The following is a 108825-nucleotide window of genomic DNA, read 5'->3' on the forward strand; positions in this document are numbered from 1 at the left end:
TGGGGCGCGCTCAAGGGATCGCTGCTGACCATGGCGATCACCTTCCTGATCGCCTTCCCGGTAGGGGTGCTCTCGGCGATCTATCTTGAGGAATACGCATCCAAGAACCGCTGGACCGACTTGATCGAAGTCTCGATCAACAATCTCGCGGCGGTACCCTCGATCATCTTCGGCCTGCTCGGGCTCGCGGTCTTCCTGGGCACATGGAATATATTCGGGCACAGTTTCGGCCCGATCATGCCGCGCTCCGCCGCGCTGGTCGGCGGGCTAACGCTGGCGCTGATGATCATGCCGGTGATCGTGATCGCCAGCCGCAACGCGATCAAGGCAGTGCCGCCCTCGATCCGCGACGCCGCATTGGGCGTCGGCGCGAGCCCGATCCAGGTGGTGTTCCATCATGTCCTGCCGCTGGCCATGCCCGGCATCCTCACCGGCACGATCATCGGCATGGCGCGCGCCCTTGGCGAAACCGCGCCGCTGCTGCTGATCGGCATGCGTGCCTTCATCGTCCAGCCGCCGGGCGGGTTCACCGATCCCTCGACCGTGCTGCCGGTCCAGATCTTCTTATGGTCCGACGAAGTCAGCCGCGGCTTTGTCGAGAAGACCAGCGCCGCGATCATCGTGCTGCTCGCCTTCCTGCTCGCGATGAACAGCATCGCCATCTATCTTCGCAACCGATTCGAGACCCGCTGGTGATGACCGAAACACAACATAAGATGTCGGCCCGCGACGTGAGCGTCTTTTATGGCGACAAACAGGCCGTGAAGAACGTCTCTATCGATATCGACATGGACAAGGTGACTGCGTTCATCGGCCCCTCGGGCTGCGGCAAATCGACCTTCCTGCGCACGCTCAACCGGATGAACGACACCGTCGCGAACGCGCGTGTCGAAGGACTGGTGACGCTGGACGGCGAGGATATCTATTCGCCGTCGATGGACGTGGTGCAGCTGCGCGCCCGCGTCGGCATGGTGTTCCAGAAGCCCAACCCCTTCCCCAAGTCGATCTTCGAGAATGTCGCCTATGGGCCGCGCATCCACGGGCTTGCCGCATCGAAGCCCGATCTGGAGGGCATCGTCGAACGCTCGCTCAAGCGCGCCGGACTGTGGGAAGAAGTGAAGGACCGGCTGACCGACAGCGGGACCGCGCTCTCCGGTGGGCAGCAGCAGCGGCTTTGCATCGCGCGCGCCATCGCAGTCGACCCCGAAGTCATCCTGATGGACGAGCCCGCATCGGCGCTGGATCCGATCGCCACGGCCAAGATCGAGGAACTCATCGACGAGCTTCGCGGCCGCTATGCGATCGTGATCGTCACGCACAACATGCAGCAGGCCGCGCGCGTTTCGCAGCGCACTGCATTCTTCCACCTCGGCACGCTGGTCGAATATGGCGAGACCGACCATATCTTCACTGCGCCGCGGATGGAGCGAACCAAGGACTATATCACCGGAAGGTACGGCTGATGGCCACGGGACAAGAGCATACCGTCAAGGCGTTCGACCAGGATATCGGGCATCTGCGCGCATTGATCTCGCAGATGGGCGGGCTGGCCGAACAGGCGATCCACGATGCGATGAAAGCTTTGTCGCGCGGCGACGTCGCGCTCGCCAAGGAAGTCCGCAAGAAGGACAAGGCGATCGACGCGATCGAAGCCGAAGTCGAACGGCTTGCGGTGCGCGTGATCGCGCTGCGGGCGCCGATGGCTGACGATCTTCGCGAAGTGGTGGCGGCGCTCAAGATCGGCGCAGTGGTCGAGCGGATCGGCGATTATGCCAAGAACATCGCCAAGCGCGTGCCGCTGATCCATTCGGAAGGTGAGGAGCGGATCGAGGCGATCTCGATCCTGCCTGCCATGGCCCAGATGGCGAGCGACATGGTCCATGACGTGCTCGACGCCTTTTCGGCTCGCGATGCCGAGGCGGCGGCGGAGATCTGCGTGCGCGACAATGCTCTCGACGATTTCTACGACTCGATCTTCCGCACCCTCGTTACCTTCATGGTCGAGAACCCGCGGACGATCAGCCAGGTCTCGCACCTGTTGTTCGTCGCCAAGAATATCGAGCGGATCGGCGATCACGCGACCAACGTGGCGGAGATGGTCTATTTCGCCGCGACCGGTCGCTATCTCGCCGATGGCGACGGCCCCGAGCCGGCTGCCGGCTGATGGCACGCGTGAAGATGCTGCTCGTCGAGGACGATGCGGCGCTTGCCGAACTGTTGACCTATCACTTCAAGCGCGAGGATTTCGAAGTCCGCCAGACGCCGGACGGCGAGGAAGCGCTGATGCTCGCCAAGGAGGCGGCGCCGGACATCGTGTTGCTTGATTGGATGGTCGAGGGGATTTCAGGGATCGAAGTGTGCCGCCGCCTGCGCCGCATGCCCGAGACTGCCAACGTGCCGATCATCATGCTGACTGCGCGCGGCGAAGAGGAAGACCGCGTGCGGGGGCTCGAGACCGGCGCGGACGATTATGTCACCAAGCCCTTCTCGCCGCGCGAACTGGTCGCGCGCGTCGGCGCGGTGCTGCGCCGCGTGCGCCCCGCGCTGGCAGGCGAGGCGCTGAGCTATTCGGATATCGAAATGGACACGGTGGGCCACAAGGTGCGCCGCGGCGGCGAGTTCGTGCCGCTGGGCCCCACCGAATTCCGGCTGCTCAAGCATTTCCTCGAGCATCCCGGCCATGTCTTTTCGCGCGAGCGATTGCTCGACAGCGTCTGGGGCCATGACAGCGACATCGAAAGCCGCACGGTCGACGTTCATATCCGCCGGTTGCGCAAGGCGATCAACATCGGCGACCGGCCCGACATCATCCGCACTGTCCGCTCGGCGGGGTACGCGCTCGATTCGGGAAACTAAGCACCGCGTTCCAGCGTTGCCCGATGCGAGCGTAACGAAAGCGCTCGTTCCAGGAGAGATCCGATGAAGCTCATTGCTTTGGCAGCCGCCCTTGCCTTTGGCGGGACCGCGATCGCGCAGGACGCGCCCCAGACCTCGGCACAAAAGGCAGAAGCGCCGACAAACGATGGCGCTACCAGGCTGGGGGGCTATGCGCCCACGGCGCCATTGTTCAACGGCACGCCGGCGCCGGGATCGACCGTAGTGTTCGTGCCCAACTCCCAGACTGCGACCGAGGCCTTTCCGCCCCCGCCGCCCAAGGCCAGCTATCCGATCTGCAAGCGCGGCCAGTTCGACGGATGCCGCCAGCGCGGCGGTTGATCCGACGAAACGCCCGCGTAACGAGACGGAGCGCAGCGGGTGACGCATCGCCGGCGCGCTCCGTGCGTTGGCTGAGACGAGTTCACCATAAGGACCGTCTCGCATGAAATTCATCATCATGGCCGCCGCGATTGCGATCGGAGGCACTGCGATTGCGCAGGACGTGCCGACCCAGACAACGCCGGCAACCCCCTCCACTCCGGCAACCCCCGCCACTCCGGCGACGCCCGCAACGCCGGCCGCTCCAGCGACGCCCGAAACACCCGCTGCTCCCGATACCGCCCCGGCACCGGAAGCGCCCGACGCGCCCGAGACCCCCGCAGCAGCGCCTGCCGCACCCGCGGCGCCTGCGGCTCCCGCCGATCCGGCCGCTGCACCGACGACGACCTATGTCGCACCGCCGGCTGCTCCCGCCGCCGCACCTATCCCGTCGGATCCCAAGAGCTATCCGCCCTGCTCGCGCACAGTCACCGATCATTGCCGCCAGCGCGGGGGGAATTGATCCTTTCGCCATGATGGCTAGGGATGCGCTGCACTAACTCGGTGGAGCGCATCCCATGACCATTACCTTCCAAGACCGCGTCGCGATCGTAACCGGCGCCGGTGGCGGCTTGGGTCGCGCTTATGCGCTTGAACTCGCCCGGCGCGGCGCAAAGGTCGTCGTCAACGATCTCGGCGGATCACGCGACGGCACCGGCCATTCGGACGCCGCCCTCAAGGTAGTGCAGGAAATCGAGGCGTTCGGCGGAGAAGCCTTCTCGAATGGCGGCAGCGTCACCGAATATGCCCAGATGGTCGCGATGGTCGAACAGGCCAAGGATCGCTGGGGGCGCATCGACATCCTGATCAACAATGCCGGCGTGCTGCGCGACAAGAGCTTCGTGAAGATGGAGCCCGAGGATTTCCGCTTTGTCGTGGACGTCCATCTCAACGGTTCGGCCAATTGCACCAAGGCGGTCTGGGAGACGATGCGCGAAGCCAATTATGGCCGCATCCTGATGACCGCATCCTCCACCGGGCTATACGGCAATTTTGGCCAGGCCAATTACGGCGCGGCCAAGCTCGGGCTCGCGGGCTTGACCAAGACGCTGCATCTCGAAGGCGCCAAATACGGCATCAAGGTCAACACCATCGCGCCGGTCGCGGGCACGCGCATGACCGAGGACATCTTTCCCGAGGAAGCCTTCAAGCTCTTCGCCCCCGAAAATGTCGCGCCCGCTGCATTGTATCTGGTCAGCGAGGACGCCCCGACCAACATGATCATCGGCGCGGGTGCCGGCGTGGTCCACGCCGCCTATGTGACGATGACTCCGGGCGCGCGGTTGACCGAAGCAACCCCCGAAGCGGTCGCGGCGCAATGGGCCGAGATCACCGACCGGACCGGCGAGACAGTGCCCAATTCGGGTGCCGAGCAATCGATGGTGATCATGAAAAAGCTGCAAAGCTAGAGCGTATTGCCTAGATAACACACCTGTGGTAATCCTCTCCGCACAGGAGGAGGATTGCCATGTACAGCGAAATCGATCTGGCGAATGCCGTGGAGGCCGGGGTGATCAGCCCCGAGACCGCCAATGCATTCCGCAATCATGTCGCGGAGGGCCGTTCCGCCCCCGCAGTCGACGAGGAGCATTTCCGGCTTCTCACCGGGTTCAACGACATCTTCGTCTCGATCGCCGCCGCGCTGATCCTGGTCGCGGTGGCGTGGATCGGTTTCTATATCGGCTCCAAGTCGATCGGGCTCGACGCCTTCGAGGGCCCGCGCCAGGTCGGCATTTCGGTCGCAATCGCGGGGGGCGCGGTTGCTGTCACGAGCTGGATCCTGGCCGAATATTTCACCCGCCAGCGCCGCATGGCCCTGCCCAGCATCCTGCTGCTGCTCGGCTTCACCGGCGGAATCTTTGCGCTGGTCGGCGCGATCTTCGGCGCGAACACCCCTTGGCTTGTCGAGCAATTCAACCTGACAACCGACATGCAGCAGCGTCAGCTTGCCGGTACGATCTCGATCATCACCGGCGTAGTGACCGCGGCTGCGGCCTGGCTGCACTGGCGCCGGTTCATGGTCCCGATCACCGTGGCGGTCGGCGCGATGGCGCTGGTCGCTGTCGCCGTCGGCGCGATCATGGCGTTCATCCCCGGAGCCAAGGATGCGATCAATCCGATCCTTCTCGTCGCGGGGCTACTGGTGTTCGCGCTGGCGATGCGCTGGGACATGAGCGACCTGCAGCGCCGCACGCGCCGCTCTGACGTGGCGTTCTGGCTGCACCTCGCCGCCGCACCGCTGATCGCGCACCCGATCTTCCACATGCTCGGCGTGTTCGATGGCGACATCGGGACGGCGATGGCAGCCGTGGTGCTGGTGCTCTACGTCGCCTTTGCCTGCGTGGCGCTGGCAGTCGACCGCCGCGCTTTGCTGGTCTCGAGCCTCGTCTATGTGCTGTGGGCGATGTATGCGCTGTTCGAGCAATCGGGCGCAGTCGAGCTGGCCGCGGCGCTTACGGCATTGGTAATCGGCTCGGCGCTGCTGACGCTCTCGGCCTTCTGGCAGCCGATGCGCCGCAGCGTGGTCGGGATGCTCGGCGGGCTGGAGAGCCGGCTGCCGCCGACGCAGATCATCGCGACGGCCTGAGCCCAAGCGATCGCAGCAGAAAAGGCCCGGGAGGCGACTCCTGGGCCTTTTCTTATCCCTCTCCCACGGGAAAGGGAGGGAGTAGCGAAGCTGCGGAAGGTGAGGGTGATACGGGTGCGAAGTCACCCTCACCCTTCCCCGCGATTCGCGGCGGGCCCCTTCCCTCTCCCGATGGGAAAGGGAGAGTAAGATTACTCCCCCACCAGCTTCATCAGCCGTCGCTCGACCGGCGCCAGCACCGGGCCAAGCTCGTGCCCGCGCTTGAGCACCATTCCGCTCTCGTTGAGCAGCGTCCACATCCCCTGGCGGTTGCGCAGCGCCGGACGTTTCTCGATCCGGTATTCGGGACGCTCGGCTGCGCGGCGGAAAGCAGCAAAGACTGCGGCGTCCTGATCGAACTGGATCGCGTAATCCTTCCAATGCCCCGCGGCGACCATCCGGCCGTAAAGATCGAGGATGCGAGTCAGTTCGATCCGCTCGAAGCCGACTTGGCCGGGCCGGATCAGGGGGAGCGGCGTTACCGTGCCCATCAGCGATTACGCACGATCGCGATGCTCCTCGCGCTCGGCAAGCAGCGCATCGAGCCGCTTGCGCATCGTCTCGAGTTCGCAGCGCATGATCTCGAGCTTCTGGGTCGCGGGGTCGAACATCTCGCTGCACGGCGTGCCATAGGGCATGAAGGCGCGCTGGTGCCCCTCCGCCTCGATCAGCGTCGCCTTGGCGGGGATGCCGACCATCGTCGCACCCGCGAGAACGTCCTTGGTAACCACTGCGTTGGCGCCGATCCGCGAGCGCGCGCCAACCGTGATCGGGCCGAGCACCTGCGCGCCCGATCCGATGATCACGCCATCGAGGATCGTCGGGTGACGCTTGCCCATCACGCCATTGTCCGGGTTGGTCCCTCCCAGCGTCACGCACTGATAGATGGTCACGTCGTCGCCGATCTCGGCGGTCTCGCCGATGACGACGAAGCCATGGTCGATGAAGAAGTTTCGCCCGATCGTCGCGCCCGGATGGATGTCGATCGCCGTCATCCAGCGCGACCAGTGATTGATCAGCCGGGCGAGGAAGAACCAGCGGCGCTTATACAGCCGGTGCGCCAGGCGATGATAGGCAACCGCCCAAACGCCTGGATAGAGCAGGATTTCGGCGCGGCTGTGCGGCGCAGGATCGCGCGCGCGGATCGAATCGAGATAGGCCTTCAGGCGGCGGAACATGGCCGGGTCCCCTTTGTGGCGTTCATTTAGGTGCTTGTTGGCCGGATTTCCAGAACACCCCGCCCCGTGCTTGTCCCGACTAAACACTATGTATCTTGTGGGGGCTGACCCTGCGCGCCATTCAGATTGCCCACTGGGCAGGAAAATGGGCGCGGATGATCCTCGGAATTGAACTCGTCGATCTGCTGCCGTTCATCCTGGTCGGGTTCGCCGCGCAGATGGTCGATGGAGCGCTGGGCATGGCGTTCGGAGTGATTTCCAATACCCTGCTGCTCAGCCTGGGCGTGCCGCCCGCGGCGGCGTCGGCGGGCGTACATACGGTCGAGACCTTCACCACCGCGGTCTCGGGGATCAGCCACGCGATCCACCGCAACGTGAACTGGAGGCTGTTCCTCCGGCTGATGATCCCGGGTGTGATCGGCGGCGCGCTGGGCGCCTATGTGCTGTCCAACATCCATGCCGATACGGCCAAGCCTTTCATACTCGCCTATCTGACTGCGATCGGGCTCTATCTGCTGTGGCGCAGCCGGCATTATCCGCCCAAGGAAAAGGCGCCCAAGATCGTCGAGCCGCTCGGCCTGGTCGGCGGCTTTCTCGACGCGGCGGGCGGCGGCGGCTGGGGGCCGGTGGTGACCAGCAATCTGCTGGTGCAGGGATCGAGTCCGCGCGAGACGATCGGCACGGTCAACACCGCCGAATTCTTCCTGACGACGACGATCTCGGCGACCTTCATCACCCAGCTCGGTTGGGAAGCCTTCACGATGGCGACCGTCGGCCTGTTGATCGGCGGCGTGATCGCGGCACCCTTTGGCGCCTTGCTGGCGAAGCGGGTGGAGGCCAAGACACTGATGCTGCTGGTCGGCATCGTGCTGACCGCGACCAGCATCTACGGGCTGTACCGGGCGCTGGCCTAGACCTCGCGCTTGACCGGCTGGTGGCGCGAGCGAAGCGCGATTGCGACTCCGGAGGCTGCGACGATAGCCATTCCGATCAGGCTGATGCGGTCCGGAAGGTGCCCGAAGACCAGCCAGCCGAGCGAGGCCGCCCAGAGCAGTTGCAGATAGTTGGTCGGCGCCAACAGCGATGCGGGAGTGTGGCGATAGGCTGCGGTCATCAGGAAATGGCCGAGCCCGCCATAGACGCCCAGGCTGGCGAACAGCGCCATCTCGAACGCCGGGGGCGCCTCGCCGGTCCAATACCAGGGCAGCGCGAGTCCGAAGGCGATCGAGCCGGCCAGGGCAGTGTAGAACAGCAGGGCAATCGTGCTCTCGGTCGCGACGAGCGTGCGCGAGAGCAATTGGTAGCCGGCATTGGCCGCAACCGCGATCAGTGCACAAGCTATGCCCAGTGGTTCCAACCCGCTGCCGGGCCGAACGACCAGAAGCATGCCGATAAAGCCGAATATTGCCGCGCCCCAGCCCGTGCGGCCGATATCCTCGCCGAGCAACGGTCCGGCCGCGACGACAACGAGCATCGGCGCGAGGAAGTTGATCGCAGTGGTCTCGGCGACCGGCATGCGCTGGAGCGCCAGCCCGACGAACAGCGACGCGGCCGCCAGGCACAGCGCCCGTACCACCACCAGGCCTGTCCGCTTGGTCCGCACCATCGCCTTGCCATGGCGCGGCGCAAGCAAAGCAGTCATCAGCAACAGATTGCCGAGATAGCGCGCGGCCACGATGAGCGGCACATCGTGGTGCGCAGTCAGATATTTGGTGGTCGTGTCCATGCACGCGAACAGCAGCAAGCCGATCCCGAACAGGAATACGCCGCGTAGCGGATTGGGTGCCGTCATTACCTGCCCATCCGCGCACGCGGCGCTTCGCCGGGGTTCAGTCGCCGCTGGAAACAGGAATGTCGCCGTTGAGCGAGGCGTGGACCGTGGCCGCGGCCTTGATCACCGCTGCGAAGCGCACCGAATCCTGGATCACCTGCGCCGGGACGCTGTGCTGCTTGAGCACCTTCTCATGCGCATCGATGCACATGCCGCAGCCGTTCATCGCGCTGACCGCGAGGCTGAACAGCTCGAAGTCGGCCTTGTCGATGCCGGGCGCGCCGATCACGTTCATGCGCAGCCGCGCCGGCATGTTGAGATATTCCTTGTTCCCGGCAAGGTGCGTGAAGCGATAATAGACGTTGTTCATCGCCATCACTGCAGCCGCGGCGCGGGCGGCGGTGGCAGCCTCATCGCTGAGCTTGCCGGCAACTTCGGCTTCCGCCGCATCGACGATCGGCTTGTAGCCGGTGCCGTGCGCACAGGCCAGGATCAGGCCGTATTTGCGCTGGTCGCCGAGCGTCTGGTCATTGACCAGGCTCGAGACGTTGAGGCGGATGTCCTTGGCGAAATCGGGGAGGCCTTCGGCGAAGGTCTTGAGCGACATGAGGATAGTCCTTTCAGACAAACGGCATCACGCTGGGGGTCCAGCGTGATGCCGTCCGAGGGTGGCGCGGAGCACAAAGGGGGGAGGAGGCCCCGCGCCGGGAGGAACTGGCTTATGCGGCCGGACGGAGGACGTCGTCGCCCTTGTTCCAGTTGCACGGGCACAGCTCGTCGCTCTGGAGGGCGTCCAACACGCGCAATGTTTCCTGCGGATTGCGACCGACGTTGAGACCGTTGACCTGCACCGCCTGGATCACATTGTCCGGGTCGATCGTGAACGTGGCGCGGAACGCAACGCCTTCGTCCTCGGAGACGATGCCGAGCGCGTTGGCGAGCTTCTTGCCGTTATCGGCAAGCCACGGGAAATCGGCCGCTTCGAGATCCGGGTCCGACTTGCGCCATGCAAGGTGGACGTGCGCGGTGTCGGTCGAGGCACCGATCAGAACGGTGTCGCGGTCGGCGAAATCGCCCTTGAGGCCGGCATAGCCGACGATTTCGGTCGGGCAGACGAAGGTGAAATCCTTCGGCCAATAGAAGACGATCTTCCACTTGCCGGGGAAAGCGGTGGTGACGTCGAGCGTCTCACCGGCGGGGAGCGCAGCGACGCCCTGCTGGACGGGAACGGTGATCGAGGGGAACTTGTCGCCAACGGTCAGCATGTGCGGGTATCTCCGGAAAATGATTTGCAGCACCAGTTCGTGCTGCACTGCGATATAGGCGTGCAGCCTAAGTGTTCAAGTCACTTATTCTCTAGATATTGATCGATTTAACCGATAAATCCGATCGGGATGACGACCTATCTGCCCACGCTCAAGCAGCTCCAATATCTGGTGGCGCTTCACGATGTCGGGCATTTCGGCCGCGCCGCCGAAAGTTGTTTCGTCACCCAATCGACGCTCTCGGCCGGCATTCGCGAGCTGGAGACGCTGATCGGCGTCGTGCTGGTTGAACGCACCCGCCGCGTCGTCCGCTTCACGCCGCTCGGGGAGCGCATCGTGGAAAAGGCACGTCGCGTCCTGCGCGAGGCCGATGAGCTCGGCGATCTGGCGCGCGCGGCAGGGCGGCCGCTCTCGGGCGAGATGCGGATGAGCGTGATCCCGACGATCGCGCCCTTCCTGCTTCCCCGTATTTTACCGCGCCTGCGAAGGGATTATCCCGACCTCAAGCTCTATCTGCGCGAAGAGACCAGCGGCCAGGCGTGTGAGGGGCTGCATCACGGCCGCACCGATTGCGTGCTGCTGGCTCTGCCCTATGCCTGTGGCGATGTCGAAACCGCGCCGCTGTTCGACGACCGCCTGTTCGTGGCATTTCGCGAGGGCGACATGGAGCCGACCGCAACGATCCGCCCCGCGCTGATCGACGAGACGCGGCTGCTGATGCTCGAGGACGGGCACTGCCTCAAGGACCACGCCCTCGCCGCCTGCAACCGCCCCGAACTGCGCGCAGAGGCGATGATGCTCGGTACATCGCTGCACACCATGGTGCAGATGGTCGATAACGGGCTCGGTGTGACGATGCTGCCCGAAATGGCGGTGGATGCCGGCATATTGGATCACACCCATGTCACTGCGCGCCCGCTCGATGCGGAGAATGCAGTGCGGCGGATTGCTCTGGTCTGGCGGCGGGCGAGTCCGCGGGAGAAGGATTTCCGGCTGCTGGCGGAAGTATTGGGCGAATCCAAATAGCTTCGTCACCACGCTTTCGCGGAATGATGGATTAGGAGGTCCACCGCTCCGCCGCATTTGTATCCGAATCCCGCGCCTCGACCCAGGCGGCATCCTCCCCGCGCCTCTCGCGCTTCCAGAAGGGAGCGTCGGTCTTGAGCCGGTCGATCAGATAGGCGCACGCATCGAGCGCCTCGCGCCGGTGATGGGCAGCCGTGCCGACAAAGACAATTCGCTCGCCCGGCGCCATCGGCCCGACGCGGTGGACGATGGTGACGCCGAGCAGGCCCCAGCGCTCGGTCGCGGCTTCGGCCAAATCGCATAAGACCGCTTCGGTCATGCCGGGATAATGCTCGAGTTCGAGCGCCGTTACGCGTCCCTCGCCGCGGACGATACCGGTGAAGGTGGCCACGCCCCCTGCCCCGCGCTCCTCCAGCGCCGCGACTTCGACCGACAATTCAATCGGCGCGGGATCGACGGAGACGCGGATCACCCGCCGGTCACCGGCGGGAAGATGGCGACTTCCCTGGCATCGCCGAGCAAGGCGTCCAGCGGCACGAACTTTTGGTCGATCGCGGCGCGAAGCTTGGCCGGCTCGCCCAGCGCTTCGGCATGTCCCGGGCTGCGTGTCGCCAGCCAGCAGATGAGATCGGCGACATTGCGAACTGCCTCAGGCGGATCGACCTGCTCATGCCCCGCGCCGATGCGCTCGCGCACCCAGGCGAAGTAGAGCAGGTCCATCAGCTGTCCATGTGCCGCAGGCCCACGCGCAGATAGTCCCATCCGGTGACGACGGTCAGCACTGCCGCACCCCACAGGAAAACAATGCCGACCTGGAGCACCCAGGCCCATTCGGGCGTGGCTCGCGAGAAGATCAGAAAGCCGAGTGCGCCGAGCTGAAGCGTCGTTTTCCATTTGGCAAGCTGCGAGACCGGCATCGAAACCTGAAGGCCGCCGAGGAATTCGCGCAGGCCGGACACCGCAATCTCACGCGCGAGAATCACCAGCGCGGCGATCAGATGCCAATCGAAGATCACTTGCTTGCCGACCAGGATCAGGATCACCGTGGCGATCATGATCTTGTCCGCGATGGGATCGAGGAACACGCCGAGCTTCGAGACCGTACCTTGCGCGCGAGCCAGATAGCCGTCGAAATAATCGGTTACGCCCATCAGCGCGTAGATCACCCAGGCAATGAGATATCCCTGCGGCCAATCGGGCCACCATAGGAATATCGCGAGCAGGGGCAGCGCGAGGATGCGCGACAGCGTGAGGATGTTGGGTAACGTCCACATGTCCAAGCCTTAGCACTGCGCCGCGCGGGGCGGGAAGGGAATTTCCGTTGCCCGTGAACGATTGCCTCGGCTATGTCGCTTTCGCAAAGTAAGGCGGTTTTCCGTCACTTCAGGGGATGGGAAACGCATGATCGGTTCGATTGGGCTTTTGAAGGCCCGCCGCTTCCTGCCGCTGTTCGTCACGCAGTTCCTCGGCGCGTTCAACGATAATCTGTTCAAGAACGCGATGATCTTCTTCGCGACTTATCAGATCTTCAATTCGGTCGAATCCGAGACCCAGTTCAGCGCAGTGGCGCAGGGGCTGTTCATCCTGCCCTTCTTCCTCTTCTCCGCGCTCGCAGGCCAATTGGCCGACAGTTACGACAAGGCCCGCATCATGCGGATCATAAAAATGGCCGAAGTGCTGATCATGTTGGTCGGTGCGGCGGGCATCCTGATCAAGAGCCTGCCGCTGATGCTGGTCGCGCTGGTCGGCATGGGCATCCACTCGACCTTTTTTGGCCCGATCAAATACGCGATTATCCCGCAACACGTCGCTGAAGACGAAGTGCTGAGCGGCACGGGGTTGGTCGAGGCCGGCACCTATATCGCCATCCTGTGCGGCACGATCGCCGGCGGACTGATCTCGCCGACCGCGGCGGCTGTCAGCGTGATCGTCGTCGCGCTCATCGGCTATGTCTCGGCACGCAACATTCCCCCAGCGCCGCCTTCGACCCAGCTCAAGCTCGATTGGAATATCTTCCGCTCGTCCTATCGGCTGATCGCCGCCACCACCCATATCCGCCGCGTCTGGCTGGCGATCGTCGCGATCAGCACTTTCTGGACGATCGCCGCCGTGCTCGGCGTGCTGTTTCCGCCGCTCGTGAAGAACACCTTCCATGCCCAAAAGGACGTCGCGAGTATCTTTCTCGGCATCTTCTCGGTGGGCATCGCCATCGGATCGGTGGTGATCAACCGTCTGCTCAAGGGCGAGGTTTCGGCGCGCTATTCGATGGTCTCTGTGCTGGCGATGGCGTTTTTCGTGGTCGAATTTTACCTAGCTGCCGAATTCTGGCCGGTCAGCGACGGGCCACTGATCAAGATACACGAATTCCTGCAGATGCCCGCCGGCTGGCATTTGCTGTTCGCGTTGATCATGATCGCAATCACCGGCGGCATGTTCGTGGTGCCACTTTATGCGTTCCTGACTACCACTGTGGACAAGTCGCAGACCTCGCGCACGGTGGCGGCGAACAACATCGTCAACTCGGCCTTCATGGTCGGCGGCTCGGTCGGCATATTGGCGCTGACGACAGTGCCGGGCGTCAGCGTCGAGAATTCGATCCTGGTGATCGTCGGGCTATGCCTGCTCTCGGCGATCTGTGCGCGCCGGCTGCACAAGGCCGAGGCCGAGGCGCACGGCGTGGAAGTGCTGCCTTAAAAGATAAAGGTCGTGAAGCAGACGAAAAAGGCACTGAAGCTCATCGCGAAGAGCTTCCAGTCGCTGTCGTCGCGCGCCCTGCGATTGGTGATCACGACTCGGCGCGCATGGTTGCGAAATGGGTGGCGGCGGGCTGGGCCCTCGATAACTAGCTGACGATCCATGGGCGCAAGTTAACGTCTTGTTTACGATTTGCGCCAGCGCCATCGATGGTTAATTGCTGTCCGCGCTTGGGACGCGATTTGATTGACGTTCATGGTTAATCGGAGTGGCGCTTGCCTCATGCCTCCGGCGCGGTACACCGGTGTCATGAAAGTTTCGCGCCGTACCGCACTCGGGTCCGCCTTCGCCGCCGGCCTGCCCCTGCCCGCCCTCGCTGCGGACCCCGCGCCCGATTGGCGCCGCGGCCTCGACAATCAGCGCAAGGCGGATCTGGGCGACGGACGCTTCCTCAATCCGCTGATGGCGGGCGACCATCCCGATCCGAGCATCCTCAAGGACGGGAAGGATTATTACATGACCTTTTCGACCTTCGATTCCTATCCCGGCCTGATCATCTGGCACTCGCGCGACCTGGTGAACTGGCAGCCCATCGGCCCGGCCCTGATCAAGAACATCGGCTCGGTCTGGGCGCCGGAGCTCTGCAAGCATAAGGGCCGCTTCTATCTGTACGTGCCCGTCAAAGCCTCGCCCAACACGACCTATGTGATCTGGGCGGACAGGATCGAGGGGCCGTGGAGCGAGCCGATCGACCTGACGCTGCCCAATCATATCGATCCGGGTCACGCAGTCGACGAAAAGGGCACGCGCTGGCTGTTCCTGTCAGGCGGCGACCGCGTTCCGCTGAGCGCCGACGGACTGTCGCGCACCGGCGAGCCCGAGCATGTCTATAATCCCTGGCGCTACCCCGACGATTGGGACGTGGAGGGATTTTCGCCCGAAGGCCCCAAGGTGCTGCGGCACGGCGGCTATTATTACATGATCACCGCGGTGGGCGGCACCGCCGGCCCGCCGACCGGGCACATGGTCATCGCCGCGCGATCCAAGTCGCTGGCGGGCCCTTGGGAAGACCATCCCGGCAACCCGATCGTGCGCACCACATCGCTGAACGAGAAATGGTGGTCGCGCGGGCACGCCACTTTGGTCGAGGGGCCGGATGGAAGCTGGTGGTCGGTCTATCACGGCTTCGAGAACGGCTATTGGACGCTCGGACGGCAGGCGCTGCTCGATCCGATCGAATGGACTGCGGATGGCTGGTTCAGGATGACCGGCGGAGATCTCTCGCAGCCGATCGCCAAGCCCAAAGGGGGCGAAGCGCTGTCCCACGGCATCGCACTGTCCGACGATTTCTCGACGCTCGAACTCGGCACCCGCTGGAATTTCTTCAAGCCCGCACCCGACGAGCGGTCCCGCGTGCGGGTAGCGGACAAGACACTGCTGCTCGATGCGAAGGGGTTCGCCCCAAGCTCCGGCGCGCCGCTGCTGCTGGTGGCGGGCGACCAGGCCTATCAATTCGAATGCGATATCGAGATCGAAGAGGGCGGCGTCGCCGGGCTACTGCTCTTCTATGATGAGAAGCTCTATTGCGGGCTCGGCTTCGACGAGAAGCGCTTCGTCACGCATCAATATGGCATCGAGCGTGGTCGCCCGGCCAACCCACACCGGCGCAAGCTGCGAATGCGGGTCACCAACAACCGCCACATCGTCTCGTACCATACCAGCGGCGATGGCGGCGCGACCTGGAAGCGCTTCGACCGCGGCATGGAAGTGTCCGGCTACCATCACAATGTCCGCGGCGGCTTCCTGATGCTGCGGCCGGGGCTTTATTCGGCCGGCAAGGGCACTGCGAGGTTCAGGGACTTCCGCTTCCGCGCGCTCTAGGCTTTCGGCACCGGCCCGGTCGATTTCCGCACGATAAGCTGGTGCTCCAGCGACACCTGCGTCTCCCCGCTCCCGCCAAGGAGCAATTCGACCGCCGCATCCGCAAGCTCGCGCACGGGCTGGCGGATCGTGGTGAGCGGCGGCCAGACCGCCTGGGCCAGGTCCGAATCGTCAAAGCCAGCGATCGAAAGCTCGCCGGGCAAGTCGATATCGAGCTCATGCGCCACAGCAAGCGCGCCCGCGGCCATATCGTCATTGCCCGCGAAGATCGCAGTCGGCCGCGGCGTGCGCCCCAGCAAAGCCCGCGTCGCCTCGCCGCCCGATCGGAAGCTGTAATCGCCGGCCACGACCAGGCCGGGATCGAACGCGATACCATGCGCCGCGAGTTCCTGGCGGTAACCTTCAAGACGGTCGCTCGAGGAGACGTGAGTCTCCGGCCCGCGAATGAAGGCGATCGCGCGGTGCCCCAGTTCGATCAGGTGCCGCGTCAGCGCGCGCGCCGCGGCGACGTCGTCCATCGTCGAGGCCATGCCGCTATCCTTGCGCACGCCTGGCGCGATGCGGACATAAGGCAGCCCCCGCGCATCGAGTGCATCGAGCAAAGCCGGCGCTTCGGTAACCGGCGGCGAGAGGATCAGCCCGTCGAGATGCGCCTCGTCCACCAGCGCCATGACGTTCGCGACCAGGTCGCTGGCGAGCACATCGACCGGCTGGAGCAACAGCCGATAGCCCAGCACCGAGCAGCGCTGCTGCGCGCCGGTTTGGACGTGATAGACATAATAAGGGCTGGGATTGTCGTAGAGCAAAGCCACCTGGAACGAGCGGCGTCCGGCAAGCGTGCGCGCGGCATGGCTCGGGCGGAAATTGAGCCGTGCGACGACTTCCTCGACGCGGCGGCGCGTTTCCTCGCTGACATGCTTCTCGTTGTTGAGAACGCGGCTCACGGTCTTGAACGAGACCCCGGCGATCTTCGAGACTTCCTTGATCGTCGGACGGCTGGACATGGCGTTTCCCGGCGGGACACGAAAGCGCGCCCCTCGCCCCCGCATATTTGACAGCGCTGGACCCATGCAAGCACAGATATGCAGGAGCCATGGCCGATCCCGTCCCCAGCATCGCAGATCTGATCGCCGAGCGGCTACCAAGGCGCGGCACGCGGAAGCCGTTCGTGCTAGGGATTGCGGGGGCGCAGGGCTGCGGCAAATCCACGGTGGCGCAGGCGCTGGCAGCGCGGTTCGCCTGCCCGATGCTGTCGCTCGACGACCTTTATCTGGACGGCGCAGCGCGCGCGAAGCTGGCAGCCGAAATTCACCCGCTGCTGCGCACCCGTGGCGTGCCGGGGACGCACGATCCGGCGCGCGGGCTGGCGGTGATCGAGGCGCTGTCACGGCCGGGCACGACCCTGTTGCCGCGCTTTGACAAGGCGCGTGACGAACCCGGCGATCCAGAGCCGTGGCACGGGCCCGCCGACATGCTCATCCTCGAAGGCTGGTGCCTCGGCGCGCAGCCGCAGAGCGAGGCCGAACTCGTCGCGCCCATCAACCCGCTCGAGCGGGAACGCGATCCCGACGGCGTCTGGCGGCGCTGGGTCAATTCCCGGCTGGCCGATTATCGGCCGCTCTTCGGCAGGATCGACATGCTGGTCTTCCTCGCGGCGCCAGGGTTCGAGGTCGTCCAGCGGTGGCGGACCGAGCAGGAGCACGCGCTCAGGCGGCGCGAGGGTGCCCATGCCGGCATGTCCGACGAGGAGCTGGCGGTCTTCATCCAGCACTATCAGCGCCTGACTCAGCACATGCTTGGCGACGCCCGTGAGTGGGCGGATCGAACCATCCCGCTGGACGAAAATCGCGCTCCGAACAAATGGTGCTAATCTATATTAACTCAATAGTTTAGAACGGAACTTTCGCTGCGACCGCACCGTTGCGCATGCATTCTCCAGCAAGGTGTATTCGATGCAGCAAATCTCCGCCGCGGCTTCTTTCCGTTCGACCAATGCTCATGCCGCGACGATCCTCTGCTTCAGCCACTTGCGATGGAATTTCGTATTTCAGCGGCCGCAGCATCTGATGAGCCGCTTCGCCCGCGAATCGCGCGTGATCTATTGGGAAGAGCCGGTCTTCGATGGGGGGCTGGAGACCCCATTCCTCGAAATCTCCATCTGCCCGAACACCGGCGTCGAGATCGCAGTGCCGCATCTGCGTGCCGAGGACGATCGCGCTGGCGACGATCAAATCCTCAAGCGCCTGCTCGACGAGACGGTGCCGGGCACCGCCAGCCTCATGCGCTGGTATTATACCCCGATGATGCTGCCTTTTTCCGAGCATCTGGCGGCGGACTGCACGGTCTATGACTGCATGGACGAGCTCGCCAATTTCAAGAACGCCCCGCCCGAACTGATCCCGCTCGAGCAGCGGCTGCTCGCCTCTGCCGATCTCGTCTTCACCGGCGGCTACAGCCTTTACGAGGCGAAGCGCGACAGCCATTCGGATATCCACCCCTTCCCCTCCAGCGTCGAAGTCGCACATTTCGCCGCGGCCCGGGCGCCCGGCGCCGAGCCGGCGGACCAATCCGCGCTGCCTCGCCCGCGGCTTGGCTTTTACGGCGTCGTCGATGAGCGGATGGACCTGGAATTGCTGTCGGCGCTCGCGGACGCGCGGCCGGACTGGTCGATCGTTATCGTCGGCCCCGTCGTCAAAATCGCGGAAGACGATCTGCCGCGCCGAGCCAATCTGCACTTCCTCGGCGGCAAGCAATATGCCGAGCTTCCCGACTATCTACGCGGCTGGGATGTCGCGCTGATGCCGTTCGCGATCAACGAAGCCACCCGCTTCATCAGCCCGACCAAGACACCCGAATATCTCGCCGCCGGCCGCCCGGTCGTCTCGACTCCGATCCGCGACGTGATCCGTCATTATGGCGATGTCAGCGCAGTGCGTATCGCCGGCGATGCCGCGTCGTTTGTCGCGGCCTGCGAAGAAGCGCTGGAAATGAGCCATAGCCGCGACTGGTGGCCCGAAGTCGATGCACTGCTCGCCGATGGCAGCTGGGACCAGACCCAGGCGCGCATGGCGGACCTGATCGGCAAGGCGATCGCCGGCGCAAACTGCGTCCAGCCGATCCTTCCGGCGGCAAAGCGCGCGCCGGTCGCCCCGAAGCATTATGACGTGATGGTCGTGGGTGCCGGCTTTGCCGGCGCGGTGATGGCCGAGCGCCTTGCCTCGCAGTCTGGCAAGAAGGTGCTCGTCGTCGATCGTCGCCCTCACATCGCCGGCAATGCCTTCGATACGCTCGACGAGGCCGGTATCCTTATTCATCAGTACGGCCCGCACATCTTCCACACCAATTCGGCGCAGATCTTCGATTATCTCTCGCAGTTTACCGAGTGGCGGCCCTATGAGCACCGCGTGCTGGCGCAGGTCGGTGACAAGCAGGTGCCGATGCCGATCAATCGCACCACGCTGAACATGCTCTATGATCTCGATCTCAAGACCGACGACGAGGCCGCCGCTTTCCTCGCGAGCCGCGCCGAGCCGGTGGAGACGGTCAAGACCTCAGCCGATGTCGTGATCTCGGCGGTGGGGCGCGAGCTCTACGAGACCTTCTTCCAGGGCTATACCCGCAAGCAATGGGGCACCGATCCGAGCAATCTCGACAAATCGGTGACCGCGCGCGTGCCGACGCGAACCAATACCGACGATCGCTATTTCACCGATACGCACCAGTTCATGCCGGCAGACGGTTATACCGCCATGTTCGAGCGGTTGCTCGATCACCCCAATATCGATCTGCTGCTCGGCGTCGATTACGAGGAAGTGCGCGCGGCCTATCCGCACGATCATCTGGTTTTCACCGGCCCGATCGACGAATATTTCGGCCACCGCTACGGCAAGCTGCCCTATCGCTCGCTGCGCTTCGAGCACCGCACGCTTGATCAGGACTGGCTGCAGGAAGTCGCCGTGGTCAATTATCCCAACGAGTCCGTCCCCTACACCCGCGTCACCGAATACAAGCATCTGACCGGGCAGGAAGCGCCGCGCACCAGCGTCACCTATGAATATCCCAGCGACGAGGGCGATCCCTATTATCCCGTGCCGCGCGAGGAAAATCAGGCACTGTTCAAGCGCTATGAAGCATTGGCGCTGGCCGAGCCCGGCGTGACCTTTGTCGGGCGCCTCGCGACCTATCGTTATTACAATATGGACCAGGTCGTGGGTCAGGCGCTGGCGACCTACCGCCGCCTTGTGGAGCGGCTCGAAGCTTCGGCCGAGGCCTCGGAACCGGTCGCGGAGGCGGCGGCCGCCTAGACCAGCGCGTGATCGGCCGAGCTACTTCTCGGTAAAGCGCTTCACCTTGACCGGCAGGTCCTTTCCCTTGGTGCGCCGGGAAGGGATCTGCACGGGATTTTTCTTCTTCCATTGTGCCCAGGTCATCGGTCCTTCGGGGGTCTCGATGATGCGGTCGTCGATGGAATCGCTCATATTTTGTCTTCCTGTTCCGAACGCTGGCGTCCCCGCTTGCTGCGCCCGGCGGTCATCGGGTCGGGCTTGGCCGGACGCTGCCAGCCCAGTGGCGGCACCATGCGCTGCTGGCTCGTCCCCAGCCCCATCGCCCCCGGCTGCTGCCGGGTCAGTCCCGCGACATCGGCTTGTTCAGCCTCGCCCACAGTTGCGCCGCCTCGCACCAGGTTGATCCTGTCGCGAAGCCGCTTTGCTTCCTCGAAGTCGAGCGCTTGCGCGGCTGCGTCCATTTGTTCGTACAGGGATTCGATCGTATCGGCCATCGCGCCCCAACGCGCGGCCAACGAGTTCGTGGCATCTGGAGGCCCCATCACATCGGCCCCTCGCGAACTGTTTCCATTGCAATGAAGGTCGAGGTGCTGGCGACATGCGGCAGCGTCGAGATCTTCTCGCCTAGCACGGTGCGGTAACGCCGGATGTCGTGAGTGCGGACCTTGAGCAGATAATCGAAGCTGCTCGCGATCATATGGCACTCTTCCACTTCGGGAATGCGGCGCACGGCTGCGTTGAATTCCTGAAGCGCCGTCTCGCGCGTGTCCGAAAGCTTCACTTCGGCAAAGGCGACGTGGTCTAGGCCGACCTTTGCGGGATCGACGATGGCGCGAAACCCGACGATCACGCCGCGCTCGATCAAGCGGCGGACGCGCTGCTGACAGGGCGTCTTCGACAGGCCCACCTTTTCGGCCAGTTCGGTGAACGTCGCTCGGCCATTTTGCCGCAGTGCCTGGAGTATCTTGCGGTCGAATTCGTCCAGATCGACCGTTTGGCTGCCGCTATCCATGTGAACGGGCTAAATTAGGCGCAAAAAAAGGTCAATTGGTATGCTGTAGCGCCCTAGAAAAGGCGAACTTCCTGTGCGGCATGCATTATCTTAGCCCGATGACCCAGCTGGACATCTTCGCCAATTTCGCCCCCCGGTTCGGGAGCAGACCCCGCTACGCGCCGCAATCACCTCCGCCTATCGCCGTCCCGAGCCGGAATGCGTCGCGGCTTTGATCGAAGAGGCGGCGCTGCCGCTCCCGGTCCGCGAGAAGGCGCGCGACACCGCCACCCGGCTGGTCACTGCGCTCCGCGCAAAGCGCAAGGGCAGCGGCGTCGAGGGGCTGGTCCAGGAATATGCGCTATCCAGCCAGGAGGGCGTGGCGCTGATGTGCCTGGCGGAGGCGCTGCTGCGCATTCCGGATGCCGACACCCGCGATGCGCTCATCCGCGACAAGATCGCGGACGGTGACTGGAAATCGCATCTCGGCGAGGGGCGCTCGCTATTCGTAAATGCCGCGACCTGGGGGCTGGTCGTCACTGGCAAGCTGACCGGCAGCGTCAACGATCGCGGCCTTGCGGCGGCGCTGACTCGCCTGATCGCCCGCGCCGGCGAGCCGGTGATCCGCCGCGGCGTCGACATGGCGATGCGGATGATGGGCGAGCAGTTCGTCACCGGCCAGACGATCGAAGAGGCGCTGAAGCGGTCGCGCCCGCTCGAGGCGCGCGGCTTCCAGTACAGCTACGATATGCTCGGTGAAGCCGCGACTACCGCTGCGGATGCCGAGCGCTATTATCGCGATTACGAAGCCGCGATCCATGCGATCGGCAAGGCATCGGCCGGGCGCGGCGTCTATGACGGGCCCGGCATTTCGATCAAGCTCTCCGCGCTGCATCCGCGTTACTCCCGCGCCCAGGCGGGCCGGGTGATGGCCGAGTTGCTGCCGCGCGTGCAGGCGCTGGCGTCGCTGGCGCGCGGATACGATATCGGCCTCAACATCGATGCCGAGGAAGCCGACCGGCTCGAACTGTCGCTCGACCTGCTCGAAAGCCTCGCACTCGACTGTGATCTGGCCGGGTGGAACGGGCTGGGCTTTGTCGTCCAGGCCTATGGCAAGCGCTGCCCCTTCGTGATCGACTGGATCGTCGATCTGGCGCGCCGCGCCGGGCGGCGGATCATGGTGCGGCTGGTCAAGGGCGCTTATTGGGATGCCGAGATCAAGCGCGCGCAGGTCGATGGGCTGAGCGATTTCCCAGTCTACACGCGCAAGATCCACACCGATGTCGCCTATATCGCCTGCGCGAAGAAGCTGCTCGCGGCCGGCGATGCGGTGTTCCCGCAATTCGCGACGCACAACGCACTCTCGCTCGCGACGATCTATGAAATGGCAGGGTCCGATTTCGAGATCGGCAAATACGAGTTCCAATGCCTGCACGGCATGGGTGAGCCGCTATATGACGAGGTCGTCGGCGCCGAGAATCTCGACCGGCCCTGCCGCATCTACGCGCCCGTTGGCACGCACGAGACGCTGCTTGCCTATCTTGTCCGCCGCCTCCTCGAGAACGGTGCAAATTCCTCCTTCGTAAATCGCATCGCCGATCCTGAAGTCTCCATTACCGAACTGGTCAGCGATCCGGTCGAGCAGCTCCGCGCGATGGATATGCCGGGCCGGACACATCCCTCGATTGCCCTGCCCCGCGACCTTTACGGCACACGCCGCAACTCGGCCGGGCTGGACCTGACCGACGAGACTTTCCTCGCGAATCTCGCTGACGAAATGCGCAAGGGCGCGCATTCCGAATGGCGCGCGGGCGGCAGCGGCAAGCCGCGCGACGTCCTCAATCCCTCGGATCACCGCGACAAGGTCGGCATGGTTTACGAAGTCTCGCCTGAACAGGCGCACGAAGCGGCCCGCATTGCGGCTGCCGCTGCCACTGATTGGGCGGCGATCGATCCCGCCGAACGCGCCGACTGTCTCGAGCGTGCCGCCGACCTGTTGCAGGCGCGCATGCCCGCATTGCTCGGGCTGATCGTCCGCGAAGCCGGCAAGTCGCTGCCCAACGCAATTGCCGAGGTTCGCGAGGCGATCGACTTCCTCCGCTATTATGCCGAGCAGGCGCGCCGCAGCCTTGGGCCGGTGCACCGGCCTTTGGGCGTGGCGACTTGCATCAGCCCGTGGAATTTCCCGCTGGCGATCTTCGTCGGCCAGGTCGCGGCGGCTCTCGTCGCGGGCAACGCCGTGCTCGCCAAGCCTGCCGAAGAGACGCCACTGATCGCCGCCCAGGGTGTCGCGATTCTGCATGAGGCGGGGGTGCCGGCCAATGTCCTCCAGCTTATCGCCGGCGACGGCGAGATCGGCGCGGCCTTGGTCGCGGCACCGGAGACCGCGGCAGTGATGTTCACCGGGTCGACTCAGGTCGCGCGGCTGATCCAGGCCCAGCTCGCCACGCGCCTCTCCCCCGACGGCCGCCCGATCCCGTTTATCGCCGAGACGGGCGGCCAGAACGCCATGATCGTCGACAGTTCCGCGCTCGCCGAGCAGGTCGTGGCGGATGTCATCGCCTCAGCGTTCGACAGCGCCGGCCAGCGCTGCTCGGCGCTCCGCATCCTGTGTCTCCAGGAAGAAATCGCGGATCGCACGCTGACGATGATCAAGGGCGCGCTCCACGAGCTGTCGACCGGGCGCACCGATCGGCTCGCCACCGATATCGGCCCGGTTATCACCGCCGAAGCGCAGAAGAATATCGAGCAGCACCTCGCGCATATGCGCTCGATCGGATGCCGGGTGGAGCAGATCGAGCTGGCCGGCCAGACGCAGCATGGCACCTTCGTGCCGCCCTCGATCGTCGAGATCGACGACATCGCCCAGGTCGAGCGAGAAGTGTTCGGCCCGGTGCTCCACGTCGTCCGCTATCGCCGCGCAAAACTCGACCAGCTCATCGACCAGATCAACGCCACCGGTTTCGGCCTGACCTTTGGGCTCCACACCCGACTCGACGAAGCCGTCGCGCACGTGACCGGGCGGGTGCGGGCCGGCAATCTCTACATCAATCGCAACGTCATCGGCGCAGTCGTCGGCTTGCAGCCGTTCGGCGGGCGCGGCCTTTCGGGTACTGGTCCTAAGGCTGGCGGTCCGCTCTATTTGGGGCGGCTGGTGCTCGATGCGCCCGTCCCTCCGGGCACAGCTTCGAACCATGCCGACCCCGCGATCCGTGACTTCGCCCTCTGGCTCGAAGCCGAGGGGGATGCCAGCGCGGCAGCGGCGGCGCGCGAGGCGGCCGGCGCATCGCTGCTCGGAAGCCAGACCGATCTCCCGGGCCCCGTGGGCGAGCGCAACGTCTACACCATTCACCCGCGTGGGGAGGTTGTGCTGTTCCCGCAAACCCGCGAGGGGCTGGTCGCCCAGATCGCGGCTGGGCTCGCGGGCGGGAATAGCCTTGTCGTCCACACCGATGCAGGCCTTAGCGAAACGCTTGCGAGCTTCCCGGCGAGTGTCGCGAGCCGCATCCGCTGGTCGGACAACTGGACGGCCGAGGGCCCCTATTCGGGCGCGCTGATCGAAGCCGATGACGAAGGCACGCTGGCGATCCTGGGCCAACTCGCCGAGCTTCCCGGCCCGATCGTCCTGCCCCAGCAAGCCAAATGCGGCTACCGCCTCGACTGGCTCGTCGAAGAAGTCTCGACTTCGATCAACACCACCGCGGCGGGCGGCAATGCGAGCCTGATGGCGATGGCCTAAGGCGTCTGGTTGCACACTGCCAGGTCAGGCAAGCATCCGCATAATCCAGATCATTGGGTCCAGACGCGGAAGGTGCTTCCGTCGTTGCCGATCAGCGATCCGCCGTCATTGCCGATGAGCGGATAATATTGGCCGTTGCGCAATGCCATCCGCACGCCGTCTTTGGTCACGATCTGGGTACCTTGGCGCGGAATGGAGACGGCCTTCTTGCGATAATAGGGATATTGCGGGCCGTTATTATTGTCCCAAGGCGCGCAGCCCCAGACGAAGATGTTGACGACGCCGTTGCAGCCCGTGCCCGCAACGGCCGGCGTCGCGACGAACGTCGCCAGGGCAGCGGCGGCAATCCCGGCAATGCGAATTTTGATAGCGCTCATGGTTAAACCCCTTTTTCGAAGATGGGATCTGCGTCCCGATCGATGCGATTTTAGGAATGACCGCCGGCAGCGATTGGATATTTCTGCCAGAAGAGCAGGCCTAGCTGCAGGGAGCATCGTCTATGCGAAGGCTCGTGAGATTTGCGGGATCGTAGCAGATCCGCAACGTCCGACCGGCCGGATAGTCTTCCAGATGAACACCCGAGACCCGCGCCCTTCCCTCTGCCATGGTCGCGCCGGCACGATATGACAGGATCACGATAGTATTGTCCTTGCCGCGCGAGCTTGACTTCGATTCCTTCTCGGCAGCGACGACAGTGGCAATGGCGGAAGCCGTCTGCTTCGCACGGCGCTGGGAAGCCCAATAGCCGAGCACCGCTACGAACAATGCCAAGACGGCGAGTAGCACGATGACGATCTTCGTGTTTTTGCTCATGGCATTCCCCTTTTCTAAAACTTGAAGTCCCTGCTCGCCCGACGCGCCGCTACCATTTCTGGCAGCTGACCATGCCGATCCGGTAGCCATTGTCCTTGATGTCCTGCCCGACCTGACCGTCAAGATGGCCGCCCGTGAAGCGGATCGCGTTGCCGGTGATGACGTAGGTACCGGGGCTGCCCCCCTCGAGATCGGTATAGCGGCCGCCGGCCAGAAGCTTCGAGCCGAAGCCGGCGAGTTGCGTCGTCCCCGTGCCGATGCAGGCATATTCGCCAAGCGGGAGCTTGCCGGAGTTGTTGGGGGTCGTGGTGCCCGCAAGGGGCGCTCCAATCGCGCGCAGCATGAAGACGGCTAAGGTGCCATCGATCTGAGCGTAGCCGCCATCAGTCTTGATCGTGCAGCCTGCCCCTTGCGCTGCGGTTACCCCAAGAACCGCGTCTAACATCTGGTTTTTACGCATAATGCGGTCCCGATTTTGTGCTGACCTCTTCCTGCCCTCCTGTGAAAGTGCGAAGATTGGAAAATTCCGCCATTTTCGGGACGAGTCGGACATGTCAGGTCAGGCCGCTAACATCGAAACCGCGCCGCTTGCGCCGGTTCAAATCCGCATCGTCCAGCCGGCAGCGGCGCTCGCGGGGCTCGTCGAATCCTATTATATCGTCGAGACGTATCAGAGCGTTTCGGATCATTATCTGGCGAGCCCGGGCAATATCCGCTTCGCGCCGAAAGGCGAATGGGTCCTGACCGTGGACGGGGTGTGGTCACCGACACCGAAACGCTCGGCGCTATTCGGCCCTACCGATCGCGCCGCGGTTTTCGGCTCGGATGGTCCGGGAGTCATGCTCGGTGCAGGGCTGACGCCGCTGGGCTGGGTTCAGATGTTCGACGTACCCGCGCGCGCGATGAGCAACCGCGTGCAGGAGCTCGCCGATTTTGTCGGGCAGGAGGATGCGGACCGGATCGCCGCCAATATAGAATCCGCGCCCGATGATGCCGCTATCGCCGGGTCGCTGGACCAATGGCTGATCGAGCGCGCCGCATCGCGACCGGCTGCGGACCGGCGCATCGCCGCGATACACCGGGCGCTTCTCGCGGTGCCTACGGACATTTCGGAATTTGCGGCCGTTGCGGGCGTCTCCGAGCGGACCCTCAACCGGCTGTGCGATCGCGCCTTCGGCTTCGCGCCCAAGGCATTATTGCGGCAGAAGCGGTTTCTACGCACACTGGAGCGGGTCCGCGGCGTTCTCGACCGACCGCTGGCCGGGCTGATTGACGACGACTATTTCGACCAGGCCCATTTTAACCGCGACTTTCGCGATTTCATGGGCATGTCGCCCACCGAATATTTCAACTCTCCGCGCGAAATCATGCGCCGCGCCGCCGAGGTTCGCCGCTCGCTCAACAGCCCCGGTATGCAGGGCCTGCACGCCACGCAATAGCCGGCGCAGCTGCCAGGCTCGCGCTGATGGTGCAGCCCGCCTAACGCGTCGTCAATCCGCTGTGATCCGGCGGGTGAAGCGACGCTCGCCGGGCGTTCGCCCACAAACATTTCAATGATTTGGGAATGGTGGAGCCGAGGGGGATCGAACCCCTGACCTCTGCAATGCCATTGCAGCGCTCTCCCAGCTGAGCTACGGCCCCACACCCTGAGAAGGCAGGCCGATTAGAAGGCCGCCAAGGGTTTGGCAAGGATGCTTTCGCACCCTTGCCCGATTCTTTTAATTCTCGTCGTCGTCGCCGCCGGTTTCGACGCCGAGATCGTCGTCGCCACCCAGATCGACATCGTCATCGGGCGAGGGTTCCTCGTCGTCGACGGTCTCCAGCTCTTCATCGCCCAGATCGGAATCCTCCTTCACGGGCTTGGCCTCGGCCTTGATCTGCTCGAACGGAAGCGGCTGCTTCGATTTGAGGATCGGCTCCGGATTCCACGAATACGAGCAGGCGATGCAAACCACCGGCTCGTCCTTGGTCAGATCGTAGAAGCGCACTCCGCACTTCGGGCAAGCGCGCTTCGTGCCCCATTCCGGCTTCACCATAAAATGGCCTCTTCACCTTTCGAATATCATGATTTCGGGTATCGACCCGGAAAGTGGGGGGCGCCTTGCCATGGCGCAAGGCGGCTGTCAAAGCCGCGCGCAATGTCGAACGCCCCGCCCCGCCCTTACAGCATTTCCGCCCGCGGCCCGCTGCGCGGAACCGTGCGCGTGCCGGGCGACAAATCGATCAGCCATCGCGCGCTGATGTTCTCGGCGCTGGCGGTCGGCGAAAGCCGGATCGAGGGGCTGCTCGAAGGCGAGGATGTGCTGGCAACCGCCGCGGCGATGCGGGCGATGGGCGCGTCCATCGAACGGGGCGACGATGGCCTGTGGCGCGTGCACGGCGTTGGCGTCGGCGGGCTGCTGCAGCCGGCACAGGCGCTCGATATGGGCAATTCGGGGACTTCGACGCGGCTGCTGATGGGCTTGGTGGCCAGCCACGGGATCACTGCGACATTCACCGGCGACGCGTCGCTTTCCGGCCGGCCGATGGGGCGCGTAATCGAGCCGCTATCGCAGATGGGCGCGGAAATCACCGCCAGTCCGGGCGGCAAGCTGCCGTTGATGGTTCGCGGCATGAACCCCGCTGTGCCGATTCAATATACGCTTCCCGTCGCCTCGGCGCAGGTCAAGTCCGCGGTACTGCTCGCGGGGCTCAATACGCCGGGTATCACCCGCGTGATCGAGCCGGTGCCGACGCGCGACCATAGCGAACGAATGCTGCGCGGTTTCGGCGCGGAACTGACGGTCGAGGATTCGCCTCAGGGCAAGATCATCTCGATCACCGGCGAGGCGGAACTCCGGCCGCAGCATATCGTGGTACCCGGCGATCCCTCATCCGCGGGGTTCTGGATGGTCGCGGCTTCGATCGTACCGGGGTCCGAAATCACCATCGAGAATGTCTGCATGAACCCCACGCGGATCGGCCTGTTGACCGCGCTGCGCATGATGGGCGCGGACATTGCCGAGCTGAACAATCGCGAAGTGGGCGGCGAGCCGGTCGCGGATCTGCGCGTGCGCCATGCCCCCTTGAAGGCGATCCACGTCCCCCCCGAACTCGCGCCCAGCATGATCGACGAATATCCGATCCTGTTCGTCGCCGCCGCGCTTGCCGAGGGGCGCACCGTCGCCCGCGGCGCGCATGAGCTGCGCGTCAAGGAATCGGATCGCATCGACGCGATGAAGACCGCGCTCGAAGCCGCTGGCGTCACGCTCGAAGAATATGACGACGGCCTGGCGATCACAGGTTCGGGCGGTGCGCCGCTGGCGGGCAATGCTCCGGTCGCCTCGAAACTTGACCACCGTATCGCGATGTCGATGGTGGTAGCTGGACTTGCCTCTGCCGCGCCGGTCACCGTGGATGACGTTGCCCCGGTGGCCACCAGCTACCCCGACTTCTTCCCCACCCTTGACGCGCTTGCCGAGTAGCCTTCACGTGACAACCATGATCATCGCCGTGGACGGACCAGCCGCTTCGGGCAAAGGCACCATCGCTCGCGCGCTCGCGCGGCATTATCGCCTGCCCCATCTCGATACCGGCCTGCTCTATCGCGCCGTCGCCGCGACCGTGATGCGCGAGGAGCTCGATCCCGCCAAGGAGGCCGATGCCGTCTCGGCCTGCAGCTTCGAGGATTATCTGCTCGACGATCCCTGGCTGCGCACCGACGATGTCGGCAAGACCGCCTCGATCGTCTCCGCGCACCCGCTCGTGCGCCTCGCTCTGCTCCATCGTCAGAAGAAGTTCGCGCACCAGCCTGGCGGCGCAGTTCTCGACGGGCGCGACATCGGCACCGTCATCGCGCCGGATGCCAACGTGAAGCTGTTCGTCAAGGCAACCCCGATGATCCGAGCCCAACGCCGGCACCTCGAGCTGCGCAAGAACGGCATACTCACCAGCCTCGACAAGGTGCTGAGCGACATTCGCGCGCGCGACGACCGCGATTCGCGCCGCAGCGAAGCGCCGATGACCCAGGCGCCCGATGCGGTGCTGCTCGATACCAGCTTCCTTTCGATCGACGCCGCCGTCCAGCGCGCCGTCGCGCTGGTCGAGGCGGCGAAGGCGAAGGCCGCTTCCTAGACCTTGAGGACCACCTGACCGGGGCTTGGATTGGTGAAGCCGCGGATGATCTGGATCATGCCTTCGGTTCCGAACAGCTGGAAGAGCGTGAACAGCCCTTGGGCGAGATCGCCGCCGAACTGGAACGAGAAATTGTTCATCGAGGACCCGACCATCTCGACCGGGCCGCCCGCATACTGAATCACCACATTGTTGAAGGTGCAGTTGCGGAAGTTCTTGTTGTCGATCGAGATCGATCCGCCCTCGAAGGTTTCGCCGTCGTGATCAAAATGCATCGTGGTGCCTTAGTGCTGGTTGGTAGCCTGTGCGCTTTGCACTGTCCGCCGCGGATCGCAATGGCCGGGTGCGCTTGCCTCTGAGGGGCGGTTCGGCTAAGGGCGCGCGGTCCGGCGAGCAATGCTCGCGGGAGGCATGGCGCTCTGATGCGCCCTTTCGCATCCTTATGACGCGTTTTGGTCCTCCCGCGCTTTTGTTCGCACGGATGCCGCGACCGGCATTCGGCCGCCGCGGTACATCGGCCAAAAGACCGCCGGATTCAACCGGTTGGCCGGAAATGAAGACACAGGAACTCTAACCACATGGCCACTACGGCAAACCCCAGCCGCGACGATTTCGCGGCTCTCCTCGAACAAACTCTCGGCGGCGCAGAAAGCTTTGAAGGCCGCGTCGTCATCGGCACCGTCACCGGCATCGAGAACGATCTCGCCGTCATCGACGTGGGCCTCAAGTCCGAAGGCCGCGTGCCGCTTCGCGAATTCGCAGCGCCGGGCCAGAAGGCAGATCTCAAGGTCGGCGACGAAGTTCAGGTCTATGTCGACCGCGTCGAGAATGCGAACGGCGAAGCAATGCTCAGCCGCGACCGCGCCCGCCGCGAAGCCGCATGGGACACGCTGGAGACCGAATTCGCCAAGACCGCACGCGTCACCGGCGTCATCTTCGGCCGCGTCAAGGGCGGCTTCACTGTCGACCTGTCGGGCGCCGTGGCGTTCCTTCCCGGCTCGCAGGTCGATATCCGCCCGGTTCGCGACGTGACTCCGCTTATGGACATCGAGCAGCCGTTCCAGATCCTCAAGATGGACCGCAAGCGCGGCAACATCGTGGTCTCGCGTCGTGCCGTTCTCGAAGAGACGCGTGCAGAGCAGCGTTCGGGCCTGATCCAGTCGCTGGCCGAGGGCCAGGTGATCGACGGCGTCGTCAAGAACATCACCGATTATGGTGCGTTCGTTGATCTCGGCGGCATCGACGGCCTGCTCCATGTCACCGATCTGAGCTACAAGCGCGTCAATCACCCGTCGGAGATGCTCAACATCGGCGACACGGTGAAGGTACAGATCATCCGCATCAACCGCGACACGCAGCGCATCAGCCTCGGCATGAAGCAGCTCGAGAGCGATCCGTGGGATGGTGCAGCCGAGAAGTATCCGGTCGGCGCCAAGCTTTCGGGCCGTGTCACGAACATCACCGAATATGGTGCGTTCGTCGAGCTGGAAGCCGGCATCGAGGGCCTTGTCCACGTCTCCGAAATGAGCTGGACCAAGAAGAACGTTCATCCGGGCAAGATCGTCTCGACCTCGCAGGAAGTCGAAGTCATCGTGCTCGAGGTCGATCCCGAGAAGCGCCGCATCTCGCTTGGCCTCAAGCAGGCTCAGAACAATCCGTGGGATGCCTTCGCGGCGGCCCATCCGGTTGGCTCGGAAGTCGAAGGCGAAGTCAAGAACGCCACTGAGTTCGGCCTGTTCATCGGTCTGGACGGCGACGTCGACGGCATGGTCCATATGTCCGACATCGCATGGGGCATTTCGGGCGAAGACGCGCTCAACCTGCACCGCAAGGGCGAGACCGTGAAGGCCGTGGTCCTCGCGATCGAGCCCGACAAGGAGCGCATCAGCCTCGGCATGAAGCAGCTTGAGCGTGGCGGACCGTCGTCGGCGGCATCGCCGGTCTCGGGCGACAAGCTCAACAAGAATGCGACCGTCACGGTCACCGTTCTCGAAGTCCGCGACGCGGGCCTCGAGGTTCAGGCGGGCGACGATGGCGCGACGGGCTTCATCAAGCGGACCGATCTCGGCCGCGACCGCGACGAGCAGCGCCCCGAGCGCTTCCAGGTCGGCCAGAAGTTCGACGCGATGGTCACCGGCTTCGATCGTTCGAAGAAGCCGACCTTCTCGATCAAGGCGATGCAGATCGCCGAAGAGAAGCAGGCCGTGCAGCAATATGGCTCGTCCGATTCGGGCGCGTCGCTGGGCGATATCCTCGGCGAGGCCCTCAAGGCTCGCGAAGAAAAGAAGTAAGACCGGTTTTGGGGGAGCGGCGCAGGCCGCTCCCTCATTTTTTGTAAAAAACCATCGAAAACTTGGCCGTGCCCGACATCTTCGCCTTGCTGCAAGTTGTGGAAAACGGCTAGGGTTTGAGACCGGGGGATGCGTTGCCGGCAAAGCGGCTGCGCAAAGGGAGGTTTTGGGATGATTCGTTCGGAACTCGTTCAGTTGCTGGTTCAGGACAATCCCGGGCTCTCCGTCCGCGAAGTCGAGAAGATCGTTGCCGTATTCTTCGACGAAATCGTCGATCGGCTCGCCGCCGATGGCCGTGTCGAGCTGCGCGGGTTCGGCGCCTTCTCCACCCGTGCCCGCGACGGCCGCACCGGCCGCAACCCGCGCACGGGCGAGACCGTAGAGGTCGATGCCAAGCGCGTACCCTATTTCAAGCCAGGCAAGGAAATGCGTGCACGTCTGAACGTGTGACGCTGTTGATCTAAGGGATTGAACGAGGCCGGGTTTTCCCGGCCTTTTTCTATTCAGCTGGTCGCGTGCGACCGAGGACCGTGCCGACTCACTCTTTCCATCGGCACCGAAATGGCGAAGGACCAGATATGCTTCGCACTCTTTATCCGCCCGTCGAGCCTTATGCGACCGGCACGCTCGATGTCGGCGACGGCCATACCCTCTATTATGAGCGCTGCGGGACCCCCGGCGCCAAACCCGCGGTTTTCCTGCACGGCGGACCCGGCGGCGGGATTTCGCCCACGCATCGACGGCTGTTCGATCCGGCGCTCTACGATGTCGTGCTGTTCGATCAGCGCGGCTGTGGAAAGTCCACGCCGCATGCGGGGCTGGAAGCCAACACGACCTGGCATCTGGTTGCGGACATCGAGCGCCTTCGCGAGCTCGCCGGGGTCGAGCAATGGCTGGTCTTCGGCGGATCCTGGGGCTCGACCCTGGCGCTGGCCTATGCCGAAACGCACCCCCAGCGCGTCACCGAACTCGTGCTGCGCGGCATCTATATGTCCTCCAAGCCCGAACTCGACTGGTTCTATCAATTCGGCGTCTCGGAGCTGTTCCCCGACAAATATGCGCGCTTCGTAGCGCCGATCCCGGAGGAAGAGCGGGGCGACCTGCTCGGTGCCTATCATCGCCGCGTGACCAATGGCACGCGCGAGGAACAGATCGCGGCGGCGCGCAGCTGGAGCCTGTTCGAAGGCGAGACGATCACGCTGCTGCCCGATCCGGCGATGACCGCGCAGCATGACGATGGCGAGTTCGCACTCGCCTTCGCCCGCATCGAGGCCCATTATTTCGTCCATGGCTGCTGGCTCGAGCCCGGCCAGCTGCTGCGCGACGCCCACCGGCTGCGCGATATCCCGGGAACGATCGTCCATGGCCGATACGACATGCCATGCCCCGCGCGCTATGCCTGGGAACTGCATAAGGCGTGGCCCGAAGCGGACTTCCACCTGATTGAAGGCGCCGGCCATGCCTTCTCCGAACCCGGCATCCTTGACCAGCTGATCCGCGCCACCGATCGCTATGCGGAGAAGATCCTGGCCTGATCAGGCGTTTCACCACACGAATCATTTGACCTGCCCGCCCCCATGCGCTTCCTCGCCAGGCATGCGGACGTGGCGGAACCGGTAGACGCCGGAGACTTAAAATCTTCTGCCCCTCGGGGCGTGCGGGTTCGAGTCCCGCCGTCCGCACCAGCACACACAAGAACGGCCCCGCAGCTTGCGCCGCGGAGCCGCTATCGTCGGCAAGATCCCCCGATCAGGCGACCTTGAATCCTTCTTTGTTCATCATCAGCGTGAGCGCCTTGTTGGTCTCTTCGCTCAGCGACGCGCGCAGTGCCGGGAAGAGGACGTCCTCCTCCTCGCGCATGTGCGTCTCGATATCGGCGCGGAACTGCTTGAGCTTGGCCATCCAGTCGGGCGAGGCGTTGGGGATGTTCTCCAGCTCATAGAGATACTGCTTCACATAGCCATGTTCCTGGTTGAGCGCGTCCGCCGCCTCGCGCTGGCCGGATTCGCGGAGCGCAGGGTAGATGACATTCTCTTCCTCGATCGAATGCTTCATCAGCGCGTGCTTGAGGTGCGAGAGCAGCATCGAGCGCTTGGTGGTGTTGGTCTCGTCGGTCGCCTCCAGCGCGTCGAAGACCTTGCGGGTGGCTTCGTGCTCGAGCGCCAGCGCCTGGTCCCAATTGCCCGCGAGCGCCGTAGGCGCCTGCACTGCCGCCTTGCGGCCAAGCATCGCGAGCAGGCCCAGTGCCGCGCCGCCGGCGGCGGCACCGGCGATCACGCCGAAACTGCTGCCGGGGCCGCTGCGCTTGGTGTCGGTAAAGCGGCCGTCCTTGCCGCGCTTCGCAGTCGTCGTGGTCATGTTCCGCCTCCGTTGATTTGATTCGGAAGCAAAACCGTCCGGAAGCACGAGCGTTCCGCTATTTGCGCGCTTCGGCGGCCATCTCTGCATCGCGGCGTGCCGAAGCGGCAAGAGTCTCGCGAAGCAGCGTCTTGAGCGCGTCGTCGCGGTCGAGGACGTTCAGTCCCTGCCGAGTCGATCCGCCGGGACTGGCAACGCGGTCGGCAAGCGTTGCCGGCGGCTGATCGGCCTGTGCCGCGAGCAGCCCCGATCCCTCGACCGTGGCTAGCGCCAGCCGCTGCGCCTGTTCGGGGGGCATCCCCAGGCTCGTCCCCGCTTCGGCAAGTGCATCGATGAAGCGATAGACAAAGGCCGGGCCGCAACCGTGCAGGGTCGTGAACGCGCCGTACAGCGCCTCGTCGTCGATCCACTCCACCAGCCCGAGAGGCGCCATCAGGGCTTCTACAGATTGGCGCGCATCCGCTCCGGCGCCGGCAGAATATAGCGTGGTCACGCCCTTGCCGATCGCGACCGGGAGGTTCGGCATGGCCCGCACCACCGCCTCGGCCGAAAAGCGCTTGGCGAGCTCCACTTCCTCGGCGCCGGCGAGGATCGAAATCAGGATCGGCACGCCCGCGATCCGGCTGCCATGCGCATCCGCGGCCGCGTCGATCTGCTGAGGCTTGACGCCAAGCATCACGGCATCGGGTAGCGGTCCTTCTGGAAAGCTGCGCCCCTGGCGCACGCCCTCCGGCAATTCGCGATCGTGACGATTAGCAACGAAGACGGTGGCGGGATCGAGCACGCCGCTGGCGATCCACTGGCGCAGCATCGCGCCCGCCATGTTGCCGCACCCGATCAGCCAGATGCTGGCGGGCACGGTGCCCGTCATGCTTCGCCCTGGGTCTCGATCAGCGCCGAGGCCATTGCGTCGGCAGGCGTCTTGCCGCCCCACAGGACGAACTGGAACACCGGGTAGAAGCGCTCGCACTCATCGACTGCGCTCTCGACCAGCAATTCGGCCTGGCCGAGGCTCAGGCTGGGCTGGTCGCCGTCGATCATCGCAGCGTGGCGAAACAGGAGTATGCCGCTGGCCGACCACAATTCGAAATGGCCGATCCACAGCTGCTCGTTGACCAGGCCGATCGTTTCGTAAAGCGCAGCGCGGCGCTCGTCGGGCACGCGGATATCCGGAAAGGCCAGGAACTGGAGAACGCCATCATCCTCGCGCCAGATCGCGCGCAGCTCATATTCGGTCCAGCTGCCCTTGACCTTCGCGACGATCTCTTCGTCCTCGCGCTCGAAGGTCCAGCCATGCGCAGCGAAATAGCTCTCGAGCATATCGATGGGAGCGGCATCGTCGCGTTCGTATTCGGCTTCGTCCAACATCAACACCTTCCCCCAGACGAACTGCCTGGGCGGGATTTAGCCAACGGCACGAGAACGGCACAAGAACGCCGTTTGCAACCCTGTCGAAAAGCTGTGGAAAAGGGGTTCGGTTCCCTCAGAGCTCGATAGGAGGCTTCTTGGGTGCCTTGGGCTTGGCCGCCAATTGCGCCTCGAGGGCGGCGATGCGGCTCTTAAGCTCCTCCGCCTCGTCGCGCGCGGCTGCGGCCATTGCCTTCACCGCATCGAATTCCTCACGGCCGACGAAATCGAGCCCGCCCAGCCATTCCTTGGCGCGTTCGCGGGTGGCGTCCGCGCCTTCGCGCGCCATGCCAGCCATGGTGCCCGCGGCACCGTTCACGAACTTGACGAAATCGTCGAACAGACGGTTGTCGCTCTGCATTTCCGGCCTTCCTAGCTGAACTCAGTGAATCTGGATTTGGTCAGCCGAGCGCGAAGGTACAAGGCTTGCCGCGTTCGGATTGAGTTCGTTGATCTGGAACAACAGATATCCGGCAAAGCCGATCCAGGCGAGATAGGGAATGAGCAATATCGCCGCGCCCATGCGAATCCGCGCGAAGAGGATCGCCGTGATCAGCGCCAGCACGAACAGCACGCCGATAATGATCAGTGCCGGCACGACCTGGTGCATCCCGAAGAATACAGGTGACCAGGTGAGGTTTACCGCCATCTGCAGCGCAAAGACGACGAGCGCCGGGCCACGAAGCGTCGATCCACGCGCGTTGATGATCATCGCCAGCGCCAAGCCGAGCAGGATGTAGAGCACCGTCCAAGCCACTGGAAACGCCCAGCCCGGCGGCATGATCTCGGGCTTCACCAGCCGCACGAACCATGGATTTTCGTCGCCGGACGGAGCCAGCCGTCCCGAAGTGAAGCCGAGCAGCAGGATGAAGGGAACGGTGACCACCGCCCAACGCAGGAAAGCGAGCCTGAGCTGTCCCTTGGATGCGATTTCCCTCAACTTCGCAAAACTCCCTACTCGGCTGGCTGCGGCGCCGTTTCTTTCTGCAGTGCCGCATCCAGCGCCCGGCCCACCGCCTCCGGCGAACCCGTTCTTTTTGCCAGCCTAGAGTAGAGAATGGGAATTAGGAACAGGGTGATCAGCGTGGCGATCGAGACTCCGAAGACGATGACCACGCCGATCGAGGCGCGCGCCGCCCCGCCCGCCCCGCCGGCGATCGCGAGCGGCACTGCACCTGCAACGGTAGCGATCGACGTCATCAGGATGGCGCGAAGGCGGCGTTGGGCGGCTTGGCGGATGGCGTCGGCGATTTCGGCGCCTTCGTCCCGTAGCTGGTTGGCAAACTCGACAATCAGGATGCCGTTCTTTGCGGCGAGCCCGACCAGCATCACAATTCCGATCTGGCTATATAGATTGAGCGACCACCCGGTCATCATCAGTCCTATCAGTCCGCCACCGACGGCGAGAGGCACGGTCATGATGATCACGCCTGGGTGCACGAAGCTCTCGAACTGCGCGGCGAGAACGAGATAAACGATGAGGATGGTGATGCCGAACACGGCGATGATCGATCCGCCTGTCTCGACAAATGCCTGGCTTTCGCCGCGATAGCCGACGGCCAGCACTTCGGGCGAGGCTGCGGCCTGCTCCTGCAGGAAGGTCAGCGCTTCGCCCATCGAATAGCCGGGCGCGATGCCTCCCTGGAGCGTGATCGCGCGGAGCTTGTTGAACCGGCCGAGATCGCGCGGGCCCGCCGCCTGGCGCGTCGTGACGAGGTTCGACAAGGGAATCAGCCCGCCATCGCGCGCGCGGACGTAGATCGAAGCGAGGTTGGACAAATTCTCGCGATCGCTTTCCTCGGCCTGGACGATTACGCGATATTCCTCGCCGCGATCGACATAGGTCGAGACCCGGCGCGAGCCGAGCAATGTCTGTAGCGCCTGGCTGACATCGGCGACCGACACGCCGAGATCGCCCGCACGCTGAGTGTCGACATCGACGCGCAGCTGCGGCTTGGTTTCCTTGTAGTCCGAATCGAGATTAACGATTCCGGGGTTCTGCGCGGCAGCGGCGAGGATGCGGTCGCGCGCCTTGACCAGATCCTCATAACTGGTGCCCGCGATCACGAAGCCGATCGGCTGCCCGCGCCCGCGCCCCAATGCCGAGCGAACTTGGGCGTTGCCGCGCACTGCCGGCAGCCCGGCGAGGATCTTGTTGAGCTCGGTCGCGACTTGCTGCGTCGTCGTCTCGCGATCTTCCCAGGGCTTGAGAAACACCGTGAATGCACCGCTGTTGAAATCGTCGCTGGCCCCGAACCCGCCCGGCGTGCGGGTAATGATCGTGCGAACCGCGCCCTTATCGATCAGCGGCAGCACCTTGGACTGCGCCTCGGTCATGTAGCGGTCCATCTGGTCGAAGCCGGTGCCCTCGGGGGCACTGACCTGGACCTGGGCGATGCCCTGATCCTCGGCGGGCACGAGTTCCGAACGCAGCGTCGCATAGCCGAGCCCCGCGACGGCGAGGAAGACGACGATACCCAGCAACGGGATCAGCGGCTTGCGCAGCGAACGATCGAGCCCGCGGCCGTAGAGGTTCTCGACCTTGCCGAATTGCCGATCCACCCAGCCGGTGAACTTGCCGCGCTCCTGATGGCGCAGCAGCTTCGAACACAGCATCGGCGTAAGGCTGAGCGCCAGGAAACCCGAAAAGGCCAGGGCACCGATCATCGCCACGGCCAGCTCGCGGAACAGCAACCCGGTCTGCCCGGCCAGGAAGCACACCGGCACGAACACCGCGATCACCACCAGCGTCGTTGAAATTACGGCAAAGCCGACCTGGCGCGTGCCCTTATAGGCAGCGACCAGTGGCGGCTCCCCTTGCTCGATCCGATGATAGACATTCTCGAGCACTACGATCGCATCGTCGACCACCAGCCCGATCGCGAGCACCAGTGCGAGCAAGGTCAGCAGGTTGATCGAAAAGCCGAACAGCCACAGCACCGCACAGGCGCCGAGCAGACAGATGGGCACGGTGATCGCCGGGATGAGCGTTGCGCGCCAGCTTCCCAGGAACAGGAAGATCACCAGCACGACGAGCACCGCAGCTTCGGCCAGCGTGTGCCATACGCTTTCGATGGCACGGCCGATGAACTGCGAATCGTCCGAGCCGACGTCGAGCGTCATTCCCTGGGGCAGGCCCGGACGAAGATCTTCCATCATCTTCTTGGCGGCATCCGCGACTGCCAGCGTGTTGGCACCCGATTGGCGCACGATGCCGAGGCCTACCGAGGGCGCACCGTTGACGCGGAAGCGCGAATAGGGGTTTTCTGCTTCCTGCTCGACGCGGGCGACGTCGCCCAGCTTGACCTGGTAGCCGTCCGCGCCGCGCCCGACGACGAGGCTCGCAAAGCTTTCCGGGCTCTGGAACGGGCGATTGACGCGCAAGGTGGTGTTCTGCTGACCCGATTCCAGCCGCCCGGCCGGAAGCTCGACATTCTGGTTGCGGAGCGCTGTCTCGACATCGCCCGGCGTCAGACGGAAGGCCGCCAATTTGCCCGGATTGAGCCAGACGCGCATCGACGGGCGCGCCTCGCCGCCGACGAACACGCGGGCCACGCCATCGATATTGGCGAAGCGATCGGTGAGGTTGCGATCGACCCAATCGGACAATTGCAGCTGGGTCCAGCCCGGGCGGCTGACCGTGATGAACATGATCGGCGACGCATCGGCATCGACCTTGCGCACCTGCGGCGCGAGCGCATCTTCCGGCAAATCATTGGCGGCGGCCGAAACGCGATCGCGCACATCGTTGGCCGCCACGTCGATATTGCGGCCCGGGCGGAATTCGACCGAAATGTCCGAATTGCCGTCGCGCGAGCGCGAGGTGATCGTCTGGAGGCCCTCGACGCCGGACAATTGCTCTTCGAGCACCTGCGTGATCCGCGCCTCGATGACGCTGGCGGCAGCGCCGGTATAGGTCGTCTGGACCGAGACGATCGGCGGATCGGTATCGGGATATTCACGGACCGACAGCGACAAGAACCCCACCACGCCGACAATGACGAGCAGGATCGACATGACCGCGGCGAATACCGGGCGGCGGACGGAGAGGTCCGAAATCAGCACTTGCTGCTACTTCGCCTGGGGCTTGGCGCCGGGGGCACCGGCAAGGCGGACCTTCTGGCCATCGGCGATCTTGACCACGCCCTCGGTCACCACGCGCTGGCCGGGCTGGAGCCCTTCGAGAATCTCCACCTTGCCCTGCTGGCGCAACCCGGTCTTGACCGGCACGCGCTTGGCCTTGTCGCCGTCGATGACGAACACGAAGCTCTGCTCGCCTTCGCCGACCACTGCGAGTTCGGGCACCGCCAGCGAATCGCGCGCGGCGCTCTCGATCGTCACCGACAGCAGCATCCCAGGCTTCAGCTTGCGATCGCCATTGGCGAGAATCGCGCGCACCGTGGCGGCGCGGGTTTCGGCGTTGAGCACTGCGTCGATCGTCGCGACCGTGCCGCGGAAAGGCTGGTCGGGATAGGCCGCGGCCCGCGCCTCGATCACCAGCCCCGGCTTGACCTGAGCGAGCAGCGTCTCGGGCACGGCGAAGTCGAGCTTGATCTTCGAGATGTCGCTGATCTGCGCGATCTCGGTGCCGGCGCTAGCAACTGCGCCCGCCGAGATGTTGCGAAGCGAGGCCCAGCCCGAGAAGGGCGCGCGGATCACGCGGTCGCCGATCGATGCGCGTGCCTGGGCCGCCTGCGCGCCAGCCTGGCCCGCCAGCGCGACCTGGGTGTCGACGGCGCTGTTGGTGGCGAAACCGCGCGACTTGAGTTGCTGGAGGCGATCGAGCTGCTGGCGCGCCTCACGCGCCCGCGCGCCGGCTTCGGCGAGCTGGGCGTTCTCCTGCCCCGCCGCGAGCACGGCGATGATCTGGCCGCGCTGGACGAAATCGCCATCATCGAAATTAAGCCGCGTGATCCGCTCGGTGACCGGGGCGGAGAGCGTTACCTGCTCGTTGGCGCGCGCCGTGCCGACGGCATCGATCCGCTCGACGAAGCGCATCGTTTCCGCCGCCGCCGCAGTCACGAGCGGCGCCTCGCGGCCCTTCGTCTGGGAGCTGCCGCCTCCCGAGCATCCGGCTGTCATCGCGGCAAGCGCGATCAATCCCAATAAATTTCGCATGATTTCCGTATGGGCTATTCGTGGCCCTCGTTAAACGCAAGCGATTGCACGGATGTTTCCCGCACCGCAGCAATCAAAAACTCCACATTTCCCTCGGGCCCGGTGATCGGGCTCTCGACCACGCCCGCCACCTGCCAGCCGCGGCTGACTACCCAATCGGCAACTTCGCGGCATACGCGCGAATGGATCTCGGGATCGCGGACCACCCCGCCCTTCCCCACTTCGTCGCGCCCGGCCTCGAATTGCGGTTTGATAAGCGCCAGCAGCCTGGCGCCGGGAGCAGCGAAGCCCAAAGGCACGTCGAGCACCTTAGCCAGGCCGATGAAGCTGGCATCGCAGACGATCAGGTCGACAGGCTCGGGGATGTGGGCGCCAGTCAACACCCGCGCGCTGGTCTGCTCATGGACGAGCACGCGCGGATTCTGGCGCAGCTTCCAGGCGAGCTGATTGGTGCCGCTATCGACTGCATAAACTCGCGCCGCGCCATTGGTCAGCAGCACGTCGGTGAAGCCGCCGGTCGAGGAGCCGACATCGATGGCGACAGCGCCGCTGACGTCCCAGCCGAAATGGGCGAGCGCATGGGCCAGCTTGATGCCGCCGCGCGAGACCCAGGGATGATCGCGCCCGCGCACGTCGAGCACAATGTCTTCGGGGAAGGTCTGGCCAGATTTGTCGACCTTGCGGTCACCGGCGAAGACCAGCCCCGCCATGATCAGCGCCTGAGCGCGTGTCCGGCTCTCCGCCAGCCCGCGATCGACGAGCATCTGATCGGCGCGCTGCTTGGCCATGCGCCCCTATGAAGCCGCCCGTGCGCAGGTGCAACCGATGCGGACGCACAAGTCGTAACGGAGCCGGTTTCAATGTGATATTTCCGTTGCTTGGTCCGGGAATCAGGGGAGAAAGCCGGTGACGCCAAGTCCAGATTGCGTGTCGTTGATCCAGGAATTCGAAGGCTGCGCGAAGCGCCAGGCCGATGGCAGCTTCGTCGCCTATCCGGATCCGGGAACCGGCGGCGATCCCTGGACGATCGGCTGGGGCTCCACGGGCAACGACATCAAGAAGGGCGTGATCTGGAGCCAGCAGCAATGCGACGACCGCTTTTCCGCGCATCTGACGACTTTCGCCGCTGGCGTGTCTAACGCCCTGGCCGGCGCCAAGACATCGCAGAACCAGTTCGATGCGCTGACCAGCTTTGCCTATAATGTCGGCGTGGGGAATTTGCAGAGCAGCACGCTGCTGCGCAAGCACAAGGCCGGGGACTATGCCGGCGCTGCCGCCGAATTCGGCAAGTGGAACAAGGCCGCGGGCAAGGTGATGGCCGGCCTCACTCGCCGCCGCGCAGCCGAAGCGGCGCTTTACGCGCGCTGAAAGCGCTCCCTGCGAAGACGGAAAATCCGATCGCCGCATGCGCGCTTCGCTCCACCGCAGCGGCTATTGCCTATTAAATTAATGGGAATAGAAAAGAGGTCCGGCCATCCCTCGCGTAAGAGAGCGGATTATGACGATCTTCAGCCCCCATGACGACCATTCGCCGATCATTCTCACCGTCCCCGGCCTGGGCGGGTCGGGGCCTTCGCACTGGCAGACGCTGTGGGAGCAATCGCGGCCCGATACGAGCCGCGTCGAGCTCGGCATGTGGGATACGCCGCATCGCAATGCCTGGGTGACCAAGCTCGACCAGGCGATCCGCCAGGCACAGGCGCCGGTGGTGCTCGCCGCGCACAGCCTCGGTTGCCTGGCCGTCGCCTGGTGGGCCGAGCTTTCGGGGCAGCCGTTTGGCTGGCCGGTCGTCGGCGCGCTGCTGGTGGCGCCCGCCGACGTTGCCCGGCCGGGCGCGCGGCCGGAATTGAGCGGCTTCAGCCCGATACCTTCCGGCCCCCTGCCCTTTCCATCGATCGTCGTTTCGAGCAGCGACGATCCCTGGGTCGCGCCGGATCGGGCGCAGGCGATGGCGCGGAGCTGGGGGAGCTACTTCGTCGACGCCGGACCGCAGGGACATCTCAATGCCGCCAGCGGGATCGGCTGGTGGCACGAGGGCCAGGAATTGCTCGATCGCGTGCTCGATACCGCCTCGGATCGCAGCGGCCGCATCCGCTCGGCGGCCGAAGCGCGTTCGCTGCTGGCGATCAACGCGACCGATGCCGCGCAATCGCATTATCTCGGCGCCAAGGCGTGATGCGCGCTCGTGATTGGCCGCACCTCATGGCCGAGTGGCCGCATCGGACTGGCAACCCGCCCGCGAAACCCTAGATAGGGCTAGCGGGCTTGGCCGGGTGGCGTGCCCTAGAGCGCCACCCGGCCTATTCTGCGCCTGTGCTGCCCATTTCTCCGAGATATTCGTTGCGCGCGTCGATTATAGCGGCACGGCAGGTGTAGAAATGCACCGCCTGCCCTTCGCGGCCGAACGCTCCCGTCGTCCAGTATCGGCAGCTCTTGTCGCGAAAGGCGAGCCATAGCCGCTGTTCTTCGAGCAGAGCCGCCTTGGTGGGCGCGTCGAGATCGGCGACCGCGGACTTCCACGCCGTGTTGAGCGCAGCGTCGCGCCGCTCGAGCAGCGCCGTGCCGCACGCGACGAAGTCGGGATTGGTGACCGCTTTGTCCATGCAAGTGTCGTAGCCGTCGTCCAGAGCGAGCGACGCGGCGAGCGCGAGGGTAATCAACATGCGGTTCCTCCAACTGCCCGCCTCATAGCGATTGCGCGGGCGGGGCGCGAGCGGCACAGATGGGCACATGGATCGCCGCGACCTTCTCGCCGCCGGGCTCGCCGGCATGGCTCTCGCTCCTGCCGCGCAGGCGCGCGCGGTGAAGGGACCGGTCAAGCCGGATGCGAGCTTCAATCTGTGGCCCGGCGAAGCGCCCGGGCTGACGAACCCGGCACTCGACGATCATGTCTGGGCACGGTCGAAGGACCTGGGCTTTCCCGATCGCGCGATGGATCGCATCCGCACGCCCCGGCTCGACGTATTTCGCGCCAAGAAGCCGAACGGCGCGGCGGTGCTGATCATCCCTGGCGGCGGATATCAGCGTGTCGTGCTCGACAAGGAAGGCTATGAGCTCGGGCCGTGGCTGGCCGCGCGGGGGATCAGCGCGTTCGTGCTGTTTTACCGGCTGCCGGGCGAGGGCTGGCACGACCGGATGAACGCGCCGCTGGCTGATGCCCAGCGCGCGATGCGGCTGATCCGCTCGCGCGCCGCGGAGTTTCGCGTCGATTCGAAGCGCGTCGCGGCGATGGGCTTTTCCGCGGGCGGGCATCTGTGCGCCAGCCTCGCCACCAGCTTCGCGCGCAAGACCTATGTGCCCGTGGATGCCGCCGACACACTTGATCCGCGCCCGATGCTCGCCGCGCCGATCTATCCGGTGGTGTCGATGGATCCGGCGATCGCCCATGGCGGCTCGCGCAGCCAGCTTCTCGGCCCCGGTGCCAGAGCGGAAACTGCGCGCGAACATTCGCCCGAACGCCTCGTGACCAGTGCCACGCCGCCCTGCTTCCTGGTCCATGCCGAGGATGACGAGACCGTCCCTGTCGACAACAGCATCCGCCTGCGCGCCGCGCTCAAGGCCGCGGGCGTGCCGGTCGAGACGCATATCTTCGAGAAAGGTGGCCACGGCTTTGGCTGGGGCCGGCGGACCGAAGGGTTGCCCGCGCATTCCTGGCCGGAGCTCTATCTCGCCTGGGCCAAGACGCACGGACTATTGGGCTAAGCCCACCCCCTCGCGGGGGTGACTAAAATCAAATTGGCTTGATGGAACGCCTCACGGCCCCACACATTTCCTCGCGATGATATGTTGTACCTTTACCTATCCCGGTCTATATGAGCTCCCATGCCCGTGAGTCTCCCGCTGGCCCGTTTCTGGGGCTCGATAGACACGCGCTTCGATCGCATCGCGATCGGAGTGAGCGGGCTGTGCCTGGTGCATTGCCTGACCACCACGATTCTGCTCACGCTGATCTCGTCGGCGGGCGGCTTGCTGAGCCCGGTGATCCATGAGGTTGGCCTGACGCTGGCGATCGGCTTTGGCATTCTCGCGCTCGGCCGGGGCATCTTCATGCACGGCTATATGATGCCCGCAGTCGTGGGATCGTTCGGCCTCGGCATCATGGCCGGCGCGCTCAGCCTGCCGCATGGCGAGTTCGAGATCTTCTGGACGCTGGTCGGGGTCAGCCTGGTCGCGCTCGGCCACGATCTGAACCGCCGCGCGACCTATTGAGTCGCTAACTTGCGGCAAGCCGCAGGCGCGCCTAAATCCAAATCATGCACGCCCACGATCATCACGAGCACGAGGGCCAGAACCTCACCCGCGCCGCCCAGACCACGCTGGAAAAGTCCGGCGAGCAATGGACTGCGATGCGCGAGCGCGTGTTCGAAGCACTTGCCGGGTTCGACAAGCCGGCCTCGGCGTATGACATCGCCGAGGCGGTCTCCAAGGCTGAGGGGCGCCGTGTCGCCGCGAACAGCGTCTATCGCATCCTCGACTTGTTCGTCGGCTCGAACCTCGCCCGCCGCGTCGAGAGCGCCAATGCCTATATGGCCAACACCCACCCGGATTGCCTGCACGACTGCATCTTCCTGGTTTGCGATTCGTGCGGCCAGACCACCCATATCGACGATGATGTGATCACCAAGTCGGTGCGTTCGGCAGCCAAGGGCACCGGTTTCTCCCCCGAGCGTCCCGTGATCGAAGTCCGCGGCAAATGCGCCGACTGCGACTGAGCATTTCACCGAAATCTCAGCCGTCCCTCATGATATCTGCATTGCACTGCTTCATTTCGGGGCCGGTCGACGCATCGTGCGTTAGCCAATCGACAGTGTGAATGTGCAGGAGTAAGTGCGGTCAAATGGCTGATCTTCCGAAAACGCCGCTGCTCGACACTGTCGATACGCCCGCCGACCTCCGCAAGCTCGATCCCAAACAACTCCGCCAACTCGCCGACGAGTTGCGCGTCGAGACGATCAGCGCGGTAGGCACCACTGGGGGCCATCTCGGCTCGGGGCTAGGCGTGGTCGAGCTGACCACTGCCATCCATTATGTGTTCAACACCCCCGAGGACCGGCTGATCTGGGACGTCGGCCATCAGTGCTACCCCCACAAGATTCTCACCGGCCGCCGCGACCGCATCCGTACGCTGCGCCAGGGCGGCGGGCTCTCGGGCTTCACCAAGCGCAGCGAGAGCGAATACGACCCGTTCGGCGCGGCGCATTCGTCCACGTCGATCAGCGCGGCCCTCGGCTTCGCGATCGCCAACAAGCTCAACGACAAGCCCGGCAAGGCGATCGCAGTGATCGGCGACGGCTCGATGTCTGCAGGCATGGCCTATGAGGCGATGAACAACGCCGAGGCTGCGGGCAATCGCCTCGTCGTCATCCTCAACGACAACGACATGTCGATCGCCCCTCCCGTCGGCGGCCTCTCCGCCTATCTTGCGCGCACCGTCTCGTCGTCCAACTATCTCGGCCTGCGCAGCTTCGCTAAGCGCGCGATCCGCCGCATCTCCAAGCGCGTCCACAACGCCGCCGAAAAGGCCGAGGAATTCGCCCGCGGCATGGTCACCGGCGGCACGCTCTTCGAAGAGCTCGGCTTCTATTATGTCGGCCCGATCGACGGCCATAATCTCGACCACCTCATCCCGGTGCTCGAAAATGCCCGTGACAGCGAGCACGGCCCGATCCTCGTCCATGTCGTCACCAAGAAGGGCAAGGGCTATGCCCCGGCCGAAGCCTCGGCCGACAAATATCACGGCGTCCAGAAGTTCGATGTCATCACGGGCACGCAGGACAAGGCGCCTCCAGGACCGCCGCAATATCAGAACGTGTTCGGCGAAACCCTCGCCAAGCTCGCCGAGACCGATCCGCGCATCGTCGCGATCACCGCGGCCATGCCCTCGGGCACCGGAGTCGACCGATTCGCCAAGGCGCATCCGGACCGCGCCTTCGACGTCGGCATCGCCGAGCAGCACGCGGTGACCTTCGCCGCCGGCCTGGCCGCACAGGGGATGCGCCCGTTCTGCGCGATCTACTCGACCTTCCTCCAGCGGGCATATGACCAGGTCGTCCATGACGTCGCGATCCAGAACCTCCCCGTCCGCTTCGCGATCGACCGCGCCGGGCTGGTCGGTGCCGATGGCGCCACCCACGCCGGGAGCTTCGACGTCACCTATCTGGCGACGCTCCCCAATTTCGTCGTGATGGCGCCCGCGGACGAAGCCGAACTCGTCCACATGACCTATACCGCCGTCGAATATGACAGCGGCCCGATCGCACTGCGCTACCCCCGCGGCAACGGCACCGGCGTCGCGCTCCCCGAGACGCCGCAGCTGCTTGAGATCGGCAAGGGGCGGCTGGTTCGCGAAGGCAAGACCGTCGCGATCCTCTCACTCGGCACGCGGCTGGGCGAAGCGCTCAAGGCCGCCGACACGCTGGAGGCGAAGGGCCTGAGCACGACGGTCGCCGACCTCCGCTTCGCCAAGCCGCTCGACGAAGCCCTGATCCGCCGCCTGCTCACCAGCCATGAAGTCGCGGTTACGATCGAGGAAAATTCAGTCGGTGGCCTCGGCGCGCACGTTCTGACCATGGCCAGCGATCAGGGCCTGATCGATGGTGGCCTCAAGCTGCGCACGCTGCGCCTGCCGGATGTGTTCCAGGATCAGGACAAGCCCGAGAAGCAATATGCCGAGGCGGGGCTGGATGCGGATGCGATCATCGAAACCGTGCTCAAGGCGCTGCGCTACAACGAAGCCGCAGCCGAGGGCGGCGCGCGGGCTTAAACGGCGCCGAGCTGGCTGAAACCGGCATAGTGCAATTGCACTAACCGGGACGGATCGACTTCCAAGGCTCCCCCGAGCGAACATGCCGGCTCTCTGGGCTACCGTGTGGGTGGCCCGCATTCGGGGAGCTGACCAATGCTGCACAAGTTCGCTTCGGCGCTGATAGCCGTGTCCTCTTTCGCTCTGATCTCGGCAAGCGCGCCCGCGCCCGGCGTCGCGCAGGCAGCGGGAGCGCGAACCGTTCGCGCAGTCTGCTGCAAATGCCTGGACGGCAGCAAGCCCACGGCCTCGATCTCCACCGGCACGGCCCCCTGGCGCGCGGCCAATTCCGCGGGCGGCACCACGCTTACGCCGGTCATTGCCGCCGGCAACCCGGCATGGACGGCACTTCCGGGCAGCAAATGGGTGGGTCCAACCGGCGCGCCAACGGGCGTCGGCAACTACACCTACGAACTTATCATCGAAGTGCCGCGCTGCGTCATCGGGCCGCAGGTGTCGATCGAGGGGCGCTTCGCTGCCGATAACAGGGCGACGGTCACCTTCGATAACAATCCGGTCGCAGTATCCGCGGGGTCGGCCAATCTCGGCTTCCAGCCCGGCGGCGTCACGCCCTTCACGATCACCGGGGTCACGCCCGGCACGCATGTGCTCCGCATAGTCGTCTACAATCTCAGCACGGTGACCGGCCTCAATGTATCCGGCCAGGTGACCACGGCATGCCCGGGCAAGACCGAGCTTGGCGCCCGCTCGGATCCCGCCAAGAAGCTGGCCAGCGCCTGCAATTGCTCGCCCAAGGCGTAAAGCTTCGGCTCTCGCTCTTTCATTACGCTTGCGCTATAATTGCAGAGTTACGCAGGTGATGGGGAACGCCGAGCGTGCTGAGTCTGGACGAGCATGATGCATGCGTCGCCGCTTTATATAGTGCGGCGGCAGGGCAGCAGGAGTGGCGATCGGCCGTAGGGCCGGTCGCCGACCACCTTGGGCATCAGGCCGGGGTTCTCGTCGTCGTCGATGAGGGCGCTGCGCATATCCGGGCCGAGGCCTATGGCGCCGACGACGATTTCGCCAACCGTTATTATGCCAGCGAGACGTTTCGCAATGATCCCCGCACGCCCTATTTCCTGTCCGTCGCACCGGGCCAGCTATATTTCGATCGCTGCCTGTACGACGTCGAGAAAATGCAGCGGGATGAGCGGGTGCGATACACCGCCGACGCGATCGGGCTCTCCTATCAACTGGGCCTTTCGCTCCGGCTTCCCCGCCAACAGGCCGGCATGTTCACCCTGCTCAGCACCGAGCGGGACGGTCAGGCTTCGGAAGAGGCGATCGCGGCAATGCGGCGGCTCGCTCCGCACATCGAGCAGGCTGTCGCATTGGGCGAACTGCTGGCACGCTCTGCGGTGACTCAGGATGCGCTCCTGTCGGCGATGGCCTCGAAGGCGGATGGCGTGATCTTGCTCGATTATAGCGGAAGGGTGACCTTCGCGAACCCCGCCGCCGAGGCGATCCTGGCATTGGGATTGGGGCTGCGGTGGCACGACAAGAGCATCGCCGCGAGCCGCGGCCCGGAAAATCGCCGGCTTCAGCAATTGATCGTCTCGGCAACGGCCTCGGCGAGCGAGGCGGCGTCGGCGCGGCCTGGAGGCCAGACCCTGATCAGCCGTGGCGCGAACGCGCGGCCGCTGGTCGTGCGCATCATCCCGACGCCACCCAGCGCGGGATGCCTCGGAACGATGAGCAGCGCATGCGCCATCCAGATCCATGAACTTGCCCCCGCGCCAGCGCCGCAAGCGAGGCTGCTTCAGGACCTGTTCGGCCTCAGCGTGCGCGAAACCGATCTGGCGCTGGCGCTGATTTCATCGACGACGCTGGTGGATGCCGCCGCCACTGCGAGCATGTCGTACAATACTGCGCGCAACCATCTGCAGCGCATCTTTCTCAAATGCGGCACGCGCAGCCAGGCCGAGACGCTGGCGCTGATCGCCGCCCTGCCGAGAGGCTGACCGCCCCGTCCGGGACTGGCCAATTCCGCGCATCGCTCTTAAGGCATGACGGGTGTTCCAGTCTTCGCAAACTCGCCCCCGCGCCCTCGCCAACTGGCTGTTCTTCGTCGCGGGCCTGATCGTCCTGATCGTTTTGGTGGGCGGGATCACCCGCCTCACCGAATCGGGCCTTTCGATCACCCAGTGGAAGCCGATCTCGGGCATCGTCCCGCCGCTCAGCGAGGCACAGTGGCAGGCCGAATTCGCCAATTACCAGCGGATCCCCGAATATCAGCAGCTCAACCAGGGCATGACGCTTGCGGGCTTCAAGGCGATCTTCTTCTGGGAATATCTGCATCGCCTGCTCGGGCGGCTGATCGGGCTCGCCTTCGCGCTCCCCCTGTTCTGGTTCTGGATCAAGAAGCAGATCCCGCGCGGCTATGGCTGGCGGCTGGTCGCTTTGCTCCTGCTCGGCGGGCTTCAGGGTGCGGTCGGCTGGTGGATGGTGCAATCGGGGCTGAGCGAGCGAACCGATGTCAGCCATGTCCGCCTCGCGACGCATCTGCTCGTCGCCTTGTTCACGCTTGCCGGGATCGTCTGGACCGCGCTCGATCTGCGCGCACTCGCCCGCCGATCCGATGCCCGGCCCGCGCATCTTACCGGGCTGGCGGCGGTGGCAGGCCTGGTCCTGTTCGTCCAATTGCTGTTCGGGGCGCTGGTCGCGGGGCTCAATGCTGGGCTGGTCACCGATCAATGGCCGCTGATGAACGGGCGCCTGTTCCCCGGCGCGACCATTGCCGGCCAGAGCTTTTTCGGCGCGTTGTTCAACGATCCGGCGATCGTCCATTTCGTCCATCGCTGGTGGGCGTGGGTGGTGGTGCTGGTCCTGGTCGTGCTGGCGCGCGTCGTCCGCCGGACCGATCGCCGCGCCTCGATCGCGATCCACAGCGCGTTCGGCACGCAGATCCTGCTCGGCATCGCTACCGTGATGACAGGGATGAACTTCACGCTCGCCGTCCTCCACCAATTGGTCGGAGCATTGCTGGTCATCGCCGCCGTCTGGGGCATGCACGCGCTCGGCCGGGCGCGGTGAGCGACACCGCGCTCGTCTATGCCACGTTTCCCAGCAAGGCCGAGGCCGAGCGCGTTGCCGAGACGGTGACCAGCGAGCGCCTCGCCGCCTGCGTCAATATCCTCGCTCCCTGCACTTCAATCTACCGCTGGGAAGGCCGCACCGAGCGCGCCGAGGAAGTGCCGGCCCTGTTCAAGACCCGGGCGATGATGGCCGGCCGGCTACGCGCACGGATCGCCGAATTGCACAGCTACGAGTTGCCCGTGATCGAGAGCTGGAGCGTCACTCCCAGCGATGCCGCGGCAGCCTGGATCGAGGCGGAGACGATTTGATGCGAGCTATCGCCTTCCTGCTGGCTCTAGCGCCTGCGATGTCGGCCATGCCCGCCTTTGCGCAGACGGCGGTCAGCGCGCCGGCTGCAGAAATCGACATCCCCTTCGCCCCTCCCCTCGATACCACGCTGCGTTTCCGCATCACCAAGTCGAAGAGTGTTGCCGGCCGTCCCATGCTGACGGCTTCGTGGATCGAGGAGATGCGCTTTGCCCGCAGCGGCCAAGGCTTCATCCTGCACTGGCGAATGGACCCCGGCTCGCTTCCGCCCGAGATGCGACACCCGGCGGCTGCGCCGATGGTTACGCCGTTCACCGGCGCGCCCATCGCCTTCGACCTTGACGAGGATGGTGGCCTGTTGCGCGTCCGCGAATGGGATGCACTGCTCCCCAAAATCCTCGGCATGGTCGACAGCGGCGTCGCATTGGCCGCGCAGGGAGAGAGCACGGCCCAGTCCGCGCAGATCTCGGCCCAGGTGCGCGCAATGTTCGAGCGCCTCGATGCCGAAGCCGCCACGGGCGTGCTGCTCAAGAATATCGCGCCAGTGCTCAATTGGGGCGGCATCTCGATGCAGATCGGCAAGTCCGTCACCGAATCCGCCGAGCAGCCGGTGCCGTTGCTCGGGGGGACGATCCTCCAACAAATTATCGTGACCATGACTGCGCTGGATCCGGGAAAGACCGCCACGATCGAAGTCCGCACCGAGAATGACCCGGAGTTGCTTCGAAAGCTCATGGCGAAGCTGCCTGAGCAGTTTCCGCCCGACACTTTGGCGGCGAAGGAACGTCTGGCGCGGGAAATGGCAAAGGTCGACCAAATGGCGATCGTCGATCTATCCACCGCCGTGATCGACCTGCCGACCGGCTTGCCGCGCACGATCGTGAACAGCCGCAAAGCCAGTGCCGCGGGCGAAAACCGGTCCGAAGCGCTGCGGATCGAGTGGCTCCGCTAGCGCCTGGTATCATAATACCCGTCAGCAAAGCCGCGCATTTGCTTGACTTCTGAAGGGCCAATCGTCAAAGAGCCGCCAACCGCGCTGGCCCTTGGGCTGGCGCGATTGCATTTCATATTCGAAAGGTCCGGCCCGATGAAGGCGCTGATGAAGACCACCAAGTCGGCCAAGCCGCACGAAGTGGAAAAGAAGTGGCATATCGTTGATGCCGACGGCCTCGTGGTCGGTCGCGCTGCAACGATCATCGCCAATGTCCTGCGCGGCAAGCACAAGACCAGCTTCACCCCGCACGTCGATTGCGGCGACAATGTCGTCGTGATCAACGCGGACAAGATCCGGTTCACCGGCAAGAAGCTCGCCGACAAGGTCTATTACAAGCACACCGGCTATGCCGGCGGCATCAAGGAAATCACTGCAGCCAAGGTGCTGGCAGGCCGTTTCCCAGAGCGCGTGCTTGAAAAGGCAGTCGAGCGCATGATCCCGCGCGGCCCGCTCGGCCGTCAGCAGATGCGCAACCTTCGCATCTTCGCCGGCAGCGAGCATCCGCACGCGGCCCAGAACCCCGAAGTTCTCGACATCGCGTCGATGAACCGCAAGAACAAGGTGGGCAACTGATGTCCGACAATCGCCAGTCCCTTTCCGATCTGGGCGCGCTTTCCGGTGGTGAAGCGCAGGCCGCTCCGGCAGCCGCACCGCAGACCGCAGACGAGTATATGAACGCACCGGCAGCTCCTGCCGCGCCGACGATGCCGCTGCGCGAGAAGATCATCGATAGCCTCGGCCGCGCTTATGCCACCGGGCGCCGCAAGGATGCCGTCGCCCGCGTCTGGATCAAGCCGGGCACCGGCAAGATCACGATCAACGGCCGCGATCAGGAAACCTATTTCGCGCGTCCGACGCTGCGTCTCGTCATCAATCAGCCGTTCGGCGTCGCCGAGCGTACCGGTCAGTATGACGTGATCTGCACCGTCAAGGGCGGCGGCCTCTCGGGCCAGGCCGGCGCAGTCAAGCACGGCATCAGCCAGGCACTGACTCGCTTCGAGCCGATCCTGCGCGCGCCGGTCAAGGCCGCCGGGTTCCTGACCCGCGACAGCCGCGCAGTCGAGCGCAAGAAGTACGGCAAGGCGAAGGCCCGTCGTAGCTTCCAGTTCTCGAAGCGCTAAGTTTCGGTTCTACGACAAACGAAAGGGCGGTCCGGCAACGGGCCGCCCTTTTGCTATCGGGGCGATGCGTTACACTCGCGGCATGGCTGATCCCGATCTTCCCCGCATCCTCGCCTTCCTCGAACGGATCGGCATTCCGGTGATCGCCGAGCCGCTGACCGACACGCTGCTTCCCGGCGCGACCGTCCGCCGCGGTGCGCTGGTCTTCGATCCCGGCAATCTGCCCTGGCCGGGCGACCTGCTCCACGAAGCCGGGCATATCGCCGTCACCGACTCACAACTGCGCGCCAGCGGCGAAGAAGTTGCCGACGATCCCGCCGAAGAGATGGCGGCGATGGCCTGGTCCTATGCCGCAGCACGCGAAATCGGGCTCGACCCGGCGATCGTCTTCCATGATCATGGCTATCAGGGCGGTGGGGAGCCCTATCTCGCCAGCTATGCCGCTGGGGATGGCATCGGGGTGCCGATGCTGCGCTGGTACGGTATGACCACCGACTTCCCGGCAATGACTCGCTGGCTGCGATAAGGTCGCCCTGGCGGCGCATTCACTGCCGCTCCAGCCACCCCGTGTAGCGCACCACCTCGCCAATCACCGGCATCGACACGTCGACCTGGAAGCGGAAGCGCCCCTCCTCCACCCATTCGCGCGCATCGATACGCGGACCAAAGAAGCGCGGCATCGGCAGGCCGAACAGCGTCCAACCCCGCAGCTCCATCCGCAGACCCTCCGCATCCGATGGCAAGTCGAATACGAAACGCAGCGGGCCGAAGCGCTCGGATACGCCCTGCCCGGCCTGGGCGAGTTCGCTAGAGAAGCAGTGCCCACCGAAATCGCGGGTCCAGCGCTCTCTTCCACCATGCTCGACAAAGGCGACATGGACCGGATATTCGCCCGCGGGCGGAAACCCCATGATCCGTCCGATCAGATGCGCAAGGCCCCGCCCCCGCTTCACGCTGCCTTCGCCCGACGCGCCGCCATCCCCGGACACGACATGCATCGCCCGCACCTGCTCGGGCAGGGCGGCAAAGCGCGCGCCCATTGCCCGCGCATAAAGCGGCAGCACCGGCCATTCGGTCAGCTCGTGACGGATTGCGAGCTTGGCGAAAAGCGGCTCGAAGCGGTCGAGCGTCAGCAGTCCGCTCGCGTCTATCGCCCTTGGCGGCAGGCGCCCGGCGAGCAAATCCTCCGCGAGAAGCTCGGCGGCGAGCGTGGGGATCTCGGGCCCATCGCCCTCGCTCGCGATCAGTATCCAGCGGCGCGCCACGCGCTCGGCCTTGAGGGTCACCGACATGGCCGAGCGATCGCTGCCCGCGCGTGCGGTGAGCCGCTGGAGCCTGTACAGCCAGGGCGCGGCAGCCTGGAGCGAGCCGATCCAGCTCCAGCGCACCGGCCAGCTCAGCAACCATAGCGCCAGCATCTGGAAGCTGAGCTCGGTTCCCGCACGAAACGTGACTGCCGGCCGCCCCGGCACTGCCGCCGGCATCAAATCGAGATCGGGCACTTCGGCGAGCGCAACCCAGCGATCGAGCGGCGCCTCGCCCGAAATCGCAAATCGCGTGCGGTGCAGTTCCTGCCACCCGGTGGCATCCACCCAGCGCCGCCCGCGCCACAGCCGCACCGGCTTGCCGACATAAGAGAGGATCGCCGCCGCCACCGAAGGCCCCGCGACCGCCCGGTTCGAAGCGCCGATCGCCACGTCGATCTGGCGAATCTCCATTCCCGGGGGCGCGAGCGCGCGTGCGACTGCTCCCGAGAGCGCCGGCACGCTCGATGCCCCGCTCACGATCGCGACGCCGGCCGCCGCCGCATCCTTGTCCAGCCGCGCAAATCCACTGACAAACTCTCGCGAATCCGCCAGATCGAGATACGGAATGTGCATCGCGATGCACGCCTCGGGCACGGTATAGCCACTGCCCTGAAACGGCCCCGCCGCGTCGATGACAAGATCGGGCCGCTCACGCGCCATTACCATGCCGATGCCATTGGTCCGGTCCGCGACCACTGGCTCGGCGCCCGCCAGCCCTGCGCAGAATGCCGCGGCCTTATCGCCGTTCCGACCCGCCACCAGCACTTGATGCCCATTGGCCAGCAACCGCCGCACCAGCCGCGCGCCGAACCCGCCATAGCCGCCAATGACCAGGATGCGGCTCATGCCGGATCCATGAAGACTGCGTTCTGATGAATCAGCTCGCCCAGCAGTGGATGGACCAGATCGAGGCCGAACACGAAGCGTCCGTCACCCAAGTCGCGATGGCCGACTGTCAGCCGCCCCGGCTCGGCCCAGAGCGGCAGCCGCACGCGCAGGCCGAGCAGCTGAACAAAATAATGATCGCCTTCAAACAGCAACACGCCGCCTTCGACGCGAAGCCGCAGCGCAATGCCGATGCCGCGCCCCAGATACTCCTCAAGTCCCGTCGGCCCGGCGAAGCGCTTGGCGCTGTGGATGACCTGGGGGAAGCCCCGGCGCCGCCCATATTGCCGCGTCCAATATTGATTGATCCGCCCATCATCGCTGGTGACGCTCACGCTCGCGGCAACGCCCACGTCAGTCCCCAGCGGCAGCGGCGCTCCAACCAGGCGCGCAATCTGCGCCAGCACGCGTCCGGCAACAGACATGCGGCATTCCACCACCCGCCCGACATAGCTCACGCAATCGCCGGTTTCGATCCGCCGCAGGAAGCGCTCGCGCACTGCGCCCGGCAATGCCAACCACGCCGCGCGCCCGAGCAGCCGCTCGAACCCGCCAGCCACGGTCCCCTGCCTTGCCACTGCTTCGCGCCAGACCGTCGCCACTGCCGGCTCCTTTCACTCGCCCTTCGCCTTGGGCAGGAAGCGCAGCACGCGCTTCCCCATGCGGATCAGCAACATCAGCCGGCCAGGCGGCACGGCGATCATCTGCTGATACCAATCGTCGATCTCGCGAACGAAATCGTGCATCGCCGCGATCCGATCGCGCGCGACCTTGGAGATGCGCGGATCTGCTTCGGCCTCTGCGCTGCAGGTCCTGAGCGCCGACACCGCTGGATCGATCTCGCGCTCCTTGCGTCCCTGCGCGATCCGCGTCAGCATCTGCATCAGATCGACTTCGGCTTCGTAATGATCGCGCCGATCGCCCATCACCGGGCTGCGCCGGATCAGCTTCCAGCCGAGCAATTCCTTGACGCTGTTGGAAGTGTTGCTCCGCGCGATCCGCAGCGTGTCGCTGATCTCCTCGGCGTGGAGCGGTCGGTCGCTCAGATAGAGCAAGGCATGAATCTGGGCGACCGAGCGATTGACTCCCCATTGCCCGCCCATCTCGCCCCAATGCAGCACGAATTGCTGAACCGCGACGGGCAACCTCGGGCTCGTATCTGCAATTTCTGTCATTACTGAAATATAGGATATCGCCATTTTGGTGTCAATACGAACCGCGAGCGCAGACCTGTGGTTGTTTTGTGCTTAACTGACACGTGCAACCGCTCGCTCATCTGGCATGGGCTAAAGGGCGGGCACCGGGGAGCAAAATCCATGGCCAATCTCTTTCGCATCACGCCATTCATGCATGTGCCGGACATCGAAGAGGCGATCGCCTTTTTCGATATGCTGGGCTTCACGCTGCGCTTTCGCGTGGCCGATTATGCTTATGTCCAGCGCGAGACCGCGGCCTTCCGCCTGCTCCAGAATCGCGGCGACGATGGTGCGCCTCCGGGCAATCGCCGCGTCTGCTATTATGTCGATGTCGAGGATCTGGATGCCCTCCATGAAGAGCTCAAGCCCAAGCTCGTCGGGCTCAACGACGGAGACGTTCACGGGCCCGTCGAGCAGATCTATGGCCAGCGCGAATTGATGATCGTGGCGCCCGATGGAAACCTGTTGGTTTTCGGTCAGGACATCGCGATAAGGCGCGACTGAGCCGCGGGGGCGGCGCCAGAAGGGGTGCTTCATGACTTCACGCGAGGTGACTTCGTTCCTACCGGTTGCCGGTCATGGTTCGGGCAAATCGCTGGCCGATAGCTTCATGGTCATCCTCTACGGCGCAATCGGCTGGCCGTGGCTGCTCAAGAGCCTGTCGGGCGGGACAAAGGCCGCCAAGCGCGCCTTGCTCGAACGGCTAGGCCTCCCTGCCGACGCGCTGCCCAATCTCGGCAGCTGGAAGGCCGATACCGGCTTCCTGCACCTCATTGCCGATCATATCGAAGCGCATCGTCCGCAGAATGTCGTCGAACTTGGCGCCGGCGCATCGAGCTTGGTGATGGGCCGCTCGCTCCAGCAGCATGGCGGCGGGCATCTGCTCAGCCTCGATCAGCACGAGGATTTCATCCAGGCGACGAGCGAGTGGCTACGCGAGCACGGCGTGCAGGCCGAACTCCGCCATGCCCCGCTCGGGCCGCGCCCCGGCGGCTGGCCCGGGATCTGGTACGAGACCGGAGCATTGCCCGAGCGGATCGATTTGCTCGTGATCGACGGCCCGCCCTGGACGATCCACCCCTTCGTGCGCGGCGCCGCGGAAATGCTGTTCGACCGGATCCCGGTAGGCGGCACGATCCTGCTCGACGATGCCGCGCGTCCCGGCGAGCGCGTGGTGGCGCGGCGCTGGCGGCGGAACTGGCCGGGCTTTTCGTTTCGCCTCGTCCATGCCGGCACCAAGGGCACGCTGATCGGCACACGCCTCAGCTGAGCGGCACGCTGCTTTCGCCGAGGAAGCGCGCCACCGTCTCGAACCCGCCATCCTTCACGGTAATCACATTGAACGAAGGCGGCTTGGCGCGCACGCGCTGCGAGAGCGTGCCCGCGCCGATCAGCCGCACCGTGCGGCCGTTCACTTCGTGCGGGATGTCGAACGGATCGTGGACATGGCCCGTAAGCACGGCATGGACGCCCGCAGTTGAAAGCGCCTCAAGCGCACCCACGCCGCGCCGGGTCTGGCCGCTCATCTGCGTGCCGCCCTCCATCAGCGGATGGTGGCACGCAATGAAGATCGTATCGCCGGGCGGCACTGCCTCGACCAAAGCCAGCGACTGCTGAAGCGAGCGCGTGCTGACATAGCCTTTCGACCAATTGAGCCGGAACTGGAAGCGCGCGGTGGTCTTGAGCGGCACCACCGCCACGCCTTTCACGTCGAGCGGCTTCTCGATCATCCGCTCGAGCGCCTGATAGCGCTTGTACGGCGTCACGAAGCGCGCCCAGGGATTGAAATAGGGCAGATCGTGGTTGCCGACTTCGACTGTCGTCGGCCGATTGAGGTCGGTCAGCCATTTCGCCGCGGCCTCGAATTCGCTGCGATGCGCCGCCATCGTCAGATCGCCGGTCATGATCACGGCGTCGGGTTGTTCTTCCTTCACCCGCGCGCTGAACCACTCGACTGCCTCGCGATCTTCGCGCCCGAAATGCACGTCGCTCACATGGAACAGTCGCGTCATCCCGCCGCCTCTTCGCGCGTGGTGATGAAGCGCTCCATGCTCTTGCCGGCAACGATCTTCTCGTGCGGATCGAGCGTCACTGGTTCGCCGTCGAACAACGCCAGCACTGGCTTTTCGCCCAGCACGCGCAGCTTGTCGGTGCGCGCCTCGGTCACGGCATGCGCTGCCACCCAATCGCCCGTCACCCAGTCCCAGCCGAGCTGGACGATCGACTTCCATTCGCGCGCATCGACGGCTGCCACGTCGAGTCCGTCGAGATGCGGAAAGACGAGCACTGCCTGGTAATGGTCGCCCAGCGCCTTGGCACCCTCGACACGGATGCCGCGCCGGTCGAACGTTCGCCGCCAGGCCGATCGGACCGCGCCGAACATCCGCCCGATTTTGCCCTTGCGCGCCGCCTCGCGCGCCCGCGCCCAGGCGGCAGCGGGCCCGAGGATCAAGCCGACAAAGGCGCGGTGCGGCCCTGCCTCGACATAAGGCAGCGCCATCCGCCGCTTCGACTCGTGCGCGGCGTGGATGATCTTCTGCGGGTCCATTTCGGAGTGGAGCGCCTTGGCGAGCAGGTTCATCGTGCCGCCGGGCAGGATCAGAAAGTCACCTTCCCATTCGGACAGCGCGCAGAGCGCTGCATTGATCGTTCCGTCGCCTGCGAACAATACGACAGTGTCCACCCCTTCCGCAGTCAGCGCGGCGCCCTTGGGCATTTTCTGGTCGGGAAATTCGGTGCGCCCGACAAGCATCAGGCCGCGCTCCTCGAATACGGCTTCGAGCGCTTCGCACTTGGCTCGCGTCGCGGTGCCGGAATTGGGATTGGTGATGAACCAGAGTTTCTGCATGGCCCGCCAACGCGCGAGGGACGATTTGGTCGCTCAACCGTAACGATAGAGCCGGACGCGCTGCACGCCCTGATTGCCCGGCGGCAGCCGCACGTGCCGCCCCTGATGCGTTTCGTCGCCATTGAGCCGCCGCCCGGGCACCCAGCGTCCGCCCTCGAACCGGCCTTCCTCGACCAGTTCGAGCCCTGCGCGGCCCTTGCCGTCGGCAGGCTCGACGGTGAGGGTGATCCCGCCGCCCGCGACCAGATATTCGTCGCCGCCCATCCACAGGATGATGCCGCCATGCTCCGCGGGCGTCTGCTTGTCCCTGGCCGTCCACGGATCGACGAAATTCACTGTGAGGCGATAGTCTCCGAGCACCTGTACCTGTGGCCTTTCGTCGACGACGCCGTCGAATGTAACCGGCGGTGCGAACCCGGCCCTGCCCTTGGCCGCGAATAGCGAAGGCGCGAGCCCATCGAGCATTGCGTAGAGCGCGCCCAGCCGGTCGCCCTCGGGGAGGTTCTCGATTGAGAAAGGACTGAACCCGAACGCCCCCAGCGCGCCGATCGCATGAAGCGCATTCGCCGCGGCGCGCTTGTCGCCGGCATTGTTGGCCTCGGGAATGAAGAAGGGATTTCCGGCCTGCATATAGCCGCGCGCGATCTCGCCGAAATTGGGGAAATAGATATCGGGCGCAATGAAATCGATCGAGGGCGCCGCCTCGCGCCATACCTGCATCAGATGCGCCAGCGGCCCGCCGCTCGGATATTCCCCCGGTTTCTTGCCCGGTCGCCCCTGCGCGCCGTTGACGTACATCGGCAGCTTATATTCGCGCTTCCCCGCCGCCGCGAGCGCCTCGACGAAGCGCGCATAATATTGCGCAGTGAATTCCTCCTCGCTGCCCTTCCACTTGGCAAAGGCCGCATCCGCCGCGGGCTCATGCTCGCGCGCGGTGGGCAGGAAGCCGATCTCATTCTCGACCTGCACCATGATCACGGTATGCCGTTCGCCATCGACTTGCTTCAAATGCCGCATCAGCGCCGCGAACGCCCGCGCATCCGCATCGCGGGTCTGCACGCCGAATGCCGACAATATCTCCTGCGCCCTGCCATCCGCCCCAATCGTCCGCGGAAAGCGGCTCTCGTCGCGCTTCGCCCAGCCGGGCACATAGGTCGACATCGAATTCTTCCACGCACCGAACCACAGGAGCACCAGCCGCATATCGTTCGCCCGGGCGTCCTCGATCAGCCAATCAACGCTGGAGAAGTCGAACCTGCCCTCGGCCGGCTCGATCAGCTCCCAGCTCACCGGTGCTAGCAAGGTGTTGAGGTTCGCTGCCTTCAGCTTCTGCCATTTGGGCTGCAGCCATTCGCGGTTCGATGCCGAGCTATTGCCCAGCTCGCCGCCCAAAATAAGGAAAGGCTTGCCGTCGACGATCAGCCGCCCATGCTTGAAGTGCGGAGCCTGCGCCGCGGCCGGAGCGGCGGCGAACAGGAAGAGCGCGATAAGCCAGCGGAGCATGGCAATTCATCCCCGCTGGTAGCGCTACCGTCAAGCCGAGCGTTTCCCTTTTGCCGCGATCCGCGCTACCGGCACCCCCATGCCTCACCTTCTTCTCGTCATGCTCGGCGGTGCCCTCGGATCCGGCGCGCGCTACCTGACTGGCCGCGCAGCTTTGGCCTGGATGGGGCCGAACTTCCCATGGGGCACGCTCGCCGTGAACCTTCTCGGTGGCCTGGCGATGGGCATGCTGGCAGGAGCGCTGATCCGCAGCGGCCAAACCAGCGGCACCGCATGGTATCTGCTGGGCGCCGGCGTCCTTGGCGGTTTCACCACTTTCTCCGCCTTCTCGCTGGATACCGTCCAGTTGATCGAGCGCGGCGACTGGCTTCCGGCGCTCGGCTATATCATGGCATCGGTAATCGGCTCCATCGCGGCGCTGGTGCTCGGGCTTGCAACCGTTAAGGCAGTCGCATGAGCGAAATGAGCAAGGACGTCCGCCAGTTCATCGTCCAGGCCGACGATGACGGCATCAGGCTGGACCGCTGGTTCAAGCGCCATTTGCCCGACGCTAATTTCAACCTGGTTTCGCGCTGGGCGCGCACCGGCCAGCTCCGCGTCGATGGTGCGCGCGCCACGCCGGGTGACCGCGTGACGCAGGGTCAGACGATCCGCGTCCCTCCCGCCGAAGCCCCCAAGCCCGGCGCCGCCAAGCCCAAAATCGTCCGCCGCATCCTCAGCGACGACGAAGTCGAGTTCGCCGAGAGCATGGTGATCTACAAGGACGAACAGGCATTTGTGCTCAACAAGCCCCCGGGGCTGGCGACGCAGGGCGGGACGAAGACCATCGAGCATGTCGACGGCCTGCTCGATGCGCTGCAGTACGAAAATGAGGGCCGCCCCAAGCTGGTCCACCGGCTGGACAAGGACACCAGCGGCGCTCTGCTGATCGCACGCACCAGCCGCGCCGCTGCCTATTTCTCGAAGTCATTCTCGGGCCGCAGCGCGCGCAAGCTCTATTGGGCGCTCGTCGTCGGCGTGCCCGAGATCGAGGACGGCATGATCGATTTGCCGATCGGCAAGCAGCCGGGCACCGGCGGCGAGAAGATGCATGTCGATCCCAAGGAAGGCCAGGCCGCGCGGACCCGTTATCGGGTGATCGAGCAGGCCGGCGGCCGCACCGCCTGGGTCGAGCTGCAACCGCTCACCGGCCGCACCCACCAGCTTCGCGTGCACCTCGCGGCGATTGGACACCCGATCGTCGGCGACGGCAAATACGGGCTGCAGGAAGCGTTCCTCACCGGCGGGATCAGCCGCAAGATGCACCTGCACGCCCGCCGCATTCGCATCGACCATCCCGATGGCGGTGGAGAAAAGATCGACGTCACCGCAGAGTTGCCTGAGCATTTCGCCGAATCAATGAAGATGCTCGGCTTCGACGAAGCCCTTGGCGACACCGACGCGCTGGACGACCGCCCGCCGATGAGCCGCGAGCAGAAAAAGGCCGCAGGCCGCGCGCATGCGAAATCGGTGCGCAAGGAGCGGCGCGGCGAGCGAAGGGGCCGTGGCGAAGCGCCCAAAAAGGGCGAAGCGAAGAAAGAAACGAAGAAGAAGTGAGGCACGACCTTCTGATCCTCCCCGGTGCGGGGAGGCGGACCATGCGAGGCATGGTGGCGGGGGCGCGCCGCAAGCGCTGCGCTTCGCGGATAGCTCCCTACGTCAGCGATTTGCGCTGCCACCTCCTTGTGCCGGGGAAGATCTAGATGGCAAACCGTCTCGCCATCTTCGACTGCGACGGCACCCTCGTGGACAGCCAGGCCAATATCTGCCGCGCAATGGAAGCCACCTTCGCGACCGCGCGCCTCACCCCGCCCACGCGAGAAGACATCCGCCGCATCGTCGGCCTCAGCCTCGTCCCCGCGATCGCTCGCCTGCACCCCGAAGGCGAACCGGGCCAGCACGAGGAAATGGCCGCGCGCTACAAAAGCGCCTTCTTCGCGATGCGCTCGAACAATGCGCTCGATCCCGAGCCGCTATTCGAGGGCATCCGCGAGGCGATCGACGCACTCCAGGCGGCAGGCTGGCTGCTCGGCGTCGCCACCGGCAAGTCCGATCGCGGGCTCCGGCTGCTGCTCGAGCATCACGGGCTCTACGATCGTTTCGTCACGCTCCAGACCGCCGACCGCCACCCGTCCAAGCCCCATCCCTCGATGCTCGAAATGGCGATGGCAGAGGTCGGCGCGTCGCCGGAGATCAGCGCCATGATCGGCGACACCAGCTTCGATATGGAAATGGCGCGCGCCGCTGGCGTCCACGCCGTAGGTGTTGTATGGGGATACCACACGCCCGAAGAGCTGATCGCTGCGGGCGCTGACCATGTCGCCGATCACGCGAGTGCGCTTGCCCCGCACCTGGAGACCCTATGACCGACGCCGATCGTCTCGCCGCCAAGCGCTATTACATGATCCAGGCAGTCAACATCGCCGCGGTCGCCGGCGCCGTGCTCGGGCTGGTGATCGCGGGTCGGTCGATCACCCAATTCCACACCATTCTGGGGGGCGCATTGCTACTCTCCTCGCTTTACATGATGGCGGTGGTCCCGCGGGCGATGGCAAAGCGCTGGAAGACCCCGCAGCCGTGAAGCGTTTCTGGAAGCACGTGACGATCGAAGGCAATGGTATCGCGCTCGACGGCAAGCCGGTGCGCACCCCCGGCCGCGCGCCACTCGCGCTCCCCACCCCTGCCCTTGCCAAGGCGGTCGCCGAAGAATGGAGCGCAGTAACCGGAGATATCGATCCGCGAGCGATGCCGCTTACCGGTCTGGCCAACGCCGCGATCGATCGCATCGCGCCCGATCCCGCCGCCTTTGCCGCGGGGCTTGCCCGCTATGGCGAAAGCGATTTGCTCTATTACCGCGCCGAGCTCCCCGAGCCATTGGTCGAGCGCCAAGCCGCGGCGTGGGACCCGCTGCTCGAATGGGCGCGTAGCCGCTACGACGTGCATTTCGAGACCGCTACCGGCGTGATGCATCGCGCCCAGCCCCCCGCCACCATCGCCCGCCTGGCCGACGCAGTGGCCGCGCTCGACGCGTACCGCCTCGCCGGCCTCTCGCCGGTGGTGACCGTCAGCGGCTCGCTGGTCGCCGCGCTCGCCCTGCTCGAAGGCGCGGCCTCGGACGAGACGATATGGCAGGCCGCTCAGATCGACGAAGCCTGGCAAACCGAGCAATGGGGCGAAGACGACCTCGCCACCCAGGCCCGCGACGCCCACCGCGCCGATTTCATGGCCGGCGCGCGGTTTCTCTCGCTCCTCTAGTTCTCCTGCGAAAGCAGGAGCCCAGAGTCACGAACGAACTGCCGGTGGTCCTGGCCTCCTGCTTTCGCAGGAGAACAGTCAGGCAGCAGTTTGACCTGTCCTCGGCAAAGCCCAGGCCAGCACCGCCCCCGCAGCGATCCACGACGCGACGTCGCTCAGCCACAGATAGACGAAATAGCCCGTCGGCATGTGATTGAAGATCGGCTGTCCCAAGTCCGAATAGGCCGTAACCGCCACTGCAACGAGCGCCACCAGCTTGAGCCGGTCCGCGAAGGCGAGCCCGCCCGCGACCAGCCGCAGCGCGAATCCCGCCAGCGTCACGCAGATGATCGCCAGCACTAGCCCCGAGATCAGCGAAGTGGTGTCGGGATTGGCAAAGCCATGGCTGTTGAAGAACACCATGCTCACCGGGCCCTGCCCGAACATCTGGGTCCCCGTCGGCGTGCCGATCCACGGCACAGGATAGGCGCCGGTGCCGAGAGGCCCGAGATGCTGGGCGAGCGCCTGCTGGAGCACGGCGCTGGCCGCATCGTCGGTCTTCGAAAGCGCGAGAAGGCTGAGGGGCGTCCCCCAGAAAATGAAGCCGACGAGCCACATCGCTAGTCCGCCGAGTACGCCACCGAGCAATAATCTGGGCATATAACTTCCCCTGTTCAGGAAGCTACTTGTTGAGCCCCCGGATGAATCCGATCAACCCCGTCTGGCGCGAACGCCGCAGCCGCTCGGCCTTGAGGATGGTGTGCACCGATTCGTAGGTCGACTGGATGTGGTCGTTGACCAGCACATAGTCATAACCGTCCCAGTGACTGACTTCGCTCGTCGCGCGCGACATGCGGGCATCGATGATCTCTTCTGCATCGGTCGCGCGCTTGATCAGCCGCTCGTGGAGAATCTTGAGGCTCGGCGGCAGGATGAAGACGCGGACCACGTCGCCGCCGGCCAGCTGGAACAGCTGCTGCGCGCCCTGCCAATCGATGTCGAATAGCACGTCGCGGCCCGAGGCGAGGATGTCGCTGACCTGACGGCGCGGCGTGCCATAGCGCTGGTCGAACACGTGCGCCCATTCGAGGAACTCGTTGTTCGCGACCATTTCGCGAAACTTCTCGAGATCGACGAAGTGATAGTCCTTGCCGTCTTCCTCCCCGGGCCGGATCGGCCGGGTCGTGTAGGAGACTGACATTTCGAGATAGGGATCGGCCGCGAGCAACTTGCGCGCAATGGTCGATTTGCCGGCGCCCGAAGGCGAGGACAGCACGAACAGGACTCCGCGGCGCTTGAATCCGTGGTCGTCGGTCTCGGTGCGATGAGGCATGGGCGCTACTGGCGGACCAGTAGCGCCCCCGTCAAGTCATTCGCTGCCGGTGCGCTGCTTCCGGCGCTCGGAGCGCCAGCGCCACAGCCCATAGCCGCCGGCCAGCACCAGCCCCGGCATTCCCATGCGCGTGATCGCGCGTTGCGCAGCATAGCCGAGCACTGCGCCTTTCACGCCGCCGCGGCCGTCGCGGCGGTCAATCTGGTTGCCGATGATTGCGCCGATCATATTGCGAAGCATGTGTTTCTCCTTCGCCGCTAGAGCGCTGGAGAGGGACTTGAGTTCCGTTCTAAGGAACTCAGCGCCCCACCATAGTCTCCGGCCGCACATATTGATCGAAGGTCGCTTCGTCGACGAGCCCCAGCGCCAGCCCGCTCTCCTTGAGCGTCAGCCCCTTTTCGTGCGCATTCTTGGCGATCTTGGCGGCATTGTCGTATCCGATCGCGGGCGCCAGCGCCGTCACGAGCATCAGCGAACGCCCCACCAGATCGGCGATCTGCGTCTCGTTCGCCTCGATCCCATCGACGCAGCGCTCGGCGAAGCTGGTCATGCCCACCGCCAGCAAATGGATCGAGCGCAATACGTTAGCGCCGATCAGCGGCATGAACACGTTGAGCTCGAAATGCCCCTGCATCCCGCCGACGGTCACTGCTTGGTTGTTGCCGACCACCTGCGCCGCCACCATCGTCAGGGATTCGCACTGAGTCGGGTTGACCTTGCCGGGCATGATCGAGCTGCCCGGCTCGTTGGCGGGAAGCGACAATTCGCCCAGCCCCGAACGCGGACCCGAGCCGAGGAAGCGGATGTCGTTGGCGATCTTGTTGAGCGCCACCGCCAGCGTGTTGAGCGCGCCCGAGAAGAACACCAGCCCGTCCTTGGCCGCCAACTGTTCGAACTTGTTCGGCGCCGGCTTGAACGCAGAACCGACAATGTCCGAGATCGCCGCCGACATGTCCTCGGCCCAGCCCGCGGGCGCGTTGAGCCCGGTGCCGACCGCGGTGCCGCCGATCGCCAGATTGCGCAGATTGCCGTTGAGCGAGCCCAGGATCCGCGCCTTGCAGCTGATCAGCTGTGCCGCATAGCCCGAGAATTCCTGGCCGAGCGTCAGCGGGGTCGCATCCTGCGTGTGGGTGCGGCCGATCTTGATGATATGATCCCAGGCCTCGGCCTTGGCGACCAGCGATGCAGTGAGCTGATCGAGCGCGGGAATCAGCGCCGCTTCGGTGGCGCGAACCGCCGCGACGTGCAGCGCGGTCGGGAAGCTGTCGTTCGACGACTGGCTCATATTGACGTGATCGTTGGGATGCACCGGCGACTTGCCGCCGCGCATGCCCGCCAGAACGTCATTGGCGCGGCCGGCGATCACTTCGTTGACGTTCATGTTGGTCTGGGTGCCGCTGCCGGTCTGCCAGATCACCAGCGGAAACTGGTCGTCGAGCTTGCCCTCGACGATGTCCTGCGCCGCCGCTTCGATCGCATCGGCGATCTTGCCGTCCATGCCGTGCTTGCGGTTCACCCGCGCCGCGGCCTGCTTCACGATCGCCTGGGCATGGACGATGCCGAGCGGCATCCGCTCTTGTCCGCCGAAGGGGAAATTCTCGATCGAACGCTGCGTCTGCGCGCCCCAATAGGCGTCCGCGGGAACTTCGATGGCGCCGATCGAATCGGTTTCGGTGCGGGTGTTGGTCACAGGGCCTCCGAGCATGTTTGCGCGCGCTCTAGAGGGAAGTGAAGCGCTTCGCCAACCCCACACCGTCATGCTGAACTTGTTTCAGCATCCAGCGCACAACAGGCATCGGCATCGCCGGCCGAGGCCTGGACCCTGAAACAAGTTCAGGGTGGCGGTCTCGGCTTAGAGCCTCGCCGTCACTTCTTCCGCTTGAAATCCACAGAGACGACGTTCGACCCGTCGTCCACCGGCTTCACGCTAGGCCCATCATTCTCGGCCTCGTCATGCTGCTCGGGATCGACATCGCCTTCCTGCGCCTGGAAACGCAGCTCGAAATTGACCGCCGGGTCATGGAAACCGGTGATCGCCGAAAACGGGATGTTGAGCATCGCCGGCACCTGGTTGAAGCTCAGCCCGACCGAGAATTTCTCGTCGTCGACCTTCAAGTCCCAGAAACGGTGCTGGAGGACGATCGTCATTTCGTCCGGAAAGCGCTCGATCAGCCTCTGCGGGATGTCCACGCCCGGGGCGTGCGTCTTGAAGGTGATGTAGAAATGGTGCCCGCCCGGCAGTGCCTGGGTCTCGGCAACCGAGCCGAGCACGCGGCCGACCACGGCGCGCAGGGCTTCCTGCACGATTTCGTCATAGGGAATCAGGCTGTCGGGCACGGTCGTCGTCATGCCCTTTGGGTAGCGGCTCCGGCCAAGGGGTCAAGGCGCATGCGCCGGGTTGCCCACCGCAAAGCAACGCTATTTTGCTTGTGGCGGCGCTATGGCTATGGGGGAGGCCATGCGCCCACCTTCTTCTCCCAGAACTGCCACGATCAGCCGCAAGACGAGCGAAACCTCGATCGACGTGACCGTCAATCTCGACGGGACCGGCGCATATACTGTCTCGACCGGCATCGGCTTTTTCGATCACATGCTCGAGCAGCTTAGCCGCCACTCCCTGATCGATCTCCAGGTCAAGACCGTCGGCGACCTCCACATCGATCAGCATCACACCGTCGAAGACACCGGAATCGCGATCGGCGAGGCGGTCGCCAAGGCGCTCGGCGACAAGGCCGGCATCCGCCGCTACGCCGACGCGCTCTCGCCGATGGACGAGACGCTCACCCGCGTCGCGATCGACATTTCCGGACGGCCTTTCCTAGTCTTCAAGACCGAGTTTACCCAGAAGCGCCTTGGCGAAATGGACACCGAGATGTTCGAACACTGGTTCCACAGCTTCGCCCAAGCCGCTGGAATCACGCTCCACGTCGAGACGCTCTACGGCTCGAACAACCACCACATCGCCGAAGCCGCGTTCAAGGGCCTCGCCCGCGCGCTGCGCGAAGCCGTCGAGATCGACCCGCGCAAGGCCGGCGCGATCCCGAGCACCAAGGGGGTGTTGTGAAAAATCCGTCATCCCGGCGAAAGCCGGGATCTCGTGCCGCAAATCGTTCGCTCTCATTGCCTGAGATCCCGGCGTTCGCCGGGATGACGGTCTCCGCATGACCGTCGCCCTCATCGATTACGGCGCGGGCAATCTCCACTCGGTTCACAACGCGCTCAAGGCAGCCGGCGCCACGGACCTGGCGATCACTGCCGATCCCGAAGCCGTCACCCGCGCCGATCGCATCGTCCTGCCCGGCGTCGGCGCCTTCGCCGCATGCATGTCAGGCCTCGCCGCAATCCCCGGCATGGTCGATGCCCTTGAACAGCGCGTGCTCCGCGACGCCGCACCCTTTCTCGGCGTATGCGTCGGCATGCAGCTCATGGCCGAGCGCGGCGAGGAGCTTGGCGGCCACCCGGGGCTCGGCTGGATCAAGGGCGCCGTGCGCCAACTCCCCCCCTCCCCCGAGATCCGCGTGCCGCACATGGGCTGGAACGACGTCGTCCCCCTTCGTCCGCATCCGCTGATCGAGCCCGGCGAGGCCTATTTTCTCCACAGCTTCTCGTTCGAAGGCGAAGACGTCCTCGCCACCACCGAGCATGGCGGCCCGGTCACCGCGGCGATCGGCCGCGACAACATGATCGGCGTCCAGTTCCACCCCGAAAAGAGCCAGCGCTATGGCATCGCGCTGCTGGAGAGATTCCTGAAATGGAAGCCGTAAGTTCTGCCCTGATCGTCTTCCCCGCGATCGATTTGAAAGCCGGCCAGGTCGTCCGCCTGGCTGAAGGCGATATGGACCGTGCCACCATCTATGGCGACAATCCCACCGCCCAGGCTGAAGCCTTCCAGCAAGCCGGCGCCGAATGGCTCCACGTCGTGGATTTGGACGGCGCCTTCGCCGGCGAGTCGGTCAACGGTGCCGCGGTGGCAGGAATCCTCGAGCGTTTCGGCGGCAAGATCCAGCTGGGCGGCGGCATCCGCACGCGCGAATCGGCCGAGCGCTGGCTCGATCTCGGCGTCGAGCGCGTCGTCATCGGCACCGCCGCGCTCGAACACCCCGATCTCGTCCGCGAAGTGGCGCGCGACAATCCCGGCCGCATCGTCGTCGCCGTCGACGCCCGCGACGGACTGGTAGCCACGCATGGCTGGGCCGATGTCTCCAACGTGTCGGTGGTCGATCTCGCCCGCCGCTTCGAGGACGCCGGCGTCGCCGCCTTGCTGTTCACCGATGTCGGCCGCGATGGACTGCTCAAGGGCTGCAATGTCGAAGCCACCGTCGCGCTCGCCCGCGCCGTGACGATCCCGGTCATCGCCAGCGGCGGCGTCACCGACATCGCCGATATCCACGCGCTGCGCAGCCATGTCGCCGACGGCGTCGAAGGCGTCATTACCGGCCGTGCGCTGTACGACGGCCGGCTCGACCTGAGCTGGGCGATCGAGGTGGCGAAGGGATGAGGGGCGCTTTCTTGATCCTCCCCGGCACGGGGAGGGGGACCAGCCGCAGGCTGGTGGAGGGGGCTCTCCGCCAGCGATCTCCTCTGGGGCACGCCCCATCCACCACCGGCTTCGTCGGCGGTCCCTCTCCACGTGCCGGGGAGGAATTTTCCGCATGACCGTCCGAGCCCGCGTCATCCCCTGCCTCGACGTCGCCAACGGTCGTGTCGTCAAGGGCGTCAACTTCGTCGACCTGATCGACGCTGGCGACCCCGTCGAGCAGGCCCGCGCCTATGACGCCGCCGGGGCGGACGAGCTTTGCTTCCTCGACATCACCGCCAGCCATGAAGCCCGCGGCACGATGGTCGATGTCGTCCGCCGCACTGCCGAAGTCTGCTTCATGCCGCTGACCGTCGGCGGCGGCGTTCGCACCGTCGACGACGCCCGCGCACTGCTGCTTGCCGGCGCGGACAAGGTCGCGGTCAATTCCGCCGCGGTCTCGCGCCCCGAAGTCGTCGCCGAGATCGCCGAGCGCATGGGCAGCCAGTGCGTCGTCGCCTCGGTCGATGCGCGGCGCGTCGGCGATCACTGGGAAGTCTTCACGCATGGCGGCCGCAAGGCCACTGGCATCGACGCCGTCGAGCACGCCCTCCGCCTCGCCCATCTCGGCGCAGGCGAACTCCTCGTCACTTCGATGGACCGCGATGGCACCCGCGACGGCTATGACTTGGAGCTGATCCGCAGCATCGCCGACCAGGTCACCGTGCCCGTCATCGCCTCGGGCGGCGTCGGCAATCTCCAGCATCTCGTCCAGGGCATTCAGCAAGGCCACGCGTCAGCCGTGCTGGCAGCGAGTATCTTCCATTTCGGCGAATCCACCATCGCCGAGGCGCATGCCGCGCTGGCGAAGGCGGGAATCCCGGTCCGCTCAGAGCGCTGATCACCCTCACCCTTCCGCGGCTGCGCCGCTCCGTCCCTCTCCCGTCGGGAGAGGGAAGGGGCCCGCGAGGCGGAGCCGAGTGGGAAGGGTGAGGGTGGTGGAGGAGCTTAACCCTTCCCCAACCCCCCTCCGCTAAAACTCACCCCATGCTCCGCTACGCCATCCCTCTCCTCCTCATCGCCGCACCCGCGCTCGCCGACGAGCCGCCGCACTCAGGCGTGGCCGGCACGCGCTCGATGCCCGAGCTCTCCGACATCCTTCTCGCCGCTTGCGCCGCCGGGGGCCTGTGGTTCGTTCGCAGCCGCATGCGCGCGCGCTTCCGCAAGGCCCCGAAGGTCAGCACCGAGGATTGACTTGGCTCTCCGGCTCAAGCAGCCGGGAACCATGGCCGATACGCTCGACACCCTCGAACAGACGATCCGCGAACGCCGCCTGGGCGATCCCGCCTCCTCTTACGTCGCGAAGCTGACCGCCAAGGGGCGCTTCAAGATCGCGCAGAAGCTGGGCGAAGAAGCCACCGAGACCGTCATCGCCGCTGTTGCCCAAGACCAGGCCGCGCTGACCAGCGAAGCCGCCGATCTCCTCTTCCACTTGCTCGTCCTCCTCGCCGATGCCGGCGTGTCGCTGGACGACGTCCGCGCCGAACTCGCCCGCCGCGAAGGCGTGTCGGGTCTGGATGAAAAGGCCGCCCGCAATGCCGATTGACGCCACCCAGCCCTATGATCCAGACAATATCTTCGCACGCATCCTTCGCGGCGAGATTCCCAACAAGACCGTATACGAAGACGAATTCGCCCTCGCCTTCCACGATATCGCGCCCCAGGCACCGCGCCACATCCTGGTGATCCCCAAGGGCGCCTATGTCTCATGGGACGATTTCTCCACCCGCGCGGCGGACTCCGAGATCGCCGGTTTCGTCCGCGCCGTCGGGCATGTCGCGCGCGCGGCGGGGATGGTCGAGCCGGGCTACCGCCTGCTTGCCAATGTCGGCCAACATGGCGGGCAGGAAGTCCCGCATCTGCATGTGCACATATTTGCGGGCGCGCCCTTGGGGCCGATGCTGGCGCGATAACGGCTTGCGCCTCCCCGATTTGCGGCTAGGCTCGCGGCTTTCAATCGTAAGGCGGCGCGCCAGATGCCGCTTCTAGGGGACCTTCCATGATATTCGGGCGTGTAAAATCACTCGACGCTATCTTGCGTACAGCGGAGAAGAAATCGCTCCACCGTACGCTCGGCGCGTTCCAGCTGACCATGCTGGGCATCGGGGCCGTCATCGGCACCGGCATCTTCGTTCTCACGGCAGAGGCAGCGCAGAAAGCGGGCCCGGGCATGATGGTCTCGTTCATCATCGCCGGCTTCGTCTGCGCCTTCGCCGCGCTCTGCTATGCCGAAATGGCCTCGATGGTGCCGGTCTCCGGCTCGGCCTACACCTATAGCTATGCCGTGATGGGCGAACTGATCGCGTGGATGGTCGGCTGGGCGCTGATCCTCGAATATGCCGTGGCCGCAGGGGCCGTCTCGGTCGGCTGGGCAGGCTATGTGATAGGCCTGATCGAGCATGCCGCAGGGATAGACATACCCGATACCTTCGTGCTCGGGCCGTTCGATGGCGGCATGATCAACTTGCCCGCAATGGCGATCGCCGGCCTGGTCACCTGGCTGCTGGTCATCGGCACCAAGGAAAGCGCCACAGTCAACGCTGTGCTGGTCGCGATCAAGGTGACTGCGCTCACCGCGTTCATCCTGCTGGCGGTGCCGGTCATGAATTCCGAGCAGTTCTCGCCATTCGCTCCCACCGGCTTTGTCGGCATTTCGATGGCCGCGGCTTCGATTTTCTTCGCCTATGTCGGCTTCGATGCGGTCTCGACCGCTGCCGAGGAAACCAAGAACCCCCAGCGCAACATGCCGATCGGCCTGATCGGTTCTCTCGCCGTCTGCACCATCTTCTATCTGCTGGTCGCCGCCGGCGTGATCGGCGCGCCAGGCCTCAGCACCCAGCCGGTCACAGGACCGCTTGGTCAGGTGCTCGATCCCGGCAGCCGCGAGCTTGCCGCACAGTGCGCCACGCGCGCGGCGGAAGGCTTCAAGGACGTGGTCTGCTCGAAGGAAGCGCTGGCGTTCACGCTGCGTGAAATCGGCTGGCCGCAGATCGGCAACCTACTCGGCCTAGCCGCCGGTCTGGCCCTGCCTTCGGTCATCCTGATGATGATGTTCGGCCAGACCCGCATCTTCTTCGTAATGAGCCGTGACGGCCTGCTTCCGCAGTCCTTCTCGAAGATCCACCCCAAGTATAACACACCCTATGTGATCACGATCATCACCGGCATCGCAGTGGCATTGTTCGCCGCGTTCTTCCCGGTCGGTCAGCTCGCCAACATCTCGAACTCGGGCACGCTGTTCGCATTCGCAGCGGTCTCGATCGCAGTGATGGTGCTGCGCCGCACCGATCCCAGCCGCAAGCGTCCGTTCCGCACGCCGCTGGTGGCGATCACCGCGCCGATCGCGATCCTGGGCTGCGTCTATTTGTTCGCCAGCCTCGATCACAAGAGCATCTACCTCTTCCTGATCTGGGCAGTGATCGGCCTGGCCGTCTATTTCGGCTACAGCCGTTCGCGCAGCCATGTCGGCCGCGGGCTCGACGAAGTGCATGAGCACGAGGCCTATGAAGAGCTCGATCCCCCGGTGCCGGGTACGCACTGAGGCTAAAGCCGAACGAGAAAGGGGCCGGGGGAGCAATCCTCCGGCCCTTTGCTTTGGTCGCATACCCGTCTCAGCAGAATTGCCGTATGCCGCACCCCCAACATAGCCTGCACAATGGCGAAGATGCCAAAGGGGGCCGGTTTCAGTGAATGTGCTCGACGAGATATTCGCCTCACTGCGGCTGAACGGGGGCGTGGTGTTCGACACGCGGACGACCGGCGACTGGTGCGTCGTCTCGCAGATGACGCCCGAGGATTGCGCCCCCTATTTCCCGATCCCGCTCGACATCATCTCCTATCATTATGTGCGAAAGGGCCGGATCTTCTCGCAGATCGCCGGCGAGGAAGTGATCGAGCTGCGGGAAGGATCGATGATCTTCTTCCCGCGCAACCAGCCGCATTTCCTGTTCACTCGCCCGGGCGAGGCGCCCATCGATATCGCTCGGTTTGTCGGCCGCGACCCCGGTGCGCCGATCAACCGCATCACGATGGATTTCGGCGGCGAGGAAGCCGATTGCTATTGCGGCTGGCTCGGCGTGCTGAGCGGCAACCATCCCCTGCTCGATGCGCTGCCCGGTGCACTCGTCGTCGGCAGGGAAACGCTCTCGGCCGATTGGCTGGACAGCTCGTTGCGGGTCGCGGCCGGTGAGCTGCATTCGGCCCCGATCATGGTCGCCCGCATCTCCGAGCTCTTCTTTACCCATGCCGTACGGCAATATGCCGAGAGCCTGGCCGAGGGTCAGGGCGGCTGGCTCGCCGGACTGCGCGACCCTGCAGTCGCCCGCGCGCTGTCGGTGATCCACGCGCGTTATGCCGACGATCTCGATGTCGACACGCTCGCGCGCGAAGCCGGCGTGTCGCGCACCGTGCTGGGCGAGCGCTTCGCCGAACTGCTCGGCGAGCCCCCGATGCGCTATTGCGCACGATGGCGAATGCGTGTCGCGGCCAATCGGCTGCTCGAGGGAGACAATGCCGCGGCGATAGCCTGCGGCGTCGGCTTCGCCTCGGAAGCGGCATTCAACCGCGCCTTCAAGCGCGAATATGGCGAGCCGCCCGCCACCTGGAAGCGCCATACCGAAAAGCTCGCCGCGGCCGCCTGAGCAGTTCCGGCGTCTCGGTCAATCATTCCGGCGGCGCGGACATATACGCTTGCCGGGCCAATCTTTAGCCGGCGCCCCTCCATGCAAGAGGAGTATTCAAGATGAACCCGAACAAGGCCCTTTGGGAAAAAGGCGATTTCACGCGCCTGGCGGCGACGATGCGCGAAAGCGGCGACGAACTGATCGAGAGTCTGGGCGTCACCCCCGCCATGCAAGTGCTCGATCTCGGCTGCGGCGACGGCACCACTGCCCTGCCCTCGGCCCGCCGCGGCGCGAACGTGCTCGGCGTCGATATTGCGTCGAACCTCGTCTCCGCAGGCAATCGCCGCGCCCAGGAGGCCGGCCTCGCAAACCTCCGCTTCGAGGAAGGCGACGCTTCGCAACTGACCGGCCTTGCAGATGATCGCTTCGATCTGGTGGTGAGCATCTTCGGCGCGATGTTTGCCCCCCGCCCCGAGGATGTCGCAAGCGAGATGGTCCGCGTCACGCGTCCTGGCGGCCGCATCGTCATGGGCAATTGGATTCCCGGCGATCCCACGCTGATCGCGCACATCCTCAAGACCTGCGCCGCCTACACGCCCGCGCCGCCCGCCGGCTTCATCAGCCCGGTGACTTGGGGTCTGGAGGAAAGGGTCCGCGAGCGTTTCGGCGCGGCGGGCATTGCCCAGGACGCAATCTCCTGCGAGCGCGCGACCTACACCTTCCGCTATCCCGGCAAGCCCGCGGATTTCCTGACGGTGTTCCGCGACTATTACGGCCCGACGATGAATGCCTTCGAGGCCGCCGAAGCATCCGGCCGCCGCGCCGAACTTCAGGCCGAACTCCAGCAATTGTTCGAAAGCCAGAACCGCGGCGCGGACACCACCGAGATCCCGGCGACCTATTTGAAGGTCGTCGTCCGGGTTTAAGCAGAATGGCCTGGGCGTCATGCGCCAGACCGACGGCGAAGATGAAAGGCCGGGAGGGCACCCTCCCGGTCTTTCTTTTTACACGACATCCCCACCACAGTGGATGTAACCTTCCACCGAAACGGAGAATAAACTCGGCAAAGCGCGATAGACATGGCGAAACATCGTCCATAGCAAAGGCGTGATCGGTTTGCGCTGGAAGTATTAGCTTACAATTCGATCAGCGATTTCGTGAAGCGTATTTGGGGGCCGGTTACAAATCCGAACCATCACGGGCGCCAGTCTATGCGTATCTTCAGCGCCACGGTCCGCCGTCGCGTAATGTATAGACGCGAGGGGGCAAGATGGCGACGATCAATCCGCAACGGTTCGGTATCGGCGATTTCGTGCGTACCGCTGGCGGAATATGGATGTTCGTCTTCCTTGGAGGGTCTCTGACCGCCCTCCTGGTGTGGCTTATGATCCTTCCGCAGAACGCCAACAACAAACCGACGCTGACCGCTTTGGTAGTTTTGCTCGGCGCGATTTTGGGCGCGCTCCTGGCCATGCATCATGCCCAGAAGATCGATCCGAAATTTCGCGATCACAATTTTCCCAGGCCGGTCCGCGATGCGCTGGAAGTCTTCGATTACAAGAAGAACGCGTTTCTGGGTGTCGCCAGCGGATTCAGCTGTCTTTACGTGCTCGGTTTCCTGATCGCGATCGAGGGTTTCCCGCCGGTCGGGAATGACGGTTGGCCGCTGTCCCTCCTGGTCATGCTGGTCACCGCTGCAACGATCGGTGGGCAGACCTATTTCGCAGTCCGCTACGCATCGTTCGTGCGAATGCTGGTCGCTATCAGCGCGATGCTGACGGCCGACCGTACGAGCCCCTCCCAGGCGAAGCAGGGCCTGATCGGCGATCTGCGTGAATCCGTATTCCGCGACGAACAGCTTTACGAGCCACCAGGCAATATCTTCGTGACGATGGGGATCACGGCGACGTTCCTGGGGCTCGCGGTCGGGCTATCGACGATGGACCTCACTGCGATCTCGCAGAATAAGGACTTCTCCACCGCCACGTCCTTCGTCGGCTGCATGGGACTTGCGCTCGGCATCAGCATGCTCGGCGTGCTCGTCGCGATGGCGGCGCAATGGCTGCGCGGGCACGGTCCCCGGCTTTCGACCGAGTTGCTGCTCGAGCGGGCGCTTCAAACCGTCGAAGCGCCCGCCGCGGCCGGCCATCAGGCCGCACCATGAAGGGCAAGAAGTTCAACATCTGGATCGCTTATTCGGATCTGTTCACCAATCTCTCGACTTTCCTGTTCATCGCCGCGCTGGGCGTCTTCGCCTCGCTGGGATCGCTGGCAGGAGAGGGCCCGGAACCAGCCGATCCGTGCACTATCCCAGCCGAAGTCGAGCAGCGGCTGGGCGCAACGGGCATGCTTGTCCCGATCGAGGCGCCCAAGCGGGTCGGAAGTTCATGCCGCCGCTATTACAAGATCGACGGCTACCGGTTTCATTCGCGACTGGCTAAACCCGAAGAGTTCAGGGCCGGCGGCAAGCGCCTTGCGATGGAAGAGGCGCGCAAGCGGGTGTGCGAACCCTTGTGGCTGACGCTCGGGCTGCAGGTATTCGACAACCAGCAGGGGCGGATCATCCTCCACGGCGTCGGCCGCGGCGATAATGACTGGAAGAGCGGCTCACCCCAATGCCGGTCCGAGCTCAAGATGCCGGCGACCAACCTTCTGCACTATGGCCCCGAAACGGCTCGTAAGAAGATCGACGAATGCTATGCCAAAATCGATGCAGGCAATATCTGCATCGAGGTAGACAGGTGCCGCAAGGAGACCCGCGAGGGTGTATTGCCGGCGATGACCCCCATCTGTCGTCAGATCCTGGCGGTGCGCGCTTGGAACGTCGCGGAAAACAGCGAATGCCTGCGCAAGACCGCCGCAGCGCAGGCCCAGACGATCGCCAGCATCTGCGAGGCACTGCCCTCGTGGAAGTATTTCCCCGACGGCGAATTCGTCAATGGCCAGATGTCGCAGTTTGCCCGCTTCGAGGAGACGCGGCCCACATTGTGGCGGCGCGCAGGCATTAGCGGCTTCGCAAAGGACGCGCCGGTGACCGCGTCGCTAGACGACGCCGCGCAGGCGACGCTCTCGGCGCTGCCAGCAGGAACGGTGGTCGTCGAGGTACGGCTGGGCACGGACAAAGCCGCACCCAGCGCGTCCATTAGGCGATTTCCGCCGCCAGTTTTTTGAGGTCCGCCTCGGCGCGCGCGCCGTAATGCTGGATGATCTCTGCCGCGCAGACCGCGCCGAGCGTCAGCGACTCCTTCAAGCCCCGGCCCTGCGCCTGGCCGAACAGGAAGCCCGCCGCAAACATGTCGCCGGCGCCGGTGGTGTCGACCAGCCGCGCGATCGGCTCGGCGCCGACTTCGACGCGCTCGGTGCCCTGCAGTGCCATCGCGCCCTGCTCGCCGCGGGTGACGACCAGCAGCGGCACCTTGCCATGGATATGCTCGACTGCCTGTTCGAAGCTCTCATGCTCGCAAAGCGCCAGCAATTCGCTTTCATTGGCAAACAGGATGTCGATCAGCCCGTCCTCGATCAGCTTGCGGAAATCGTCGCCGTGGCGCGAGATGCAGAAGACGTCGCTGAGCGTGAAGGCCACCTTGCGGCCGTTGGCGCGCGCCACTTCGATTGCCTTCTTCATCGCCGCGCGCGGCTCTTCAGGGTCCCACAGATACCCCTCGAGATAGAGGATCGCGCCATCGGCGATCAGTTCGAGATCGAGCGCGCTTTCGGGCAGGAACTGCGAGGCCCCGAGAAAGGTATTCATCGTCCGCTGCCCGTCGGGCGTGACGAAGATCAGGCAGCGCGCCGTGGTCGGCTGGCCGGGGCGCACTGCAGTATCGTAATGCACGCCGGCGGCGCGCAGATCGTGCGCGAACACCGCGCCCAATTGATCGTCGGCGACCTGCCCGATGAACGCCGCCTTGCCGCCCATCGCGGCGATGCCGGCGACGGTGTTGCCGGCCGAGCCGCCCGATACTTCGCGGCCCGGGCCCATCTTGGCATAGAGCGCATCGGCTTCCTCGGGCGAGAAGATCAGTTGCATCGAGCCCTTGGCGACGCCGATTTCCTCGATGAAGCTGTCCTCCGCCTGAGCGAGGATGTCGACGATCGCATTGCCGATGGCGACCACGTCATAGGTAGGGCTGGTCAAGTTTGTGCTCCAATTAAGTTGCGTCGAGGCACTAGAGAGGGGCAGAGACAAGCGCAATGATCCAGGCGTTCTTCCTCTCGCTGGGGCAATTGCTCGATCGCCCGGTGGCGATGGTCTTTCTCAAGTCGCTGCTTGTCACGATCGTGCTGTTCGCAGTGCTTGGCGTCGGCCTGTGGTATGGCGTGCATTGGGCGACCGACCGCTGGATCGGCGCCAACGCGGGCACCTTTGCCGATATCGCGGTGATCGTCGTGATCCTGGGCGCGCACTGGCTGCTGTTCCGCGCCATCGCGATCGGCGTGATCGGCATCTTCGCCGACGAAATCGTCGCCGCGGTCGAGGCCAAGCATTATCCCGGCGCGCATGCCGACGCCCGCGACGTACCGCTCGGCCGCTCGATCGCGATGGGCCTCGGATCGGGGCTCAGGATCATCCTGATAAACCTGGCGCTCTCGCCCATCTATCTCGCTTTGCTGATCACCGGCGTGGGCACCGCGATCGCCTTTTTCGTCGTCAATTCCTGGCTGCTGGGACGCGACCTGGGCGATATGGTCGCGGCGCGGCACATGAAAGTGGGCGAATTGCCCAAATGGCGGAGCCGAACCGTGTTTCGGCGGTTCGTGCTGGGCATGTTCGGCACCGGGCTGTTGCTCGTGCCGGTGCTCAACTTCATTGCCCCCGTAATCGGCGCGGCGATGGCAACCCACGCATTTCACAGAGGCAAGCGCGCATGAGGTTCTGGATTTTGGTCGGCACGCTGGCGCTGGCGGCCTGTGGCGGTGAGACCGCCCCGGTGCGCTCGGCCGGCTATGTGCCGGTGCCGAGCAACGCGCCTCCGCCCCCCGCCAGCGTCTCGGCGATCAGCGGCCAGAACGCAGCGCGCCTGGTCGCCCAATTCGGCAAGCCGCACCTCGACATGACCGAGGGCAATGCCCGCAAACTCCAGTTCGCCGGCCCGATCTGCGTCCTCGACGCCTATCTCTACCCCAAAGGCCGCGGCGAGCCGGTTGTCACCTATATTGACACCCGCCAACGAACCGGCGGCCCGATCGATCAAGCCAGCTGTGTGGCGGCACTGGCGAAGCGGCCTTGATCAATCGACTGACGCGCGTCGGGCGGTAATCGGCTCACGCCCCGATCAATATCGTTTCACCACACTTATCGAATAAGCGCCCGCGCTATCTGCACCACGCCCCTGAACTTGCACCACCATGTCTCGGTCGGTTCGCGAAATCGCGCAGTAGCGAGCGCTCGCTCCTTGGCCCCTGTCACCCCCGCCGCCTAAATTCCCTCCGGTCCCTCCGCCGGCATTGGTGCTTTTCACGGCGATGAATATGTCGGCCGCGGATTGTATATTGACGCAAAAGGAGGTGCCCTGGGGCACTCGAAGCAGCCATTCGTCGAAAGGTCGGGACGGCCCCAGGAGCGGGGAATTGCCTCCCTGCACATCGCTGGCAGATAGAGCGCCGGCGCCGCTGGAACCCACGGCAAGAATACCCAGCCTCGGGACAGGAGGATCGGCCATCTCGTCAATGGCTCCCACTGGTCGATCCACTCGCAGCAATCCGGCGAAATTCCCCTCACATATCCTGCGCGAATGTTCCGGGTCGTCGGCTGCCCACTCGCCAGAGGACGCAGGCAGCCTGTAACGATTCGTGCGACAATCCACTTCCATCTTCGTGGCGACCCCCGCGGCGTTTCCGGGCGCAACTATTCGAACCTCCGCGATCCGCGTAGTGCCTGAAGATTGAATGGTCTCGGAATTGACAAACCACGCGGTGTTCCCATTTTCCGGAACAGTGATGTCGACCCATTTCCCTTGGGGAACGTCTTGCGCCGCCGCCAGCAGCGCCGCGCCGGATAGGATTGTCGAAAACCACATTATTCTGCCCCCCGACTATCCAACAGGGCTAGCATGGGTCGTTACGCCCACAAACATTTGATCGCGGGCGCGATTAGGTTCCTCAGCTAAGTTGGCTCAGCCGCTCCAGCGCCCACCCGGCCGCCTCACGCACCGTCTCATCCGCGTCGTCCAGCAACGTCCCCACCGGCCCCACCAGCGCCGCACTCCCGCTATTCCCCGCCGCGATCAGGCAATTTCGCACCATCCGGTCGCGCCCGATCCGCTTGATCGGCGAGCCCGAGAAGACCTCGCGAAACCCCGCATCGTCCAGCGCGAGGAGGTCCGCCAGCGCGGGCGCAGTCAGTTCCGCGCGCGGGGCAAAAGCGAGGTTGGCGCTCGCCGCGGCCGCGAACTTGTTCCACGGGCACACCGCCAGGCAATCGTCGCAGCCATAGATCCGGTTGCCCATCGCGGCGCGGAATTCCTCCGGGATCGGCCCCTTATGCTCGATGGTCAGATAGGAAATGCACCGCCGCGCATCGAGCTGGAACGGCGCCGGAAAGGCATCGGTCGGGCACGCCGCCACGCACGCATTGCAGCTCCCACAAGTCGATTGCTTCGCCGCATCGGGTGCCAGCTCGAGCGTCGTGTAGATCGCCCCCAGGAACAGCCAGCTGCCGTGCTCGCGGCTGACCAGATTGGTATGCTTGCCCTGCCAGCCCAGCCCCGCGGCCTCTGCCAGCGGCTTCTCCATCACCGGCGCGGTATCGACGAACACCTTCACATCGACGTCCTTCGCCGCCCCGACGATCCACCGCGCCAACTCCTTCAGCCGCCGCTTCACGACATCGTGATAATCCTGCCCCTGCGCATAGACCGAAATCCGGCCCGCCTCACCCACTCCGGCCAGCGCCAGCGGATCGCCCGACGGCGCGTAGCTCATCCCCAGCGAGATCACAGAGCGCACCTCCGGCCACAAACCCGCCGGGCTCTCGCGGTGGTGCGCGCGCTCCTCCATCCAGATCATCGATCCGTGCCGCCCACCGCGCAGCCATTCGCGCAGCCGCACGCCCGCGGCCGGCGCGGCGTCGGCGCGCGCGATCCCGCACGCGGCGAACCCGATTTCCGCAGCTTTGGCCTTTATTAGCCCTTCGAGTGGCTTGTCTTCGCGCACGCGCACCCGCTACCACCAAAGCGCATTCGGAGGGGACAGATTTTGAGCAGCCAATTGGCGGTGACCGCCAGCGGCCTCGTCAAGCGTTTCGGGGGCCGCCGCGCAGTCGACGGCGTCGATATCGCAGTGCCGAAGGGCATGATCTATGGCGTGCTCGGCCCCAACGGCGCCGGCAAGACCACGACCTTGCGCATGCTGCTCGGCATCATCGAGCCCGATGGCGGCGAACGTTCGCTGCTGGGCGAGAGCAATCCGCGCGATGCCAGCGATCTGGTCGGCTATCTTCCTGAGGAACGCGGGCTCTATCCCAGCATGAAGTGCCGCGAGGCGATCGCCTTCATGGGTGCGCTACGCGGGCTGCCCTGGGCAGTTGGGCGCAAGCGCGCCTTCGAACTGATGGAAGCCGCGGGGCTGAGCCACGCCGTCGACGACAAGATCCGCAAGCTCTCCAAGGGCATGGCCCAGCTGGTCCAGTTGCTCGGCTCGGTCGTCCACGAACCCAGCCTGCTCGTGCTCGACGAGCCCTTTTCGGGGCTCGACCCGGTCAATCAGGAGCGGCTGGAAAAGCTGATCCGCGCCCAGCGCGATCGCGGCGCGACGATCCTGTTTTCGACGCATGTGATGGCGCATGCCGAGCGGTTGTGCGACCGCATCTCGATCATCGCCGGCGGCAAGGTGCGCTTCGAAGGTACGGTGGACGAGGCCCGCGCGCTGCTGCCGTTCAAGGCGCATTATACCCCACATCATGATGCGGCAGGCGCCGGCGCGCTGCTTCCCGCCGATGCCGAGCGCGAGAATGGCAGCTGGCGCTTCACCATGCCGTCCGAAGGAATCGAAGCATTGCTCGTCCAGCTGATCGACGCCGGGCACGGCATTTCGGGGCTCTCGATCGAACGGCCGGGGCTGCACGATGCCTTCGTCAAGATCGTCGGCGAGCAGGCAGCGGAGGCCGCGGCATGAGCAAGTTCCAGCGGTCACTGCGCCAGACCTTCACTGTCGTCCGCCGCGATTTCACTGCGACGGTGTTCACCCCCACCTTCCTGCTCTTCCTTCTCGCCCCGCTGATCTTTCTCAGCTTCAGCGTCATCGGCGGCCTGGGTGCGGCTTCGATCACTGAGAGCGGCGGCGACAAGCTTCGCATGGTCGTGATCGCGCCCCCCGCCCAGTCGGCAACGCTGATGCAGGTCGACCAGCAGCTTCGTACGCTCTTCCCCAAGCGCAGCGAGCTGACGCCGCCGCCGCTGACCGTGGTGAGCCCCGAAGCCAATCCTGCGGGACAGGCGCGGGCGATGTTCGATTCGCACGAGTTCGAAGCGGCAGCGGTGCTCCATGGCCCGCTCGACAAGCCCGAGATCCTCTATGTGCCCAATGGCTGGAGCGAGGGGCAATATCTCGCCCAACTCGCCGAGCAGGCGTTGCGTACACAGCGGGCCGGCGCCTCCGGCCCGCTCAGCACCGCGACCCGCACCGAAGTCACCCGCGGCCAGCCATCGTTCAGCGGCAAGGGCAAGGTCGCCTCGGCGGGCGTGTTCGGCATCTTCTTCCTGACTTTGTTCCTCTCGGGCCAGGCAGTCGGCACGATGGCCGAGGAGCGCTCGAACAAGGTCATCGAAATCCTCGCCGCCGCAATCCCGCTCGAAAGCGTGTTTTTCGGCAAGCTCATCGCGATGTTCGCGGTTGCGGTGCTGTTCATTGCCTTCTGGGCGACGCTGATCGTCAACGGCGCCAAGCTCATCCCCGATGGCCTGTTCAACGCATTCGGAGAGGCATCGCCGGCGATCGGCCCGATTGCCTTCCCTTTGCTCTTCATCGCCTATTTCACCATGGCCTATATGCTGCTCGGCGCAGTGTTCCTCAGCCTCGGCGCGCAGACCAACACCCAGCGCGAGCTGCAGATGCTGTCCCTGCCGATCACTTTCTTCCAGATGGGCATGTTCGGGCTCGCGCTCGCCGCGACGGCGACTCCGGGCACCTGGGTGGCGTTCGCTGCCGAGGCCTTCCCGTTCAGCTCGCCCTTTGCGATGATCGGCCGCGCCGGCAATTCACCCCTGATCTGGCCCCACCTAGTTGCTCTGGGCTGGCAGGCATTGTGGGTTGTCATCACTGTCACCATCGGTGCCCGCTTGTTCCGCAGAGGCGTTTTGAAATCCGGCAGCCCACCCTTCTGGAAACGCCGCCGCGCCGCTATTGACACTCCTGTCAATTAAGGCATTCTTCTCTCCTTAAAGGAGAGGCATGGATGGCTACGCTCGCGACTGGTCCGCTGGAGAATGTCGTCGATCCGCTCGATATGAGCCGCGCCGAGCTCTATCGCGACGACACCTGGCACTCCCCCTTTGCCGAGCTGCGTGAGAAGGCGCCGGTCTATTATACCGAGCACAGCGCCTTTGGCCCCTTCTGGTCGGTCTCCACCTACAAGCCAATCGTCCAGGTCGAATTGCTCCCCGATATCTATTCGTCCGAAGCCGGCGGCATCACCATCGCCGACATGCAGGAAGGCGATATCAAGATGCCGATGTTCATCGCGATGGATCGGCCCAAGCATACTGGCCAGCGCCGCACCGTCGCCCCCGCTTTCACGCCCAGCGAGATGGTGCGGATGAACGAGAATATCCGCACCCGCTCGGCCGAAATCCTCGATTCGCTCCCCGTGGGGCAGGAGTTCGATTGGGTCGATCAGGTCTCGATCGAGCTGACCACCCAGATGCTCGCAATCCTTTTCGACTTTCCTTGGGAAGACCGCCGCAAGCTGACCTTCTGGTCCGATTGGGCCGGCGATATCGAAATCGCCCGCGATCCCGTCCGCAAGGAGGAGCGCCGCCAGCATCTGTTCGAATGCGCCGCCTATTTCGGCAATCTCTGGCAGAGCAAGGTCGGCAAGGAGCCGACGCCCGATCTGATCTCGATGATGATCCATTCGGACGCCATGAGCCACATGGACCAGATGGAGTTCCTGGGTAATCTCATCCTGCTGATCGTCGGCGGCAACGATACTACGCGCAATTCGATGAGCGCCTATGCCTGGGGGCTCAATCAGTTTCCCGAAGAGCGCGCCAAGCTGGAGGCCAATCCGGCGCTGATCCCCAATGCCGTCCAGGAACTGATCCGCTGGCAGACCCCGCTAGCGCATATGCGCCGCACGGCGATGCAGGACACCGAACTGGAGGGGCAAAAGATCCGCGAGGGCGACAAGCTGGCGCTCTGGTATGTCTCGGCCAATCGTGACGAGAGCGTCTTCCCGCAAGCCGACCGGATCATCGTCGATCGGGAAAATGCGCGGCGGCATCTGGCGTTCGGCCACGGCATCCACCGCTGCGTCGGCGCGCGGCTCGCCGAATTGCAGATCGGCATCCTGCTCGAGGAAATGGCCAAGCGCCGGCTGCGGGTAAACGTGACGGGCGAAGTCGAGCGCGTCGCGGCCTGCTTCGTCCATGGCTACAAGAAGATGCCGGTGGAGCTGACTCACTACTAACCAGCCATGGCCCCCTCCTTGCAGCGAGGGTAGCGCGGCTCCACATAAGCCGCATGCAAACCGACCGCCGCACCTTCCTCACCCTCGCCGGGATCGGCGCAGTTGCCGCCGCATGCACCAATCCCGCCGAGGCCGCGCAGCGCTTCGAGTTCAACCTCAGCGATGCCCAGTGGAAGAAGCGCCTCTCGCCCGCCGCATATAATGTGCTGCGGCATGAGGGCACCGAGCGGCCCTATTCCAGCCCGCTCAACAATGAGCATCGCCGCGGGACCTTCTCCTGCGCGGGCTGTGCGCTGCCGCTCTTCAATTCGAAGACCAAGTTCGAGAGCGGGACCGGCTGGCCAAGCTTCTACGCTCCCGCGCCCAATGCCGTGATCACGCGCACCGATCGCTCGCTCGGGATGGCGCGGACCGAAGTAAACTGCCGCCGCTGCGGTGGGCATCTCGGCCACGTGTTCGACGATGGTCCTAAGCCGACCGGCAAGCGCTATTGCATGAATGGCGTGGCGATGACCTTCAAGCCGATCTGAGGCAGGCGCTACACGCAAAAAGGGCCGCGGTTTCCCACGGCCCTTTGTATCTGGCGGCCAGGATCAGCCGAGGTTGGTTTCGAGCACCAGATCGGTAAGGTCAAGCTCCAACGAAGGCTGCGCCGGCAGATCGTCCTCGCGAGTGTTCCCGCCATAGATGAAGCCGTTGACCGGATAGACCGACGTGCCGAGATCGCCATTGGGGGCGAACCATACTTTGACCTGGCTCCAGTCGCCGGCCGGGGAGACGTCGACGGCGCGGACGTTGCGCTCGATGCCGCCGGCACGCGACCAATTGGCGTGGGTGAGAAGCACTTCGCGGTCACCGAGGATGCGCGACACCATCGCGACATGGCCGAAGGGATTACGACCGGTTTTCTTGAACGACATCACCGAACCGATTTCGGGCTGATGTCCGCGCTCGTAGCGGCCTGCGGCCTGGTCCCACCAGGTCCAAGCATTGCCGTGAATCTTCACGCTGGAAACTTCGCGAGCGAACACTGCGCACTGCCAGAAGCGGCTCTTGGCGGCTGCAGCCTCGGCGGGAGCCGCCGTCGTCAGGATGCACGAAGCCACCAGCGCAAACAGCGCTGCAAATGCTCGGAAATTCATGGGACCCCCCGGTCAGGAAGATTGGGTGTTGCAGTGTCCTAAGCAGAGCGATTCCGCCGCGTACACCCCTGCATCCTGCCTATGGGACGAACCGTTGGACTGAGCGGACGGGCCGACGGAACTAGCTGCTATCGGCCAAATCTCGCGGGCGAATAGCGGGCGGGATCAAGCCCAAGGGTCGGGTCGAGCGGATGCGCAAGCAGCAATGCCGCCGCCAGCTTGGCAGCAGCGGGCGCGGTCTGGATCCCGAAGCCGCCCTGCCCGGCGCACCAGAAGAAAGCGGGCTGCGCCGCGTCGAAGCCATAGACCGGCAGACGGTCGGGCGCGAAGCTGCGCAGACCCGCCCATTTATGCTCGAGCTTTTCGATCCGCCAATCGACGACATGCTCGAAGCGGTCGATCGCGACTGCGACGTCGAGATCTTCGGGCTGCGAATCGCAGGGAGCGCAGGCGATCTCGTCATGCGGGCTGAGCCACAGCCGCCCGCCCGCCTCGGGCTTCCAATAGAAGCTGCCTCCGATATGCGCGACGTGCGGACTGCCCTCGGGCGGCGCCGGCTCGGTCTTCAATTGCATGATCGTGCGCCGATAGGGCTGGATGCCGATCGGTGCGACGCCGCACGCCTGCGCCACCGGATCGGCCCAGGCGCCCGCCGCGTTCACCAGGACATCGGCTTCGAAGCTGCCGGCGCGCGTCTCGATGCGCCAATGCCCGTCATGCACCGCCGATTCGAGCCCCGCGGACAGCATTAGTTCGCCGCCCGCGCGCTTCACTGCCTTGAGATAGTCGTCATGGAGACGACCGACATCGATATATTGGCAGCTCGGCTCCAGCACCCCGAGCGTCCATTCGGGCCGCAGCCCCGGGATAAAGGCGTGCGGATCGACAAGGCTGAGCGGAACGCCGCTGCCTGCGAATTCGGCGAGGAAAGCGTGAATCTGTGCCGCTTCCTCGGCGCGGCCGATATGGAGCGAGCCCATCGGATCGAGATAGCCGCCCGCTTCCAGCAGCGCGCCCGAAGCCGTGGTCAGCGGCTGGATATCGGGGCCGCCATAGGTCTCGGACCAGAAAGCGGCCGAGCGCCCGGTCGAATGATAGCCCGGGCGGTCCTCACCTTCGAGCACCAGCACGCGAGCGTGCGGCGCGATCTCGGCGGCGAGGCTCGCCCCGGCAATTCCACCCCCGACAATCGCGACATCGTATTTCAACGCTGCTGCGCCCTCGCCGCCAGGAACAGGTCGATCTCGCCGATCGCGCGATTGCGCACCGGATCGACCTCGCGAAGGATCTCGTGCGCGCTCTCCTTGCCGAAGGCGACGATCCGCGCATCCTTGAGCTTCGCGCCGATCTTGAGCGCTGCCTTGCCGTCGACCAGCCCATCGGCCTTGGCGACGAGCATCAGCACGGGGACGGACATGCGCTTGAGCCGCGGATCGTCACGCAGCTCGCGCATCGATCGGAACGCCTCGATCACCCAGCGCCAGCTGGGCGGCCCGGTTACGATCTCCGGCTTTTCATTGTGCCACCAGATCTCGTCCTCGTAGCGTTCCTTGTCGTGCGTGAGCAGCGAATAGCGGCTGTCACTGGTATAGGGCTTCTCGTTGGTCTTCCACGCCGGGCGCGCCGAATCGCCGACTCCTCCCAGCAGTTTCGCAAAGCTCTCGGCAAAGGGCAGCGCGCTCTTAAAACCGAGCATCGGCGCGATCAGCACCGCCGCATCGGGCGCCGCAGCGCCCTCGGTCAGCCCGCGCAGCACCAGATGCCCTCCCATCGAATGCCCCATCACGACATGAGGCCCGGGCGTGCTGGCGTGCCATTCGGAATAGAAGGCGCGGAAATCGGCGATATAGTCGGCAAAGTCCCCGATATGCCCGCAATTGGCCGCGGGCGTCAGGCGCCCCGAGCCACCCTGCCCGCGCCAATCGAACCAGGTGATCGTCCAGCCCTGGGCATGCCAATGCGCGAAGACCTCGAGATATTTCTCGAAGATATCGCCCCGTCCGCCCTGAAAAAGCATGCTGCCGCGCGGCTTGGCGGTGGCGGCGGGCCAGGCGAAGGCGCGCAGCGATTCGCCCGCGGGCGAGGTCCAGAAATGGATTTTTGCGCCCTCTGGGATCGCGCGGCGCACTGAAATCGGTCCTGTCATGGCCGTTGGTTACGTTTTGATAAGCGGTCACGTCTAGGCATTTGCCTGTGATGGGGGAATTGTTTGCGCCTTTTCTGGTCGTGACGCTTGCGATCTTGCTGGTGACAGCAGGGGTCGAGGACGCGCGCAAGCGCGAGATCGCCAATTGGAAGAATGCTGCGATTGCCCTGCTCGCGCTCCCCTGGTGGTGGGCGAACGGGCTGGCGGTGTGGCCGGACATGGCGCTGCAGATCGGCGTCGCGCTCATCGTATTCGCCTTCTTTGCGGGCGCCTTTGCGCTCGGGCAGATGGGCGGGGGCGACGTCAAGTTGATCGGCGCGCTCGCTTTGTGGCTGCCGGTGCAGCCACTGATCTGGATGCTGATCCTGATGTCGCTGATCGGCGGCGCACTCACGCTCTTGATGATCGCAGAGAAAAGACTGCGCCGCCGCGGCGGCATGCCGCTCGAGATTCCTTATGGCGTGGCGATCGCAATGGCGACGTTGCTGGTGCTGCGCGAACCGATTTTTAACCAATTCCAGTGAATGCTTAACGCCGCCGAAACCAAGATCGGCGCGAAATTTGAGAAGGCCTGACGCGAAATGGACGCACGCAAGCTGATCCTGCTCTTCGGAGCGCTGGTAATTGCCGGCATCACCGCGTTCATGGCGCGCAACATCCTGGTGGGCGCGCCGACGCCGATCGCCGGCGCTGCGCCGAACGCTGCAGGGATGTCGCCTGAGAACACTGTCGAAGTGATGGTCGCCACGCGGGCGCTGCCCGTGGGCACGATCATCGATGCCGAGGCAGTCAAATACGTGCCGTGGCCCAAGGACCTGGTTGAAGGCGCTTACTACATCAAGGGCCAGGGTGAGCCGCCCAAGCTCCAGGGCACTGTCGTGCGATTCGCGATTCCCGCGGGCCAGCCGCTCACTCAGGGCGCATTGGTCAAGCCGGGCGACCGCGGCTTCCTCGCCGCCGCTTTGGGCGCCGGCATGCGTGCCGTCACGGTTCCGGTGTCGGCACAGAGCTCGGTCGCAGGCTTCGTATTCCCGGGCGATCGTGTCGATCTCGTGCTGACTCAGTCGGTGTCGGGCGGCGGCGATGGCCCTCCGCTCAAGGCTTCCGAGACGATCCTCAGCAATCTGCGCGTGCTCGCCACCGATCAGCGCACCGACAAGGGCGTGGACGATAAGGGCAACACTGTCGTCAGCACCTATTCGACCGTCACGCTGGAGGCGACGCCCAAGATAGCCGAGAAGATCGCAGTCGCGCAGACCGTGGGCACCATCTCGCTCTCGCTGCGCTCGATCGCCGACAATCAGGGCGATCTGGAAGCGGCAATCGCCAGCGGCGATGTCAAGGTTCCAACCGATGCGAAGGGCGAGAAGGAAATGCTCGCCCGCGTCGCTGCCCGCCCCGTCGAGGGCGGCGCAACCTTTGCCACCGGTGCAGACGTGTCGCGCTTCCAGCGCAGCACCGTACCCGGCAAGCCCAAGGAAGAGCGGGGGGCAGGCGGCCCGCCGATGATGGCGCCGGGCGGCACACCGTTCCCGGGCGGCGCCATGCCGGTTGCGCCTGGACCGGTCGTCACAATTACTCGCGGCAACACCGTCACGGTGGTTCCGCTCGGGGGGAAGAACTAAGATGCGCATCCTGGCCAAGCCATTGGGGCTGCCGCTCGCGATCCTAGCGGCGGGGGTGATGGCGGGAGTCGCCGTGCCCGCTGCCGCGCAGACCGCGCCCGGCACGTCGCTGACCCAGCTCAACACGGGCCGAGGCCGGCTGGTCACGCTCGATTCGCCGATCACCAACGTGTTCGTCGCGAACGAAGCGATCGCCGATGTTCAGGTCCGCTCGTCGACCCAGATCTACATTTTCGCAAAGGCGCCGGGCGAAACCACGGTGCATGCGACCAGCAAGACCGGCCGCGTCGTTTATGCGAGCACGGTCCGCGTCGGTAACAATATCGATTCGATCGCTTCGATGCTGAGTCTCGCAATGCCAGATGCCAAGATCATCGCGACGCCGATGAACGGCCTCGTCTTGCTCACCGGCACGATCCAGTCGCCGGGCGATGCCGCCGAGGCCGAGCGTCTCGTCCAGGCCTTTGTCGGCAAGGACACGCAGATTGTCAGCCGCCTCAAGACCGCGACGCCGCTGCAGGTGCAGCTTCAGGTGCGTTTCGCCGAAGTCAGCCGCACCTTCGTCAAGGATGTCGGCGTCAATCTGCTGACTCGCGATCAGACCAGCGGCTTCCAGTTCGGCGTCTCGTCCGGCACGCGCGTGCCGGGCACGATCACCACACCCGACGTATCCAACCTGCCGGTGCTCGATGCTTCCTCGAAGTTCGGCTTCCCGGCGGGCACGGTGAGCCTGCCTTACGATCCGCGCCGCGGCGACTTCGTCTATCCGGGCACGGGCTCGGCCTACACCTTCAACAAGGGCACGGCGAACACCGCATTGGGCTTTGCGGGCAAGTTGCTCGGGCTCGACGTGCTCGGCGCGCTCGATCTTGGCGAGCGGATCGGCCAAGTGACCACCCTCACCAATCCCAACCTCACCGCGCTTTCGGGCGAGACCAGCACGTTCCTGGCGGGTGGTGAAATTCCGCTGCTGGTGAGCCAGGGGCTCGGCGCAGTCTCGGTCGAGTACAAGCAATATGGCGTCAGCCTGGCTTATACGCCCACTGTGCTTTCGGACGGGCGCATCTCGCTGCGCGTCAAGCCGGAAGTATCGTCGCTGTCGGCCGCGGGCGCAGTTACGATGCCCAATGGCACCACCATCCCGGCGCTAACCACGCGGCGCGCCGAGACCACGGTCGAGCTCGGCTCGGGCGAATCGATGGTGATTGCGGGCCTGATGACCAACAGCCACGACAATCTGATCAACAAAGCCCCAGGCCTGGGCGATGTGCCGGTATTGGGCGCGCTGTTCCGCTCGAACAGCTTCCAGCGCAATGAGACCGAGCTGGTGATCGTGATCACCCCGTATCTGGTCAAGCCGGTCAACGCGAACCAGATCGTGCTGCCTACCGATGGCTATAAGGCGCCGGACGACTTCCAGCGCATCATCGGCGGCCAGCTGAGCGGTAGCACGCCTGCCGATCGGCCCAAGCCGAGCATGGCGCAGCCGAGCGGCCAGCCCTCGGTCGGCGCGATGACGCCGGCTCCGCTGGCACCCGCGCCCGCGTCGCAGCGCCGCGACCAGCCTGCCACGGCGCCTGCGCCCAAGCAGTCCAAATCAAGCAAGAAATCCGGTTCGGCTGCGGCTGCCCCCGGTTTCGGCTTCTGAAATGCCCCTGAGGAGATACGCAATGTCCGCGCGCTTCACCCCCCTGCTCCTGGTCCCGGCGCTGCTGCTCAGCGGCTGCGGGACCTATAATGGCGGGGTCGAATTGGCCAACCAGCCGATCGTCCAGCGGACCGATTACGTCTTCGATCTGCAGACCTCAGGCTATGGCCTGGCGCCGGGCGAAGGCCAGCGGCTCGCGGGGTGGATGCAGTCGATGCGGCTCGGCTATGGCGATCATGTCTCGATCGACGACGGCGCCGGCGGCTCGACCGCGCGCGACGAAGTCGCTGCCGAAGCCAATCGCTACGGGCTGCTGCTCGATGCCAGGGCGCCGGTGACGATGGGGCAGATCGCACCCGGCACAGTCCGCGTGGTCGTCACGCGAATGAGTGCGGCCGTTCCCGGCTGCCCCGATCGTTCGCGCGAATACACGCCCGATTTCTCGGCGAGCACCAGTTCGAACTATGGCTGCGCGACCAATTCCAATCTTGCCGCGATGGTCGCCGATCCCGGCGATCTGGTGCGCGGCGTGCCCGGCGGGCCGACCACCGATCCGGCGACCGGTACTCGCGCGATCAAGGCGCTGCGCGACGCCCCGCCCAGTGGGGCCGGCGGCACCGTCCTCAAGTCTGAAGCCACGAAGGGTGGCGGCAAGTGAACGCTCCATTCAATCCCGCGCGCACTGCGCATCGCGAGCCCTTCACGGCATTCGTCTGCGACGAGGCGACGGCGGAAGCGCTGCGCCCGATCGCAGTCGAGCTCGGCTGGTCGCCTGAAAAGGTCAACAAGGGCGGGCTTCGCAACGCGGTCCAGACTCTGTCGGTCTCGGCGAGCCCGCAAGTGCTGTTCGTCGACCTCTCGGAGAGCGGCGACCCGCTCAACGACATCAATGCGCTTGCCGAAGTCTGCGAGCCCGGCACGGTCGTGATCGCCTCCGGCCAGGTCAACGATGTGCGGCTGTACCGCGACCTGGTTGCCAGCGGCATCCACGATTATCTGCTTAAGCCGCTCAATCCCGACGCACTGCGCGACACCTTTGCCCAGGCCCAGGTGGCGCTCAACGCGCCCAAGGCGACCGAATCGGCAAGCGACCGCCCGCATTGCGCGGTTGCGGTGATCGGCACGCGGGGCGGCTGCGGCGCTTCGACGCTGGCGACTTCGCTGGCCTGGCTGCTCAGCGAGAAGCATGGCCGCTCGACGGCCCTGCTCGATCTCGACGTGCATTTCGGCACTGGCGCGCTGGCGCTCGATCTCGAGCCGGGCCGCGGGCTTACCGATGCGATTGAAAATCCCAGCCGGATCGACGGATTGTTCATCGAGCGCGCCATGGTCAAGGCATCGGACAGGCTCTCGGTGCTCTCGGCCGAAGCACCGATCCACTCGCCGGTAATGACCGACGGCGCGGCATTCTATCAGCTTCAGGAGGAAATCCGCGGGGCGTTCGAATCGACCGTCATCGATTTGCCGCGCGGGATGCTGGTCAACCACCCGCATCTGATCACCGACGTGCAGGTGGCGGTGCTGGTCACCGAACTCTCGCTGGCCTCGGCGCGCGATGCGATCCGGATCCTGTCCTGGTTCAAGTCGAACGCACCGCAGACGCAGGTGATCGTCGTCGCCAATCGGGTCCAGCCCGCGGCGATGCTCGAGATCAGCCGCAAGGATTTCGAGGGCTCGATCGAACGCAAGATCGATATCGCGATCCCCTTCGAGCAGAAGCTTGCCTCTCAGGCCGCCAAGCTCGGCAAGCCGCTGGCCGAAGTCGCCAAGGGCAATAAGGGCTTCACGCCGCTGACCGACCTGGCCGACCGCATCACCACGATCACCGATTCGGGCGAGCGCGACGACAAGGCGGCCAAGGGCGCGAAGGGCGATTCGCTTATGAGCAAGTTCAAGCTCAAGCTCGGATCGAAGGCAAAGAAGTAACCACTTCGCATTTATGGTGCGCGGCATTGTGATGGTTCTGGAGGCTCGCGCGGCATGGAATTGATGCCCGTATTGATGATCGGCGGCGGTGCCATGGCGGTGCTCATGCTGATGATGCTCGCGTTCTCCGGACCCTCGGCGGAGCGCGCCGGCTCGCGCCGGCTGTCGGGGATCAAGGACCGCAACGTCGTCAGCGCCGTGGGCGCCAACGCCATGGAGACGCAGCTGCGCCGCGTCACGCGCGGAGCAACGCGCGCCGACATCAACGCCGCACGCTTCCTGCCCAATCCGGCCCAGCTCCAGAAGCGCCTGAACATGACCGGCAAGAACTGGACGCTCAGCAAATATATGCTTGCGTCGGGGGGACTAACCCTCGTGGTCGGCGGACTGCTGTTCATCCAGGGCGCGCCGATCTGGCTGTCGCTCGCCGTCGGACTGTTCGTGGGCATGGGGCTGCCGCACAAAGCGGTGAGCTTCTTCATCAAGCGCCGGATCAACAAATTCACGGCGAAGTTTCCTGATGCGATCGAGCTTCTCGTGCGCGGCTTGCGCTCGGGCCTTCCGATCACCGAGACGATGGGCATCGTCGGCGCCGAAGTCGATGGCCCGGTCGGCGAGGAATTCCGCTCGGTATCGGACAAGATGAAGATCGGCCGCACCCTCGATTCGGCGCTTCAGGACACCGCGGATCGCCTCGGCACCCCCGAGTTCCAATTCTTCACGATCACCATCGCGATCCAGCGCGAGACCGGCGGCAATCTCGCCGAGACGCTCGCCAATCTGGCCGACGTGCTTCGCAAGCGCAGCCAGATGAAGCTCAAGATCAAGGCAATGTCTTCGGAATCCAAGGCATCCGCGTTGATCGTCGGGTGCCTGCCGTTCGTCGTCTTCACCATGGTCTGGTTCATCAACAACAATTACATGATGAATTTCTTCAGGGACGATCGCCTGATGGTCGCCGGCGGCGGCGGTCTGGTCTGGATGGCGCTCGGCGCCTGGATCATGGCCAAGATGGTCAATTTCGAGATCTGATGCGATGACACCAGCCCAAGGTCCTACGGTGCTCGGCATCGACGTGTTGTGGGTGGCGACCCTGCTCGCCGCCGTGGCCGCAGCCTCCGTGTTCTTCGCAATCTATATGGCGACGACGGTGCGCGATCCGATGCGCGGGCGCGTCAAGGCGCTGCAGGAGCGCCGCGAGCAATTGAAAGCGGGCATCACCGCCTCGACTTCCAAGCGCCGCGCCAAGCTCGTCCAGAAGACTGACACTACCGACAAGATCCGCGCGCTGCTTTCGAGCATGAAGGTGCTGCAGGAAAGCCAGGTCAAGATCGCGCAGACCAAGCTGCTCCAGGCGGGCATCCGCCGGAAGGAATGGGCGGTCGGCGTTATTTTCGGGCGGCTCGTGCTGCCGATAGTGATCGGCGGGCCGATGCTCTATGCCGTCTATGGCACGAGCATGGTCGCCGATTGGAGCCCGCTCAAGGCATATGGCCTGGTCGCCGTGACCTTCATCCTGAGCTACAAGGCGCCCGATCTCTATCTCAAGAACAAGATCACCAAGCGCAGTCACGCGATCCGCAAGGGGCTTCCCGACGCGCTCGACTTGCTGGTGATCTGTGCCGAAGCGGGACTCACGGTCGATGCCGCGTTCCACCGAGTTTCGAAGGAATTGGGCAAGGCCTATCCCGAACTGGGCGACGAATTCGCGCTGACAGCGATCGAACTGGGCTTCCTCACCGACCGCCGCCAGGCATTCGAGAACTTGGCCAACCGCATCGATCTCGATGCGATCCGCGGCGTGGTCACGACCATGATCCAGACCGAGAAATACGGCACTCCGCTGGCGTCGGCACTGCGCGTGCTCTCGGGCGAATTCCGCAACGAACGCATGATGCGCGCCGAGGAAAAGGCTGCGCGCCTGCCCGCGATCATGACGATCCCGCTGATTCTGTTCATCCTCCCGGTGCTGTTCATCGTGATCCTCGGGCCCGCGGCCTGCTCGATCAACGACGCCCTGATGACCGGTTAATCATTACGATGGCGTCGAACCCTCGCGCGCTGTACCTTCCAGCCCAAATATAGGGCCTAAAAATAGGGAGGTCGACAGATGCAGGGTTTGCCGTTCGAGACGATGACGCAATTCGTGGCGCTGGGCCTTACGTTGATCGCAGGCTGGTTTCTGGGCCTCGCCAGCGCGCCGGGCGGCCGCAAATGGCGCGACCGCTATTATGACGAAGAACTGAGCAACGCCGGCTATCGCGACCGCTCCGAAACCGACCTGCGCGACGCCACGCGCCGCATCCGCGATCTAGAGGCTGAAAATGCCCGCCTGCGCGCCGACGCGCCGGTAGCTTCCCCCGCTCACGAGGCCGAACCCGTTCGCGAAGGCCATTCGACCGCCGCGCTCGCTGGCGCCGCAGTTGCCGGGGCTGCTGCGGGCGCAGTCGCAACGCACGCTGTCCACGAGCATCACGAAGCGCCTGCGCCTGCGCCAACTCCTGCCCCGGTTCAGCCGGTCGCCGCCGATCATGCCGAACCTGCTATCGCCAACGGCAATTCGGACCATATCGAGCCCGCCAAGATCGCGCATGAATCGCATGCGGAGACTCATCTCGCTCCGGCGGACGCGCATCACCACTGAGGCGCTAGCGCATGGAAATGCCGTACGAGACCCTCACGCAATTCGCCGGACTGGCGCTCGCTTTGCTCGGCGGCTGGTTCCTCGGCCTCGCGACTGCGCCCGGTGGCGGCAAGTGGCGGGACCGCTTCCATGACGAGGAAATCGCGCACGCACGCTACCGCGACGAAGCGGGCGAAGAGATCCGTGCCAAGACCAAGCGGATCCGCGATCTCGAAGCGCAATTGGGCAAGGGCACTGGGCCTGCGGTGGTGTCCGAGCCCGGCGCCGGCTGGCGCGGCTGGTTCGGTTGGGGGCGCGACAATCTGGCGCGGATTCGCGGGATCGACGAGGCGCGCGAGAAGCGGCTCAACGAGCTTGGCATCAAGACCTATCGCGAGATCGAGAAGATGACTGCCGAGGACGAAACGGCGCTCGAGACTCGGCTAGGGCTGTCGCATGGCACGATCGCCGGCGAAGCCTGGCGCGAGCAGGCTGCTTTGCTTGGCGCGGGCAACGAGGACGAGCACGCCCGGCGCTTTGGCTAATTGGCGGCCAGCATAGCCCGCTGATAGACTTCGACCACCTCGGCGATCGGCTTTTCGCTCGCGATAAGCACTGCGTGGTGGCGCAGAATGTCGCTCTCGCCCTGCCCTGCCCAGCTTCGTTCGGAGGACAGATTGCGCCGGCTCGGGGCGAGCGGGCGGACGGCTACGCCGAAAGGGGTCTCATCCATAAGTGCTGCGTTCATTTCCGCGGTCAGCCGGGCGGGAACGTACCAATTATCTGCCTCGGAAAGCACTTCGCCGCCGCAGGTCAGCTGGACGCGGCGATAGGCGATCTGATCGTTCGCATCGACGCCCAGCAATTCCGCATGCGCCCCGGCGGGTACGGCCTCGCGGCGCGTGACCATTGCGCGGACCTTGAGCCCTGGCCGCTGCCGGTCGCACCAGGCCTGGAGCACGGCGGTAGCGCTCGGATTGGCGAACAGCGCGCGGTCGAGCGCCTCTACGTCACTGGTCTGCGCAAAGGCCTGTGTGGCGCTCAGCGCGGCAACTCCAACCATCCAAACGCCCTTCATCCGCGCCGCCCAGTTACTCTCGCCGCAACGCGGCCTGCGCAGCTGCCAGCCGCGCGATGGGGACGCGATAGGGCGAGGCCGAGACATAGTCGAGGCCGGTCTGCTCGCAGAAGTCGATCGAGGCGGGATCGCCGCCATGCTCACCGCAGATGCCGAGCTTGATGCCGGGCCGCGTCGCGCGGCCACGCTCGGCGGCGAGGCTGATGAGCTCACCTACACCTTCCACGTCGATCGAGACGAAGGGGTCGCGGGCGTAGATCTGCTTCTCGACATAGGTGGTCAGGAAGCGCGCGGCATCGTCGCGGCTCACGCCCAAAGTGGTTTGGGTCAGATCGTTGGTGCCGAAGCTGAAGAATGCGCCGACTTCGGCGATCTCGGCGGCGCGCAGGCACGCGCGGGGCAGCTCGATCATCGTGCCGACCAGATATTCGATCTCGCGGCCCTTTTCGGCGAAGACTGCCTTGGCGGCCTTGTCGACCACCGCCTTCATCAGCTCGAGCTCGCGGCGGGTGCCAACGAGCGGGATCATCACTTCGGGGATCGGCGCGGCGCCGGACTTTTCGGCGACGATCACCGCCGCCTCAAAGATCGCCCGCGCCTGCATCTCGTAGATCTCGGGATAGGTCACGCCGAGACGGCAGCCGCGATGGCCGAGCATCGGGTTGAACTCGTGGAGCTCGGCGGCGCGGCGCTTGAGCACCTCTACATCGACCGAAGCCGCGGCGGCGACTTCGGCGAACTCGGCTTCCTCATGGGGGAGGAATTCGTGGAGCGGCGGGTCGAGCAGGCGGATCGTGCAGGGCAGCCCGACCATCACTTCGAAGATCTGGACGAAGTCGCTGCGCTGCTCCGGGAGGAGCTTGGCGAGGGCAACGCGCCGTCCGGCTTCGTCTTCCGCAAGGATCATCTGGCGGACCGCGGTGATGCGGGCTGAGTCGAAGAACATGTGTTCGGTGCGGCACAGGCCGATGCCTTCGGCGCCGAACTCGCGGGCGGTGCGGCAATCGAGCGGCGTTTCGGCATTGGCGCGCACTCGCAAGCGGCGCTTGGCGTCGGCCCATTCCATCAGCGTGCCGAAATCGCCGGAGAGCTCGGGCTGGACGGTTGGGACTTCGCCGAACATCACTTCGCCGGTGGTGCCGTCGATGGTGACGGTGTCCCCCTCGCGGACTTCGCGTGTGCCGACGCGCATGATCTTCTCGCGGGCATTGATCGAGAGCGAGCCGGCGCCCGAGACGCAGGGGCGACCCATGCCGCGGGCGACGACCGCCGCGTGGCTGGTCATGCCGCCGCGCGCGGTGAGGATGCCCTTGGCGGCGTGCATGCCGTGAATGTCCTCGGGCGAGGTTTCGGTGCGGATCAGGATCACGCCTTCGGCCGAGCGCTTTTCCGCGGTGTCGCTGTCGAACACCGCGATGCCCGACGCGGCACCGGGGCTGGCGGGGAGGCCCTTGGTCAGCACGTCGCGGGGCGCATTGGGGTCGAGCGTCGGGTGGAGGAGCTGATCGAGCGCTTGCGGATCGACGCGGAGAATGGCTTCCTCCTGGGTGATCAGGCCTTCGCTGGCCATGTCGACGGCGATCTTGAGCGCGGCCTTGGCAGTGCGCTTGCCGCTGCGGGTCTGGAGCATCCAGAGCTTGCCGCGTTCGACGGTGAACTCGATGTCCTGCATGTCGCGGTAATGGCGTTCGAGCCGGTCGAACACCGCCGCCAGCTCGGCATAGGCCTCTGGCATCGCCTCTTCCATCGACAGCGGCTTGGCGCCGGCGGTCTCGCGGGCGGCCTTGGTCAGATATTGCGGGGTGCGGATGCCCGCCACCACGTCTTCGCCCTGGGCATTGATCAGGAACTCGCCATAATAGGCATTGTCGCCCTTGGCGGGATCGCGGGTGAAGGCCACGCCGGTGGCCGAAGTGTCGCCCATATTGCCGAACACCATCGCCTGGACATTGACGGCAGTGCCCCAATCGGCGGGGATGTCGTTGAGGCGGCGATAGACCTTGGCGCGCTCCGACTGCCACGAGCCGAACACCGCGCCGATCGCGCCCCAGAGCTGATCGTGGACGTCCTGCGGGAAGGGCTTGTTCCAAAGCTCCTGCACGATCGATTTGTACTCGGCGACCAGCGCCTTCCAGTCGTCGGCAGTCAAATCGGTGTCGAGATTGTAGCCGCGGTCTTCCTTGGCGATCTCGAGCGCTTCCTCGAAGCGGCCGTGATCCAGTTCGAGCACCACGTCCGAATACATCTGGATGAAGCGGCGATAGCTGTCCCAGGCGAAGCGCGGGTCGCCCGAGGCCTCACAAAGCCCGACCACCGTCTGATCGTTGAGGCCGAGATTGAGGACGGTATCCATCATGCCGGGCATCGAGACGCGGGCGCCGGAGCGGACCGAGACCAAGAGCGGGTCTGCCGCGTCGCCGAATTTCTTGGCCGTAACGCCCTCGATATGGGCGATCCCGGTGGCGACTTCAGCCTTGAGGCTATCCGGGAAGCTCTCCTCATTGTCGTAATAGAGCGCACAGACCGGGGTGGAGATCGTGAAGCCGGGGGGCACCGGCAGGCCGATCGCGGCCATGCCATCGAGGTTGGCGCCCTTGCCGCCGAGCAAATTCTTGTCGCCCTGACCGCCATCGGACACGCCGCCGCCGAAGCGGTACACATATTGCGTCATCTCAGCCCCTTTTCGCGCTGCAGCGCGCGTACCGCAGGTGCGAACAAGGGGAAAGCGCCGACTGCGTTGTCAGAAACAAGATTTGGTTCGCAGGCGCCAAGTTCCGTCGCCAATCTTCCCAATCTTCGCACTGGCCATGGGGTCCGCTCAGCCCTCGATCTTCGAGAAATCCGCCACTTTGTGTACCGCGTCGCGCATCCGGGCGAGCAGCGAGAGGCGCGCGGCGCGCTTGTCGGGGTCGCTGTCGTTCACCGTCACCTTGTCAAAGAACGCATCGATGGGCGCGCGGAGACTGGCCAGGGCCGCCATCGCACCTTCGAAGTCCTCACGCTCGATCGCAGCGTCTGCTTGTGGGGAGGCCGAGTCGAGTGCCTGGATGAGGGCTTCTTCCTCATTTTCGGGCGTGTAGGACAGGCTTTTCTGTTCGGCGCCCGACCAATCCTCTTTTTTCAATATGTTAGCGGCGCGCTTGTAGCCGGCGAGGAGGTTCTTGCCGTCTTCGGTGGTGACGAAGGCCTGGAGCGCGTGGACGCGGGCGAGCAGGCGGACGAGATCGTTCTCGCCACCGAGCGCAAACACCGCGTCGATCAGGTCGTGGCGGACGCCGGCTTCTTTTTGCTGGACCTTGAGGCGGTCGGCGAAGAAGTCGAGCAGGAAAGGAAACATTCCATCCCCCTGCTCTATCGAAATCAAATCTGTATCTGGTCGCAGCTCCTCAATAAGTTCGAGGCTAGAGATGAGATCAAGGGCAGGCAATTCGTTGGCTAGGCGCTCAAGGCCAGGGTGAACATAATGGTATTGCCGCGCGAGAGCAGCAGTGCGAGAAACCACTGTTACTGCAAAGGCATCTAGTAATTCGAGGCGAATTTGGTTCGCTTCCAGAAGCCGAATGATCGCGAGCGCCGCACGTCGAAGTGCGAACGGGTCCTTGGACCCCGTTGGCCTCTCATCGATTGCAAAGAAAGCCCCAAGCGTATCCAGCTTGTCCGCCAGCGACACCGCCACCGTCACCGGTGCAGTTGGCACCTCATCCCCTTGCCCGACCGGCTTGTAGTGATCGCGAATCGCTTCGGCGACCTGCGGGTCCTCCCCCTGCGCGGCGGCGTAATAGCCGCCCATCAGGCCTTGTAGCTCGGGGAATTCGCCGACCATGCCGGTGACGAGATCCGCCTTGGCGAGGCGCGCGGCGCGTTCGGCGAGGGTGGCGAGTTGCGCAACATCATTCCCCTCCCGCTTGGGGGAGGGGTTAGGGGAGGGCTTTTCCGCGAGCGTATCGGTTGAGGATGTCACAGGCCCTCCCCCGACCCCTCCCGCAAGCGGGAGGGGGGAAGTAGAAGTGACGATGCCTTCTTCGACCAGCCATCTTGCCAGCTTTGCGACGCGATCGACCTTGTCGGCGACGGTGCCCAGCTTCTCGTGGAAGACGATCTTTTCGAGCTTCCTGGCCTGCTCCTCGAGCGGCACCTTCAGGTCGGTGTCGTAGAAGAAGCGGGCGTCGGACAAGCGCGCGGCCAAGACTTTCTGGTTGCCCTCGACGATCTTCTGGCCGCCGTCGCTGGCGTCGATATTGGCGGTGCAGACGAAGGCGTTGGCCAGCTTGCCCTCGCCATCGCGGCAGACGAAATATTTCTGGTTCACGCGCGCGGTGAGCTGAATCACTTCGGGCGGTACGGTCAGGAATTCCGGGTCGAAGCGGCCGAGCAAGGGTACTGGCCATTCGGTGAGGCCGGCATTCTCGAAGAGCAGGCCTTCATCCTCGACCAAGCGGAGCCCGGCCTTCTGCGCAGCGAGTTTGGCGCCGACGGCAATGATCGCGCGGCGTTCGGCGCCGTCTACGATCACATGGCAGGCGCGCAGCTTTTCGGCATAATCATGGGCGCCGCCGATGGTGATGACGCCCGGATGGTGGAAGCGGTGGCCGACGGTCTGCGCGCCGCTCTTCACGCCCGCGACTTCGATCGGCACGAGCTTGTCGCCGAGCAGGGCGACGATGCCCTGCAGCGGGCGGACCCAGCGGAGACTCTCGGTGGAGGCGGAATCCGCACCCCAGCGCATCGATTTGGGCCAGGGGAAATTGTGGAGCACATGCCCCGCGGCGCTGGCGAGCACCGAGCCGGCGACGATGCCGGGGCGGTCGATAACGGCGAACAGGACCTGGCCGGCCTTGCCCATGTCACGCGTGACGAGCTGCTCGCGGGTGAGGCCGGTCGAGCGGAGGAAGCCCTGGATCGCCTGATCGGGGGCATCGGCGCGCGGGCCCTTGCGCTCTTCGCTGACGGCGCTGGTGGTCTCGGCGACGCCGCGGACTATCAGCGCGAGGCGGCGCGGAGTGGCGAAGCTCTCGATGCTCTCGAAGGGCAGGTTGAGGGCTTTGAGGCGATCGCCGAAGAGATTGGCGAGATCGGCGCGCGCCTTTTCCTGCATCCGCGCGGGAATTTCCTCGCAGCGCAGTTCGAGGAGGAAGTCTTCAGCCACGGAGCACCTCCTGTTCCCCTGCGCAGGCAGGGGTCCAGACGAGGCAGTGCACGCTATCGCGTGCGATCTCGATATAGGGCTGGGCCCCTGCCTTCGCAGGGGAACAAGTGGAAATCACAGCGACCACTCCGGGTATTTGGCCTGCCATTCGGGGGTCATGTGCGTAATCCACGCTTCGCAGGAGCCCTTCGCGAGGTCGCGGACGCGGCCGATATAGGCCTGGCGTTCGGCTACGGAGATTACGCCGCGGGCCTGGAGCAGGTTGAAGAGGTGGCTCGCCTCGATCGCCTGTTCGTAGGCGGCGAGGGGCACGGCGTTGGCGAGGCAATTCTCGCATTCGGCCATTGCCTTGCGGAAGCCTTCGAACAGCGTCTCGGTGTCGGCGACTTCGAAATTGTATTTGGACATCTGCTTCTCGTTTTCGAGAAACACGTCGCCGTACGAGACTCCGCGGTCGTTGAAGGCGAGGTCGTACACGCTGTCCTTGTTCTGGATGTACATCGCGAGGCGTTCGAGCCCGTAGGTGAGTTCGCCGGCGACGGGCTTGCAATCAAACCCGCCCATTTGCTGGAAATAGGTGAACTGGGTGACTTCCATCCCGTCGCACCACACTTCCCAGCCAAGGCCCCAGGCGCCGAGCGTGGGGCTTTCCCAATCGTCTTCGACGAAGCGGATGTCGTGGCGGGTGAAGTCGACGCCGATCGCCGCCAGGCTACCGAGATAGAGCTCCTGCAAATCTGGCGGGCTGGGCTTCAGGATGACCTGGTACTGGTAATAATGCTGGAGGCGGTTGGGATTCTCGCCATAGCGGCCGTCCGTCGGGCGGCGGCAGGGCTGGACGAAGGCGGCGTTCCACGGCTCGGGGCCGAGCGCCTTGAGCGTGGTGGCGGGGTGAAAGGTGCCCGCGCCCATCCGCATGTCATAGGGCTGGAGGATCACGCAGCCGCGCTCGCTCCAATAATCGTGGAGCTTCAGGGTCATGCGCTGGAAGCTGAGAGGCTGGGACATATCGCCGTCGCTTTGGCGCAGCGTTTCCAGAGGGTCAATGTGCGTTGACAGCGCTGCGGCGCCCTCGCAACCTTCCGGCATGGGAAGAATTGCCTGGGGGCTGGCCGCGGCTGCGCTGGCGATCGCGACTGCGGCGGTGGCGCAGAACGTGACCCGGCTGGTGCCTCCCCTGCCCTATGTGACCTATTCGCCCGACGAACGGCTGGCGCTGGCGGGCAAGCCGGTGATCGCCGAGGACGATGCACTGCACGAGGCAGCAGTGGCGAAGGAAAAGGCGCGGGTGGCGCTCGCCCAGCCTTATGCGCCGCGGCCGGCGATCTGGAAGATCTCGGACGCCGACACGAGCATCTACATCTTCGGGACGGTGCACAGCCTGCCGCCGGGCTTTCGCTGGCGCAATCCGGGGCTGGAGGCAGTGATCGTGCGGGCGGACCTGCTGCTGCTCGAATCGGTGGACGATGCCAATAGCGACGTGACCTTCAAGGAGGGCATGGCCGCGAACGTGCCGGTGCCGCCGCTGATCGAGCGCGTCTCGCATCGCACTCGCGCCAAGCTCGCTGAGATCCAGGCGGTGCTGCCCGAAGAGACCGTCGCCGAGCTCGACAAGATGCCGAGCTGGATCGCGGCGATGAGCCTGGGAACGGTGCGCGACCTGCTGGCAGGCGACATTCCGAGCCAGGGCGCCGACGATTGGCTGGAGAAGCATTTCGTCAGCTTGGGCCGGCCGGTCCAGGCGATCGAGGACAGCAAGGCAGTGGTGACCGATATCAATACCGTGCCCGAGGCGGCGCAGCGGCTGATGCTGGAAGCGGCGCTGCTCGCCCCGCCGCGCACGCATGAGGAGCTCGATGCGGCGGCGCATGCCTGGGCGCAGGGCCGGGTGGATGCGGATTCGCCTCTGATGATCATGCCCGAGAGCCTGGATCCGAGCGCGCTGATGGCCGATCCGCTGCTCAGCCGGCGCAACAATGCCTGGGTGGACAGTCTGATCGCGCGGCTTAGGGCGCAGCCAGGAACGATATTGTTCGCGGCGGGCGCGGGGCATTTCGTTGGGCCGGGATCGGTGATCGACTTGCTGGGCAAGCGTGGCTTGCGCGTCGAGCGCGTCCAGTAATGCGCCGCCTTTTTCCTTTTGCGCTGGCTTTGCTGGCGCTGGCCGGGTGCGGGCCGAAACCCGCCGACGATGCCGATCCGGCATTGTGGGTGGTGCGCGACGCGGACACCAGCATCTATCTGTTCGGCACGGTGCATATGCTCAAGCCCGGGGTCAGATGGTTCGACGAGCAGGTGCGCGCGGCGTTCGACAAGAGCGATGCGCTGATGTTGGAGGTGGTGCTGCCGGACGATGCCGAGATGGCGGCACTGGTGAGCGAATTGGGCACGGCCGCGCCGGGCGATGGGCCGCCGGCGGAAGCGGCGGAGGAGGTGCGCGCGGCGCTGACCGGGCTGGGCATGCCGCCGGACATGCTCGATCGCAGCGAGCCCTGGCTGGCGGCGACCTTGCTCGCGTCGCTGCCGCTGCAGAAGCTGGGCTATCGGCCCGATCAGGGCGCGGAAGCGGTACTGACCGCGGCGGCGCGCAAGGCGGGCAAGCCGGTGGCGGGGTTCGAGAGCGTGCGCGAGCAATTGGGCTATTTTGACGGGCTGTCCAAGCCGGCGCAGCGGGCCTTGCTGGCCGAGACGCTCGAAGGGCTGCCCGATGCGGGCAGGACGCTCGACCAGGCAGTGGCGGCGTGGAGCGCGGGCGATGCCGACAAGCTCGGGGCGCTGGTCAATGACGATGTCGCCGCCTCACCCGAAGTCGCGCAGATGCTGCTATTCAAGCGCAACCAGCGCTGGGCCGACTGGATCGCCAGGCGGATGGCGCAGCCGGGGACGGTGTTCGTCGCGGTGGGCGCGGGGCATCTGGCGGGAGCGGGCGATGTTCAGGACGAGCTGGCGAAGCGCGGGCTCAAGGTGGAGCGCGTCCGCTACTGAAACTTGACTAAGCGGCGACTCGTATCTAACCAATAGGTTATATAACCTAGAGGTTAGCGAATGGACGCGCTCAGCACTACTTTCTCCGCTCTGGCCGACCCGACTCGCCGGGCGATCCTGGCGCGGCTTGCCTCGGGCGAGGCTTCGGTCGGCGAGCTGGCCCAGCCCTTTGCAATGAGCGGGCCGGCGGTGACCAAGCATTTGAAGGTGCTCGAGCGCGCCGGGCTGATCTCGCGCGGGCGATCGGCGCAGCAGCGCCCTGCCCGGCTCGAGGCGGAAAAGCTCAAGGCCGCGACCGAATGGCTGATCGAATATCGCCGCTTCTGGGAAGCCCGGTTCGACGATCTCGACGCCTATCTCGCCGACATCCAGAAGGAAGGAACAGCAAAATGACCGATAATCTTCCCGGCCCGGGCTATGTCATGCATCTCGAACGGACCTTCGCGGCGCCACGCAGGCTAGTGTTCGATTGCCTGATCAAGGCCGAGCATCTCGCGCGCTGGTGGGGTCCGCGCGGCTTCGACGTTCCGCTTTGCGAGAGCGATCCGGTGCCGGGCGGCAGGCTGGTGCTGCACATGCGCGGGCCGGAGCCGCATGGCGTCAATCCGGTGGAGGGCGAGTTCGTCGAGGTATCGCCGCCCGACCGGCTGAGTTTCGTGCTGCGCGGCTTTCCGGGCGAGGACGGCAGCTGGGGGATCGAGCACCTTACCACGATGGACTTCAGCGATGCAGCCGAGGGCGGCACCTGCATGCGGATGTCCACTGAAGTGAAGCAGGTCAGCGACGCGCTCCGCCCCGCGCTGGGCGGCATGCGCCAGGGCTGGAGCGAAAGCTTCGACAAGATGGAAGAGCTCATGTGGGAGATCGGCTAGCGGCCTCCGCCCTTGCCTTGGCGGGGGAGGAAAGCGCAACTTGCCATTTTGCATCCTCGCGCATATAGGCGCGCGTTCCGTGCCAGGGTCATCCCTGGAGGCCTGGCCGGTGACTGTTTAACTCAAGCTATTGGAATCGACACATGAGCGAAGCGCTTACGCTGTCGGCCGAGACGCGCGAACAGGTTGGCAAGGGAGCCTCCCGTTTGCTTCGTCGCGAAGGCCGCGTCCCCGCCGTGATCTACGGCAACAAGGCAGATCCTGCCGCTATCCACGTCAACGAGCGCGAGCTCATGAAGCTGCTGATGACCGGCCACTTCATGAATTCGGTCGTGATGGTCAACGGTGAGCGCACGCTGCCGAAGGACGTCGCTTTCGACGTCGTATCGGATCGCCCGATCCACGTCGATTTCCTGCGCATCGGCGAGCATTCGAGCGTGCACGTCAACGTGCCGATCATCTTCGCTGACGAAGAAGCATCGCCCGGCATCAAGCGCGGCGGCGTGCTCAACATCGTTCGCCACGAGCTCGAGCTGATCTGCGACGCGTCCGAGATTCCGGACGATATCACGATCTCGCTCGCAGGCGTTGAAGTCGGCGACTCGATCCACATCTCGTCGGTGACGCTGCCCAAGGGCGCGAAGTCGGCAATCACCGACCGCGACTTCACCATCGCGACGGTCGTCGCTCCGTCGGCGCTCAAGTCGAGCGAAGGCGATACGGCAACCGAGGGCGAGGCTCCGGCCGAGGGCGAATAAGCCTTCCGACGAACTTCGCAGTTCAAAAAATCGCCTCCGCGCCTTAGGGCTCGGAGGCGATTTTGTTTTTGGGATATTATCGATGCAATTGTGGGTGGGACTGGGCAATCCGGGGCCGACATATGCGATGCATCGCCACAATGTCGGGTTCATGGCGGTGGAGACGATCGCCGAGGTGCATGACTTTTCCGCGCCCAAGAAGCAGTTCCAAGGCTGGACCCAGGAAGGGCGGATCGGAGCGGAAAAGTTGATCCTGCTCAAGCCCGGGACCTTCATGAACGAGAGCGGCCGCGCCGTGCGATCGGCGATGGACTTTTACAAGCTGGAGCCGGGCGACGTCACGATCTTCCACGACGAACTCGATCTGGCGCCGTTCAAGGTCAAGGTGAAGATCGGTGGCGGCACGGCGGGGCATAACGGCCTGCGTTCGACCGACGCGCATATCGGGCCCGATTTCCGCCGCGTGCGATTGGGCATCGGCCATCCGGGGCATAAGGACCGCGTGACTGGCTATGTCCTCGGCAATTACGCCAAGGCCGAGATCGAGGATTTGAGCGACATGCTCGGCGCGATTGCGGCGGAGGCGCCGTGGCTGGCTGCGCGCGACGACGTGCGGTTCATGAACGACGTGGCGATGCGGCTGGCGCGGTAAAAACTCAATTCCTCCCTCGCTTCAGCGGGGGAGGTGGCATGCGCAGCATGATGGAGGGGCCTATCCGCGAGCGCATTGCTTGCGGATAGGCCCCCTCCACCACTTCGTGGTCCCTCCCCCGCTTCGCGAGGGAGGAATGTACGTTACGACTTCTTGCCGACGATCTGGCCGACCAAGCGCTGGTTGGCGGCGGTGCCGGAGAAGGTGATGCCGATCTCGGCGCCCTGCGAACCGAAGAAGCCGCCCGCGATCGTACCGGTGAGCGGACCGCCGGTGGTGAAGCTGCCGGTGAACTGGTTCTGCCCGGCGGGGATCGCACCCTGGGCCGTGAAGTTGGCATAGGCCGAGGTCGCGCCGCCGGCAGTGGTCTGGGTCAGGGCGAAGGTGATATCGACCATGCCGGTCGAGAAGTTGACTGAGACCGTGGCGGTGCCGCCAATGCGGTTGATCGCAGTGACGCCGCCGGTGGTGTTCACGACGCGGCCGTTGACTGCGACGGTATAGGCCTGGGTGGCGGTCGTCGGCATATCGGTCAGCGCGGTCGGGAAGCCGAACACGGTATACGTCAGGCGCTTGATGCCCGCGGTCGATTCGCCGCGATACCAATTGGCGTAGCTCACGCGCGTCAGCGAGCCGAGCAGCGCATTGCTGGTCACGCTGCCGGTGATCGAATTGTTGAGGAATTCGAGCTGCGAGAAATTGCCGGCCAGCGCGCCGGTGGCAGTGCTGGTGTTGCGGAACACGAATTCGGTGTTGGCAGCTGCCGAAGGCGTGGTCAGATCGGCAGGGACGAAGCGCGATTCTTCGGAGGCTTCGCGGATCACATAAAGCGTGCCCGCGGTCGCGATCGCGCCGCTGGTCGCCAGGCGGACGCGATCCGAACGGCTCTCGGTGCCTGCAGCGCCGAGGGTCACGGCGCCAGCCGTAGGATCACCGGTGAAGTTGGTCGATGCGTTGATCGTTGTGAACTCGGCGGCGGC

Annotated in this window: 121 protein-coding genes, 2 tRNA genes and 2 pseudogenes (2 of these 125 only partly in view); 76 read left to right on the forward strand and 49 right to left on the reverse strand. The window is 64.9% G+C overall.

Going from position 1 to position 108825, the window contains the following annotated elements; translation table 11 throughout:
• The 8 genes and pseudogenes from pstA to ACZZZM_RS15840 all read left to right on the forward strand — a co-directional run.
• Positions 1–696: pseudogene (gene pstA / locus ACZZZM_RS15805) on the forward strand (phosphate ABC transporter permease PstA) (it extends 547 nt beyond the left edge of the window).
• The gene (gene pstB / locus ACZZZM_RS15810) at positions 696–1463 is read left to right on the forward strand and encodes a phosphate ABC transporter ATP-binding protein (RefSeq protein ID WP_463596467.1); all 768 of its coding nucleotides are present in this window, start codon (positions 696–698) and stop codon (positions 1461–1463) included. Before pstA ends, pstB begins: the two are co-directional and overlap by 1 nt.
• Positions 1463–2164 (forward strand): phosphate signaling complex protein PhoU, encoded by a 702-nt coding sequence (gene phoU, locus ACZZZM_RS15815; RefSeq protein WP_463596032.1) that lies wholly within the window; start codon positions 1463–1465, stop codon positions 2162–2164. Before pstB ends, phoU begins: the two co-directional genes overlap by 1 nt.
• On the forward strand, positions 2164–2856 hold the full coding sequence (gene phoB / locus ACZZZM_RS15820) for a phosphate regulon transcriptional regulator PhoB (protein ID WP_463596033.1): 693 nt from the start codon (positions 2164–2166) through the stop codon (positions 2854–2856). The genes phoU and phoB overlap by 1 nt, the downstream gene beginning before the upstream one ends.
• 63 nt (positions 2857–2919) lie before the next feature.
• Positions 2920–3216, forward strand: a complete 297-nt coding sequence (locus ACZZZM_RS15825; RefSeq protein ID WP_463596034.1) for a hypothetical protein — start codon at positions 2920–2922, stop codon at positions 3214–3216.
• Positions 3217–3319: 103 nt separating this feature from the next.
• On the forward strand, positions 3320–3718 hold the full coding sequence (locus ACZZZM_RS15830) for a hypothetical protein (RefSeq protein WP_463596035.1): 399 nt from the start codon (positions 3320–3322) through the stop codon (positions 3716–3718).
• Between the two features lie 55 nt (positions 3719–3773).
• Positions 3774–4664, forward strand: coding sequence for an SDR family NAD(P)-dependent oxidoreductase (locus ACZZZM_RS15835; RefSeq protein WP_463596036.1), 891 nt, complete (start codon positions 3774–3776; stop codon positions 4662–4664).
• A 59-nt stretch (positions 4665–4723) separates the two neighbouring features.
• On the forward strand, positions 4724–5842 hold the full coding sequence (locus ACZZZM_RS15840) for a hypothetical protein (protein WP_463596037.1): 1119 nt from the start codon (positions 4724–4726) through the stop codon (positions 5840–5842).
• A 191-nt stretch (positions 5843–6033) separates the two neighbouring features.
• Here the strand turns inward: ACZZZM_RS15840 and ACZZZM_RS15845 are convergent, their stop codons facing one another.
• Together ACZZZM_RS15845 and epsC are read right to left on the reverse strand one after the other, a co-directional pair.
• Positions 6034–6372, reverse strand: coding sequence for a DUF2794 domain-containing protein (locus tag ACZZZM_RS15845; RefSeq protein ID WP_463596038.1), 339 nt, complete (start codon positions 6370–6372; stop codon positions 6034–6036).
• 6 nt (positions 6373–6378) lie between these two features.
• Complete coding sequence (gene epsC / locus ACZZZM_RS15850; protein WP_463596039.1) at positions 6379–7059, reverse strand: serine O-acetyltransferase EpsC; 681 nt, start codon at positions 7057–7059, stop codon at positions 6379–6381.
• Between the two features lie 155 nt (positions 7060–7214).
• On the opposite strand from epsC, the gene ACZZZM_RS15855 reads away from it, so the two are divergent.
• A complete protein-coding gene (locus ACZZZM_RS15855; protein ID WP_463596040.1) occupies positions 7215–7973 on the forward strand; it encodes a sulfite exporter TauE/SafE family protein in 759 nt (252 codons plus the stop codon).
• Here the strand turns inward: ACZZZM_RS15855 and ACZZZM_RS15860 are convergent.
• The 3 genes from ACZZZM_RS15860 to ACZZZM_RS15870 all read right to left on the reverse strand — a co-directional run bounded on the left by ACZZZM_RS15860 (position 7970) and on the right by ACZZZM_RS15870 (position 10095).
• On the reverse strand, positions 7970–8851 hold the full coding sequence (locus ACZZZM_RS15860) for a DMT family transporter (protein ID WP_463596041.1): 882 nt from the start codon (positions 8849–8851) through the stop codon (positions 7970–7972). The genes ACZZZM_RS15855 and ACZZZM_RS15860 overlap by 4 nt on opposite strands.
• Positions 8852–8888: 37 nt before the next feature.
• A complete protein-coding gene (locus tag ACZZZM_RS15865; protein WP_463596042.1) occupies positions 8889–9437 on the reverse strand; it encodes a carboxymuconolactone decarboxylase family protein in 549 nt (182 codons plus the stop codon).
• A gap of 112 nt (positions 9438–9549) precedes the next feature.
• A complete protein-coding gene (locus ACZZZM_RS15870; RefSeq protein WP_463596043.1) occupies positions 9550–10095 on the reverse strand; it encodes a peroxiredoxin in 546 nt (181 codons plus the stop codon).
• 129 nt (positions 10096–10224) lie between these two features.
• On the opposite strand from ACZZZM_RS15870, the gene ACZZZM_RS15875 reads away from it, so the two are divergent.
• Positions 10225–11121 carry a hydrogen peroxide-inducible genes activator gene (locus tag ACZZZM_RS15875; protein WP_463596044.1) on the forward strand — a complete coding sequence of 299 codons (897 nt, stop codon included), beginning with the start codon at positions 10225–10227 and terminating at the stop codon, positions 11119–11121.
• A gap of 31 nt (positions 11122–11152) precedes the next feature.
• On the opposite strand, the gene ACZZZM_RS15880 is transcribed toward ACZZZM_RS15875, so the two are convergent.
• Genes ACZZZM_RS15880 through pgsA form a run of 3 tightly spaced genes read right to left on the reverse strand, consistent with a single transcriptional unit; the run spans position 11153 to position 12395 of the window.
• Positions 11153–11593 (reverse strand): molybdenum cofactor biosynthesis protein MoaE, encoded by a 441-nt coding sequence (locus ACZZZM_RS15880; protein ID WP_463596045.1) that lies wholly within the window; start codon positions 11591–11593, stop codon positions 11153–11155.
• Positions 11590–11841, reverse strand: coding sequence for a molybdopterin converting factor subunit 1 (moaD, locus tag ACZZZM_RS15885; RefSeq protein WP_463596046.1), 252 nt, complete (start codon positions 11839–11841; stop codon positions 11590–11592). The genes ACZZZM_RS15880 and moaD overlap by 4 nt, the downstream gene beginning before the upstream one ends.
• Complete coding sequence (gene pgsA / locus ACZZZM_RS15890) at positions 11841–12395, reverse strand: CDP-diacylglycerol--glycerol-3-phosphate 3-phosphatidyltransferase (RefSeq protein ID WP_463596047.1); 555 nt, start codon at positions 12393–12395, stop codon at positions 11841–11843. The genes moaD and pgsA overlap by 1 nt, the downstream gene beginning before the upstream one ends.
• A gap of 127 nt (positions 12396–12522) precedes the next feature.
• Between pgsA and ACZZZM_RS15895 the strand changes: the two genes are divergently transcribed.
• Positions 12523–13815, forward strand: coding sequence for an MFS transporter (locus ACZZZM_RS15895; protein WP_463596048.1), 1293 nt, complete (start codon positions 12523–12525; stop codon positions 13813–13815).
• Here the strand turns inward: ACZZZM_RS15895 and ACZZZM_RS15900 are convergent.
• Positions 13812–13979 (reverse strand): hypothetical protein, encoded by a 168-nt coding sequence (locus ACZZZM_RS15900; RefSeq protein WP_463596049.1) that lies wholly within the window; start codon positions 13977–13979, stop codon positions 13812–13814. The genes ACZZZM_RS15895 and ACZZZM_RS15900 overlap by 4 nt on opposite strands.
• A 145-nt stretch (positions 13980–14124) precedes the next feature.
• On the opposite strand from ACZZZM_RS15900, the gene ACZZZM_RS15905 reads away from it, so the two are divergent.
• Positions 14125–15696 (forward strand): family 43 glycosylhydrolase, encoded by a 1572-nt coding sequence (locus ACZZZM_RS15905; RefSeq protein WP_463596050.1) that lies wholly within the window; start codon positions 14125–14127, stop codon positions 15694–15696.
• On the opposite strand, the gene ACZZZM_RS15910 is transcribed toward ACZZZM_RS15905, so the two are convergent.
• Complete coding sequence (locus ACZZZM_RS15910) at positions 15693–16700, reverse strand: LacI family DNA-binding transcriptional regulator (RefSeq protein ID WP_463596051.1); 1008 nt, start codon at positions 16698–16700, stop codon at positions 15693–15695. The two genes, ACZZZM_RS15905 and ACZZZM_RS15910, sit on opposite strands and share 4 nt — an antisense overlap.
• Before the next feature lie 89 nt (positions 16701–16789).
• Between ACZZZM_RS15910 and ACZZZM_RS15915 the strand changes: the two genes are divergently transcribed.
• Together ACZZZM_RS15915 and glf are read left to right on the forward strand one after the other, a co-directional pair.
• Positions 16790–17566 (forward strand): kinase, encoded by a 777-nt coding sequence (locus ACZZZM_RS15915; protein WP_463596052.1) that lies wholly within the window; start codon positions 16790–16792, stop codon positions 17564–17566.
• Positions 17567–17648: 82 nt separating this feature from the next.
• Positions 17649–20000, forward strand: a complete 2352-nt coding sequence (gene glf, locus ACZZZM_RS15920; RefSeq protein WP_463596053.1) for a UDP-galactopyranose mutase — start codon at positions 17649–17651, stop codon at positions 19998–20000.
• Positions 20001–20021: 21 nt separating this feature from the next.
• On the opposite strand, the gene ACZZZM_RS15925 is transcribed toward glf, so the two are convergent.
• Genes ACZZZM_RS15925 through ACZZZM_RS15935 form a run of 3 tightly spaced genes read right to left on the reverse strand, consistent with a single transcriptional unit; the run spans position 20022 to position 20994 of the window.
• Positions 20022–20174: a hypothetical protein gene (locus tag ACZZZM_RS15925; protein WP_463596054.1), complete on the reverse strand. Its 153-nt coding sequence runs from the start codon at positions 20172–20174 to the stop codon at positions 20022–20024.
• Complete coding sequence (locus ACZZZM_RS15930; protein ID WP_463596056.1) at positions 20171–20476, reverse strand: UvrB/UvrC motif-containing protein; 306 nt, start codon at positions 20474–20476, stop codon at positions 20171–20173. Before ACZZZM_RS15930 ends, ACZZZM_RS15925 begins: the two co-directional genes overlap by 4 nt.
• A 47-nt stretch (positions 20477–20523) precedes the next feature.
• The gene (locus tag ACZZZM_RS15935; RefSeq protein ID WP_463596057.1) at positions 20524–20994 is read right to left on the reverse strand and encodes an Lrp/AsnC family transcriptional regulator; all 471 of its coding nucleotides are present in this window, start codon (positions 20992–20994) and stop codon (positions 20524–20526) included.
• A gap of 124 nt (positions 20995–21118) precedes the next feature.
• Between ACZZZM_RS15935 and putA the strand changes: the two are divergent.
• Positions 21119–24712, forward strand: a pseudogene (gene putA / locus ACZZZM_RS15940) (trifunctional transcriptional regulator/proline dehydrogenase/L-glutamate gamma-semialdehyde dehydrogenase); the annotation flags it as partial.
• Positions 24713–24762: 50 nt separating this feature from the next.
• Here the strand turns inward: putA and ACZZZM_RS15945 are convergent.
• The 3 genes from ACZZZM_RS15945 to ACZZZM_RS15955 form a co-directional block, all read right to left on the reverse strand.
• The gene (locus ACZZZM_RS15945) at positions 24763–25089 is read right to left on the reverse strand and encodes a hypothetical protein (RefSeq protein ID WP_463596058.1); all 327 of its coding nucleotides are present in this window, start codon (positions 25087–25089) and stop codon (positions 24763–24765) included.
• A 100-nt stretch (positions 25090–25189) separates the two neighbouring features.
• Positions 25190–25525: a DUF3592 domain-containing protein gene (locus tag ACZZZM_RS15950; RefSeq protein WP_463596059.1), complete on the reverse strand. Its 336-nt coding sequence runs from the start codon at positions 25523–25525 to the stop codon at positions 25190–25192.
• Positions 25526–25574: 49 nt separating this feature from the next.
• Positions 25575–25985 carry a hypothetical protein gene (locus tag ACZZZM_RS15955; protein WP_463596060.1) on the reverse strand — a complete coding sequence of 137 codons (411 nt, stop codon included), beginning with the start codon at positions 25983–25985 and terminating at the stop codon, positions 25575–25577.
• Positions 25986–26076: 91 nt separating this feature from the next.
• Here ACZZZM_RS15955 and ACZZZM_RS15960 point away from each other — a divergent pair, with 91 nt between their 5' ends.
• Complete coding sequence (locus ACZZZM_RS15960) at positions 26077–26964, forward strand: AraC family transcriptional regulator (RefSeq protein ID WP_463596061.1); 888 nt, start codon at positions 26077–26079, stop codon at positions 26962–26964.
• A 126-nt stretch (positions 26965–27090) separates the two neighbouring features.
• On the opposite strand, the gene ACZZZM_RS15965 is transcribed toward ACZZZM_RS15960, so the two are convergent.
• Together ACZZZM_RS15965 and ACZZZM_RS15970 are read right to left on the reverse strand one after the other, a co-directional pair.
• Positions 27091–27166: transfer RNA gene (locus tag ACZZZM_RS15965), tRNA-Ala, on the reverse strand.
• A 77-nt stretch (positions 27167–27243) separates the two neighbouring features.
• Positions 27244–27561: a TIGR02300 family protein gene (locus ACZZZM_RS15970; RefSeq protein WP_463596062.1), complete on the reverse strand. Its 318-nt coding sequence runs from the start codon at positions 27559–27561 to the stop codon at positions 27244–27246.
• 102 nt (positions 27562–27663) lie between these two features.
• Here ACZZZM_RS15970 and aroA point away from each other — a divergent pair, with 102 nt between their 5' ends.
• The gene (gene aroA / locus ACZZZM_RS15975) at positions 27664–28989 is read left to right on the forward strand and encodes a 3-phosphoshikimate 1-carboxyvinyltransferase (protein ID WP_463596063.1); all 1326 of its coding nucleotides are present in this window, start codon (positions 27664–27666) and stop codon (positions 28987–28989) included.
• 16 nt (positions 28990–29005) lie between these two features.
• Positions 29006–29638: a (d)CMP kinase gene (cmk, locus tag ACZZZM_RS15980; protein ID WP_463596064.1), complete on the forward strand. Its 633-nt coding sequence runs from the start codon at positions 29006–29008 to the stop codon at positions 29636–29638.
• Here the strand turns inward: cmk and ACZZZM_RS15985 are convergent.
• Complete coding sequence (locus tag ACZZZM_RS15985; protein ID WP_463596065.1) at positions 29635–29913, reverse strand: hypothetical protein; 279 nt, start codon at positions 29911–29913, stop codon at positions 29635–29637. The two genes, cmk and ACZZZM_RS15985, sit on opposite strands and share 4 nt — an antisense overlap.
• A 303-nt stretch (positions 29914–30216) precedes the next feature.
• Here ACZZZM_RS15985 and rpsA point away from each other — a divergent pair, with 303 nt between their 5' ends.
• The 4 genes from rpsA to ACZZZM_RS16005 all read left to right on the forward strand — a co-directional run bounded on the left by rpsA (position 30217) and on the right by ACZZZM_RS16005 (position 33614).
• Positions 30217–31929, forward strand: coding sequence for a 30S ribosomal protein S1 (gene rpsA / locus ACZZZM_RS15990; protein ID WP_463596066.1), 1713 nt, complete (start codon positions 30217–30219; stop codon positions 31927–31929).
• Between the two features lie 171 nt (positions 31930–32100).
• A complete protein-coding gene (locus ACZZZM_RS15995) occupies positions 32101–32379 on the forward strand; it encodes an HU family DNA-binding protein (protein WP_463596067.1) in 279 nt (92 codons plus the stop codon).
• A 128-nt stretch (positions 32380–32507) separates the two neighbouring features.
• Positions 32508–33464, forward strand: a complete 957-nt coding sequence (pip, locus tag ACZZZM_RS16000; RefSeq protein WP_463596068.1) for a prolyl aminopeptidase — start codon at positions 32508–32510, stop codon at positions 33462–33464.
• Between the two features lie 63 nt (positions 33465–33527).
• Positions 33528–33614: transfer RNA gene (locus ACZZZM_RS16005), tRNA-Leu, on the forward strand.
• 64 nt (positions 33615–33678) lie between these two features.
• Here ACZZZM_RS16005 and ACZZZM_RS16010 read toward each other — a convergent pair.
• The 8 genes from ACZZZM_RS16010 to ACZZZM_RS16045 form a co-directional block, all read right to left on the reverse strand.
• Positions 33679–34287, reverse strand: coding sequence for a hemerythrin domain-containing protein (locus tag ACZZZM_RS16010; protein WP_463596069.1), 609 nt, complete (start codon positions 34285–34287; stop codon positions 33679–33681).
• 58 nt (positions 34288–34345) lie between these two features.
• Positions 34346–35158 (reverse strand): pyrroline-5-carboxylate reductase family protein, encoded by an 813-nt coding sequence (locus tag ACZZZM_RS16015; RefSeq protein ID WP_463596070.1) that lies wholly within the window; start codon positions 35156–35158, stop codon positions 34346–34348.
• A complete protein-coding gene (locus ACZZZM_RS16020; protein WP_463596468.1) occupies positions 35155–35658 on the reverse strand; it encodes a type III secretion system chaperone family protein in 504 nt (167 codons plus the stop codon). Before ACZZZM_RS16020 ends, ACZZZM_RS16015 begins: the two co-directional genes overlap by 4 nt.
• A 112-nt stretch (positions 35659–35770) precedes the next feature.
• Positions 35771–36055, reverse strand: a complete 285-nt coding sequence (locus ACZZZM_RS16025; protein ID WP_463596071.1) for an accessory factor UbiK family protein — start codon at positions 36053–36055, stop codon at positions 35771–35773.
• Positions 36056–36076: 21 nt separating this feature from the next.
• The gene (locus tag ACZZZM_RS16030) at positions 36077–36634 is read right to left on the reverse strand and encodes a TspO/MBR family protein (protein ID WP_463596072.1); all 558 of its coding nucleotides are present in this window, start codon (positions 36632–36634) and stop codon (positions 36077–36079) included.
• A gap of 14 nt (positions 36635–36648) precedes the next feature.
• Positions 36649–39759 (reverse strand): efflux RND transporter permease subunit, encoded by a 3111-nt coding sequence (locus tag ACZZZM_RS16035; RefSeq protein ID WP_463596073.1) that lies wholly within the window; start codon positions 39757–39759, stop codon positions 36649–36651.
• Positions 39760–39765: 6 nt separating this feature from the next.
• The gene (locus ACZZZM_RS16040; RefSeq protein ID WP_463596074.1) at positions 39766–40812 is read right to left on the reverse strand and encodes an efflux RND transporter periplasmic adaptor subunit; all 1047 of its coding nucleotides are present in this window, start codon (positions 40810–40812) and stop codon (positions 39766–39768) included.
• A 14-nt stretch (positions 40813–40826) separates the two neighbouring features.
• Positions 40827–41600 (reverse strand): TlyA family RNA methyltransferase, encoded by a 774-nt coding sequence (locus ACZZZM_RS16045; RefSeq protein WP_463596075.1) that lies wholly within the window; start codon positions 41598–41600, stop codon positions 40827–40829.
• A gap of 118 nt (positions 41601–41718) precedes the next feature.
• Between ACZZZM_RS16045 and ACZZZM_RS16050 the strand changes: the two genes are divergently transcribed.
• Positions 41719–42180: a lysozyme gene (locus tag ACZZZM_RS16050; protein WP_463596076.1), complete on the forward strand. Its 462-nt coding sequence runs from the start codon at positions 41719–41721 to the stop codon at positions 42178–42180.
• A 130-nt stretch (positions 42181–42310) separates the two neighbouring features.
• On the forward strand, positions 42311–42988 hold the full coding sequence (locus ACZZZM_RS16055) for an RBBP9/YdeN family alpha/beta hydrolase (protein ID WP_463596077.1): 678 nt from the start codon (positions 42311–42313) through the stop codon (positions 42986–42988).
• A gap of 124 nt (positions 42989–43112) precedes the next feature.
• Here ACZZZM_RS16055 and ACZZZM_RS16060 read toward each other — a convergent pair whose 3' ends face one another.
• Positions 43113–43475, reverse strand: a complete 363-nt coding sequence (locus ACZZZM_RS16060) for a lysozyme inhibitor LprI family protein (protein ID WP_463596078.1) — start codon at positions 43473–43475, stop codon at positions 43113–43115.
• A gap of 67 nt (positions 43476–43542) precedes the next feature.
• Here ACZZZM_RS16060 and ACZZZM_RS16065 point away from each other — a divergent pair, with 67 nt between their 5' ends.
• The 12 genes from ACZZZM_RS16065 (at position 43543) to ACZZZM_RS16120 (ending at position 53600) form a co-directional block, all read left to right on the forward strand.
• A complete protein-coding gene (locus ACZZZM_RS16065; RefSeq protein WP_463596079.1) occupies positions 43543–44514 on the forward strand; it encodes an alpha/beta hydrolase in 972 nt (323 codons plus the stop codon).
• A 120-nt stretch (positions 44515–44634) separates the two neighbouring features.
• A complete protein-coding gene (locus ACZZZM_RS16070; RefSeq protein ID WP_463596080.1) occupies positions 44635–45021 on the forward strand; it encodes a MerC domain-containing protein in 387 nt (128 codons plus the stop codon).
• Positions 45022–45065: 44 nt separating this feature from the next.
• Positions 45066–45524: a Fur family transcriptional regulator gene (locus tag ACZZZM_RS16075; RefSeq protein WP_463596081.1), complete on the forward strand. Its 459-nt coding sequence runs from the start codon at positions 45066–45068 to the stop codon at positions 45522–45524.
• A gap of 125 nt (positions 45525–45649) precedes the next feature.
• On the forward strand, positions 45650–47575 hold the full coding sequence (gene dxs / locus ACZZZM_RS16080) for a 1-deoxy-D-xylulose-5-phosphate synthase (RefSeq protein ID WP_463596082.1): 1926 nt from the start codon (positions 45650–45652) through the stop codon (positions 47573–47575).
• A gap of 135 nt (positions 47576–47710) precedes the next feature.
• The gene (locus tag ACZZZM_RS16085; protein ID WP_463596083.1) at positions 47711–48376 is read left to right on the forward strand and encodes a hypothetical protein; all 666 of its coding nucleotides are present in this window, start codon (positions 47711–47713) and stop codon (positions 48374–48376) included.
• A gap of 74 nt (positions 48377–48450) precedes the next feature.
• A complete protein-coding gene (locus ACZZZM_RS16090; RefSeq protein ID WP_463596084.1) occupies positions 48451–49578 on the forward strand; it encodes a helix-turn-helix transcriptional regulator in 1128 nt (375 codons plus the stop codon).
• A gap of 52 nt (positions 49579–49630) precedes the next feature.
• The gene (locus tag ACZZZM_RS16095) at positions 49631–50650 is read left to right on the forward strand and encodes a COX15/CtaA family protein (protein ID WP_463596085.1); all 1020 of its coding nucleotides are present in this window, start codon (positions 49631–49633) and stop codon (positions 50648–50650) included.
• Complete coding sequence (cutA, locus tag ACZZZM_RS16100; protein WP_463596086.1) at positions 50647–50961, forward strand: divalent-cation tolerance protein CutA; 315 nt, start codon at positions 50647–50649, stop codon at positions 50959–50961. The genes ACZZZM_RS16095 and cutA overlap by 4 nt, the downstream gene beginning before the upstream one ends.
• Complete coding sequence (locus tag ACZZZM_RS16105) at positions 50961–51911, forward strand: hypothetical protein (protein ID WP_463596087.1); 951 nt, start codon at positions 50961–50963, stop codon at positions 51909–51911. The genes cutA and ACZZZM_RS16105 overlap by 1 nt, the downstream gene beginning before the upstream one ends.
• 135 nt (positions 51912–52046) lie before the next feature.
• Positions 52047–52526 (forward strand): 50S ribosomal protein L13, encoded by a 480-nt coding sequence (gene rplM, locus ACZZZM_RS16110; protein WP_463596088.1) that lies wholly within the window; start codon positions 52047–52049, stop codon positions 52524–52526.
• Complete coding sequence (gene rpsI / locus ACZZZM_RS16115) at positions 52526–53074, forward strand: 30S ribosomal protein S9 (protein WP_463596089.1); 549 nt, start codon at positions 52526–52528, stop codon at positions 53072–53074. Before rplM ends, rpsI begins: the two co-directional genes overlap by 1 nt.
• Before the next feature lie 64 nt (positions 53075–53138).
• Positions 53139–53600, forward strand: a complete 462-nt coding sequence (locus ACZZZM_RS16120; protein ID WP_463596090.1) for a hypothetical protein — start codon at positions 53139–53141, stop codon at positions 53598–53600.
• 19 nt (positions 53601–53619) lie between these two features.
• Here the strand turns inward: ACZZZM_RS16120 and ACZZZM_RS16125 are convergent, their stop codons facing one another.
• From ACZZZM_RS16125 to ACZZZM_RS16135, 3 genes are read right to left on the reverse strand one after another with little or no spacing between them, the layout of a single operon-like run.
• Positions 53620–55227, reverse strand: coding sequence for a DUF4166 domain-containing protein (locus tag ACZZZM_RS16125; RefSeq protein ID WP_463596091.1), 1608 nt, complete (start codon positions 55225–55227; stop codon positions 53620–53622).
• Positions 55224–55868, reverse strand: coding sequence for a DUF4166 domain-containing protein (locus ACZZZM_RS16130; protein WP_463596092.1), 645 nt, complete (start codon positions 55866–55868; stop codon positions 55224–55226). Before ACZZZM_RS16130 ends, ACZZZM_RS16125 begins: the two co-directional genes overlap by 4 nt.
• A gap of 12 nt (positions 55869–55880) precedes the next feature.
• Positions 55881–56441 (reverse strand): GbsR/MarR family transcriptional regulator, encoded by a 561-nt coding sequence (locus ACZZZM_RS16135; protein ID WP_463596093.1) that lies wholly within the window; start codon positions 56439–56441, stop codon positions 55881–55883.
• Between the two features lie 141 nt (positions 56442–56582).
• On the opposite strand from ACZZZM_RS16135, the gene ACZZZM_RS16140 reads away from it, so the two are divergent.
• Both ACZZZM_RS16140 and ACZZZM_RS16145 read left to right on the forward strand, forming a co-directional pair.
• Positions 56583–56966, forward strand: coding sequence for a bleomycin resistance protein (locus ACZZZM_RS16140; protein ID WP_463596094.1), 384 nt, complete (start codon positions 56583–56585; stop codon positions 56964–56966).
• Between the two features lie 31 nt (positions 56967–56997).
• Positions 56998–57732 (forward strand): class I SAM-dependent methyltransferase, encoded by a 735-nt coding sequence (locus tag ACZZZM_RS16145; RefSeq protein WP_463596095.1) that lies wholly within the window; start codon positions 56998–57000, stop codon positions 57730–57732.
• Here the strand turns inward: ACZZZM_RS16145 and ACZZZM_RS16150 are convergent.
• Genes ACZZZM_RS16150 through ACZZZM_RS16160 form a run of 3 tightly spaced genes read right to left on the reverse strand, consistent with a single transcriptional unit; the run spans position 57725 to position 60813 of the window.
• Positions 57725–58474 carry a metallophosphoesterase family protein gene (locus ACZZZM_RS16150; RefSeq protein ID WP_463596096.1) on the reverse strand — a complete coding sequence of 250 codons (750 nt, stop codon included), beginning with the start codon at positions 58472–58474 and terminating at the stop codon, positions 57725–57727. The two genes, ACZZZM_RS16145 and ACZZZM_RS16150, sit on opposite strands and share 8 nt — an antisense overlap.
• On the reverse strand, positions 58471–59310 hold the full coding sequence (locus tag ACZZZM_RS16155; protein WP_463596097.1) for a diacylglycerol/lipid kinase family protein: 840 nt from the start codon (positions 59308–59310) through the stop codon (positions 58471–58473). Before ACZZZM_RS16155 ends, ACZZZM_RS16150 begins: the two co-directional genes overlap by 4 nt.
• A 33-nt stretch (positions 59311–59343) precedes the next feature.
• On the reverse strand, positions 59344–60813 hold the full coding sequence (locus ACZZZM_RS16160) for a DUF5597 domain-containing protein (protein WP_463596098.1): 1470 nt from the start codon (positions 60811–60813) through the stop codon (positions 59344–59346).
• 79 nt (positions 60814–60892) lie between these two features.
• Between ACZZZM_RS16160 and crcB the strand changes: the two genes are divergently transcribed.
• The 5 genes from crcB (at position 60893) to ACZZZM_RS16185 (ending at position 64107) form a co-directional block, all read left to right on the forward strand.
• A complete protein-coding gene (gene crcB / locus ACZZZM_RS16165; RefSeq protein WP_463596099.1) occupies positions 60893–61270 on the forward strand; it encodes a fluoride efflux transporter CrcB in 378 nt (125 codons plus the stop codon).
• Positions 61267–62409 (forward strand): RluA family pseudouridine synthase, encoded by a 1143-nt coding sequence (locus tag ACZZZM_RS16170; protein WP_463596100.1) that lies wholly within the window; start codon positions 61267–61269, stop codon positions 62407–62409. Before crcB ends, ACZZZM_RS16170 begins: the two co-directional genes overlap by 4 nt.
• A gap of 146 nt (positions 62410–62555) precedes the next feature.
• Positions 62556–63218 (forward strand): HAD-IA family hydrolase, encoded by a 663-nt coding sequence (locus ACZZZM_RS16175; protein ID WP_463596101.1) that lies wholly within the window; start codon positions 62556–62558, stop codon positions 63216–63218.
• Positions 63215–63433 carry a hypothetical protein gene (locus ACZZZM_RS16180; protein WP_463596102.1) on the forward strand — a complete coding sequence of 73 codons (219 nt, stop codon included), beginning with the start codon at positions 63215–63217 and terminating at the stop codon, positions 63431–63433. The genes ACZZZM_RS16175 and ACZZZM_RS16180 overlap by 4 nt, the downstream gene beginning before the upstream one ends.
• Entirely contained in the window at positions 63430–64107 is a 678-nt protein-coding gene (locus ACZZZM_RS16185; RefSeq protein WP_463596103.1) for an ATP12 family chaperone protein, read from the forward strand. The genes ACZZZM_RS16180 and ACZZZM_RS16185 overlap by 4 nt, the downstream gene beginning before the upstream one ends.
• Before the next feature lie 78 nt (positions 64108–64185).
• Here ACZZZM_RS16185 and ACZZZM_RS16190 read toward each other — a convergent pair whose 3' ends face one another.
• The 5 genes from ACZZZM_RS16190 to ACZZZM_RS16210 all read right to left on the reverse strand — a co-directional run bounded on the left by ACZZZM_RS16190 (position 64186) and on the right by ACZZZM_RS16210 (position 67768).
• Positions 64186–64746, reverse strand: coding sequence for a hypothetical protein (locus ACZZZM_RS16190; protein WP_463596104.1), 561 nt, complete (start codon positions 64744–64746; stop codon positions 64186–64188).
• 22 nt (positions 64747–64768) lie between these two features.
• A complete protein-coding gene (gmk, locus tag ACZZZM_RS16195; RefSeq protein ID WP_463596105.1) occupies positions 64769–65419 on the reverse strand; it encodes a guanylate kinase in 651 nt (216 codons plus the stop codon).
• Positions 65420–65455: 36 nt separating this feature from the next.
• On the reverse strand, positions 65456–65659 hold the full coding sequence (locus ACZZZM_RS16200; protein WP_463596106.1) for a hypothetical protein: 204 nt from the start codon (positions 65657–65659) through the stop codon (positions 65456–65458).
• 58 nt (positions 65660–65717) lie between these two features.
• On the reverse strand, positions 65718–67109 hold the full coding sequence (gene fumC, locus ACZZZM_RS16205) for a class II fumarate hydratase (protein ID WP_463596107.1): 1392 nt from the start codon (positions 67107–67109) through the stop codon (positions 65718–65720).
• 176 nt (positions 67110–67285) lie between these two features.
• On the reverse strand, positions 67286–67768 hold the full coding sequence (locus ACZZZM_RS16210; protein ID WP_463596108.1) for an SspB family protein: 483 nt from the start codon (positions 67766–67768) through the stop codon (positions 67286–67288).
• Positions 67769–67877: 109 nt separating this feature from the next.
• Between ACZZZM_RS16210 and hisB the strand changes: the two genes are divergently transcribed.
• The 12 genes from hisB (at position 67878) to ACZZZM_RS16270 (ending at position 77788) form a co-directional block, all read left to right on the forward strand.
• Positions 67878–68483 (forward strand): imidazoleglycerol-phosphate dehydratase HisB, encoded by a 606-nt coding sequence (hisB, locus tag ACZZZM_RS16215; protein ID WP_463596109.1) that lies wholly within the window; start codon positions 67878–67880, stop codon positions 68481–68483.
• A 97-nt stretch (positions 68484–68580) separates the two neighbouring features.
• The gene (gene hisH, locus ACZZZM_RS16220) at positions 68581–69183 is read left to right on the forward strand and encodes an imidazole glycerol phosphate synthase subunit HisH (RefSeq protein ID WP_463596110.1); all 603 of its coding nucleotides are present in this window, start codon (positions 68581–68583) and stop codon (positions 69181–69183) included.
• Positions 69171–69917, forward strand: coding sequence for a 1-(5-phosphoribosyl)-5-[(5-phosphoribosylamino)methylideneamino]imidazole-4-carboxamide isomerase (hisA, locus tag ACZZZM_RS16225; protein WP_463596111.1), 747 nt, complete (start codon positions 69171–69173; stop codon positions 69915–69917). The genes hisH and hisA overlap by 13 nt, the downstream gene beginning before the upstream one ends.
• A gap of 154 nt (positions 69918–70071) precedes the next feature.
• Entirely contained in the window at positions 70072–70836 is a 765-nt protein-coding gene (gene hisF, locus ACZZZM_RS16230; RefSeq protein ID WP_463596112.1) for an imidazole glycerol phosphate synthase subunit HisF, read from the forward strand.
• A 146-nt stretch (positions 70837–70982) separates the two neighbouring features.
• Positions 70983–71189: a hypothetical protein gene (locus tag ACZZZM_RS16235; RefSeq protein WP_463596113.1), complete on the forward strand. Its 207-nt coding sequence runs from the start codon at positions 70983–70985 to the stop codon at positions 71187–71189.
• A 31-nt stretch (positions 71190–71220) separates the two neighbouring features.
• Positions 71221–71541, forward strand: a complete 321-nt coding sequence (locus tag ACZZZM_RS16240; RefSeq protein WP_463596114.1) for a phosphoribosyl-ATP diphosphatase — start codon at positions 71221–71223, stop codon at positions 71539–71541.
• Positions 71531–71908: a histidine triad nucleotide-binding protein gene (locus ACZZZM_RS16245; protein WP_463596115.1), complete on the forward strand. Its 378-nt coding sequence runs from the start codon at positions 71531–71533 to the stop codon at positions 71906–71908. Before ACZZZM_RS16240 ends, ACZZZM_RS16245 begins: the two co-directional genes overlap by 11 nt.
• A gap of 86 nt (positions 71909–71994) precedes the next feature.
• Positions 71995–73536 (forward strand): amino acid permease, encoded by a 1542-nt coding sequence (locus ACZZZM_RS16250; protein ID WP_463596116.1) that lies wholly within the window; start codon positions 71995–71997, stop codon positions 73534–73536.
• A gap of 145 nt (positions 73537–73681) precedes the next feature.
• Positions 73682–74635 carry an AraC family transcriptional regulator gene (locus tag ACZZZM_RS16255; protein ID WP_463596117.1) on the forward strand — a complete coding sequence of 318 codons (954 nt, stop codon included), beginning with the start codon at positions 73682–73684 and terminating at the stop codon, positions 74633–74635.
• A gap of 101 nt (positions 74636–74736) precedes the next feature.
• Positions 74737–75543 (forward strand): class I SAM-dependent methyltransferase, encoded by an 807-nt coding sequence (locus ACZZZM_RS16260; RefSeq protein ID WP_463596118.1) that lies wholly within the window; start codon positions 74737–74739, stop codon positions 75541–75543.
• Between the two features lie 344 nt (positions 75544–75887).
• Complete coding sequence (locus ACZZZM_RS16265; RefSeq protein WP_463596119.1) at positions 75888–76781, forward strand: hypothetical protein; 894 nt, start codon at positions 75888–75890, stop codon at positions 76779–76781.
• A complete protein-coding gene (locus tag ACZZZM_RS16270; RefSeq protein WP_463596120.1) occupies positions 76778–77788 on the forward strand; it encodes a hypothetical protein in 1011 nt (336 codons plus the stop codon). Before ACZZZM_RS16265 ends, ACZZZM_RS16270 begins: the two co-directional genes overlap by 4 nt.
• On the opposite strand, the gene ACZZZM_RS16275 is transcribed toward ACZZZM_RS16270, so the two are convergent.
• Positions 77760–78755, reverse strand: coding sequence for an adenosine kinase (locus ACZZZM_RS16275; RefSeq protein WP_463596121.1), 996 nt, complete (start codon positions 78753–78755; stop codon positions 77760–77762). The genes ACZZZM_RS16270 and ACZZZM_RS16275 overlap by 29 nt on opposite strands.
• Positions 78756–78811: 56 nt before the next feature.
• Here ACZZZM_RS16275 and ACZZZM_RS16280 point away from each other — a divergent pair, with 56 nt between their 5' ends.
• On the forward strand, positions 78812–79489 hold the full coding sequence (locus ACZZZM_RS16280; RefSeq protein WP_463596122.1) for an EI24 domain-containing protein: 678 nt from the start codon (positions 78812–78814) through the stop codon (positions 79487–79489).
• Positions 79486–79848, forward strand: a complete 363-nt coding sequence (locus tag ACZZZM_RS16285) for a hypothetical protein (RefSeq protein WP_463596123.1) — start codon at positions 79486–79488, stop codon at positions 79846–79848. Before ACZZZM_RS16280 ends, ACZZZM_RS16285 begins: the two co-directional genes overlap by 4 nt.
• 871 nt (positions 79849–80719) lie before the next feature.
• On the opposite strand, the gene queG is transcribed toward ACZZZM_RS16285, so the two are convergent.
• On the reverse strand, positions 80720–81772 hold the full coding sequence (gene queG / locus ACZZZM_RS16290; RefSeq protein WP_463596124.1) for a tRNA epoxyqueuosine(34) reductase QueG: 1053 nt from the start codon (positions 81770–81772) through the stop codon (positions 80720–80722).
• Positions 81773–81814: 42 nt separating this feature from the next.
• On the opposite strand from queG, the gene ACZZZM_RS16295 reads away from it, so the two are divergent.
• Genes ACZZZM_RS16295 through msrB form a run of 4 tightly spaced genes read left to right on the forward strand, consistent with a single transcriptional unit; the run spans position 81815 to position 85774 of the window.
• Positions 81815–82732 (forward strand): ABC transporter ATP-binding protein, encoded by a 918-nt coding sequence (locus tag ACZZZM_RS16295; protein WP_463596125.1) that lies wholly within the window; start codon positions 81815–81817, stop codon positions 82730–82732.
• On the forward strand, positions 82729–83979 hold the full coding sequence (locus ACZZZM_RS16300) for an ABC transporter permease (protein ID WP_463596126.1): 1251 nt from the start codon (positions 82729–82731) through the stop codon (positions 83977–83979). Before ACZZZM_RS16295 ends, ACZZZM_RS16300 begins: the two co-directional genes overlap by 4 nt.
• 32 nt (positions 83980–84011) lie before the next feature.
• Complete coding sequence (locus tag ACZZZM_RS16305; protein WP_463596127.1) at positions 84012–85244, forward strand: cytochrome P450; 1233 nt, start codon at positions 84012–84014, stop codon at positions 85242–85244.
• Between the two features lie 53 nt (positions 85245–85297).
• A complete protein-coding gene (msrB, locus tag ACZZZM_RS16310; RefSeq protein ID WP_463596128.1) occupies positions 85298–85774 on the forward strand; it encodes a peptide-methionine (R)-S-oxide reductase MsrB in 477 nt (158 codons plus the stop codon).
• Positions 85775–85837: 63 nt separating this feature from the next.
• Here the strand turns inward: msrB and ACZZZM_RS16315 are convergent, their stop codons facing one another.
• From ACZZZM_RS16315 to ACZZZM_RS16325, 3 genes are all read right to left on the reverse strand, one after another.
• Positions 85838–86386, reverse strand: coding sequence for a CHAP domain-containing protein (locus tag ACZZZM_RS16315; protein WP_463596129.1), 549 nt, complete (start codon positions 86384–86386; stop codon positions 85838–85840).
• Between the two features lie 128 nt (positions 86387–86514).
• The gene (locus tag ACZZZM_RS16320) at positions 86515–87594 is read right to left on the reverse strand and encodes an NAD(P)/FAD-dependent oxidoreductase (RefSeq protein ID WP_463596130.1); all 1080 of its coding nucleotides are present in this window, start codon (positions 87592–87594) and stop codon (positions 86515–86517) included.
• The gene (locus tag ACZZZM_RS16325; protein WP_463596131.1) at positions 87591–88532 is read right to left on the reverse strand and encodes an alpha/beta fold hydrolase; all 942 of its coding nucleotides are present in this window, start codon (positions 88530–88532) and stop codon (positions 87591–87593) included. Before ACZZZM_RS16325 ends, ACZZZM_RS16320 begins: the two co-directional genes overlap by 4 nt.
• A gap of 50 nt (positions 88533–88582) precedes the next feature.
• Between ACZZZM_RS16325 and ACZZZM_RS16330 the strand changes: the two genes are divergently transcribed.
• From ACZZZM_RS16330 to ACZZZM_RS16370, 9 genes are all read left to right on the forward strand, one after another.
• Positions 88583–89056 (forward strand): A24 family peptidase, encoded by a 474-nt coding sequence (locus ACZZZM_RS16330; protein WP_463596132.1) that lies wholly within the window; start codon positions 88583–88585, stop codon positions 89054–89056.
• Positions 89057–89113: 57 nt separating this feature from the next.
• Positions 89114–90157: a Flp pilus assembly protein CpaB gene (cpaB, locus tag ACZZZM_RS16335; protein WP_463596133.1), complete on the forward strand. Its 1044-nt coding sequence runs from the start codon at positions 89114–89116 to the stop codon at positions 90155–90157.
• Position 90158: 1 nt separating this feature from the next.
• Complete coding sequence (locus ACZZZM_RS16340) at positions 90159–91805, forward strand: type II and III secretion system protein family protein (RefSeq protein ID WP_463596134.1); 1647 nt, start codon at positions 90159–90161, stop codon at positions 91803–91805.
• A gap of 22 nt (positions 91806–91827) precedes the next feature.
• Entirely contained in the window at positions 91828–92463 is a 636-nt protein-coding gene (locus tag ACZZZM_RS16345; protein ID WP_463596135.1) for a CpaD family pilus assembly protein, read from the forward strand.
• Positions 92460–93731, forward strand: a complete 1272-nt coding sequence (locus ACZZZM_RS16350; RefSeq protein WP_463596136.1) for an AAA family ATPase — start codon at positions 92460–92462, stop codon at positions 93729–93731. The genes ACZZZM_RS16345 and ACZZZM_RS16350 overlap by 4 nt, the downstream gene beginning before the upstream one ends.
• Before the next feature lie 54 nt (positions 93732–93785).
• Positions 93786–94763: a type II secretion system F family protein gene (locus tag ACZZZM_RS16355; protein ID WP_463596137.1), complete on the forward strand. Its 978-nt coding sequence runs from the start codon at positions 93786–93788 to the stop codon at positions 94761–94763.
• Positions 94764–94767: 4 nt separating this feature from the next.
• Complete coding sequence (locus ACZZZM_RS16360) at positions 94768–95763, forward strand: type II secretion system F family protein (RefSeq protein ID WP_463596138.1); 996 nt, start codon at positions 94768–94770, stop codon at positions 95761–95763.
• A gap of 78 nt (positions 95764–95841) precedes the next feature.
• Positions 95842–96375, forward strand: a complete 534-nt coding sequence (locus ACZZZM_RS16365; protein ID WP_463596139.1) for a hypothetical protein — start codon at positions 95842–95844, stop codon at positions 96373–96375.
• An 11-nt stretch (positions 96376–96386) separates the two neighbouring features.
• Complete coding sequence (locus ACZZZM_RS16370) at positions 96387–96899, forward strand: hypothetical protein (protein WP_463596140.1); 513 nt, start codon at positions 96387–96389, stop codon at positions 96897–96899.
• Here ACZZZM_RS16370 and ACZZZM_RS16375 read toward each other — a convergent pair.
• From ACZZZM_RS16375 to ACZZZM_RS16390, 4 genes are all read right to left on the reverse strand, one after another.
• Positions 96896–97432: a chorismate--pyruvate lyase family protein gene (locus tag ACZZZM_RS16375; protein ID WP_463596141.1), complete on the reverse strand. Its 537-nt coding sequence runs from the start codon at positions 97430–97432 to the stop codon at positions 96896–96898. The genes ACZZZM_RS16370 and ACZZZM_RS16375 overlap by 4 nt on opposite strands.
• A 13-nt stretch (positions 97433–97445) precedes the next feature.
• The gene (gene ppdK / locus ACZZZM_RS16380; protein WP_463596142.1) at positions 97446–100103 is read right to left on the reverse strand and encodes a pyruvate, phosphate dikinase; all 2658 of its coding nucleotides are present in this window, start codon (positions 100101–100103) and stop codon (positions 97446–97448) included.
• A 147-nt stretch (positions 100104–100250) separates the two neighbouring features.
• Positions 100251–102527 (reverse strand): glycine--tRNA ligase subunit beta, encoded by a 2277-nt coding sequence (gene glyS / locus ACZZZM_RS16385; protein ID WP_463596469.1) that lies wholly within the window; start codon positions 102525–102527, stop codon positions 100251–100253.
• Positions 102528–102692: 165 nt separating this feature from the next.
• Positions 102693–103559 (reverse strand): glycine--tRNA ligase subunit alpha, encoded by an 867-nt coding sequence (locus tag ACZZZM_RS16390; RefSeq protein ID WP_463596470.1) that lies wholly within the window; start codon positions 103557–103559, stop codon positions 102693–102695.
• Positions 103560–103665: 106 nt separating this feature from the next.
• Between ACZZZM_RS16390 and ACZZZM_RS16395 the strand changes: the two genes are divergently transcribed.
• The 6 genes from ACZZZM_RS16395 (at position 103666) to pth (ending at position 107845) form a co-directional block, all read left to right on the forward strand.
• On the forward strand, positions 103666–104700 hold the full coding sequence (locus ACZZZM_RS16395) for a TraB/GumN family protein (protein ID WP_463596143.1): 1035 nt from the start codon (positions 103666–103668) through the stop codon (positions 104698–104700).
• Entirely contained in the window at positions 104700–105563 is an 864-nt protein-coding gene (locus ACZZZM_RS16400) for a TraB/GumN family protein (protein ID WP_463596144.1), read from the forward strand. The genes ACZZZM_RS16395 and ACZZZM_RS16400 overlap by 1 nt, the downstream gene beginning before the upstream one ends.
• Before the next feature lie 60 nt (positions 105564–105623).
• Positions 105624–105956 (forward strand): ArsR/SmtB family transcription factor, encoded by a 333-nt coding sequence (locus ACZZZM_RS16405; RefSeq protein ID WP_463596145.1) that lies wholly within the window; start codon positions 105624–105626, stop codon positions 105954–105956.
• On the forward strand, positions 105953–106435 hold the full coding sequence (locus tag ACZZZM_RS16410) for an SRPBCC family protein (RefSeq protein ID WP_463596146.1): 483 nt from the start codon (positions 105953–105955) through the stop codon (positions 106433–106435). The genes ACZZZM_RS16405 and ACZZZM_RS16410 overlap by 4 nt, the downstream gene beginning before the upstream one ends.
• 143 nt (positions 106436–106578) lie before the next feature.
• A complete protein-coding gene (locus tag ACZZZM_RS16415) occupies positions 106579–107193 on the forward strand; it encodes a 50S ribosomal protein L25/general stress protein Ctc (protein WP_463596147.1) in 615 nt (204 codons plus the stop codon).
• An 82-nt stretch (positions 107194–107275) separates the two neighbouring features.
• Entirely contained in the window at positions 107276–107845 is a 570-nt protein-coding gene (pth, locus tag ACZZZM_RS16420; protein WP_463596148.1) for an aminoacyl-tRNA hydrolase, read from the forward strand.
• Between the two features lie 143 nt (positions 107846–107988).
• Here the strand turns inward: pth and ACZZZM_RS16425 are convergent, their stop codons facing one another.
• Positions 107989–108825: the 3' portion of a HupA family protein gene (locus ACZZZM_RS16425; protein ID WP_463596149.1), read on the reverse strand. It continues 165 nt past the right edge of the window; only the last 837 of its 1002 coding nucleotides appear in the window; the start codon falls outside the window, past its right edge — the gene reads right to left on this strand; it ends in the stop codon at positions 107989–107991.

Source organism: Sphingomonas sp. AC522, from assembly GCF_979258125.1.

Coding starts and splice junctions, on each gene's coding strand:
- ACZZZM_RS16040 (WP_463596074.1), bottom strand. CDS start 40,812: ATGCGAAATTTATTGGGATTGATCGCGCTTGCCGCGATGACAGCCGGA.
- phoU (WP_463596032.1), top strand. CDS start 1,463: ATGGCCACGGGACAAGAGCATACCGTCAAGGCGTTCGACCAGGATATC.
- ACZZZM_RS16160 (WP_463596098.1), bottom strand. CDS start 60,813: ATGCTCCGCTGGCTTATCGCGCTCTTCCTGTTCGCCGCCGCTCCGGCC.
- ACZZZM_RS16025 (WP_463596071.1), bottom strand. CDS start 36,055: ATGCAGAGCGACAACCGTCTGTTCGACGATTTCGTCAAGTTCGTGAAC.
- ACZZZM_RS16150 (WP_463596096.1), bottom strand. CDS start 58,474: ATGACGCGACTGTTCCATGTGAGCGACGTGCATTTCGGGCGCGAAGAT.
- ACZZZM_RS16340 (WP_463596134.1), top strand. CDS start 90,159: ATGCGCATCCTGGCCAAGCCATTGGGGCTGCCGCTCGCGATCCTAGCG.
- ACZZZM_RS16260 (WP_463596118.1), top strand. CDS start 74,737: ATGAACCCGAACAAGGCCCTTTGGGAAAAAGGCGATTTCACGCGCCTG.
- ACZZZM_RS15985 (WP_463596065.1), bottom strand. CDS start 29,913: ATGCATTTTGATCACGACGGCGAAACCTTCGAGGGCGGATCGATCTCG.
- ACZZZM_RS16135 (WP_463596093.1), bottom strand. CDS start 56,441: ATGACAGAAATTGCAGATACGAGCCCGAGGTTGCCCGTCGCGGTTCAG.
- pgsA (WP_463596047.1), bottom strand. CDS start 12,395: ATGTGGACGTTACCCAACATCCTCACGCTGTCGCGCATCCTCGCGCTG.
- ACZZZM_RS15875 (WP_463596044.1), top strand. CDS start 10,225: ATGACGACCTATCTGCCCACGCTCAAGCAGCTCCAATATCTGGTGGCG.
- ACZZZM_RS16180 (WP_463596102.1), top strand. CDS start 63,215: ATGACCGACGCCGATCGTCTCGCCGCCAAGCGCTATTACATGATCCAG.
- ACZZZM_RS16270 (WP_463596120.1), top strand. CDS start 76,778: ATGAAGGGCAAGAAGTTCAACATCTGGATCGCTTATTCGGATCTGTTC.
- ACZZZM_RS16410 (WP_463596146.1), top strand. CDS start 105,953: ATGACCGATAATCTTCCCGGCCCGGGCTATGTCATGCATCTCGAACGG.
- ACZZZM_RS16200 (WP_463596106.1), bottom strand. CDS start 65,659: ATGCTTCGCAATATGATCGGCGCAATCATCGGCAACCAGATTGACCGC.
- ACZZZM_RS16370 (WP_463596140.1), top strand. CDS start 96,387: ATGGAAATGCCGTACGAGACCCTCACGCAATTCGCCGGACTGGCGCTC.
- ACZZZM_RS16405 (WP_463596145.1), top strand. CDS start 105,624: ATGGACGCGCTCAGCACTACTTTCTCCGCTCTGGCCGACCCGACTCGC.
- pstB (WP_463596467.1), top strand. CDS start 696: ATGACCGAAACACAACATAAGATGTCGGCCCGCGACGTGAGCGTCTTT.
- ACZZZM_RS16125 (WP_463596091.1), bottom strand. CDS start 55,227: ATGAGCCGCATCCTGGTCATTGGCGGCTATGGCGGGTTCGGCGCGCGG.
- ACZZZM_RS15825 (WP_463596034.1), top strand. CDS start 2,920: ATGAAGCTCATTGCTTTGGCAGCCGCCCTTGCCTTTGGCGGGACCGCG.
- ACZZZM_RS15945 (WP_463596058.1), bottom strand. CDS start 25,089: ATGAGCGCTATCAAAATTCGCATTGCCGGGATTGCCGCCGCTGCCCTG.
- ACZZZM_RS16240 (WP_463596114.1), top strand. CDS start 71,221: ATGGCCGATACGCTCGACACCCTCGAACAGACGATCCGCGAACGCCGC.
- ACZZZM_RS15910 (WP_463596051.1), bottom strand. CDS start 16,700: ATGTCCAGCCGTCCGACGATCAAGGAAGTCTCGAAGATCGCCGGGGTC.
- ACZZZM_RS16280 (WP_463596122.1), top strand. CDS start 78,812: ATGATCCAGGCGTTCTTCCTCTCGCTGGGGCAATTGCTCGATCGCCCG.
- hisA (WP_463596111.1), top strand. CDS start 69,171: ATGGAAGCCGTAAGTTCTGCCCTGATCGTCTTCCCCGCGATCGATTTG.
- ACZZZM_RS16315 (WP_463596129.1), bottom strand. CDS start 86,386: ATGAATTTCCGAGCATTTGCAGCGCTGTTTGCGCTGGTGGCTTCGTGC.
- ACZZZM_RS16210 (WP_463596108.1), bottom strand. CDS start 67,768: ATGACGACGACCGTGCCCGACAGCCTGATTCCCTATGACGAAATCGTG.
- ACZZZM_RS15995 (WP_463596067.1), top strand. CDS start 32,101: ATGATTCGTTCGGAACTCGTTCAGTTGCTGGTTCAGGACAATCCCGGG.
- aroA (WP_463596063.1), top strand. CDS start 27,664: ATGTCGAACGCCCCGCCCCGCCCTTACAGCATTTCCGCCCGCGGCCCG.
- ACZZZM_RS16045 (WP_463596075.1), bottom strand. CDS start 41,600: ATGGCCAAGCAGCGCGCCGATCAGATGCTCGTCGATCGCGGGCTGGCG.
- ACZZZM_RS16245 (WP_463596115.1), top strand. CDS start 71,531: ATGCCGATTGACGCCACCCAGCCCTATGATCCAGACAATATCTTCGCA.
- ACZZZM_RS15860 (WP_463596041.1), bottom strand. CDS start 8,851: ATGACGGCACCCAATCCGCTACGCGGCGTATTCCTGTTCGGGATCGGC.
- ACZZZM_RS16155 (WP_463596097.1), bottom strand. CDS start 59,310: ATGCAGAAACTCTGGTTCATCACCAATCCCAATTCCGGCACCGCGACG.
- ACZZZM_RS16395 (WP_463596143.1), top strand. CDS start 103,666: ATGGGAAGAATTGCCTGGGGGCTGGCCGCGGCTGCGCTGGCGATCGCG.
- ACZZZM_RS15930 (WP_463596056.1), bottom strand. CDS start 20,476: ATGGCCGATACGATCGAATCCCTGTACGAACAAATGGACGCAGCCGCG.
- epsC (WP_463596039.1), bottom strand. CDS start 7,059: ATGTTCCGCCGCCTGAAGGCCTATCTCGATTCGATCCGCGCGCGCGAT.
- ACZZZM_RS15845 (WP_463596038.1), bottom strand. CDS start 6,372: ATGGGCACGGTAACGCCGCTCCCCCTGATCCGGCCCGGCCAAGTCGGC.
- ACZZZM_RS16400 (WP_463596144.1), top strand. CDS start 104,700: ATGCGCCGCCTTTTTCCTTTTGCGCTGGCTTTGCTGGCGCTGGCCGGG.
- ACZZZM_RS16345 (WP_463596135.1), top strand. CDS start 91,828: ATGTCCGCGCGCTTCACCCCCCTGCTCCTGGTCCCGGCGCTGCTGCTC.
- ACZZZM_RS15835 (WP_463596036.1), top strand. CDS start 3,774: ATGACCATTACCTTCCAAGACCGCGTCGCGATCGTAACCGGCGCCGGT.
- pth (WP_463596148.1), top strand. CDS start 107,276: ATGCAATTGTGGGTGGGACTGGGCAATCCGGGGCCGACATATGCGATG.
- ACZZZM_RS15900 (WP_463596049.1), bottom strand. CDS start 13,979: ATGGATCGTCAGCTAGTTATCGAGGGCCCAGCCCGCCGCCACCCATTT.
- pip (WP_463596068.1), top strand. CDS start 32,508: ATGCTTCGCACTCTTTATCCGCCCGTCGAGCCTTATGCGACCGGCACG.
- ACZZZM_RS16325 (WP_463596131.1), bottom strand. CDS start 88,532: ATGACAGGACCGATTTCAGTGCGCCGCGCGATCCCAGAGGGCGCAAAA.
- hisB (WP_463596109.1), top strand. CDS start 67,878: ATGCGCCCACCTTCTTCTCCCAGAACTGCCACGATCAGCCGCAAGACG.
- ACZZZM_RS15955 (WP_463596060.1), bottom strand. CDS start 25,985: ATGCGTAAAAACCAGATGTTAGACGCGGTTCTTGGGGTAACCGCAGCG.
- rpsI (WP_463596089.1), top strand. CDS start 52,526: ATGTCCGACAATCGCCAGTCCCTTTCCGATCTGGGCGCGCTTTCCGGT.
- ACZZZM_RS15830 (WP_463596035.1), top strand. CDS start 3,320: ATGAAATTCATCATCATGGCCGCCGCGATTGCGATCGGAGGCACTGCG.
- ACZZZM_RS16390 (WP_463596470.1), bottom strand. CDS start 103,559: ATGACCCTGAAGCTCCACGATTATTGGAGCGAGCGCGGCTGCGTGATC.
- ACZZZM_RS16365 (WP_463596139.1), top strand. CDS start 95,842: ATGCAGGGTTTGCCGTTCGAGACGATGACGCAATTCGTGGCGCTGGGC.
- glf (WP_463596053.1), top strand. CDS start 17,649: ATGCAGCAAATCTCCGCCGCGGCTTCTTTCCGTTCGACCAATGCTCAT.
- ACZZZM_RS16170 (WP_463596100.1), top strand. CDS start 61,267: ATGAGCGAAATGAGCAAGGACGTCCGCCAGTTCATCGTCCAGGCCGAC.
- ACZZZM_RS16190 (WP_463596104.1), bottom strand. CDS start 64,746: ATGCCCAGATTATTGCTCGGTGGCGTACTCGGCGGACTAGCGATGTGG.
- ACZZZM_RS16075 (WP_463596081.1), top strand. CDS start 45,066: ATGCACGCCCACGATCATCACGAGCACGAGGGCCAGAACCTCACCCGC.
- ACZZZM_RS16250 (WP_463596116.1), top strand. CDS start 71,995: ATGATATTCGGGCGTGTAAAATCACTCGACGCTATCTTGCGTACAGCG.
- ACZZZM_RS16235 (WP_463596113.1), top strand. CDS start 70,983: ATGCTCCGCTACGCCATCCCTCTCCTCCTCATCGCCGCACCCGCGCTC.
- ACZZZM_RS15865 (WP_463596042.1), bottom strand. CDS start 9,437: ATGTCGCTCAAGACCTTCGCCGAAGGCCTCCCCGATTTCGCCAAGGAC.
- ACZZZM_RS16140 (WP_463596094.1), top strand. CDS start 56,583: ATGGCCAATCTCTTTCGCATCACGCCATTCATGCATGTGCCGGACATC.
- cmk (WP_463596064.1), top strand. CDS start 29,006: ATGATCATCGCCGTGGACGGACCAGCCGCTTCGGGCAAAGGCACCATC.
- ACZZZM_RS15935 (WP_463596057.1), bottom strand. CDS start 20,994: ATGGATAGCGGCAGCCAAACGGTCGATCTGGACGAATTCGACCGCAAG.
- ACZZZM_RS16085 (WP_463596083.1), top strand. CDS start 47,711: ATGCTGCACAAGTTCGCTTCGGCGCTGATAGCCGTGTCCTCTTTCGCT.
- ACZZZM_RS16065 (WP_463596079.1), top strand. CDS start 43,543: ATGGATCGCCGCGACCTTCTCGCCGCCGGGCTCGCCGGCATGGCTCTC.
- rpsA (WP_463596066.1), top strand. CDS start 30,217: ATGGCCACTACGGCAAACCCCAGCCGCGACGATTTCGCGGCTCTCCTC.
- ACZZZM_RS16070 (WP_463596080.1), top strand. CDS start 44,635: ATGCCCGTGAGTCTCCCGCTGGCCCGTTTCTGGGGCTCGATAGACACG.
- ACZZZM_RS16305 (WP_463596127.1), top strand. CDS start 84,012: ATGGCTACGCTCGCGACTGGTCCGCTGGAGAATGTCGTCGATCCGCTC.
- moaD (WP_463596046.1), bottom strand. CDS start 11,841: ATGGACCTGCTCTACTTCGCCTGGGTGCGCGAGCGCATCGGCGCGGGG.
- ACZZZM_RS15915 (WP_463596052.1), top strand. CDS start 16,790: ATGGCCGATCCCGTCCCCAGCATCGCAGATCTGATCGCCGAGCGGCTA.
- ACZZZM_RS16300 (WP_463596126.1), top strand. CDS start 82,729: ATGAGCAAGTTCCAGCGGTCACTGCGCCAGACCTTCACTGTCGTCCGC.
- ACZZZM_RS16060 (WP_463596078.1), bottom strand. CDS start 43,475: ATGTTGATTACCCTCGCGCTCGCCGCGTCGCTCGCTCTGGACGACGGC.
- phoB (WP_463596033.1), top strand. CDS start 2,164: ATGGCACGCGTGAAGATGCTGCTCGTCGAGGACGATGCGGCGCTTGCC.
- ACZZZM_RS16015 (WP_463596070.1), bottom strand. CDS start 35,158: ATGACGGGCACCGTGCCCGCCAGCATCTGGCTGATCGGGTGCGGCAAC.
- rplM (WP_463596088.1), top strand. CDS start 52,047: ATGAAGGCGCTGATGAAGACCACCAAGTCGGCCAAGCCGCACGAAGTG.
- ACZZZM_RS15855 (WP_463596040.1), top strand. CDS start 7,215: ATGATCCTCGGAATTGAACTCGTCGATCTGCTGCCGTTCATCCTGGTC.
- ACZZZM_RS16375 (WP_463596141.1), bottom strand. CDS start 97,432: ATGAAGGGCGTTTGGATGGTTGGAGTTGCCGCGCTGAGCGCCACACAG.
- ACZZZM_RS16105 (WP_463596087.1), top strand. CDS start 50,961: ATGCGAGCTATCGCCTTCCTGCTGGCTCTAGCGCCTGCGATGTCGGCC.
- glyS (WP_463596469.1), bottom strand. CDS start 102,527: ATGCAGGAAAAGGCGCGCGCCGATCTCGCCAATCTCTTCGGCGATCGC.
- ppdK (WP_463596142.1), bottom strand. CDS start 100,103: ATGACGCAATATGTGTACCGCTTCGGCGGCGGCGTGTCCGATGGCGGT.
- hisH (WP_463596110.1), top strand. CDS start 68,581: ATGACCGTCGCCCTCATCGATTACGGCGCGGGCAATCTCCACTCGGTT.
- ACZZZM_RS15905 (WP_463596050.1), top strand. CDS start 14,125: ATGAAAGTTTCGCGCCGTACCGCACTCGGGTCCGCCTTCGCCGCCGGC.
- ACZZZM_RS16055 (WP_463596077.1), top strand. CDS start 42,311: ATGACGATCTTCAGCCCCCATGACGACCATTCGCCGATCATTCTCACC.
- ACZZZM_RS15840 (WP_463596037.1), top strand. CDS start 4,724: ATGTACAGCGAAATCGATCTGGCGAATGCCGTGGAGGCCGGGGTGATC.
- ACZZZM_RS16330 (WP_463596132.1), top strand. CDS start 88,583: ATGGGGGAATTGTTTGCGCCTTTTCTGGTCGTGACGCTTGCGATCTTG.
- ACZZZM_RS16355 (WP_463596137.1), top strand. CDS start 93,786: ATGGAATTGATGCCCGTATTGATGATCGGCGGCGGTGCCATGGCGGTG.
- ACZZZM_RS16120 (WP_463596090.1), top strand. CDS start 53,139: ATGCGTTACACTCGCGGCATGGCTGATCCCGATCTTCCCCGCATCCTC.
- ACZZZM_RS15950 (WP_463596059.1), bottom strand. CDS start 25,525: ATGAGCAAAAACACGAAGATCGTCATCGTGCTACTCGCCGTCTTGGCA.
- crcB (WP_463596099.1), top strand. CDS start 60,893: ATGCCTCACCTTCTTCTCGTCATGCTCGGCGGTGCCCTCGGATCCGGC.
- ACZZZM_RS16285 (WP_463596123.1), top strand. CDS start 79,486: ATGAGGTTCTGGATTTTGGTCGGCACGCTGGCGCTGGCGGCCTGTGGC.
- dxs (WP_463596082.1), top strand. CDS start 45,650: ATGGCTGATCTTCCGAAAACGCCGCTGCTCGACACTGTCGATACGCCC.
- ACZZZM_RS15925 (WP_463596054.1), bottom strand. CDS start 20,174: ATGAGCGATTCCATCGACGACCGCATCATCGAGACCCCCGAAGGACCG.
- ACZZZM_RS15970 (WP_463596062.1), bottom strand. CDS start 27,561: ATGGTGAAGCCGGAATGGGGCACGAAGCGCGCTTGCCCGAAGTGCGGA.
- hisF (WP_463596112.1), top strand. CDS start 70,072: ATGACCGTCCGAGCCCGCGTCATCCCCTGCCTCGACGTCGCCAACGGT.
- ACZZZM_RS16145 (WP_463596095.1), top strand. CDS start 56,998: ATGACTTCACGCGAGGTGACTTCGTTCCTACCGGTTGCCGGTCATGGT.
- ACZZZM_RS16415 (WP_463596147.1), top strand. CDS start 106,579: ATGAGCGAAGCGCTTACGCTGTCGGCCGAGACGCGCGAACAGGTTGGC.
- cpaB (WP_463596133.1), top strand. CDS start 89,114: ATGGACGCACGCAAGCTGATCCTGCTCTTCGGAGCGCTGGTAATTGCC.
- ACZZZM_RS15960 (WP_463596061.1), top strand. CDS start 26,077: ATGTCAGGTCAGGCCGCTAACATCGAAACCGCGCCGCTTGCGCCGGTT.
- ACZZZM_RS16360 (WP_463596138.1), top strand. CDS start 94,768: ATGACACCAGCCCAAGGTCCTACGGTGCTCGGCATCGACGTGTTGTGG.
- gmk (WP_463596105.1), bottom strand. CDS start 65,419: ATGCCTCATCGCACCGAGACCGACGACCACGGATTCAAGCGCCGCGGA.
- ACZZZM_RS16010 (WP_463596069.1), bottom strand. CDS start 34,287: ATGACCACGACGACTGCGAAGCGCGGCAAGGACGGCCGCTTTACCGAC.
- msrB (WP_463596128.1), top strand. CDS start 85,298: ATGCAAACCGACCGCCGCACCTTCCTCACCCTCGCCGGGATCGGCGCA.
- ACZZZM_RS16265 (WP_463596119.1), top strand. CDS start 75,888: ATGGCGACGATCAATCCGCAACGGTTCGGTATCGGCGATTTCGTGCGT.
- ACZZZM_RS15870 (WP_463596043.1), bottom strand. CDS start 10,095: ATGCTGACCGTTGGCGACAAGTTCCCCTCGATCACCGTTCCCGTCCAG.
- ACZZZM_RS15895 (WP_463596048.1), top strand. CDS start 12,523: ATGATCGGTTCGATTGGGCTTTTGAAGGCCCGCCGCTTCCTGCCGCTG.
- ACZZZM_RS16175 (WP_463596101.1), top strand. CDS start 62,556: ATGGCAAACCGTCTCGCCATCTTCGACTGCGACGGCACCCTCGTGGAC.